This window comes from Actinobacillus porcitonsillarum, assembly GCF_003101015.1.
Lineage (GTDB): Bacteria > Pseudomonadota > Gammaproteobacteria > Enterobacterales > Pasteurellaceae > Haemophilus_A > Haemophilus_A porcitonsillarum.
Map to the genome: position 1 here is coordinate 1,353,358 of NZ_CP029206.1, position 115,343 is coordinate 1,468,700.

The following is a 115,343-nucleotide window of genomic DNA, read 5'->3' on the forward strand; positions in this document are numbered from 1 at the left end:
AGCAACGGTTTGGTACAAAAACAGCTATACCAAACCAGCCCCGACCGCTATGAATATCACTTAACCGAACAAGGCAAAGACATGCTGTGGCTAGTGGCAGCATTGGCACAAATCGGCACAAAATGGCATTTGTCCGATTGGATCGATACACCCTTGCAGTTTGTGAACACGGCAACAGGACATTTCGTGCGTTTGGCGTTGATTGACGAACAGACAGGCGAAGAAGTGGACGTGAGTAAGGTGGCGTTGGTGGAAAAGGGGAAATGAGCGTGAAAAGAGCGGTGGGATTTTGAAAAATTTTTCGGTATTATGTAGCAGTTGCACAAAACCCAAAAGTGAATAATTAACCGCTAAAAATAAAGCCTTTAGCTTAATGATAAGTTAAAGGCTTTCTGATTTAAAGGGTATCGAAGATGTAACTTACTTAAAAGGGTTGTACCCATATAAAATCAATTTGTAAAATTAAAAAATCATTTATATCAAATAATTGACTTAAATTTTTAACCAATTAAATCCTTATATGTAAAAATAAAGCCAATTAATGCATTTTTTTCAAAGTTAATTTTTACACTTTACACATATTATCACAACATAAGCGTACAAGAAAATCCACTTAATTTATTTCTAAACTAAGTGGATTCTTATTTCTTAGACATTTAAAATTGATAACCAACTTTCAATGACCATTGTCTGCTTTTACGCACATCCACTAAATCTGCATTTTTACCCGCAAATGCTAATTTAGTTTCTGCAAAAAACTTCTTATACTGCCCTTTTATCCCAATGCCACCACCATGTAAATGAACTGAATTTTTTGTACCATCCACATAAGGACTATGGCGTAATTTTACTCGTCCATAATCGTAAAATGCAGTAGCCGAAACATAAGGATTAATTGCATATGCTAATTCCAATTGTCCAATAATACCTTTATACCTACCGCACTTATCAGCATCGTTTCAAGGGAAAACTACGCCAAATGGTGCTTGCTGAAATGAAAGTAAAACCAAATCATTACTTTACTGTTAATGAATTAACGGAACTTGTCCTTATTCGAGATAAACAAGACCCCATCATTCAACCGCAACATACTGTTTCAGTTCGTGGTGCATTGAAGCATTGGCTTAATAAAGGCGTAGTAGAACGAGTAGCATTAAAAGCAAATGATGTGCGGTGGAGATTGAAAATATAACTACATTGCCTTCAAACGCCAATAACACGTTTTCCCTTCTACCTTTTTCTCAACCAATGAATGTTTAACAAGATGGTTTAGTGTGCTATGCATTGTTTGTAAATGTAAGCGTGGCACACCGTTATCAATAGGCTGGTTATCTAATTTCAATGCTTGAAGGGTAATTTCATTCGTATGAAACCATTTTTCAGGTTGCTTTTTAAGGATATGCGCCACTAATTGACGTGGTGATGACTGAAAACGAACATTGCGAGATTTCTTACTTAATGAAAAATCTGAATCTCTTGCGTGATTTAGCGCAGTTCGATAGTCTAAAATTTTCTGATTTAACCCCTTTATCTTAGCTTCAAATTCAGCCCTTTCTTGTTCTGCAAGGGAAATTTCTTCAATCAATAACTTTTCTAACGCATTCATTTTTTCTTACCTTTAAATTACAATGAGATAAGAAAAATGTAGCAAAAACACTTAGTTAAATCTTTGTGCAACTGCTACATAATACCGATGTATATTGCAAATTCAACCGCTTGTTTTTCTAAGAAAGCAACGACCAAAACGCATGAATAATAGGCTCTTGCAATCGTTTATTTTGGACACAAACGCCTAATTCAAAGGGTAGAACCGGCGCAGGTAAGGTTAAATAAGAGACTTGATTTGCTACAGGGCTATGTTTTATAACAACATCAGGCAAAAGCGCTACGCCACAGCCTAAAGCAACCATAGGTACAATAGCTTCGTGTCCTGATACGGTGGCGTAAATTTTCGGCTCTTTAATTTTCTGTTGTTTAAACCACGCGTCTATTCTCTTCCGTGCAGGGCCTTCAACGGGCAAAATAAAAGGCATATTTTGCCAATCTATTGGATCTTGCTGAAGTAATTGTGTAGCAGCGCAAGCTACCCGAGGCACAATTAACGATAAGGTAATATCATCAATATGTTGGAAATTAATGTTATTTGGCAAAGTATCGGGCTTGCCCGCAAGAGAAATATCCGCTTGCATTGATTGCACTAAATGAACCGCTTGAGCTGGATCTCCTGTCATAAGTTTAATTTCGACCTTAGGGTAACGTTGGCGAAATTTTTCTAAAATGTTCGGCAAATGACTATAAGATGCCGTTACCGAACAAAATAGTCTCAATTCTCCCTCAAGCTCTCCTTTATTAGGCGAAAGCTGGCTTTGCAACTGTTGCCAATCAGCCCAGCTTTGTTTTGCAAATTCTAAGAATTTTTCGCCCGCTTCCGTAAGTTTAACCTGTCGATTATCTCGCATTAACAATGGCTGCCCAATTTCTTCTTCCACTCGCTGAATGTGTCGGGTAAGCGTTGAGGCACTCATATAGTTTTTTTCCGCAGTGCGAATAAAGCTACGAGTTTGCGTTAAATCTAAAAATAGTTTGAGGGATTGGAAGTCCATAGTTCTTTAAATTATAGCCCTTTAAATTATAGTTATGTTGTTTGTAACCATTCTGGTTTGATTTGAGCGAAATCCAATTCATTTACGCTTTTATAAAACCGAAGGACATGCGTTTCAGCTTGATTATAAGGGTGCCAATGCACAAAGTTTTCCTCATCTTGACTATAAAAAGCAATGATTGGCTTATTAAAGCCTGCTGCAATATGAACAATAGAAGTATCAGGCGAGATAACCATATCTGAATGTTTGATTAACTCAATAGTATGGAAAACGGTTTTTGTTTGCTCATAGACAAAAACATTCTTATATTGTTTTGCAAGCATTTGCATTTCGTCTATGACTTCCGGAAACGCAAGTAATACGATATTCATCGTATTACTACTTGTTAGATTATCTAACAACGCTTTCATTGATTTTTCATTGAAACGCCTTGCTGAACCAGCACCAAAAAAATTAACGGCGATGTAATGCTCCAGTTGTTTTATCTTTAAAAATTGCGCAATATCTTCACCACTTTTTTGATCAGATGGAATATCGTAATGGGTTGAAATATTTTTAAATCCAATAGCGATTAGCGCTTCGTGATAAATATCCCTAAAATGGTTATTTTCAGCTTTTATGTTGATATTAAATAAGGCATAGTTTTCTTTTTTATAGCCAACATAATTTTTAGCTTTAATAAGACGTAAAAAGAGTAAATCTCTATTTCTTAGAGTTGTTGTAGGATCGATCACAAAATCAAAAGACTCTTTGGTAAGCTGTCTTCCACATCGAATATAATCTTTAATGTTTTTTGTTTTAACGAAATAGCACTTATCAATATAAGGATTTTTCTCAAAAAGATAGGCATTTTTATAAGAACAAACCACCGCAATTTCGGTATCTGGAGACTGTTTTTTTATCTCTCTAAATACAAACGAACTCACAATATAGTCTCCAATTTTTCCATCATGACGAAGAAATAATACTTTTTTAGGCGGAAATGAAACATTTACAAGCGGTTGCTTTTTATCAAGAATTTGCTTGCCAATTGCTAAGCGAATATTTCTAAGAAACTGTTTGATTTTTTTTACCATTTGGTGAACGTTACCTTATTGTGAATATCTAAGTACACATTTTATCTAAATTGTACTGAAAATTTTTGATTCTTCAAGTTGAGTAAGATAGTATTCGGCTTATTAGTGAGGTTATAAATGAAAAAGTTTATTGCAACTCTTTGCTCTCAACGAGTTCAGAGAAAAGAAATTGAATTAAGAACGCTAAAGTCGATTTTATTTAAGCCGATTGGTCATGCCGTAGGGGATAGCATTGTTCATTTGATGCATATCATGCAAATCAAAAATGCTTTTCCTCAAGCTAAAATTGGTGTGTTTGTAACGGAAAGAAATCGAGCTATCTACGAAAATGCAGATATTGTGGATGAACTTATTGAAGATCATTTCTCGGGCTATCTTAGTCAAAGAGGTAAATGGGAACTCTATTTGGATTTTTTTCCCTCTTTTACAACAAAAAGTATTATTTTAGACGCAATTTTAAAGCCCAAATATGTCATAAACTTCGGTAAAAGAGACAAAAAACATTACAATTTAGCCACAGTAAAAAATTATGACTATGCGGTAGAAGTTCCTGAGCTTACTCATTTTAAAGAGTATTTAATGTACTCTCCTTTGGCTTCTTATTTATCTCCTGTTGCAAATTATTATTTAAAAATCTCTAATGAAGCAAAAGAGAAAGTAACCAAATTTTGGAAAAATACTAATACAGTTAAGATTTTATTAAATCCTCAAGGAAGTACTCGCTTTCTGCCGGCGGAAGAATTAGCTTCATTATTAGAAAATGTTAAATATGCTCATGTTGAGTATTTAATGACAAACACTGCGGGCAGTGAAGCTTACTTTGCAAAATTACCTCAACTCGACAATCTACATCTTGCACCTAAGACATCTTTATTTGAATATTTTGCTTTAATTGATTCAGCGGATATTGTTGTTGCTGTCGATGGTGGCGGTGTTCATATTGCTTGTGCGTGTGGCAAACCGCTTTTAGCTTTTTATTCAAATAATGAACAGACATTACATAAATGGGCGCCATCTCCAAAAGAAAAGGTAAATTGTTTAACCCTTATCGGAAAACATGAAGCGAGTGATAATAATGGTACAACCGGATTTAATATGACTAAAGCAGCAGAATGGCTAAATGATGAAATATTGAATATTACCGAACAATAAAAAACCTCCGCTCTGCGGAGGTTTTTTATAATTATTATTTTGTGCTTGGAATGCTGAAGCGTTTGTTGAAGCGTTCAACACGACCACCAGTATCAACAACACGTTGTTTACCAGTATAGAATGGGTGGCAGTTACCACACACATCAAGGTTTAAGTTTTTACCCACTGTTGAGCGAGTTTTGATTACGTTACCGCATGAACATGTTGCAGTAATTTCTGTATATTCTGGGTGAATACCTTTTTTCATTGGGGAACCTCATAAGAAGCCATATCGCTGCTTATCTTGTTTCATCACGAACCGCTGATAAGTACCATATGTAATTAATAAAAATGTTAAACATCTGTTTAACGCCTAAAAGAGTGCGTATTTTAGGCTAAATGATTTCAGAGATCAATAGCTAATTTATGTGAATAAGATCACAAAATGAAAGGAAGTTTTTGAGTTTTACTTCAAACTTGATTACAATCACGAACAATCAAAAACAATCTAAGAAAAGTCAATTGACGGGAGAACACTATGGCAGAACGTAAAGTTTTGGCAAACGCAATTCGCGTATTAAGTATGGATGCTGTTCAAAAAGCAAATTCAGGTCACCCTGGTGCGCCAATGGGAATGGCGGATATTGCAGAAGTATTATGGCGTGATTTTCTAAAACACAATCCAACCAATCCTAAATGGGCAGATCGCGACCGTTTTGTATTATCAAATGGTCATGGTTCTATGCTTATTTATAGCTTATTGCATTTAACGGGCTATGATTTATCGATTGAAGATTTAAAACAATTCCGTCAGTTACATTCAAAAACGCCAGGGCACCCAGAATATGGTTATGCGCCAGGCGTGGAAACAACGACAGGTCCTTTAGGTCAAGGCATTACCAATGCAGTTGGTATGGCAATTGCAGAAAAAACATTAGCAGCACAATTTAACCGTGAAGGACATGAAATTGTCGATCACTATACCTACGCATTTTTAGGTGACGGCTGTTTAATGGAAGGCGTCTCACATGAGGCTTGTTCATTAGCGGGAACATTAGGTTTAGGCAAATTAATCGCATTCTACGATGACAATAATATTTCAATTGATGGTCACGTTGATGGTTGGTTTAGTGATGACACCGCACAACGCTTTGAAGCTTATGGCTGGCAAGTTATTCGTAATGTAGATGGACATGATGCAGAGCAAGTTAAATTTGCGATTGAAAATGCACAAGCAGAAAAAGAGCGTCCAACATTAATTATTTGTAAAACCATTATCGGCTACGGCTCACCAAATAAATGCAACTCTCACGATTGCCACGGTGCACCATTAGGTGATGCAGAAATTGCCGCTGCACGTGAATTCTTAAAATGGGAACACGCTCCATTTGTTATTCCTTCTGAAGTCTATGCAGAATGGGATGCTAAAGCAAAAGGTGCAGTGGTTGAAAAAGAATGGAATGCAAAATTTGCAGCATATGAAGCCGCTTACCCTGAATTAGCTGCAGAATTTAAACGCCGTATGGCTGGCGACTTACCGGCAAATTGGGCGACAGAGAGCCAAGCGTTTATTGAAAAATTACAAGCAAATCCGGCCGCTATTGCAAGCCGTAAAGCGTCACAAAATGCAATCGAAGCTTATGCACATATCTTACCGGAATTCTTAGGTGGTTCAGCAGACTTAGCAAGTTCTAACTTGACATTATGGTCTGGCTCTAAACCAATCCGTGCTGATCATAATGTTGATGGTAACTACATCAACTACGGTGTGCGTGAATTCGGTATGTCTGCTATTATGAACGGTATCGCATTGCATGGTGGTTTCATCCCTTACGGTGCAACATTCTTAATGTTCTATGAATATGCGCATAATGCGGTACGTATGGCTGCATTAATGAAACAACGTTCATTATTTGTTTATACTCACGACTCAATCGGCTTAGGCGAAGATGGTCCAACACATCAACCGGTAGAACAAACAGCTTCATTACGCTATATTCCAAATTTAGAAACTTGGAGACCGTGTGACCAAGTTGAATCTGCGGTGGCGTGGAAAGCAGCAGTTGAACGTAAAGATGGCCCGAGTGCGTTAATCTTTACCCGCCAAAACTTAGCGCAACAAGAGCGTAATGCAGAAAAATTAGCAAATATTGCTAAAGGCGGTTATATTTTACGTGATTGTTGCGAAAAAGGTGATTGCCCGGATTTAATTCTCATTGCGACAGGTTCAGAAGTTGAATTAGCAATGAAAGCGGCAGACGTGCTTGCAGCTGAAGGCACAAAAGTACGTGTTGTTTCTATGCCAAGTACGAACGTATTTGATAAACAAGATGCTGCATATCGTGAAGCTGTATTGCCAAGCAATGTAACAAAACGTGTTGCTATTGAAGCACAGCTTTCCGACTTTTGGTACAAATATGTTGGTTTTGAAGGTCGCATTGTAGGTATGAATACCTTTGGTGAATCAGCACCGGCAGGTGAGTTATTTAAACTCTTTGGCTTTACCGTTGAAAATGTGGTAGCAAAAGCGAAAGAGATTTTATAATTAAATAGTGACAAATGATTTAAAGGATAACACCGAGCTTTTAGGCTCGGTGTTTTTTATCAGATACTTTCTTTTTATAGTTCTTGTTCAATAATATAATATATTAGTTCTATAAAAGTATATGTAGGGGCGCCATGCTGGCACCTGTTTTATCGTGTTCTAAACATTTGCTATATAATGTTGAAAAAAATAGCGATATTTAACCGCTATTTCTATATCTTAAATATTAAAGTGAATTAAAGAAAATCACTAAAATAATCACAGGGATAACAAATTTCACATAATTAAACCAAATGGTTGTAAGTGTTTTGCCTGCACCTAACTCATCTTTTGCTTCATCTTTTAAGACAAAGCCAACAAAAATTGCGCTTCCTAATGCCGTAAGAATAAATAGGATATTTCCACTAATATAGTCAAAGGCATCAAAAATACTTTTACCCATAATAGTAACGTCTTTCCAATGATTATCGCCTAATACAGAAGGGATATTTCCTAAAATAAAGATCGCACCTAATGTTAAAGCAATGGCTTTCTTACGTCCCATTTTGGTTTTTTCTTGCAGTGAAGTAATGATTACTTCATAAATTGTGAGTGAAGTCGTTAATGCTGCCACCACTAATAAAGAGAAGAAAATAATCGCAAAAATGGTTCCGCCCCACATATTTGAGAATACGATAGGCAAACTTTGGAACACAAGCGTTGGACCAGAGTTTGGCGGTACACCAAAGCTAAATAATGAAGGGAAAATCATAAAACCAGCTAATACCGCAATTAAAGTATTCATAATACCTGTGATTGTGGCCGTTTTAACTAAATTTTCATTTTTATCTAAATAGCTAGATAAAGTAATCAATACCCCAAATCCAAGGCTTAATGCAAAGAATACTTGTCCTAAAACAAAAACAAATAATTGTGGGGTAATTTTTGAAAAATCAGGCATTAAATAAAATGCAATACCTTCTGCTGCTCCTGGAAGAGTGACATTACGCACAACCATAACGAGCAAGAACACAAAGAGTAGAGGCATCAGGTATTTTACCGAGCGCTCAATACCATCAACAATACCTTTGGCTAGAATGAAGTAATTGACTAAAACAAATAAAGCGGTATAGGCAATAATCGTCCATGGAGATTCATGAATATGTGTTTTGAAGAAGTTAGCCGTTGTTTCTACATTAACAGGCGTAGAAAGATCTAACTGTCCAATAATCAAACTTCCAATATAGTTAAGCACCCAGCCACCCAGCACCATGTAATAGGCTAAAATACCAAAAGCACCAAGTAATCCCATATAACCAAGTGTTTTCCAAGCGGTCGGAATTTTTTTACCATTTGCTTTTCCGGCAAAGGCATCAATTGCATTCACTTTCATACGGCGACCAATGACATTTTCAACTAAAATCATTGGGATACCGATCACAATCATCGCGACACAAAAAAGGAAAACATAGGCACCTCCGCCGTTTTCCCCAACCAAATAAGGGAAACGCCAAGTAGCACCGAAACCGACAGTTGCACCTGCAACAGTCATTATATAAGCTAAACGGCTGGACCACGACTGGCGTTCGGATTGATTAGACATTTAATTTCTCCAAAAGATCAAATTATATAAGTATAACGGAGTATGAATAAAATTGCTATGATAAGATGTGTATAGTAAATACTATAATTTTAAGTTTAAAATTTGTTTTTGTACGTTAAAATAGCTTAGTTAGAAAAAGATTATTCGTATTTGATAAATGATGTAGGAGGAAAAATGTCTGAACCGATACGTTTAACACAGTTTAGTCATGGTGCTGGTTGAGGCTGTAAAATTTCTCCTAAGGTGTTAGGGACCATTTTACAAAGCCAATTAGAAAAATTTATTGATCCTAATTTATTAGTTGGTAACGAAACGGCTGATGATGCAGCGGTTTATGATATTGGTAATGGCATTGGCATTATTAGTACAACGGATTTCTTCATGCCAATTGTAGATGATCCGTTTGATTTTGGTCGTATTGCCGCAACAAATGCGATTAGTGATATTTTTGCGATGGGAGGAAAACCGATTATGGCTATTGCTATTCTTGGCTTCCCTGTTAATAAACTTCCGGCTGAAGTGGCGCAACAAATTGTAGAAGGTGGTCGAGCCGCTTGTGCAACAGCAGGTATTGCATTAGCCGGTGGACATTCTATTGATTCTCCAGAACCTATTTTTGGGCTAGCTGTAACAGGCGTTATTTCAACGGAAAAAATTAAGAAGAATGCTTCTGCTCATGCAGGTTGTGAGTTATTTTTAACAAAGCCGTTAGGAATAGGAGTTCTAACAACGGCAGAAAAACGAGGTATTTTGAAGCCGGAACATCAAAATTTGGCACGGGATGCAATGTGTCAAATGAATTTGATCGGTGCTGAATTTTCTCAATTAGAGGAAGTTACGGCAATGACAGATGTGACAGGTTTTGGATTACTTGGGCATTTGAGTGAGATTTGTCAAGGTTCAAATGTTAGGGCTGTGATAAATTCTGATGATATTCAAACGTTAGAAGGTACAAAGGATTATATTGCTTTAGGGGCGGTACCTGGTGGTACTCAACGAAATTATGAGAGCTATGGGCATCTGATTTCACCTTTAACCGATGAGCAAAAAGCGGTTTTATGCGATCCTCAAACTTCAGGTGGCTTATTGGTTGCAGTAGAGCCGCAAGCGGTTGAAAAAATTATGCAGATTGCAAGTCAAATGAATGTGCCACTATTTCGTGTTGGAAAGCTATTAGCAAAAGATGATAATAGTCCATTGATTGAAGTAAAATAAAAAAATCGCTAGAAGTGATTTCTAGCGATTTTTTATTTTTATTGTGCAGGTTTTGGTTCTGGTTTCATTTCAGGATTTTGAGCAGGTAATTGCTCTGGTTTAGGTTGTGGTGCAGGCTCATATTTTTTCACGAGCTCTGCTTCAATTGCTTTACCTTCATGAGCAATTTTATCTAATTTTGCTTGTAGATCTCCAAAAGCTTTATGCGCTTCTGGTGTTGGATTCTGTGCTACTTTTTCTGCTTCAACCATCATTTGAGCACCTAATGATAATGCTTCAAGTGATTTCTCTTTTAATGCTTTTACTTGCTCATCAGTAATATTTAATGAAGTTGCACTTTGTTTGATTACTTCAATTTGAGCTAATAATGCTTTACTCATAGCTTCTTGAGCAACTTTTGGATCTTTAGCTTTATCACCTAATTTTTCCATTTCATTTTTAATGGCATCATTGATTGAACGCTCTTGAGCGTGTTGCCATTCACGGAATGCTTTATAATCTTGAGCGCCGGTATCAACTTTAACAGCCTCAGCTTTTTGTTCTGTTTTTACGTTTTGAGCAGGCTTGTCCGCTGCTTTATCACAAGCGGTTAAAAAAATGCTTAGTAATGCAACGGCACCGATTTTTGTCAATTTAGTCATTTGTTATCCTCTATAAAAAATGGTTAGAGTATATCTCTAACCATTTACTCATTATATCATGAGATTATTTATCGCCGAATGTTTGTTGTAATTCAGCTTGTAATTTTTGTAACTCACCACCTTGTGAAAGAAGTTGTTGAGTTTTTGCTTTTAATGATTCTTGAGCTTCTGCTGTTGGGTTTGCCATTACTTTTACAGAATCAGCAACGATAGTATTTGATAATCCAAGAACTTCTTTTGTTTTTTCTTTAAACGTTTTCACTAATGCATTTTTTACTTCAACTGCATCTAAGCTTTTAATGGTGTCTTCAACAGTTTTGGTAAACTCAGTTAATGCAGTCTCAATTTGTTTTGGATCTTGGCTTGCTAATTTCTCTTGAAGCGTTTTTTGTGCCGCATTAGCAATTTGCTCTTGTGTTTTATTCCAATCTAAGATTTTTTTGAAATCTGCTTTACCTTGAGCTAACTCTTCCGCACTTAGCTGTGTAACAGGCGCAGTTGTTTCTGCTTTTTGTGCTTCCGTAGCTGGTTGTGTCGCTGGTGTAGTTTCAGCAGGTTTAGCCGCTTCAGCTGGCTTATTTGCTGGTTTATCACAAGCGGTTAAAAATAATGCAAATAATGCTGTTGCGCTGATTTTAGTAAATTTAGTCATTTAAGTTTTCCTTTAAAATGAATGATAAACCTCGAAAGAGGGCTAATATATTGTACTCTTATAGACCCTGACTTAAAATAATTGTTCCGTAAAGTCTTGTATATTTCGTAAAGTTTAGGTTTTTTTCTGATGTTTTTCTAGACTACGGTGGCGTATTTGGACTTTTTTCCCTTTAGCTGAAAAATATTTGGCTAATTGTTCCGCAACAAATACGGAGCGATGTTTGCCTCCTGTACAACCAATAGCTATTGTTAGATAACTACGGTTATTTTGTTCTAGCTGAGGGAGCCACATTTCTAAATAGTTTCGAGTATGGTAAATAAATTGATGAACTTCTGTTTGTCTTTCAAGAAAATCAATTACCGGTTGCTCTAATCCTGTCATAGGACGTAGTTCAGGATTCCAATGAGGATTGGGGAGAAAACGTACATCAAAAACATAATCTGCATCTGCCGGCAATCCGTATTTAAAGCCAAAAGATTCAAACACGATATTGAGTTCTTTCTCCTTTGAACCTTGCAATAATGAGCGTAATTGTTCCGCTAACTCATGAGAAGAGAGATTAGTGGTATCAATAATATGATTTGATTGTTGGATAAGTGGCTCAAGTAATTTATCTTCTAAATCAATCGCACTTTCTAATGAAAGATCTTGAGTTGAAAGAGGGTGTAAGCGACGAGAATCACTATATCGGCGAATAAGAGCGCTTCGATCACAATCAAGAAAGATTAATTTCGTGTTGATGTGAGCTAATTTAGCAAAAAGTTCATCAAGGACTTTAGAGTCTTGAGGCAAATTTCGGACATCTAAACTCACAACAGCAGAATGTTTTGATGATGCTAAATATTCAGCTAGCTGTGGAATTAAAGGAAGGGGAATATTATCAACGCAATAGTAGCCCACGTCTTCTAGTGCTCGTAAAGCTACAGATTTTCCTGAGCCCGAACGCCCACTAATAATGATAAGTTCCATATTGGTTCCTTAGTCAATTTCTTCGTTTTCTTGTTTATCGGTATATTCCAATATTTGCCAAATTTCATCAGCAGATTGAGCCGCTCTTAATTGTTTAGCTAAATTTTTATCATTTAGTTTATGTACGATGGCTTGAAACATCTCTTTATATTGTGCGCAAGTTCCTTCAGGAAAAAGTAATGCGTAAACTAAATCAACTTCTTTATTATCGTTTACTTCATAATCAATTGGCTGTTCTAATTTAAGAAAAATAGCAGTGGGTTTTGCTTCTATTTCCGGACTAATAGCCAGTTTAGCATGCGGAAGAGCAATGCCATTATTGATGTAAGTACACCCTAATTTTTCTCTTTTAAATAGATTACTAAAGCATTCTACTGGACATACATTATCATGATACTGCTTTTGGAAAGCATCAGAAGCTATTTTCCCGATAAATTCAAGAAGACGTTTTTTACTTGAAATTACAACATCATGATGGATATTTTCAGGACTTAGAAATTGTGTTAATACCATGAGATTACCATAATGTATATTTAGAGTTTAAACTGTTCGCCTAAGTATACTTCTTTTACTTTAGGATTATTTAGCACTTCAGAAGGCGTACCTGTTGCAATCATTTCGCCACTACCAACAATATATGCTCGTTCACAAACATCTAACGTTTCACGTACGTTATGATCAGTAATTAACACACCTAAACCACGCTCTTTTAGATTAACGATAATTTTCTTGATATCAATAACAGAAATAGGATCTACGCCGGCAAATGGTTCATCTAATAAAATAAATTGTGGATTAGCCGCTAAAGCGCGAGCAATTTCAACACGACGGCGCTCACCGCCGGAAAGTGATTGTCCTAAACTATCGCGAATATGCTCAATATGAAATTCTGCAATTAGTTCGTCTGCGCGCGCTTTACGTTCTTTATCATTTAGATCTTTTCGTACTTGAAGTACAGCCATTAGATTATCATAAACACTTAATCGTCTGAAAATCGAAGCTTCTTGTGGCAGATAGCCAATGCCTTGTTTCGCACGATCATGCATAGGTAATACACTGATATCTTCATTATCAATACGAATAGTGCCGTTATCATGTCGAACTAATCCGACAACCATGTAGAATGTTGTTGTTTTACCCGCACCATTTGGACCGAGTAAACCAACAATTTCTCCGGTTTTTACATGCAAGCTTACATCTTTAACTACTTTACGGTTTTTGTAGCTTTTTGCTAAATGTTCTGCGTAGAGAGTTGCCATGCGTTACCTATTTTTTCTTTTTATCGTTTAATTGATTTGGAATTAATACTGTTTTAACGCGTGATTTACCACCACTGGTTGCTTTAAGCTGTTGTTTTTTAACATCATAAGTAATGCGTTCAGCTTTAATATAACTATCTAATTGTTTTAATTCAGCATTGCCAATAAGCGTTAAAAATTCACTATTGAGATCATAATGCACGCTGTTTCCTTTGCCGTTTACAGGTTTTCCATCATCTAAGGTTTGTTGGAATGTAACGGGCGCACCGGTAGCATCAATCGTTTCTTTTTTACCTTCTTGGCGAACAATGGTAACTTTGCTCGCATTGACTTTAATAGACCCTTGTGTAATCACAACACCATCACTGAAAATCACGGTATTTGTATTCATATCAAGAGATTGACTACCTGAATCAATGTTGATCGGTTGGTCCGTATCACTTTTTAATGCGTGAGCAGAGAGACTAACGCCGAGTAAAGTCGTTAAAATCGCAGATTTGATGATTAATTTCATTGGATATCCTTTGAGGTTGAATCTGTTTTATTTTGTTCGTTTGTTTCTTTGATAACCGTAGGTTCAATATAGCTTTTGACATCTTTCAGTAAGGTTGCGACTTGCTGCTTGAGGTTGCCTTTAAGACCAGTACCTGTTGTGGTAAATCCTAAGCCTGTCGATTTCACAACACTTTCTGTGGAGATATCTTGAGTATTTAAATCTACCATCAGTTTATCGGTTTCAATTTTTTGCAAACGTGATGTCGGATCTAGAGCTTGAAGCTTAACGTTACCGACTAAATTGAGTATTTTTTCTTTAGTAATTTCTGCATGATCCGCACTTAATTTCCACTGTTTTAAGGCGGTCACTTTATCAAATAAATTGACAAAAGGGTTAAAGAATTCTGTTCTCTCACTATTTTCATAATGCTTGATTTCATCTGCTTCAGCATAGTATTGGGGCTTACCTTGGATATCAAATACGGAAGTGGACATTCTATTCCCTGTATAATCGGGCGTTCCATCCTTTTTAATCAGCTGTCCCAATGCTGCATTTTCTGGTTCTTGTTGGCTGATATACCAACCTCCAAGCACGGCAGCGATGAATAGTAAGATAAAATTTAAACGAAAGTTCATATAAAAAGTTACCTATAAAACCAATTCATAATCATATCACAGTTTTGATAGGGATTGAGTAGGTTAGTTCATTTTGGTGTGTAAAATTTTGGTAGAAAAAAACCGCTTGTAGAGCATATTGCTGTGCAAGCGGTTTACTTTTTCTTATTTTTTACGATTAGCCAGTATTACGCATACCTGCTGCAATACCTGCAATGGTAATCATAAGTGCTTGTTCTAGTTGCGGATCCGGATTTTCACCTTGCGCACGTAAGCGAGCTAGTAATTCTACTTGAAGTAGGTTAAGCGGATCGGTATAAACATTACGTAACGCAATAGAGTCAGCAATCCAAGGTAAATCGCCCATTAACTGCCCATCGTGTGAAAGTGCGAGGATCGTATTGATGTCTTCACTTAATTGTTTACGTAGCGCTTTACCTAAACGATGAAGTTCCAGTGCAACTAAGCGTTGGTCGTAGTATTCGGCTAAATTGAGATCAGCTTTAGAGAATACCATTTCTAACATACCAATACGAGTTGAGAAGAATGGCCATTCTTTACTCATCTCTTTTAAAGTTGCCTCGTTACCTTGTTCAATCAATTGGCGAAGCGCAGCACCGGCACCTAACCAAGCCGGTAACATTAAGCGGTTCTGCATCCAAGCGAAGATCCAAGGAATTGCACGTAAACTTTCCACACCGCCATTCGGATTACGTTTAGCCGGGCGTGAACCAAGTGGTAATTTCGCTAATTCTTGCTCTGGCGTTGCTGCTCGGAAGTAAGGCACGAAATCCGGTTCCCCTCGAACAACACCACGATAAATCTCACAAGAGATTTCTGCGCCTTTACCCATTACATCACGCCAGCTTTGTTTTGGTTCCGGTGGTGGTAATAAATTCGCTTCTAAAATCGCACTTGCGTATAAGTTGAAGGTATCCACAGCCACTGCCGGTAAACCTAATTTAAAGCGGATCATTTCCCCTTGTTCCGTTACACGTAAGCCCGATTTGAGAGAGCGAGGTGGCTGAGAAAGGAGCGCTGCGTGAGCCGGTGCGCCGCCACGACCAACCGTACCACCGCGACCGTGGAATAGCACAAGTTCAATATTATATTTTTCAGCTAAGTTTACTAATGCTTCTTGTGAGCGGTATTGTGCCCAAGAGGCTGCAAGCATACCGGCATCTTTCGCAGAGTCTGAATAGCCGATCATGACCATTTGATAGTTGTTAATGACACCACGGTACCAACCGATATTAAATAAATCGGTCATCACTTTTTCACTATGATCTAAGTCATCAAGCGTTTCAAAGAGTGGGGCAACCGGAATAGTATATTTGCAACCTGCTTCTTTGAGTAATAAATGTACCGCCAATACATCGGAGGCTTCACGAGCCATAGAGATGACGTAGGCAGAAATAACACCTTCAGGTTGTTCAGCAATCACTTTACAGGTATCTAAAATCTCTTGTGTTTCAGCACTTGGCGTCCAGTTTGTCGGGATAAGTGGACGGCGTGAGCTTAATTCACGAACTAAGAACGCCTGTTTATCATCTTCAGTCCAGTGAGAGTAGTCGCCTAAACCAATATAACGAGTAATTTCCGCAATTGCCATTTCGTGGCGGGTACTTTCTTGGCGAATATCTAAACGAGATAAACTTAATCCAAAGCAACGAATACGGCGTAAACAATCTAATAAGCCACCGTTAGCGATAATACGCATGCCGCAAGCGTGAAGTGATTTATAACTATCAAAAAGCGGTTCCCAAAGTTCATTATCGTTGCTGATAATTTCGCTTGGTTCAATGGTAATTTGTTTGCCTTCTAATAATTCGCCAAAATAAGCCAATGTTTTTTGGAGTTTGCTTCTTAACCCTTTAACCACTGTACGATAAGGTTCAACATGATCGCCATATTTTGCACGATATTCCGGCGTACATTGGGTAATAGAAAGTTCTTCAGCTAAATCGCTAATATCTTTAAGGAAAAGCTCCGCCGCTTTCCAACGGTTCATCCATAGCACTTTACGGGTAACTTCAGCCGTTACAAACGGGTTGCCATCTCGGTCACCGCCCATCCAAGAAGAGAGACGAACAGGGGCTAATTCTACGTTGTATTGCACCCCAAAATGTTTTTCTAATTGGAAGTTAATTTCACGGCAAAAATCAGGAACTGCTTTCCAGAGGCTGTTTTCAATAATAGCCATTCCCCATTTTGCTTCATCAATCGGTGTCGGACGAGCGACACGAATTTCATTTGTGTGCCAAGCCAATGCAATAAGCTGCATTAAACGGCGTTGAATACGATAAGTTTCTGGTGGCGTTAAATCATCATGTTCTAATTTTTCTAAACATTTATTGATTTCAACATGTTTATGCACTAATGAACGGCGAGTTACTTCTGTTGGGTGCGCAGTTAAAACTAACTCAATCAGAAGTTTGTTAATGGTTTGGATAACAGTTTCAACCGGCGTGTTTTGTGCTTTTAAGCGAGCAAACAGTGCGCCTAATGAGCGATTTCCCAATGTTTCATCATAATCGTGGCGGGAAATTGTCTGATATTGTTCTGCAATGTTGGTTAGGTTTAAGAATTGGCTAAATGCACGTGCAACCGGCAATACATTTTCAGTAGAAATGTTAGCTAATTTATTTAATAGCTGCTCACGAGCTTGTATATCTCCCGCTCGTGATTTTTTCGAGAGAATTCGGATACTCTCAATCAGTTCTAAAATCTCATTTCCTTGAGTTTCTTTGATAGTTTCTCCTAAAAAATCGCCAAGCATATGAATATTTTGACGAAGGGCAGAGTATTGCTGATTCATGGCATTTTCCTATAAAAAGATTAAAATTAAACTATGTAGAGATATACCTAATTCGAGTAAAAATAGCAATACAGAATTTATTTAATTTTTGAAAAAAATGATAAAACGCAAGGAATTGTGAAAAATATGGAAATGGGGAGAGGGATTACTTTGAGATGCAATTTTGCCCCTCGCCCTGATTTTGCTTATGAACGAAGCAAAATCTTTCCCTCGCCCATGAGGGGCGAGGGGTGTTATATATATCGAACGTTACCAACTCCCACCGGCGCCACCGCCACCGGAAGAGCCTCCACCGAAACTGTCGCCACTGCCTCGGCTGCCGCCAAATCCTCCGGAACCGCCTCCAAAGCCTCCGCCGAATCCGCCACCAAAACCGCCATTTCGGCGAGAATTGATAATAACTCGACCTAGTTGTTCTGCTGCACTTGGACTGATATAGCGATCACTACCTCTAGGGCGGAAAATTAAGAAGATGACAATCCCCATCACAAGGAAGAAGAGTAACCCGTCAATATCTTCAAAGGCTTCTGTTTCAGTTTCACCGTAGCTGTCGTAGGCTGCGTACTCTCCATTTATTGCTGCCATAATTGCAGAAAGTCCGCTTGCAATCCCTTCGGCATAGCGATCCTGTTTAAAATAAGGTGTAATGTTATTGCGAATAATGCTTGAAGCAATAGCATCAGGTAACGCGCCTTCAATACCTCTTCCCGTTGCTATAAACAGTTTTCGATCATTTTTCGCAATCAATAAGAGAACACCATTATTTTCATTATTTTTGGTTTGTCCAATACCCCATTTATTAAATAGGTTGGTTGCATAGCTGGCAATGGCTTCACCTTCCGTAGAAGGAATAATGGCAACAATGATTTGTGAACTGGTTTTTGTTCGATTTGCAATTAAAGCATCTTCTAGCGTTCGCCATTCTTGCTGTGTTAATGTTTTAGTGTAATCGGTCACATAATAAAATGGATTTGGCGCAGCTGGGTATTTATCTGCAGCAAGCGCATTGATACTCATAAACGCAAATAACACGACAAACAAGCGGTTAAATAAATGTGTGATTTTACTTATCATTTGATCACAACCTCATTTGGAAGCTCATCAATATCATCGGTTTGGCGAGGAAAATGGATAGCCAATTGTGTTTCAACTTGTTTAATGCCTTCGCAAATACTTTTCGTGTATTCATTATGCTGACACTCTGTTTTTATCGCATCATAGACAGACTGCCAAAAAATCTGACCGACTTTCTCATGAATACCTTTATCGCCAATAATCGCTAAATGGTGTGGAACGAAAGAGAGATAGATCAAGACGCCATTTCGTTCAACGGTTTCACGCATGTTTAATTCATCAAACAGTTGTTCCGCTCGTTTAACGGCATTTAAACCTGATTTATTTTTTCGTTCAACGACCACGCGTAGTTCGGCTGATGTTCGTTGCTCTAAATGTGAAATTGCCTGTTCGATTTGAGTAGTATCGACAGGCAATTTTCTTGAAAAAAAAGGAAAAATTTTCATACGCAAATCTCGATGAAAAAGTGGAGAGAGTAAACTCTCTCCAACTTTAATTAGTTAAAATTTACGGTCGGTGCTTTTTCTGCCCCAGCTTCAGCTTTAAATTGAGGTTTTGCTTTAAAGCCCATAATCATTGCGGCAATTTTAGTTGGCATTTCACGTACTTGTTTATTGTATTCTTTTACTGCCGCATTAAAGTTATTACGTTCAGTATTGATACGATTTTCAGTACCTTCTAATTGCGCTTGTAAGTTTAAGAACGCTTCGTGCGCTTTTAATTCAGGATATTTTTCCACAGAAACTAATAAACGAGAGAGCGAAGAATTTACACCTTGTTGTGCTTCTTGGAATTTCGCCATATCTTCTTCGGTAGCTGTTTTCGGATCAAGAGTAATCGCTGTGGCTTTTGCTCGCGCATCAATCACTGCTGTTAAGGTTTCTTTTTCAAAATTTGCTTGACCTTTTACGGTGTTCACTAAGTTAGGAATTAAATCTGCACGACGTTGGTAAGCCGATTCGACATTACCCCAAACAGAGTTAATATCTTCTTCAGCACGCATTAAATCATTATATTTGGTTAATGAATAACCGCCGAGTGCAATGATTGCAATCAATAAAATGCCTAAAATCTTTTTCATTCTAAAATCCTATTAAGGTTGGTTAAAAATAAATCGGGGTGAATTTTATAAAATTCGCCCCTTGGAAGCGAGAAAAATTACAAAGTATTACAATTACTTAAGCGGTACTTTTGACAATAATTGTGTTAAAAGTTCCCAATAAATTTGTACGGCTGGAATGTGTACTTTTTCATCTGGAGAATGTGCATTACGAATGGTTGGCCCAATCGAGACTAGATCCATATTGGGATAAACTTTCTTGATTAAACCGCACTCAAGTCCTGCGTGAATTACTTTTATTTGGGCTTCATAACCTAAAATCTGGTCATAAACCTCTTTTGTAATTTGCGTAATTGCTGAATGAGCGTCAGGTTCCCAGCCAGGGTAGTTGCCTGAAAATTCTGCTTTTGCACCAACTAATTGTGCCAGCGAATTAATTTTTGCTCGTACTTCTGCTTTACCGCCTTCAATGAGAGAACGAGATAAAATCGTGCTGACTAATTGGGCATTTTTAGTTTCTAACACGCCAATGCTTAGCGAAGTTTCAACCACATTTTTAATCGTATCACTGTTACGAATAACGCCGTTAGGTAACACATTTAGGAAATGAAGACTTTTTTCTGTTGAAGCGATATCAAAAATTTGTGTCGGATTTTCTGTTGTCTCCACTAATAGTGTTAAATTTGGTTCGGCTAATTTCAGTTCCGCTTTTAATTGCTGCCCTAATTGCTCAATGTAAGCGGTTAATTTTTCGAGATCTTTTGCAACAATGACAGCATAAGCTTCACGAGGAATGGCATTTCGTACCGAACCACCGGCTATTTCCGCAAGTTGGAATGGGGTATTTTGTAAAGTCTCCGCTAAAATACGGGCAAGCAATTTAATCGCATTGACTCGGTTAGTATGAATATCACAGCCAGAATGACCGCCTTGTAATCCTTTTAACGTCACTTTGAGTGCTTGAGCAAACGGATTTGAGGCATATTCCAGAGGAAGTTCTATATTTACATTTTCGCCACCGGCACAGCCAATATAAATTTCGCCATTATCTTCGGTATCTGTGTTGATCATAATCGGTGCGGTAAGCCAATTTGGACGCAAGCCGATGGCACCTTCCATTCCCACTTCTTCGCTCATGGTTAAAAGGACTTCAATTTCAGGATGAGCCAAATCCTCGGCATCTAAAACCGCAAGACAAGAGGCTAAGCCGATCCCATTATCAGCACCTAATGTTGTCCCTTTGGCTTTTACCCAATCGCCATCAATATAAGGCTGAATTGGATCTTGAGTAAAATCATGTTGAGTGCCTGCATTTGCTTGCGGAACCATATCTAAGTGAGCTTGTAAGGCTATGGTTTGGCGATGTTCCATGCCTTGAGTAGCTGGTTTACGAATTAAAATATTGCCGGCTTCATCTCGTTCTACAAAAAAAGACTTGCTTTTAGCCCAATCTGTAATGAAATTGGCAAGGGCTTCTTCATGATAAGATGGATGAGGAATGGCACAAATTTTATCAAACCATTGCCATAATGATGTAGGAGTTAGCGTAGAAATGTCTGACATATCAACCTCGAAATAATGGAAAGCGGTTTCTTTTTTGTCCTTTTTTGCAAAATTTGAACGGAAGATTACCGCTTGTAATAAGAATTGAGTGAAATAATAGCACGAAAGTAATTTTTAGGTTAGAATAGCGTAATTTTTTTATTCGGTGGATTCAGTTCGCCGATTTTTTATATTCTTAGGATTAAATTATGAGCGAAAAATACACAAATGAAAAATATGTGGTAACGTGGGATATGTTCCATATGCACGCCCGCAAATTAGCAGAACGTTTATTACCTGCATCACAATGGAAAGGCATTATTGCGGTAAGTCGTGGGGGCTTATTCCCGGCAGCAGTATTAGCGCGTGAATTAGGTATTCGTCACGTTGAAACAGTATGTATCGCAAGTTATGATCACGATTCTCAAGGCGAATTAAATGTATTACATGCTGCTGATGTGGCTAATGGTGGCGAAGGTTTTATCGTGGTAGATGACCTTGTCGATACAGGTAATACGGCACGTGAAATTCGTAGAATGTATCCAAATGCGAAATTTGTGACGGTATTTGCAAAACCGGCGGGTGCGCCATTAGTGGATGATTATGTGATTGATATTCCTCAAGAAACATGGATTGAACAACCATGGGATTTAGGTATCGTCTTTGTTCCACCTATTGCGAAAAGATAATTCAGAGAATGGGTAATGAAATGATTTCGTTACCCATTTTTCCATTTTATGATGTAAAAAAGGATGGTTTATCGTGAGTTTAGGTAATCTTTATATTCTTTCCGCACCAAGTGGTGCAGGAAAATCTTCGTTAATCAATGCATTATTAGCAGATTTACCTCGTAGTGAAGTTCAGCTTTCTATTTCACATACAACAAGAAATCCTCGTCCGGCAGAAGAAGAGGGCGTTCATTACTATTTTACGAATCATGCTGAATTTGAAGCATTGATTGAAAAAGGACACTTTTTAGAATGGGCGGAAGTTTTTGGTAATTACTATGGGACTTCCTTACCGATGATCGAACGCTCGTTAGAACAGGGCGTTGATGTTTTCTTAGATATTGATTGGCAAGGTGCAAGACAAATTCGTGAAAAAGTGCCGAATGTAAAAACAATCTTTATTTTACCGCCTTCTCGAGAAGAGTTGGAAAGACGCTTAATTGGGCGAGGTCAAGATTCTGCTGAAACAATTGCTAAACGAATGGCAGAAGCGGAGTCTGAAATGAGTCATTACAATGAATTTGATTATGTGATTGTTAATGATGATTTCCAAACTGCTTTAAGTGAACTAAAATCCATTTTAACTGCCGAACGCTTAAAATTAGATGCTCAAGCGATCCGTCATAAACAGTTAATCACGAAATTATTAAATCAGTAAATTTTAGGAAAGAAAAGCACATGAAACTTTCAAAAATTGCCTTTAGTGTTGTTTTAGGGCTTGCTGTTTCAGCATGTTCTTCAACCAATATGAGCCAAGATGGCACAATAGAACAAGCTAAAGAAACTTACCAACAATATGAAGATGTGACAAAACAATTTTCCATCAATGAACAATGGTGGAGAGGTTACAACGATGCACAATTAAATGCATTAGTCGATCAAGCGATCCAAAATAACTTAGATCTTGCAAAAAGTGCTATTGCTGTCAATAAAGCGCTTTACAATGCAAATCTTGTTGGTGCTAATTTAGTGCCGACTTTTAGTGGTTCAGGTTCTACATCGGCCTCAAAAGGTGTAGGTTCTACTTCTAATAATGTTTCAACAGGTGTTTCAACGATCAGTAACACAGCAAGTTTCAACTTAAGTTATACCATTGATTTATGGAAACGCTTAGCGGATACGGCAAGTGCAGCGGAATGGGAACATAAAGCAACCATTGAAGATTTAAAATCAACACGTTTATCATTAATCAACTCTGTGGTTGCAACCTATTATCAAATTGCTTACTACCGTGATGCGATTGCTGTAACAGAGAAAACCATTAAGAACTACGAAGAAATTAGCCGAATTTTACGTAATAAATTGGCGGCAGGTGCGATTGATAGTTTAGCGGTTGAACAAGCGCAACAATCAACTTTAAATGCGCGTAATAGTGTGGTTGCTCTTCGTGCAAATTTGAATACTGCTGAAAAAACAATGCGTAATCTGCTTAATTTGAAACCAAATCAACCGATTGCAGCACGTTACCCAAGCATTTTAAGTGTGAAATTGCAAGGTGTAGATACGAATGTTCCGGTTTCTGCAATTGCAAACCGTCCTGATGTGACTGCAAGACTACAACGTTTACAAAGTGCATTTAAAACATTAACTGCAACAGAGAAAAGTTGGTTCCCAACTTTAACTTTAGGTGCATCACTTTCAAGTAAAGCCGAAAAGATGGGGGATAATCCAGTAGGCAGTGGTGTATTCTCATTTGACTTACCTTTCCTTGACTGGAATCGTGTACAAAATAATGTGAAAATTTCAGAAACGGATTATGTGACTGCTCGTATGAATTACGAACAAACCATTACAAGTGCGTTAAACGAAATTGACAACTACTATTATGCGTATAAGCAATCTCGTAGTAGTTTAGATCTTTTACAACAAACATACGAAAAAGATAAGAAAATTAGTGCATACTATAAAAATCGCTACAATCAAGGGGTTTCAGAATTCCGTGAATGGATAAGTGCGATGAATACTGAGCTAAATTCACAACTTTCGATTTTAAATCAAAAATACACAATTTTGACGAATGAGAATTTAGTTTATCAAGCGATGGCGGGTAAATATAAACGCTAAAAATAACCCCATACACATAATGTATGGGGTTTGTTTTATCACTTTTCTTTTGCAGCTTGTTCGGCAGCTTTTTTACGGCGGATTTCTTTAGGATCGGCAAGAAGAGGGCGGTAAATCTCAATACGATCACCATTTTCAACCATATCCGTTAATTTGGCAGGACGGCTAAAAACACCAATTTTGTTTTCTCTTAAGTCAATTTCTGTATATTTTTCTAAAATCCCAGATTTTAAAATGACATTTTGTATCGAAGTGCTTTCATCTAATTCGATCTTTTTTAGAAAAAAACGATTTGGGTAAGCATAAGCAACTTCCACGATAATTTTTTCTGACATACATTCCTCTTACGATTAAGCGATCTTATTTTACGTGAGTTTTACAAGGTTATAAAGAAACGCTTTTAATTTGAAGATAGACTTCTAATCCTGTTCTAATGGCAAGCTCATCAAAAGCCCAAGTACTAATGGTTGCCCAAATGATTTGCCCTTCAACATCAACAGCAACCTGTACTTGCTGGGTGTTATCTTCCCAGGCGGAAACTTTGCCTTTTAAAATATTGCGAATAGAGCTGTATTGTGGCGGTGTTAATGTAATAGAGACATCAGTACTGTTGATCGTAAGGCGAATCTTCTGATCAAATTGGTGGCGAGCAAGTTGATTAACCCATAATGATTGCCCGTTTAAGTCCAATTCAAGCATATGGTAAGTGGTTTGGATCGATTTTATCGGCAATTCTAATAAACTGAGTCGATATTGCTCAGGAAGCCACTGTGCAAATGCAGGGTGTTGCCAAACATTTTTCACTTGATCAAAAACGACAACTTTCCCTTGTTCGATAAGAATGAGATGATCTGCTAAGCGAATGATCTCATCTAAGCTATGTGTCACATATAAAATCGGAATGTCGAGTTTATTAGAAAGTTGATCTAAGTAATCCAGTAATTCTTGTTTACGAGGGCGGTCTAAGGCTGAAAGAGGTTCATCCATTAACAATAATTCGGGGTTACTCAATAACGCTCGACCAATCGCCACTCGTTGCTTCTCACCGCCGGATAAGCTGATAGGGAAGCGGTCAAGTAAAGCCCCAATGCCTAAGAGCTCAACAATTTGCGAAAAATAGTGAGGATCAAACCGCTTGCAGCCGTATTTCAGGTTTTTTTCTACGGAATAGTGTGGAAATAAACGTGGTTCTTGGAAGACATAGCCGATGTTCCGTTTTTCAGGCGGTAGATTTGTTTTACCATCAAATAAAGTACGTTGATTTAACGAAATCAACCCTTTTTGCGGCGTAGAAAGTCCGGCAACTAAATTGATAAGACTTGATTTCCCCGCACCGGAACGACCAAAAATAGCGGTAACACCTTGAGTTGGGATGTTTAAATCCAACTGAAGTTGTAAATGTCCAAGTTGTTGGCTTGCATTGAGTTTAAGCATATGAAATCTTGAGCAAAAAGTGGATAAAACATTATAATGCGTTTTTCACTAAAATAGACGATAAAAAGTAATAAAGAAGGAATAAAATGGCTAGAGTAGATAATTATGAACAACGTTTTGGCGGCATTGGTCGCCTTTATACACCTGAAGGATTAGCGATATTACGTCGTTCTCATATTTGTGTTATTGGTATTGGTGGCGTGGGGTCGTGGGCGGTAGAAGCGCTTGCTCGTTCCGGAATTGGTAAAATTACTATGATTGATATGGATGATATTTGTGTAACCAATATCAATCGCCAAATTCATGCAATGAGCGGAACGGTCGCACAGCTAAAAACGGAAGCGATGAAGGAACGTATAGAGAAGATCAATCCGGAATGCCAAGTTGAAATTATTGATGATTTTATTACACCAGAAAATATTCCTGAATATTTGAATCGAGGCTATGACTATGTGATTGATGCCATTGATTCGGTAAGAACGAAAGCTGCTTTAATTGCTTATTGTAAACGTCATAAAATTAAACTGATTACCACTGGTGGAGCAGGGGGGCAGACTGATCCAACACAGATTCAAATTACCGATTTAAGCAAGACAATTCAAGATCCTCTAGCTTCAAAAGTTCGCTCGCTATTACGTAAAGAGTATAACTTTAGCCAAAATCCGAAGCGTAAATTTGGTGTTGATTGTGTTTTTTCAACACAGCCGCTGATTTTCCCCAAAATGGGAGAAGGATGTGAGATTTCTGCAACGATGAATTGTGCTAATGGATTTGGTGCGGTAACGATGGTAACCGCAACTTTTGGCTTTTTTGCAGTAAGCCGAGTGATTGATAAACTGTTGAAATAGTATATTTTTAATGTCATTCTAGTAGTTAGGTATTCCCTAGAAGCCGTTGATCTTTTAAGCGCATCAGCATACAATGCCCAAAATAAACCGTGGAGGGGATAACGATGTTACTAAAAGAAAAAGGGTATGATGAATTCTTAGCAGAGCAAATTAACCGAGGGAATGAAGATATTAAAGCTGGGCGAGTTATTACATTAGAAGAGGCTAAAACTCGTTGGCAACGCACTATTGAGAAAAAAGCATTAGAGCTTGCAGAAATTGAAGAAAATCAGCATGGAGCTATTTATGGCTAAGTTGCTGCTTTCTCAACTTGCAGTAGAAAATATCGATGAAATTTTAAATAATGTTTATGAATTTACTGGCTTTCCCTCATCTGCACAAAATTTGTTAAATGAATTTAATAAAACATTGGACTTAATCGCCTTTATGCCAAATGCAATCGGGCGATTAAGAGAAGATGGCGATCGTGAAGCCTTTTGTCGAGCTTATCGTATTGTGTATAGACAAACGGGGCAAGATGAAATCACGGTTGTAACTATTATTCACTCTCGCCGTTTATATCCACGCCCATACTAACCTATTCTTGCAAGCCGTTTATACGGCTTTTTGTTAAAAGCTTCTGTACATTTCCAATCACTACTTAATCTTTATTAAATAACAATTAAGACATTCGAACACATTAAATAAATAATCGCTAATAAAGAAGAGTGAGATAGTTGCTTTACTATCGTATTAAAAATAGAGTTGAAGGGGTAAAAATATAAAGGGCTGTTTAATTGCTTAACAGCCATTAAACAGCCACTTTAATTATTTATAAGATATCTCGCCTTATAACCTATTGAAAAATAATGAATTATTTTCCGTAAAATGCTTTAGTCATAATTTCTTCCATGTCTTCAACCATTGCAAGGCGAGGGTTCGCTGGAGTACATTGGTCTTCAAAGGCATTTAATGCTAATTCACGGCGAGCTGCTAAGAAGGCTTGTTCATCAATACCTTGTTCTTGAAGAGACATTTTCACGCCACAACGTACAGCTAAATCGTGAACAGCTTTGGCATAAGATTCCACGCCTTCCTCAGGGGTTGATGCTGGTAAACCTAACATTCTTGCAATATCTTGGAAGCGTTGATCCGCAACATAGTTTGTATATTTCGGCCAAGTTGCCACTTTAGTTGGGCGAGTACCGTTGTAACGAATAACATGCGGTAACAAGATAGCATTGGTGCGACCATGAATTGTATGGAATTTACCCCCAATTTTGTGTGCCATTGAGTGACAGATACCCAAGAATGCGTTAGCAAATGCCATACCCGCCATTGTTGATGCGTTATGCATTTTTTCGCGTGCATCTTCATCAAATTCTTTAACCGATTTTTCAAGGTTTTCAAAGACTAATTTAATCGCTTGTAGCGCTAAACCGTCAGTAAAGTCATTAGCAAGGATTGATGTATAAGCCTCTGTTGCGTGTGTTAATACGTCCAATCCGGTATCAGCAGCTACATGAGATGGTACAGACATCACTAATGCCGGATCGACAATCGCAACTGTCGGGGTTAATGAGTAGTCTGCTAATGGATATTTGATATCGCCATCAGTAATAACCGCAAATGGTGTGACTTCTGAACCTGTACCTGATGTTGTTGGAATTCCTACGAATTTCGCTTTACGGCCTAATTGTGGGAATTTAAATGCACGTTTACGGATATCCATGAATTTTTGGACTAAATCACGGAAGTCCACTTCAGGTTGCTCATAGAATAACCACATAATTTTAGCCGCATCCATTGGAGAGCCTCCACCTAATGCGATAATAGTATCTGGTTGGAAGCTACGCATTAACTCCGTACCACGTTGTACTGTTTGTAAACTTGGGTTTGGTTCTACATCGGTAAATAGTTGAATCATCACTTTATTACGGCGTTGGCGTAATTGTTCAGTAATACGATCAACAAAACCAAGATCAACCATTGAACGGTCTGTTACGATCATTACTTTCTCAACATCATGCATTGATTTGAGGTATTGAATGGAATCACGCTCAAAGTAGATTTTTGATGGAACTTTAAACCATTGCATATTATTTCTCCGTCTGCCCACACGTTTGATATTTAACAAGTTTACTGCGCTTACGTTATTACTCACTGAGTTTTTACCGTAAGAGCCACAGCCTAATGTTAATGAAGGGAGGAAGGAGTTATAAACATCGCCGATACCACCAAAGGTTGATGGCGAGTTCCAAATAACACGAATTGCTTTTACTCTTTCGCCAAATGTTTTCGCTAATTCAGCATTTTGGGTATGAATTGCTGCAGAGTGTCCTAAACCGTGGAAATTAACCATCGCTTCAGAAAGTTCTAAACCGTGTTCAGTTGAATTTGATTTTAATAAAGCTAATACCGGAGAAAGTTTTTCACGGGTAAGCGGCTCACCTTCGCCAACAAAGGCACATTCCGCTAAAAGAATGTTTGTTTTGGCAGGTACGCTAAAGCCAGCTTGTTCTGCAATCCATGCAGCAGGTTTACCTACAACAGCCGCATTGAGTTTTGCACCTGAGCAGTTTTGGTCGTTTGCTTTGTCCACACCAAAGATGAATTTTTCAAGTAATGCTTTCTCTTTTTTGTTGACTAAATAAACGCCATAAGATTGCATTTCTTTAATAAAGTCAGCATAAATTTCTTTATCAACAATCGCCGCTTGTTCTGAAGCACAAATCATACCGTTATCGAAAGATTTTGACATCACAATGTCATATACAGCTTGTTTTAATTTGGCTGTTTTTTCAACATAAGCCGGTACGTTACCGGCACCTACGCCTAAAGCCGGTTTACCACAAGAGTATGCAGCTTCCACCATAGCATTACCACCTGTAGCAAGAATGGTTGCAATACCAGGGTGCTTCATAAGAAGGGATGTGCCTTCCATTGACGGTGTTTTAATCCATTGGATACAGTTTTCCGGCGCACCGGCTGCCACGGCTGCATCGTAAACGACTTGAGCTGCATGGGCAGAAGATTGTTGCGCAGAAGGGTGGAAAGCAAAAACGATTGGGTTACGGGTTTTAAGTGCGATTAACGCTTTGAAAATGGTTGTAGAAGTAGGGTTTGTTGTTGGGGTAATACCACAGACAACACCAACAGGATCGGCGATTTCTGTAATACCGGTTACATCATCTTCACTAATTACACCAGCGGTTTTTAAATGTCGCATATTATTTACAACATATTCGCAAGCAAACAAGTTTTTGGTTGCTTTGTCTTCAAAGACACCACGTCCGGTCTCTTCATAAGCATGCATTGCTAAAATGCCATGTTTATCAAGTGCTGCGACAGAGGCTTTTGCCACAATGTAATCGACTTGTTCTTGGTTTAAATGACGGAACTCATCGAGTGCTTTTAAGCCTTTTTCGACAAGATCATTCACTTCAACTTGAGCATCATAAGGTTGAGCAGTTTGAGTTGCTTTAGCCATAGTTTAGTTCCTCTAAAAATTAAAATTTTGAAATTTTTTAACTGCTGAAATTATTGATCAAATTAAGTCCTTTTTCTCTATTTTTTGTACTTCTTTAGAGTTAAATTTGATTTACATCAAATATATTTTGTGTAGCGTATATGCGATAAAAATAATGATACAAGTTATTTACAAGGATTTAACTTTTAAGGCAAAAATAGATAAATAGAGGGTAACTAGAAAAAATCCTGTGGTTGAGCTACAATAAGCGGTCAAATTTCTGTCAAGTTTTACTTTTAACGTTTTAGAGAGAAGAATAATGTCGAATACAAGAAAAATGCTGGTTACTTGTGCGTTACCTTATGCGAACGGCGCAATTCATTTAGGGCATATGCTTGAGCATATTCAAGCGGATATTTGGGTTCGTTTTCAGCGTATGCGTGGTCACGAAGTTCATTTTGTCTGTGCAGATGATGCGCACGGCACGCCAATTATGCTCAATGCTGCTAAGCAAGGTATTACACCGGAGCAACTGATTGAAAAAGCTAAAACGGATCACGTGGCAGATTTTAAAGGATTTAACATTAGCTTCGATAACTATCACTCAACACATAGTGACGAAAACCGTGAATTAACTACGGCGATGTACAAAAAATTAAAAGAGAATGGGTTTATTAAAAGTCGTGTTATTTCTCAATTATTCGATCCTGAAAAACAGATGTTTTTACCGGATCGTTTTGTAAAAGGGACTTGCCCAAAATGTAAAGCAGAAGATCAGTACGGCGATAACTGCGAAGTTTGTGCATCAACTTACAGCCCGATGGATTTAATTAACCCTCGTTCAGTGGTTTCTGGTGCAACGCCAATTGTTAAAGAATCAGAGCATTTCTTTTTTGATTTACCGGCTTTTGAAGAGATGTTAAAAGCGTGGACTCGTTCAGGCTCATTACAATCTGAAATAGCTAATAAAATGCAAGAGTGGTTTGAGAGCGGTTTACAGCAATGGGATATTAGCCGTGATGCGCCTTATTTTGGCTTTCCAATTCCGGATGCAGAAAATAAATTCTTCTATGTATGGTTAGATGCGCCAATCGGCTATATGGCATCATTTAAAAATCTTTGTGATCGTACAGGGTTAGATTACCAATCTTTCTGGCAAAAAGACTCAACAGCCGAGTTATATCATTTTATTGGTAAGGATATTGTTTACTTCCATAGTTTATTCTGGCCAGCGATGTTAGAAGGTTGTGAGCAACGTAAACCAACGAATATTTTTGCTCACGGCTATGTGACGGTTGATGGGGTAAAAATGTCAAAATCACGTGGGACATTTATTCAAGCCAGCACCTATTTAAAACATATTGATCCAGAATGTTTGCGTTATTACTATGCGGCGAAATTAAATGAGCGCATTGAAGATTTGGATTTAAGCCTCACCGATTTTATTCAACGTGTGAATAGCGATATTGTGAATAAACTCGTAAATTTAGCTTCACGTAATGCTGGTTTTATTGCAAAACGTTTTGAAGGTAAATTAGCCACTTCGTTAGATGATCAAGCACTATTTGCAGAATTTGTTGCGCAATCAGAGCAGATCGCAGCACATTACGAAGCTCGTGAATTTAATAAAGCTATCCGCGTCATTATGGATTTATGCGATAAAGCCAATAAATACATTGATGACAAAGCACCTTGGGTTATTGCCAAAGAAGAAGGTAAAGAAGCTGAACTTCAAGCCGTTTGCTCAATGGGAATTGAATTATTCCGTATCTTAATGAGCTATTTAAAACCGGTATTACCGCAATTAGCAGAACGAGCAGAAGCCTTTTTACAAAGTGAGCTACGTTGGGATAACATTGCTCAACCATTATTAGGGCATAGCGTTGCGCCATTTAAGTCACTGTTTACTCGTTTAGAGCAAAAACAGATTGATGCGGTGATTGAAGAAACAAAAGCATTGTTTGCAGAAGCAAGCAAAGTAGAAGAGAAAACAAAACAAGCGGTGAAAAAAGTGGAAAACATTGCAAATAATGGCGAAATTGAGCCGATTTTACCTGAAATTACCATCGATGACTTTGCGAAATTAGATTTACGTGTCGCAAAAGTCATTAGCTGTGAAGCTGTACCGGAATCAAATAAATTATTGAAATTCCAACTCGACTTAGGCGATCATCAACGTCAAGTTTTTTCAGGTATTAAAGCAGCTTATAACAATCCGGAAGAACTTAACGGTCGCTTTGTGATTATGGTTGCCAACCTTGCGCCACGTAAGATGAAATTTGGTCTTTCTGAAGGTATGATTCTTTCAGCAGGTACCGGAGGTTCGGATTTATTCTTACTTTCAGGCGATGAAGGTATCCGAGCTGGTATGCAAGTGAAATAATGTGAGGAAAGCGTTATGATTCAGCAAACATTATGCTTAATAAAACCTGATGCAACAAAACGTCATTTGATTGGCAAAATTCTCGCTCACATTGAAGAATCCGGATTAACGATTAAGGCATTGAAAAAACTTCAATTAACAAAAGAGCAAGCTGAGGGTTTTTATGCAGAACATCAGGGCAAAGATTTTTTTGAGCCTTTAGTTGATTTTATGATTTCTGCACCGATTGTTGCGGTGGTGCTTGAAGGTGAAAATGCTATTGCGCATTATCGTGAATTAATGGGAGCAACAAAGGTAGAAGATCGTAAAGAAGGCACTATTCGCCAACTGTATGCTATTAGCGGTCGTGAAAACTCAGTGCATGGTTCTGATTCAGCAGATTCTGCTAAACGAGAAATTGCTTACTTTTTCACGCCAAATGAAATTGTGTAATGTTTGTTTGAAATATGGCTAACAGAAAGATTCGGAGAGATGAAATATCTTTCCGAATCTTTTTTTATTTCTTTACGTTTTTTGCTATAACGGTTTAGCAAAAATAGGGTACAATCAGAACGTTTTTTAAATTGAAAATTACCTTCCATAAGGAGCTAAAATGCTTGATTTATCAGCAAAAAATATCCGTTTAAGCGGGCAAGCAGCGAACAAAGAAGAGGCGATTAAATTAGTCGCAGCAGGTTTAGTTGCAAATGGGAACGTAGCAGAAGGCTATGAAGCCGGTATGTTGGCACGTGAAACCCAAACCTCGACTTTTTTAGGCAATGGGATTGCGATTCCGCACGGCACATTAGATACCCGAGATTTAGTTCAAAATACTGGTGTACAAATTATTCAATTTCCTCAAGGGGTTGAATGGGGCGAAGGAAATGTTGCTTACGTAGCTATCGGTATTGCGGCAAAATCTGATGAACATTTAGCCTTACTTCGTCAATTAACCACGGTGTTAAGTGATGAAGAAGCTGCAGAAAAATTAGCAAAAACCCAAGATGTGCAAGAATTTGCCGATATTTTAAGCGGTAAAAAAACATTACCGGTGCTTTCAGAAGCCTTAATCTCATTAAATGTAGAAAGCTCAAGTTTGATTACCCTTTCGGCGATTAATGCGGGTAAATTACAAGAGCAAAATTACGTCACACAAGCCTTTATTAGTGATGTGGTTTCAGCCGCTCCACTTCATCTAGGCGATAATGTTTTTGTGATTGATAGCGCAAAAGGTAACTTAGCTAATGGCGTAGCCGTTGCACGTAATACGCAAGGGCAGACATTAGTCAGCGTAGCAACGGTAAATAATGCACTCAATCCCATTTTAGCCGCGTTATTAAAATCTGAAGTTCGCCGCCAATTTGCTTCTGCGAGTGGCTCACAGATACTTGCCTTGTTTAATGGTGAAACGGTCAATACCGCCGAAAATTCAACCGCAGTTGTTTCAGCCACTTCAACGGTAAATAATGGACAGGTGGTTGGAAACTTTACGGTACGCAATGAACACGGTTTACACGCTCGCCCAAGTGCGGTATTGGTTCAAACGTTAAAAGCATTTAGCTCGAAAATTACCGTAGAAAACCTTGACCGTGCAACAGCACCGGCAAATGCAAAAAGTACAATGAAAATTGTGGCATTAGGTGCAACGAAAGGGACGCGTTTACGCTTTATTGCAGAAGGCGATGATGCTCAACAAGCTATTGAAACCTTAGGCAAAGCAATGGCGGAAGGTCTTGGCGAAAATGTCACTTTTATTCCTGCCGTTGAAGATAGCATTGAAGGTACTGCAACATCAGCACAAACCGTTGCGGTTGAAGCAGTTGCGCCAGCGGTAGCTGATAATGCAACAGAAGGTGCGGTAGAAGCGACTTTCGTTATTCACAACGAACACGGTTTACACGCTCGCCCAAGTGCGGTGCTTGTTAATGAAGTGAAAAAATATACGTCAAAAATCGAAGTGCAAAATCTTGATAAAAACTCACCGCTTGTGAGTGCCAAAAGTTTGATGAAAATCGTGGCACTTGGCGTAACAAAAGGCACGCGTTTACGCTTTGTGGCAACAGGCGATGATGCACAACAAGCCTTAGATGGTATCGGTGCCGCAATTGAAGCCGGTTTAGGTGAGAAATAAGGGGAAAATATGCGTATTGCAACAGTAACGTTAAATCCTGCATTTGATTTGGTCGGTCGCCTTGCCCGTATTGAAATCGGCGAAGTCAATACCGTTGAAACCTTAGGTTTATATCCTGCCGGAAAAGGGATCAATGTGGCAAAAGTCTTGGCAGATTTAGGCACGAAATTATCTGTAACCGGTTTTCTTGGTGAAGAAAATCAAGGGGATTTTGTGCAATCTTTCGCAAAAAATGGGGTGGACGATCAATTCTATCGTGTCGCAGGTAAAACTCGTATCAATGTCAAAATTACGGAAACGGAAGCTGATGTAACGGATCTCAACTTTTTAGGCTTTGAGATCAGTGAAGAAGAGTGGGAGAAATTTACCGCTCAAACTCAACATTGGGAAAGCCAATTTGATCTTGTTGCCGTTTGTGGTTCTTTACCTCGTGGCGTAAGCCCTGAGAAATTTGCCTTGTGGTTAGAAACGCTACATCAGCAAGGTTTAAAAGTGGTATTGGATAGCTCAAATGCGGCATTAACCGCTGGATTAAAGGCCCACCCTTGGCTAGTCAAGCCTAATCGCCGTGAATTAGAAGTTTGGGCAGGTCGAGCCTTAAATAGCCTCGAAGATGTGATTGTTGCTGCTCAAGATTTGCGTGCTAGAGGTATTGAAAACGTCATTATCTCAATGGGCGAAAAAGGCTCGGTTTGGATCAATAACGAAGGCGTACTTCAAGCTCAACCCCCACGTTGCGAAAATGTGGTAAGTACCGTAGGGGCTGGCGACTCAATGGTTGCAGGGCTTATCTATGGTTTCTCACAGGGTTGGGATAAAGCGAAAACCCTTGCCTTTGCCAGTGCGACATCTGCTTTAGCGGTTTCCCAAAGTAACGTGGGCGTGAGTGATAAAACGGCGTTGGAAGGGATTTTGGCACAGGTTAAATTGACTGAACTTTAATTACACCAAGGTAGGGACTCACTGCGTGTGTCCGTTATTTATATTTTTTGCGGACACACGCAGTGTGTCCCTACATTTGGGAAAACAGATTTTTTAAACATTGATAGGAATAAAATATGAATATTTCATTTATTTTCCCGGCACAACTCGGTAAAGCAAGAGCATTTCTTGTAAATGAAGTGCTAACGGCGGTGGCAAAACAGCAAGGGCATTCTGTAGTCAATGCAGAACAAGCGGATTTTGTGGTGTTATTTGATGAGCAAGTGCCTGCGAATGTTGTCGGTAAACAAGGAGCGGTGGTTAACCTTGAGCAAGCCTTTGCTCAACCAGAAGCAACACTCACGCAAGCGGTCAATTCTGCTCAAACTTTTGCCAATGCAACGCAAGCGGCGGTATCAAACTCTGGCGTAAAAAATATCGTAGCAGTAACCGCTTGTCCGACAGGGGTTGCACATACTTTTATGTCTGCGGAAGCCATTGAAAACTATGCGAAAGCACAAGGCTGGAATGTGAAAGTCGAAACCCGTGGGCAAGTGGGTGCTGGCAATCCGATCTCTGCGGAAGAAGTAGCTGCAGCAGATTTAGTCTTTGTGGCGGCGGATATTGACGTGGATTTAAGCAAATTCCAAGGCAAGCCGATGTACCGCACTTCAACAGGTTTAGCTTTAAAGAAAACCGCACAAGAGTTTGAAAAAGCCTTCCAACAAGCGACTGTTTATCAAGGCGGTTCTGCGGCAGCAGCGAAAGGCGAAGAAGCTACAGGTGAGAAGAAAGGGATTTATAAACACTTGATGACGGGCGTGTCGCATATGTTACCGTTCGTGGTTGCAGGTGGTTTGTTAATCGCTATTTCCTTTATGTTCGGTATTGAAGCCTTTAAGGATCCAAATATCGCAGGTGGCTTACCAAAAGCGTTAATGGATATTGGTGGCGGTGCAGCATTCCACTTAATGATTGCCGTCTTTGCCGGTTATGTTGCCTACTCGATTGCTGACCGTCCGGGTTTAACTGCAGGTTTTGTCGGCGGTATGTTAGCAACAACGGCAGGTGCAGGGATTTTAGGCGGTATTATTGCTGGTTTCCTTGCAGGTTATGTAGTGAAATTCTTAAACGATAACATCAAGTTACCAGCAAGTTTAACCTCGTTAAAACCGATCTTAATCCTACCGCTCTTAGGCTCTGCGATTGTCGGTCTTGCAATGGTTTATGTGATCAACCCACCTGTTGCCAGCATTATGGAAGCCTTATCTAGCTGGTTAAAATCAATGGGCGAAGTAAACGCTATTGTATTAGGTATCGTGCTAGGTACGATGATGTGTACCGATATGGGCGGTCCAGTAAACAAAGCGGCTTATACTTTCTCAGTGGGTATGTTAGCTTCAGACGTAAACACCCCGATGGCAGCAGCGATGGCGGCAGGTATGGTGCCACCTATCGGTATGGCGATTGCGACTTGGATTGCACGCAACAAATTTACCGTAAACCAACGTGATGCAGGCAAAGCCTCTTTCGTACTTGGCTTATGCTTTATCTCTGAAGGTGCGTTACCATTTGTAGCGGCTGACCCTGTGCGTGTGATTGCCACTTCTATCTTAGGTGGTGCAACGGCGGGGGCAATTTCTCTTGGTTTAGGCATCACATTACAAGCCCCTCACGGTGGTTTATTCGTGATCCCATTTGTTTCACAACCGTTGATGTACTTAGCGGCAATTGCGATTGGTTCAGCTGTAACGGGTATCGCTTATGCAATAGTTAAGCCAAAATTAGCAGAATAATTTGTGATATTCGTAAAATAGCCTCTCATTGTAGAGGCTATTTTTATTGGATTTACTTTCAAATTTGCCCCTTTTGTGCTATTTTCTACATCAATTTTTTATATTGGAAAAAATGAAAATGACATTAACAAATAAACAAAAACAATTTTTAAAAGGATTGGCTCATCATTTAAGCCCAGTTGTAATGTTAGGCGGTAATGGCTTAACAGAAGGCGTGTTAGCAGAAATTGAAAATGCGTTGGATCATCACGAACTCATCAAAGTAAAAATTTCGGGTGCAGATCGTGAAACGAAACAGTTGATCATTGATGCTATCGTGCGTGAAACAAAAGCGATTGAAGTTCAAACAATTGGACATATTTTAGTGCTTTACCGTCAAAGTGAAGAGAAAAAAATTAGTTTACCAAAAGCAACTAAGGCAATTTAATTTAAGGGGCGTATGATTACGCCCTTATCTGTATAAGGAATTTTTTGTGTTAAAGAAACTTTCAATTCTTACCCTTTTCATGTTAGCGATCCCACTTGTTGCTTGGGCAATTGACTGGCAATGGGCATTGAATACGAATTTGGGACATTCTTCATTAGACTGGGGACTTTTTGTTCTAACAGAAACGGGTTCTACCCCTTATGCCCTGATGACCTGTGTGATTTTTATGCTTTGGTTAATGTGGTTAGCTCGTCATCGCTATTCTTGGCTACTGGTAGGTTTTATTTGTGCAAGCTCTGTTATCGGCACACAAATTATTAAAGAAGGCGCAAAAGCAGTCTTTAAAGAGCCTCGTCCATTTGTTACCCAAATGTTCCAGTCAAATACAGAACAATTCTATGCGTTACCAAAAACAGAGCAAGCAACGGAAGTGATGAAATTTGTCCAAGCTGATAATCAATTTGTGGTAGAACATCAAGCTGATGAATTAGGTTATTCTTTCCCTTCTGGACATACGATTTTTGCCGTATCTTGGTTGTTAGTTTTTGGTGGTTTATTATTCGGTGTACGTCAGCAAGCGGCTATTTTTGCACAAATTTTTGCACTTTTTTGGGCTGCTTTGATGTTGATCAGTCGTTTACGTCTTGGAATGCATTATCCTATAGATCTCTTTGTTAGCACCTTAATTGCATGGGCATTCCATCTTATTGCCTTTATTTGGTGCGTACCGGTTTTAGAAAATTTCAAAATCTTTAAAAAACGAGGCTAAATATGATTTACTACGGTTTAGATATTGGCGGCACCAAAATTGAATTGGCAGCATTTAACGAAAAATTAGAAAAGTTGCATAGCGAGCGTGTTCCTACACCACAAAGCAGTTATGAAGAGTGGTTAAGAGCTGTTGAAACACTTGTGCGTAATGCCGATAAAAAATTGGGCGAAAAAGGCACGGTAGGTTTAGGTATTCCAGGGTTTGTAAACCATAAAACAGGTTTAGCAGAGATTGCGAACATCGCCGTTGCACATGATAACCCGATTTTAAAAGATCTATCAGAACGCTTAGAGCGAGAGGTTCGAGCGGAAAATGATGCAAACTGTATGGCGTTATCTGAAGCGTGGGATGAGAGTAATCAACAATACAATACCGTTTTAGGCTTAATTATTGGTACTGGCTTTGGTGGCGGTATCGTGGTAAATGGTAAAGCCCACTCAGGTCAAATCGGTATGGCTGGTGAGGTGGGGCATACTCAGCTAAACTATCACGCCCTTAAATTATTGGGTTGGGACAAAGCGCCAATTTATAAATGTGGTTGCGGCAATACAGCGTGTTTAGATAGCTATATTTCCGGTCGTGGTTTTGAAATGCTTTATAGTGATTTAGTGGGCGAGAAATTAAATGCCAAAACCATTATTGAACGCTTTTATGCAAAAGAACCAAAAACCGTTGAATTTGTTGAAAAATATATTGAGTTAATGGCAATCAGCATTTCGCCATTAATCACGGTACTTGATCCGGATATGATTGTATTTGGTGGCGGGTTATCGAACTTCGAATATATTTATGAAGTATTGCCAACCGTATTACCAAAATATTTAATGCGAAGTGCGGAAGTGCCGGTCATCAAAAAAGCAATTCACGGTGATTCAAGTGGTGTACGTGGTGCGGCGGCGTTATTCCTAAATAAATAATTTATATTTAAAACACATCGAGAAACTTATGTTAAACATCAAGCCAATACTTGCTTTAAATGATAACTATATTTGGGTTATTCAAAAAGAGGATCAAGCTGTTATTGTTGATCCGGCAGAAGCGGAGCCGGTATTGGCTTTTCTTGCAAAAAATCAGTTAAATTTAACCGCTATTTTGCTTACACATAATCACCACGATCATACTGATGGCGTAAATACGCTCAAAGCACATTATCCACACATTACGGTGTATGGCTCGGAAGAATGTAAAGCTTGGGCGGATAAAATTGTTCAACCCGAAGCGCATTTTGAGCTTTTTGGCTATGATATTCGTGTGATTGAAAGTGCCGGACATACAGCACAGCATATAAGTTATTTATGGGGAAATGAATATCTTTTTTGTGGTGATGCTTTATTCTCGGGCGGTTGTGGACGCGTTTTTACCGGTAATTATCAAGCACAATTTGAAGCAATGCAGCGTTTTAAAGCATTGCCTGATTTTGTTGAAATTTTCCCCGCTCACGAATATACTCAAAGTAATCTAAAATTTGCGGTAACGGTAATGCCGTCAAGTTGTGCTTTGTTAGAATATCAGGAGCAAGTTGATATTTTGCGAGCTCAACATAAACCGACACTACCGACGACGCTGTATAAAGAAAAGCAAATAAATCCTTTTCTTAGAGCGACGACATTAGCCGAATTTAAAAATTTACGTGAACAAAAAGATCACTTTTAAGACAAAATAACAAGTATAAAGAATAAAATGAAAGATACATTACGCATTGCGACGCGCCAAAGTCCTTTGGCATTATGGCAAGCCAATTTTGTTAAGGCGGAATTAGAAAAACATTTTCCTGAATTGCAAATTGAACTTGTTACTATGGTAACGAAAGGCGACATTATTTTAGATACACCACTCGCTAAAATTGGTGGTAAAGGGCTTTTTGTTAAAGAGTTAGAATTGGCATTACTTGAAAATCGAGCAGATATTGCTGTTCATTCAATGAAAGATGTGCCGATGACTTTTCCTGAAGGTTTAGGATTGGCTGTCATTTGTGAGCGAGAAGATCCACGTGATGCTTTTGTTTCTAATCAATATCAAAGTTTAGATGAATTACCCAAAGGTGCGGTTGTTGGGACATCGAGTTTACGCCGTCAATGTCAGCTAATGGCTGCCTATCCGCATTTAGAGATTAAATCTTTACGTGGTAATGTGGGAACACGTTTAAGTAAATTAGACAATGGCGAATACGATGCGATTATTTTAGCTTCAGCCGGATTAATTCGTTTAGGTATGCCGGAGCGTATTCGTAGTTTTATTTCCGTTGAACAATCATTACCGGCAGCAGGGCAAGGCGCAGTTGGTATTGAAACACGTTTAGATGATCAACGCGTGTTGAGCTATTTGGCCAAATTAAATCATCAACCAACGGCATATCGTGTGATTGCTGAACGGGCGATGAATGCGCATTTGCAAGGGGGCTGCCAAGTGCCAATTGGTGGTTTTGCGACATTAGAAAATGATGAATTGACCCTCAATGCCTTAGTGGGTTCATTAGATGGTTCAACGATTATTCGAGCTTCAGGTGTTGCGCCGGTCGATAAAGCTGAACAGCTTGGCATTGAGGTTGCAACTAAATTATTGGCACAAGGTGCAGATAAAATTTTAGCCGAAGTGTATGCTGATTAAAGATGAATATATTAGTCACACGTCCTGATGAAAGAGGACAAGAGTTAGTTGATTTATTGCAACAGCAACAAATTTTTGCCATTCATCAACCTCTTTTTACTATTGAAAGTGGGCGAGAGTTGCCACTTCTACCTTCGTTATTTAGCCAACTTAATGAAGGGGACTATGTTTTTGCGGTCTCTAAAAATGCGGTAGATTTTGCACATCAAACGATGACACAAACAGGTTTTAAATTTCGTTCAGATTTGCATTATTTTTCTGTGGGACAGAGAACGGCAACCTATTTCGCTGGTAAAAGCGAACAAGCGGTAAAATATCCGATCTGTTTTGAAAATAGTGAAGGGTTGCTAGAATTACCTGAAATGCAAAATATTCAGGGGAAAAATATTGTTATTCTACGTGCTGAAACCGGTCGAGAATTTTTTGCAAAAGAAGCGGTAAAACGTGGTGCAAGCGTGCAAAACGTAGAGTGTTATCGCCGTGTGCCGAGTGCTGAAAATTTATCAGAAAAACTCAGTTTAGCAAAACGAGTAGGCATTGATACGATAATTGTAACAAGTAGTGAAATACTGGCTTCGTTGATTGAAAATACGGTTGATGAAGATAAAGACTGGCTTCTCAGCTGTAAGCTCATTGTTATAGGGCATCGTATTGCAACAATAGCTAAACAGAGTGGTTGGGGAAGTGATAAAATTGTGGTATCGCCTAAAGCCGATAATCAAACAATTCTAGCAGTTTTAACAGAATTGCAATAATTCCCGCATAAAATGGTGGGAACAACCTTAAAAATAGAGGTAATTATGTCAAAGAAAAAAGTTATTGATGAAACAGTAGAACAAGCGGTTGAAACTTCAGAAAATTTTGCAGAAGAACTTGCAAAACAAGAAGAAAATACGACCGCTTCTGAACCCGTTTCAAAACAACCTGAACAAGTGATTGTTAAAAAAGGTGGGACAGGGATTGCTTTATTGGCCCTATTAGTTGCATTAGGTATTGGTGGTGCCGGTTACTACTTCGGTTCACAAAAATTAGTTGAGGTAGAAAATCAGCTACAACAATTAGCCCAAAAGACTTCACAACAAGCGCCATTAGAGCAGGCTTCTTTTGATAAAGAAAAAGCACAAATTAATGAGTTAGCGACAGCTTACGAGAAAGCGCAAGCTCGTATTGCCCAATTAGAACAAGAGCAATCTTCCTATTCGAACCAAATTGTAGGGCTTCAATCTCAAATTCAACGTTTGGGAAATAATGCACCACAAGTAGACTCAAGTGCTTGGGTATTATCAGATGCGAACTTTTTATTAAATAATGCAGTAAGAAAGTTAGTCGTAGATACGGATGTTGAAACGGCAAAAAGTTTATTATTAGAAGCGGATAGTGTATTAAGTAAAATTGCTAATCCACAAATTACCTTAGTAAGAAATGCGATTAAGGCTGATTTGGTAAGTTTGAATAATGTTAATCAAGTGGATCAAAATGCATTAATGCAACGCTTAACAACGTTAGCAAATAGTTTAGATGATCTGCCAATGGTGGATAATGATGCACAAGAAAATCAAAGTTCGGAGAATGTCAGTGATTCGATTGATGATTGGCAACAAAACATTGAAAAAACAGCAAATTCTTTCTTAGATAAATTTATTCGTGTGAGCGATAAAAATAAAGCAGAAGAAAAAGTCTTTATTGCACCGAACCAAGAAGTTTATTTAAGAGAAAATATACGTTTACGTTTACAAATTGCGATTTTAGCGATTCCTCGTCAGCAAAATGAGCTCTATAAGAAATCATTAGATGCGGTAAGCACTTGGATTCGTAGCTACTTTGACACACAAAATGAGAATGTGAAAAACTTCTTAAAATCACTTGATGAATTAAGTGAGCAAACAATTTACATTGATGTACCTGAAAAATTACAAAGTGTCGCTGTTCTTAACGATATTTTGAAGAAAGAACCTCAAAAAGTAGAAAAAATTGAGATTAAAGAAGAAAAAGCATTAGTTGAACCGGCTGTTGAAGCCCCTAAAGTGGAAGACGTTGCAACACCAACGGATAAACCGGCAGAAGCACCTGCTGCGGTACAACAATAGGAGGCAACTATGTTTCGTGTTCTTTTCTTAATGTTATTAGTGCTTGCTGCACTTATTGCAGGGCCTTATTTGGCAGGTCATCAAGGTTATGTCCGTATCGAAACGGATACAAAAGTTATCGAAATGAGTTTAGTTATGCTCGTGGTATTTTTTGTATCTGCAATGGCGGTTTTATATGCTGTTGAATGGGCGATTACTCGTTTTTGCCGTTTAAGCAAAGGTTCTTACGATTGGTTCTTTAACCGCAAACATAAGAATGCTCAGCAAGAAACCTTAGAAGGTTTAATGCGCATGAGTGAAGGGGATTATTCCAAAGCTGAAAAATTATTTAGTAAAAATGCCAAATATGCAGATGAACCAGTATTAAATCTGATTAAAGCGGCAGAAGCAGCGCAACAACGAGGCGATGATTTTGAAGCAAATCGATATTTAATTGAAGCAAGCAAATTAGGTGGCATGAATAATGTTGCGGTGGAATTAGCTCGAGCGAAAATTTTAGTTCAACAAGGCAAATTACCGGCAGCACGTAGTGCAATTGATAGCTTGCTTGAATTAGCTCCGAATAATACAGAAGTATTGCGTTTAGCAATCCGTATTTACCAAGATTCAAAAGCATACATTGCTTTAGATAGTATTTTAGAAGCAATTGGTCAACGTAGTTTCTTATCAACTGAAGAATATGAAATGTTAGAACATTTTGTCGATGATGGATTACTTGATGAAGTTATGAATGAAACCGGACAAGATGGCTTATTACGTTGGTGGGAGGAACAACCAAGTCGCCGCCGTAAATCGGTTTATGCACGTGTTGGCTTAATCAAACGCTTGATTGATAGTGATGATCATGAATCAGCACAAGAGTTGGCATTAGAAACCTTGAAAAAATACGAAGATGAGCAACTTGTTCCATTATTTGAACAACTTACTCGCTTACAAATTGATGAAAATGCTAAATTAGTTAAAGTGTTAGCAAAACGTGCTTCAAAAGCGGAAACAAAATATACGGATGATTATGCGAGAGCATTAGGCTATATTTATGCGCGCGAAGGACGATTTGAACAATCTAAAGCGCAGTTTATTATCTTGCTTGACCACGAAGAGTGCATTGCAAATGACCGTATCATGGCGCTTTATGTGGCAGAGCGTACGGGAGACCTTGCATTAGCAGAACGTATTCGCCAAATTAACTTAAAAGAAGTTAATTTGAAAGATGCAAGTCAAGAGCCTGTGGTTGCATTGATTGAGCATACTGATAATTAGGTTTAATCCATAGAAAAAAGCCGTTTTATACTTTTGTGTAAAACGGCTTTTCGTTTATTGACTAATAGCCAGTTTGGTTTTCAAACCAACTTTCTAAAATTAAGCAAGCTGAAATGGCATCGACTTTGCCTTTTTTTAATGCTTTATAGCCACCTCGGGAAAAAATTTCAGCTTTAGCTTCTACGGTGGTTAAGCGTTCATCTTGCAACTCAACGGGTAAATTAAATCGCCCATTTAATCGGTTAGCGAACTTTTTAGCACGTTGCGTAAGGGGTTGCTCCGTTCCATCCATATTGAGAGGTAATCCGACAACTAATACATCGGGTTGCCATTCTTGAATAACTTTTTCAATTTGTGCCCAGTCCGGAATACCGTCTTGTGCTTTAAATGCGGGTAAGCCTTGTGCGGTGCCGGTAATACTTTGCCCAACAGCACAACCAATACTGTAAGTGCCAAAATCAAAAGCAAGAACCGTTTTTGTCATCGCTTTAATTCCTCTTTTTTTAATAATAAATGATAATAATCCCATGCAAAATAACGACCGGGATCTTGCTTTCTACCAGGGGAAATATGCTGATGTCCGGTAATTCGATAATCCGTAATCAATGGATATTCCGCTTGAATAGTACGAGTTAATTTTGCCAAAGTTTGATATTGTGCTTCTGTAAAAGGTTGGTTATTCGAACCCTCTAATTCAATGCCGATTGAAAATTCATTACATTTCTCACGTCTTTCAAAGCAAGATAAACCTGCATGCCACGCCATCTGGTTGAAATTAACATATTGCGTAACTTCACCTTGACGATTGATTAAGCAATGAGCAGAAACTCGGAGATCTTTGATTTCTTGAAAATAAGGATGCACATTGGGATCTAATTTCCCTTGGAAAAAGAGATCGATAAAATTTTCGCCAAATTGTTCAGGTGGTAAGCTAATATAATGAATCACTAAGAGTGAAATATCTTTGGGATCAGGTCGCTCATTAAAATGAGGGGAGGCGACTTGCCTATGTTCAGTAAGAACACCATCTTTTATTTGCATTTTCTTCTCGTTGCATAAGGGATTTATGGTAGAATTTTAGCAAAATTTTACCGCTTATACAGCGATAACAGTAAAAAGAGAATTTGTATGTTAAGTTACCGCCACAGCTTTCACGCTGGAAATCACGCCGATGTTTTAAAACACATTGTGCAACTCCTTATTTTGCAATCATTAAAACAGAAAGAGAAAGGTTTTCTCTATTTAGATACACACTCTGGTGTAGGTCGTTATAGTTTATTGAGTGCCGAGTCAGAAAAAACAGGGGAATATTTAGAAGGGGTTGCTCGTTTATGGGAACGAAATGATCTCCCTGAAGAAGTTGCGCTTTATATTGATGAGTTAAAGAAAATTAATCGTGGCGAAAAATTAAAGTATTATGCAGGTTCGCCATTATTAGCGGTGCAACAACTTAGAGAGCAAGATCGTGCGATTCTTACGGAATTACACCCCAATGATTTTCCACTGCTACGCCAAGAATTTGCGAAAGCCAAAAATGTAGTAACGAAGCGAGAAAATGGTTTCCAACAATTGAAATCGGCATTACCACCGAAAGAACGCCGTGGTTTTGTGCTGATTGATCCCCCTTATGAACTGAAAGAAGATTACGAGTTAGTGGTAAAAGCGATTGAAGAAGGCTACAAACGCTTTGCTACAGGAACCTATGCAATTTGGTATCCTGTGGTGTTACGCCAGCATACCAAAAGAATTGTTCGTGGCTTGCAAAACACAGGAATTCGTAAAATTTTACAAATAGAGTTAGCGGTACGTCCTGATTCAGATCAACGAGGCATGACGGCAAGCGGTATGATTGTGATCAATCCACCTTGGCAACTAGAAGCTCAAATGAAAAAAATCTTGCCATATTTAACCGAAGTGCTTGTGCCAGAAGGTACTGGTAGTTGGACGGTTGAATGGATTACGCCTGAATAAACATGATTATTTTAATAAGCGGTTATTTTTAATCAATATTTTGCAATTTTGGGAAGAAAACAATGGAACAATACAAACACGATTTTATTGAATTTGCACTAAGCCGTAATGTCTTAAAATTTGGCGAATTTACTTTAAAATCCGGCAGACAGAGCCCTTATTTCTTTAATGCCGGATTATTTAATACTGGGCGTGATTTAGCAAAATTAGGTGAATACTACGCTCAGGCTATTCAAGCCAGCCAAATTGATTATGACGTATTATTCGGACCAGCCTATAAAGGGATTCCAATTGCAACAACTGTCGCTGTTGCTTTAGCAAATCAGTTTAATGTGGATAAACCTTGCTGTTTTAACCGTAAAGAAGCGAAAGATCACGGCGAAGGCGGAAATTTGATTGGTAGCCCATTAAACGGAAAAATTCTGTTGGTGGATGACGTCATTACTGCAGGTACGGCAATCCGTGAGTCAATGGAAATTATCAATGCTAATAATGCAACCCTTGCAGGTGTGATGATTGCGTTAAACCGTAAAGAGAAAGGCAAAGGCGAACTCTCTGCTATTCAAGAAGTTGAACGTGATTATGGTTGCAAAGTCTTTTCCATTATTGATTTTGATGATTTAGTTCAATTTATTGAAAAATCAGATAAATATGCCCCTTATTTGGCTTCAATGCGAGCTTATCGTGAGCAATATGGCGTGTAATCATGACTCTTGAATTGTCAAACCAAGTGCAACGATTTTTTGAAGTAAACTTCATAAGGTGTTTTCCAACCTAAACATTTACGTGGTCGTAAATTCAGTTTATTGATCACCTGTTGAATATCAACTTCGCTCCACTGATTGATGTCTTGGTGCTTCGGAAAGTATTCACGAAGTAACCCATTTGTATTTTCATTCGTTCCCCGTGTCCACGGTTGATGCGGCTCGGGGAAGTAAAATTCTACACCCAGTGCTTCTGTTACCAAACGATGTTGGGCAAATTCTTTACCACGGTCTGGCGTAATTGACCGCAATATATGTGAATCCAGCAATTCAATCATGGCTTTTTGGACTGCTTCGGCTTTTTTGGCAGGAATTTTCTTCACCAACTCAAAACGACTTTTGCGTTCCGTCAGCGTCAGCAAACAAGCTCCACCCGCTTTACCCAGTACGGTATCGGCTTCCCAATGTCCAAAGCGACTGCGATTTTGCGCCGAAATGGGACGGTCGTTCAAATGGTTGGATATCTGAATTTTGCCACGTTTTTCATGATGATTTTTTGTATGCCGTGTTTTGCCTTTGTGGCGCAGTTTGCGACTGGCTTTGCGTTCGCCTATATCAAACAACCCTGAATAAATACCACGATAAATGGTTGAATAACTAATGGATAATTCAGATTTTTCCAATTTTAATCGTGCGCTGATTTGTTCGGGCGACCAGTTTTCTGTCAGAAACTTTTCTTGCACCAAATTGAAATATTCAGGCTGCTCTAATTTGCGCTGTGCTTTGCTATTTTGACGATGCTTCAAATAGCTGTTTTGTGCGTTCGTTGCACTGTAGCTTTCTAGAGCGTGTCGTTTCAGCTCGCGAGAAATGGTGCTGGAGCTACGTCCCAGTGCTTTGGCAATTTCTGCTTGTTTTTTGCCCTGTGCGAGTAAAATCATTATCTTTTCTCGCTCGTTTATTGTAAGATGTCGGTAGGAAGTACTCATCATTTGGAAGTGGTTTTTGTGTGGAAACAAAATTATATTCTAGTTGATGAGTACTTCTTTTTTTGTTGCACTTGGATTGTAAATTCAGCCTAATAAAATAACCGCTTGTTTCTATAATTTAAACAAGCGGTTATTTTTTTATCTTTTTTACAATATGAAATTCATTCATATTAAAAAGGAAAATAATTCAGCGGCTAAATATAGCCTTTTTATTGCCGAAGTGAAAAGATTCCCTTAGGATTAAAGACACAAAATTAAACCAATAATAAGGAGAATAAAATGGCTAAAACATTACCTTTACATGCAGATACCGTTGGATCGTATTTACGTACAGATGCTTGGAAACAGGCTCATGCAGACTATAAAGCAGGTAAAATTTCATTAGAAGCCCGTGATGAAATTGTTGAGCAAGAGGTTAAAAATTTAGTTGAAGCACAATTAGCCGCCGGAATTCAGGTGGTTACCGATGGTGAATTTCATCGCTCTTGGTGGCATATTGATTTCTTAGAAAATTTAAACGGCATTGAAGGTTATGTGCCAGAAAAAGCCTATGCATTTAAAGGTGTAGAGGTTCGTCCTTATAATACTCGTTGTTGTGGTAAAGTTTCTTGGAATCCAAATCACCCTTTTATTGCGCATTTTAAAAAGTTTAATGCGATTGTTGCAGGGCGAGCTGTGGCGAAATTTACTATTCCGAGCCCAAATCAATTGATGTACCCAATTCAATGGGATACCGGTGTTTATGCAACACGTGAAGAATTTGCCAAAGATGTACAGCAAGCTTATAAAGAGGCAATTAAAGCATTTTATGAAGCCGGTTGTCGTTATTTACAAATTGACGATGTTTACTGGGGTTCACTTTGTAACAATTACCAGCAACCGACTTTTGAAGCCGATAAAGCACAAGCGGTGGCAAACATTCAGGCTATTTTAGCCGATAAACCGGCAGATTTAACCATTACAACACACGTTTGCCGTGGTAACTATAAATCTTCTTATCTTCTAAGCGGAGCTTACGATCCTATTGCTGATGGGTTATTTGCCCAAACCAATTATGATGGCTATTTCCTTGAATATGATGATGAACGTTCCGGCGGTTTTGAGCCTCTCAAACATTTTGCTAATAATAAAGGGCGAGTTGTATTAGGCTTAATCAGTTCTAAATTCCCTGAACTTGAAGATAAAGAACAAATTAAAGCCCGTATTTTGGAAGCGGCAAAATACGTGCCATTAGAGCAACTTTGCTTAAGTCCACAATGTGGCTTTGCATCTACTGAAGAAGGAAATATTATGACCGAAGCCCAACAATGGGCAAAAGTCCGCCATGTGGAAGAAATTGCTAAAGAAATTTGGGGCGAAGATTAGTTAAAAGAGTAATAAAAAAGACCGCTTGTGGAGTGCAGAGCAGAACGACAAGCGGTCTTTTTTTTAGCTTATTTTTGCATATTTTTTCTGGCGTTCAGCCAACCATTCGGAAAGAAAAAGTGCCAATAGCGAAATCGCAATAGCAACAGCACAAAGGCGTGCGGCGGCAAGTTCACCGTTTGGCGTCTCGATAAAGGTAAATAATGCAGCCGGAATGGTTTGTGTTTGATTTGGTATATTGGAGACAAAGGTAATTGTTGCACCAAATTCACCTAGCGAACGGGCAAAACCTAACACCGCACCGGCAATAATTCCCGAAAATGAAAGGGGAAGATTAAGGGTAAAAAAGACCTTAATCGGCGTTGCGCCTAAGGTTCTGGCTGCTTGTTCCAGCTTAGGATCAATCGCATCAAAGGCTAAGCGGATAGAACGAACCATAAGCGGAAATGCCATAACCATTGAGGCTAATACCGCTCCTTTCCAAGAAAAGCTAAACGAAAAGTGAAACCACTCCCATAGGTATTGCCCAATAACGCCTCGTTTTGCCATTGAGATTAAAAGTAGATAGCCAATTACGACTGGGGGAAGTACCAAGGGTAAATGCACGATGCCATTGAGTAAATTTTTCCCCCAGAAATTTTTACGGGAGAGAAGCCAAGCAATCCAGATCGCAAAAGGTAAGGCTAGGATAATCGCAATAGAAGCGACTTTTAAACTCAAGAAAATGGCATTGAGTTCTTGTTGTGAAAATGTCATCATCAGAAAACCAAGCAAGCGGTCGTAAAATATTTTAAGATTACGACCGCTTGTATTTGTTGAGATTATTGAACAGGGTAGAAACCGGCAGCTTCAAATTTTGCTTTAGCTTCAGGGGTTTTTAAAAAATCTAAAAATTTCTTCGCTTCAGGCTTGCTACTAGTGGTTGCTGCAGGGTAAACCACTTCGCCATAGCTCTCTTGAGGGAACACCGCTACAATTTTCACTTTATCTGCGGATACTTTTGCATCCGTCGAATAAACAATACCTAAAGGCGCTTCATTGCGTTCAACAAAAGATAACGCATCTCGCACATTTTTCGCTCGAGCAAGTTTGTTTTCAACATCGCCCCATACTTTGTAGTATTCAAGTGCTTTCTTCGCATATTTACCTGCCGGAACGTGATCTGGATCGCCCACAGAAAGATAGCTGTCGGCTAATTCTTTGCTGAAATTCACAGATTGAATATTCTCAGCTTGAATTTTGCTGGAAATAGGTGCAATAAGTACAAGATCATTTTTGACTAATACTTCAACATTTTGGGTTTTGCTTGGTTGTTTTTCTTTAACGTAGTCCATCCATTTCGTATCTGCGGAAATAAACACATCGGCAGGCGCATCTTGTTCAATTTGTTTAGCTAAAACAGAAGAAGAAGCAAAAGAGAAGGTAACTTTATCTTGAGGATATTTTTGTTCGAAATCTTTATTGATTTCTTGCAAAACGTTAGTCATAGAAGCCGCTGCGAATACGGTAATATTTTCTGCAGAAGCGGTGGTTGAAAGTAAGGCAAAAGCACTTGTCAAAGCAAGTGTGGTTAATGTTTTTTTCATACTAAGTTCCTTAAATAATTGGCACGAGAGAACAACGGGCAAGATAATCCTAATTTGGCAAAATCTCTCTCGTGCAATCCGTGGCAATGAAATTAGGAACGTAATCCTACCCCCTTCTCAATCAGTGAGAAGGCAACCCAGTATAACACAATTGTAAAACAACCCAATACGATAAATGTATAAATGACAGGAACATCACTAATGCCTAAAAAACCGTAACGGAAGCCGTTGATCATATAGACAATTGGATTGAATTTAGATACCTGTTGCCAGAATTCAGGTAAAAGCGAAATCGAATAAAATACACCACCTAAATAGGTTAGAGGTGTCAATACAAAGGTTGGAATTAACCCAACATCGTCAAAAGATTTCGCAAAAATCGCATTGATTAAGCCGCCTAAAGCAAAGCTGATTGTTGTGAGTAATAAGGTAATCAGAATAATTGCCCAAGAATGAATATCAAATGACACAAAACAAAGAGCAACTAACATCACGAGAATACCAGCCAAGCCGCCACGCATTATGCTCCCTGCAACATATCCCCAAATAATATCGTGGCTAGAAAGCGGCGAAACGAGTAATTCTTCGTAGGTTTTGGTAAATTTGCCTAAAAAGAAAGAGGACGCGGTATTAACGTAAGAAGCTGTAATTGCTGTCATCATCACTAAACCGGGCGCGATAAATTGCATATAGCTGACGCCGTGCATATCGCCGATTCGCCCACCAATCAATTTCCCAAAAATCAAAAAATAGAGTGTGGTTGTAATAATTGGAGGGACGAGCGTTTGCTTCCAAATACGTAGTACTCGGCGAGATTCTTTGGTTGCAAGGGTTAAAAAGCCTGTTAAATTCATATTAGTTTGCCATTTTCATAAAAAGCTCTTCCAAGCGGTTGGATTTATTTCGCATGCTTAACACTTCAATATTATGTTGAGCCAGCTGCTGGAAGAGATTAGTTAAACCTTGTTTACGTTTAACTTCAACTTCAATTGTATTTTCATCTAACCATTGATATTGATAATGCTCAATGACAAGCGGTTGATTTTTCTCTGAATGTTGCAAATCCAGCACAAAAGTTTCAGTTTCCAATTTAGAGAGCAGGGTTTTCATCGAAGTATTTTCAATGAGTTTTCCATTTTGAATAATGCCGATATTACGGCATAAATTTTCCGCTTCTTCCAAATAATGGGTCGTCAGAATAATGGTTGTGCCTTGTTGATTGAGTTCTCGAAGAAAATCCCAAAGCGAACGGCGAAGTTCAATATCGACCCCTGCTGTTGGTTCATCAAGTATGAGAAGTTTTGGTTGGTGCATTAACGCTCGGGCAATCATCACTCGTCTTTTCATACCGCCGGAAAGTTCTCGGGTAAGATGATGACGTTTTTCCCATAAGTCGAGCTTTTTCAGCCATTTTTCAGCACGGATTAAGGCTTCCTTCAGTGGAATACCATAGAAACCGGCTTGTTGAGTGAGTACATCAATTACTTTCTCAAACTGGTTAAAATTAAACTCTTGAGGAACTAAGCCAATTTGTTGCTTTAATTGCACTTTTTGGTTATCTAGGTCGTAGCCAAAAACCTTGACCGTACCGCTGGTTTTATTCACTAAGGAGCTAATAATACCGATAGTCGTTGATTTCCCTGCGCCATTATGTCCGAGGAGCGCATAAAAATCGCCTTGTTCAACGATAAGATCAATGCCTTTTACTGCCTGAACACCAGTCGGGTAAGTCTTTACCAAATTTTGGATTTCTAATGCGTACATAGCTTTACTTTGTTTTTATATGTGCCTTTGGATTAGCAACGGCACGAATGGTAGATTCATCGATTTCAGCATCAAATGCTTGTCTGAGTAACATTAGCTTTTCATCTGAAAAAAGCGCATTTTTAGCATCTACGGTTAATTGTTCAAAAATAGCTCGGCGAATTTCAAGGGGCGTTTTGTTTTCAGCACTTTCGCCAAGCGTTAATTGATAAGTAAAGCCCTTTTCTAATAATGCTGTTGCAAGGCTTTGACGAGATTCCAGATTGTCTAAATGTGCCATAGCTGGTTTGAGTACTAAATGTAATTCGTTATTTTGGGTATCACTTAAATAGCTATTTAAGGCAAGCTGACGAGATAATCCGCCTAATGCTAATTCATTGACTAATTTACACCATTTATCTTGTTCACAAGAGAGTGAGATTGTTTTTTCAACCAGCTCAGGCGTTCTTTCTTGTAAAATCGCTTGTTTGATATCAGAAGGTTTAGCACTTTCGTCTTGATTTTCTAATTCGGGATTAAGCCAAGTCCAGCGATATTCTTCATCGCTTGTTGGCTTAGCGATCGCAACCGGTTTAGCGTTCGCTTTTTCTTGCGTTGCTTGTTGTTGTGCAACGGCTAAATTCATAAAACGTTCTTGAAGATTAGCCGGTTGCTTATTCGTATTGATTGGTTTAGGTGAAACTAACTCAGGCTTTTTTTTTTCTGTTTGATCGAGCTGAGCTTGCGTTTCTTGTAACTGTTTACGAGCCTGCATTGCGGCCAATGCAGCTGAAACGCCTTGCGCTGGCATTTCAGTTGAAATCGGCGCACTTACATTTGATGAAGCGGTCGGGTTTTGCGATGCTTTTGCAATATGTTCATTATTTTGAACCGCTTGTTTTGGCGAAGACTCTTTCGCTAAACGCTCACGTAATTGAGCTATGTTATCCTGTGTAGTACGTGTCGGTTGTTGAGTAATTTGTTGTGGTGCAACGCTGCTTTGAGTTTGCTGAGGCGCAACATTCAGGTTAATGGCTTCTGTACGCTTAGGGTGGAAAGCCAATGCTCGTAAGAATGTCATCTCAACACCTGAACGCTGTTCAGGGGCGAGAGGAAGTTCTTTTTTGCCCATTAAAATCACTTGGTAGAAGAATTGGATATCCTCCGGTGCCATTTGTTTGGCAAGAAAATGGATTGCACTCTCTTCTTGCTCGGCAGATTTGACCAATTGTAACATAGCAATTTGATGTAGCACATCTGCAACATCGTTAAGGAGTTGGTTCCAATCTACCCCTTTTTCGGCTACGTTTTGGATAACAGCCATAACTTTTTCGCCATCAGCATTAGCAAGTGCCATAATCAGCTCAAGCGGTTGATGATCATCAATTAGCCCAAGCATTTGGCTGACCGCAGAAAGCGTTATATTGGCATTACTTACAGCAATAGCCTGATCAGTTAGACTGAGTGAATCTCGAATACTACCTTCAGCCGCTTTTGCTAATTTTTCGATAGCCGCCGTTTCATAGGGGATTTGCTCTTCTTTTAAGATAAATTCTAAATGATGAGCAATTTGCGTTTGATCGAGCGCACGCAAATGAAATTGCATACAGCGAGAGAGGATCGTAATCGGTAATTTTTGTGGATCTGTGGTTGCCAGCAAAAATTTGACATATTCAGGAGGCTCTTCAAGGGTTTTTAATAACGCATTGAAGCTATGACGAGAGAGCATATGCACTTCGTCAATCAGGTAAACCTTAAAACGCCCAACGGTAGGTTTGTATTGAACGTTATCTAATAATTCACGAGTATCTTCAACTTTGGTACGTGAAGCCGCATCAATCTCAATCAGATCAATAAAACGCCCTTCTTCAATGGCTTTACAGTTAGCACATTCTCCGCAAGGCGTAGCCGTAATACCGGTTTCGCAGTTTAGTCCCTTGGCAAATAAACGAGCAATAGAGGTTTTGCCGACACCACGAGTACCTGAAAAAAGATAAGCGTGATGAAGCCTGCCTTCTCGTAAACCATTTTCGAGGGCAGATAAAACATGTTGCTGTCCAACAACTTCAGAAAAACGTTGTGGGCGCCATTTACGGGCTAAAACTTGATAACTCATATTTTGGAAAATTAATGACCTTCAAAGCTCACTAAAGTGAAAGAGTTAATACCTTCTTGCTCTAAGCGTTCTTTACCACCTAAATCAGGTAACCAAATCACGAAAGCAGCGTGCTCTACTTTACCACCTAAACGACGAATGAGTTTTGCAGTGGCATCAATAGTGCCGCCGGTTGCCAATAAGTCATCAATCATTAACACATTATCTTGTGCATTGATTGAATCGGTATGAATTTCTAACGTATCTTCGCCATATTCTAAAGCGTAAGATTGCGAAATCACTTCACGAGGGAGTTTTTTCGGTTTACGAACCAATACAAAAGGCACGCCTAACGCTAAAGCCACGGGTGCACCAAAAATAAAGCCACGAGATTCTGTGCCTACAATTTTTGTAATGCCTTTATCTTTAAATTCCGCCACGATCGCATCAATGGTTGCTTGGAATGCCGCCGGAACTTCAAGTAATGACGTGATATCACGGAAAATAATGCCTTCTTTTGGGTAGTTAGGAATAGATTTGATAGACGATTTAATTAAATCTAATTGGTTCATTTTTTAACCTTTTATAAAAAACAAAATAACTTAAGGAATTTAGACAAAAATGATCAAAAAAACAAGGAATATCGTTGATAAATTCAAAAAAATAACCGCTTCATCTCCAAGCGGTTATTTTTTCAACGTGGTTTACAAGCATTTAGCCGGTTTGGGTAAACCTGCAATTTTTGTCGCTTGCTTAGCCGGTCCATCAGGAAACAGTCGTTGTAAGTAACGGCTATTGCCCTTTTCTTCGCCAAATTTTTGCGACATCGCTTTAACCAACATTCGAATTGCCGGCGAAGTTTTGTATTCTTGATAGAAATCTCGGACTAACCAGATAATTTCCCAATGTTCTGCCGTTAATTGAATTTGCTCTTTTTCGGCAATTTTTTCAGCTAATTCAACCGACCAGTCATCAAGATTTTTAAGATAGCCACTTTCATCTGTTGGGTAGTTGGTTTGGTTTAACTCAATGGTATGCATAAAATAAAAAGTGCCACAGCTGTGGCACTCTCCGAAAATTTAAGGATTAGTCATCGCTACCTAATACACCAAAGATTTGTAAGAAACTTACAAAGAGGTTGTAAATAGATACGTATAAATCGACAGTTGCACGAATATAGTTAGTTTCGCCACCGTGAATAATATTGCTGGTTGCTAATAAAATTGCACCGCTTGAGAAGATAACAAATAATGCACTCATCGCTAAACTTAATGCTGGAATCGCTAGGAAAATATTAGCGATAATGCCAACTAAAAGCACAACAAATAGTGCCATCATCATACCACCTAAAAAAGACATATCTTTTTTCGTGGTCAGTACATAAGCCGAGCAAGCGAAGAATACTAATGCGGTTGCACCTAATGCAAGCGCCACAACATCGCCTAATCCTGCACCTAAATAACGATTTAAAATAGGACCAAGGGTATAACCTAAGAAGCCGGTTAAGGCAAATACACTTAAAATACCCGCACCACTATTTGCGGTTGCATTGGTTAAAAATAATAAGCCATAAAAACCTACTAATAATCCCCACCAAGGTAGCGCAGGTGCATTCATTGTCATTGCAATAAAAGCAACTACCGCAGAGAAAGTGAGTGTCATACCTAATAAAAGATAGGTGTTACGCAACACTTTGTGTGTGCTGATTAAAGATTCACTACGAGCATAGCCCTGTGTTAAACGATTTTCCATATATTCTCCTAAGAAACGGAAAGTCAAAAATTCATTTGCTATTTATGGACGAAAAACCATAAATCAAGTGCAAAATTATCTGTAATTTCACGTAAAGTCAATCGAAAAATCAGTTTAAAATGTGATAAACTCTTCCCATAAATTTTCTTTCTGCAAGCCACAACAATGAAACTGAATTTTCCAACTTATTTAACTTTATTTAGGGTCGCTCTGATTCCGCTTTTTGTCGTTGCATTTTATCTGCCAACCCCTTATGCACCAGAAATTTCGACTTTGATTTTCTTTATTGCTTCTATTACCGATTTATTTGATGGCTATTTAGCCCGTAAGTGGAATCAAACCACGAGATTGGGCGCATTTTTGGATCCCGTTGCCGATAAAGTACTTGTTGCAGCAGCTTTTGTTTGCGTGGTTGAATATTACCATACATGGTGGATTACCATTCCGGTAAGCATTATGATCGGGCGAGAAATTATTATTTCTGCATTAAGAGAGTGGATGGCTGAAATTGGCGAAAGAGCGAGCGTTGCCGTTTCTATTTGGGGGAAAGTGAAAACAACAGCACAAATGTTGGCATTAGGCGGTATGCTATGGCGACAAAGTGAATTTATGGAAATTCTTGCCTTTATCTTACTTTATATCGCAGCGATTTTAACCATTTGGTCGATGTTACAATATCTACAAGCCTCAAAAGGTAGCTTATTAAAATCTTAAATACTTTGTAGGGACACACTGCGTGTGTCCGTCTAATCTTTATTTTACGCAGAAACGATATTCATCGGACACACGCAGTGTGTCCCTACAACTCTATGTCAAAATTCGATTCCAAACAATTTCTTGCCGATACACCACATAACCCCGGTGTTTATCGTATGTATGACGATAAAGGCACGATTATCTATGTCGGTAAGGCAAAAGATTTAAAGAAACGTCTGTCGAGCTATTTTCGTAGCAATCTTGCCAGCCGAAAAACCGAAGCTTTGGTCTCGCAAATTGCTCATATTGATACCACCATTACCCATTCGGAAACCGAAGCCTTACTGTTGGAACACAATTACATTAAGGAAAATCAACCGAAATACAATGTGTTGCTTCGTGACGACAAATCTTACCCTTATATTTTGCTCACCAAACACCAGCACCCACGTTTAGCCAGCTTTCGGGGAAGCAAAAAAATTGCAGGGGAATATTTTGGGCCTTACCCAAATGCCGGAGCGGTGCGGGAAACCTTAAATCTGCTACAAAAACTGTTTCCGATCCGCCAGTGTGAAGACAGCTACTACAAAAACCGTTCTCGCCCTTGTTTACAATATCAAATCGGGCGTTGCCTTGCCCCTTGCGTTGAAGGCGTTTATTCCCAACGAGAATACGATCAACAGGTGGAGTATGTTCGCTTATTCTTACAAGGTAAAGATCAGCAAGTGATCGAACATTTGATTAGCAAAATGGAAAAAGCAGCGGAAGATCTGGATTTTGAAGCTGCCGCTCGTTTTCGAGATCAAATTCAGCAGGTGCGAGCGGTCACTGAAAAGCAATTTGTATCGAATGAACGTCTAGACGATCTCGATATTATTTCGATTGCCTATCAACACGGCATCGCTTGCGTGCATATTCTGTTTGTGCGACAAGGGAAAGTGTTAGGTAGCCGAAGCTACTTCCCCAAAGTACCGAACCATACGGAACTTGCCGAATTGAGCGACACTTTTATCGGACAGTTTTATTTACAGATGAACCAACATCGCACCATTCCGCACCAAATCATTATCGATCACCCCGTGAGCGAAGTGGAAGCCTTAGAAAAGGTATTGTCGGAACAAGCAGGGCATAAAGTGAGTATTACCGATAAGGTGCGTGGCGAAAAAAGCCGTTATCTCGCCCTTGCCAAAACGAATGCAATGGCGGCATTGACCTTACAACTCAAGCAAGACGCTCGTATTCAAACCCGTTATGAAGCCTTACAAGCGGTGCTTTCTTTGCCAAAAATTGCAAGAATGGAATGCTTTGACATCAGTCACACGATGGGCGAACAAACCGTCGCTTCTTGTGTAGTCTTTGATGAAAATGGGCCGCTAAAATCCGACTATCGCCGTTTCAATATTGAAGGCATTACAGGGGGCGATGATTATGCTGCGATGGAACAAGCCCTGCTCAAGCGTTACGATAAACCGCTTCCGCCTGAAAAAATCCCCGATATTATCTTCATTGACGGCGGAAAAGGGCAGTTAAACCGAGCGTTAGACACCTTTGCCAATCTCAAAGTGGAATGGGATAAATCCAAACCGTTACTTATCGGCGTGGCAAAAGGTGTAGAACGCAAAGCAGGGTTAGAAACCTTGCTGATCAGCAAATGGGACAAGGAAATCCACTTACCGCCCGACAGCCCTGCGTTACATTTAATTCAGCATATCCGTGATGAATCCCATAACCACGCCATTAGCGGGCACCGTAAGAAACGACAAAAAGCCTTTACCGAAAGTGGTTTAGAATCCATCGCTGGCGTTGGGGCTAAACGCCGTCAAGCCTTACTGAAATATCTTGGCGGTATGCAAGGGGTGAAAGCAGCAACTTTAGAGGAAATTCAGTCTGTACCGGGGATTTCAGCAGCCCTTGCGGAAACGATTTTTGATACTTTACATCACAGTTAGCGGTGGTTTTCAATGCAAAGCATAGATGAAATTAAGCTCTATCGTTATCGAATTCCTTGTCAAACCGGTGTGGTACTGCGAAAACAGCCATTAGTTGAGCGACAAGGTTTTATCATTCAACTGGAACGTTCGGGAAAAATGGGGTTTGGCGAAATTGCGCCGTTGCCGACCTTTAGTGCCGAAACGCTAGAAATGGCGGAGCAGCAGTTAAAATGTTGGTGTCAAAGTCTTACGCGAAATGTGGAGGATTTATATCCTTCGGTGGCATTTGGATTGAGCTGTGCCTTAGCAGAATTAGAGGGGGATTTAGGCGAAGAAGGGGCTTTTGAATCTGCTTTGCTATGCGATGGAAATATGGCAGCATTTAAGGCGAAACTTGCACAAACAAGCTCATCATTAGCTAAAATCAAGATTGGTTTTGATGCTAAGCAAGAAGGGCAGTTGGCAAACAGATTATTAGCCGAATTCCCTCAATTACAACTACGCTTAGATGCCAATCGGGCTTGGCAGCTGGCGCAAGCGGTCGAATTTGCACAACAAATTGCAAAATCATTGCGTTCTCGCATTCAATTTATCGAAGAGCCTTGCCAAACCCCACTATTATCTCGCCAATTTGCGCAACTTACGGGGATTGCTATTGCTTGGGACGAAACGGTAAGAGAGGCAGATTTTTGTGTTAAAAAAGAACCTTATTTAAATGCGATTGTCATTAAACCTACCTTAGTCGGCTCTTTGGCTAAATGTATTGATCTTATTCAACAAGCACATCAGCAAGGTTTGCAAGTCGTCATTAGCTCAAGTATCGAATCCAGTTTAGGATTAAGCCAATTAGCCCGTATCGCCAAACAATACACCCCTAAAAGTGTTGCCGGCTTGGATACTTTGCATTTAATGAAAGTACAACTCGTGCGAGCTTGGAACGGCTCATCGTTACCACTAGTGGATCTACAAAGCGAATTTATTGAACCGATACCATTTGCGTAAAAATCAAGAAAAACGACCGCTTGTAAAGTGAAAAGCGTATAATGATATAAGACGATAAAAGGAAAAATAAAATGAGATTAGATAAATTTATTGCAGAAAATACGGGGCTCACACGTTCACAAGCCGCAAAAGCATTGAAAAGCGGTTTGGTTACCGTAAACCAAAAGGTTGAAAAAAGTGGAGCAGTGAAAATTACGGCTCAGGATGAAATTCACTATGATGGCGAATTATTGGAATGGATGGATGAAGGGCAATATTTTATGTTGTATAAACCGCAAGGCTATGTTTGCTCTCACGATGATGGCGAATATCCAACGGTGTTCCAGTTTTTTGACTATCCATTAATGACTAAATTACATACAGCAGGGCGTTTAGACGTGGACACAACGGGGCTTGTTCTGCTAACCGATGACGGTAAATGGTCTCATCGAATTACCTCGCCTAAACACCATTGTGAAAAAACATATTTAGTCACTTTAGCCGATCCGGTTGAGGATTTTTACGCTCAACGATTTGAAGAGGGGATTTTGTTACGAGGCGAGCGAGAGCCTTGTTTACCGGCAAAAATGGAAATTTTAGATGACTATAATGTGAATTTAACCATAAGCGAAGGGCGATATCATCAAGTTAAACGGATGTTTGCGGCATTGGGAAATAAAGTAGAAGCTCTACATCGTTGGCGAATTGGCGCTGTTGTATTAGACGAAGATTTACAAGAAGGGGAGTTTCGCCCTTTGAACGAAGATGAAATTGGGAGTTTTTAATGACTGAAAGAAAACCACATCCGTGCTTTTTTATTATTCTCGGGATGATGGCTATGTTGCCCCCTTTGGCAATTGATATGTATTTACCTTCATTCCTTGATATTGCACGGGATCTTGATGTTTCTCAAGAAAAAGTCCAAACGACACTTGCCGTTTTTACCTTCGGCTTTGCGGTTGGGCAATTGTTTTGGGGGCCTATAGCAGATAGTTTTGGGCGAAAACCGATTATTTTGATTGGCTTAACGGGTGCGGCTGTGGCTGCTTATTTCCTCACTCACGTAGATAATATTGAAACATTTTATGTTTTAAGATTGATCCAAGGCTTGTGTGGCGCGGCACCTGCAGTCGTATTAGGGGCTTTAGTGAGAGATTTATTTGATCGTAACCGATTTGCACAAATGATGTCGGTAATTATGATTATCTCAATGTTAGCACCTTTATTAGCACCGATTATGGGCGGTTATATTGCCAAATACTTTCATTGGCACTCTATTTTTTACACTTTAGTGGCAATGGGCTTAGTGAGTGTTGTTCTTGTTTCGTGGAAAATTCCGGAAACCTTATCTACAGAAAAACGCCAACCATTGAAATTCGGGCAAATATTAAAGAATTTTGCCTCTTTATTATCACATAAAGCAACTTTAGGTTATGTGTTAGTCGGTGGTTTAACTTTTGCAGGTATGTTTTGTTTTTTAACATCCGGTTCGTTAGTTTATATCGGCATTTATGGTGTGTCGCAAGAGTATTTTGGTTATTTCTTTATGCTGAATATGATTGTGATGGTATCCATGACGGCAATCAATGGTCGATTAGTTACCAAAATGGGATCTGAAAAAATGCTCCGTTTTGGCTTAACGATGATGTTATTGGCGGGTATTTGGCTTGCGATCGTTGCAACCTTTAGATTGGGATTTTGGGCAATGGTTGTCGGGGTGCCGTTTTATGTAGGTATGCTTTCAACGATTGGGAGTAATGCGACCGCGGCGGTGCTGGATCGTTACCCTCAAATGGCAGGCACGGCAAATGCTGTTGCCGGGGTTGCTCGTTTTGGTATTGGTTCATTAGTTGGCGCATTGCTTTCTCAAATTGCTGTAACCAGTGAAAAACCAATGCTTTATGCGATGGCGATGTGTGTAACATCAGCAGCAGTGATTTATTATTTTTGTTGTTATCGTTCGGCAGATGCGCAAAAAGTATAAAATAATATAGAAAGTCAGCGGTTTAATTTTTATTTTCAGGAAATTAAACCGCTTTTCTTTTTAAAGAATATTCTGCTTTCTCTGTGCTTCTTTCCCCTTTTTCTGCCTTTTTATGCTATAATCTTGCACAATTTTTGCCTTGTTAGTAAGGCTTTCTTTTTAATAAATGAGATTAGGAAATTTCAATGAGCGAATTAGCCAAAGATATTACTCCCGTCAGTATTGAAGATGAATTAAAAACATCTTATCTCGATTATGCAATGTCTGTTATTGTTGGGCGTGCATTACCGGATGTGCGTGATGGTTTAAAACCTGTACATCGCCGAGTGCTGTTTTCTATGGATCAAAACAGCAATACATTTAACCGTCCTCACGTTAAATCGGCTCGTGTTGTGGGTGATGTTATCGGTAAATACCACCCTCACGGCGATTCAGCAGTATATGACACCATTGTACGTATGGCGCAGCCATTCTCGCTTCGTTATATGTTAGTGGACGGGCAGGGTAACTTTGGTTCGATTGATGGCGATGCACCAGCTGCAATGCGTTATACCGAAGTACGTATGCAGAAAATTACTCAGGAATTATTAACGGATTTAGATAAAGAAACCGTGGATTACTCGCCGAACTATGATGGCAAAGAGATGATCCCTGATGTACTTCCAACCAAAATCCCAGCCTTGTTAGTAAACGGTTCATCGGGAATTGCTGTTGGTATGGCAACCAATATTCCGCCTCATAACTTAAATGAAGTATTAGATGGTTGTTTGGCGTACATTGAAGATGAGCAAATTTCAATTGAAGAGTTAATGCGTCATATCCCTGGTCCAGATTTCCCTACTGGGGCGATTATCAATGGGCGTAAAGGGATTGAAGAGGCTTACCGCACAGGGCGAGGTAAAGTTTATGTTCGTGCGAAAGCAAGCGTAGAAACAACCGATAAAGGTCGTGAGCAAATCGTTGTAACTGAATTGCCTTACCAAGTTAATAAAGCAAAATTAATCGAAAAAATTGCGGAATTGGTAAAAGATAAGAAAATTGAAGGTATCAGCAAAATTGACGACTATTCGGATAAAAAAGGTATCTCGATTGTTATTGAAGTGAAACGTGATGCGGTCGCAGAAGTGGTACTTAATCATCTTTATTCACTTACCCAAATGCAGGTAACTTTTGGTATCAATATGGTGGCATTAGACAATGGTCAGCCAAAAGTATTGAACCTCAAACAAATTATTGAAGCCTTCGTGAAACACCGCCGTGAAGTGGTTACACGCCGTACGATTTTTGAATTGCGCAAAGCCCGTGAACGTGCACATATTTTAGAAGGTTTAGCGATTGCGTTAGCTAATATCGATCCTGTGATTGAGTTAATTCGTGCATCTAAAACGGCAGATGAAGCTCGTGAAGGTTTATTAGCTCGTGCATGGGAGCTCGGTAACGTAGCCCCAATGTTAGAAGCTGCTGGTGTAGATGCTTCTCGTCCGGAAGATTTACCGGCAGAATTAGGCGTACGTGATGGAAAATATTTCTTATCTGAAGCGCAAGCACGTGCGATCTTAGAATTACGTTTACACCGTCTAACCGGTTTAGAACACGAAAAAATCGTAGATGAATACAAAGCGTTATTGGTGGAAATCGGCGAATTATTACACATTTTAACCAGTCCGGAACGCTTAATGGAAGTGATCCGTGAAGAGTTAGAGCGTGTGAAAGCCGAATTTGGTGATGAGCGCCGTACAGAAATCACGGCAGCATCGGGCGACATCAATATCGAAGATTTGATTGCGCAAGAAGATGTGGTGGTAACGCTTTCTCACGCCGGATATGTGAAATATCAACCGTTATCAGACTACGAAGCACAACGCCGTGGCGGTAAAGGTAAATCGGCAACGAAGATGAAAGAAGACGATTTTATTGAGAAATTGTTAGTGGCAAATACACACGATACTATTCTTTGCTTCTCAAGCCGTGGTCGTTTATATCAATTAAAAGTATATCAATTACCACAAGCAAGCCGTGGCGCACGTGGTACGCCAATCGTGAACATTTTACCGCTTGTTAAAGAGGAAAATGAACGTATTACCGCAATTCTTCCGGTTCCAAATGGCGAGTTTAGTGCAGATAAATTCATCTTTATGGCAACTGCAAGCGGCACGGTGAAAAAAGTTTCATTAGATGCGTTTAGTAACGTGAGATCAAGCGGTCTCATTGCGTTAAAACTTCGCGAAGGCGATGAGTTGATTGGTGTGGATATTACCAACGGAGAGAGCGAAATTATGCTCTTCTCTGCACAAGGTCGAGTGGTGCGCTTTGCTGAAACTCAAGTCCGTGGTATGGGACGTGTTGCGACAGGGGTTCGTGGTATTAAACTGGCAACCACAGAAATTTCAGATGAAGTTGAAGATGTTGAAATTGAGACCGTTGAAAACGAAGATACAGAAGAAACATCAAGTGTGAATTTAACGACTGATAAAGTGGTTTCTTTAGTTATTCCACATACGCAAGGCGAAATTTTAACGGTAACACAAAACGGTTACGGTAAACGTACCGCATTAAGTGAGTACCCTGTAAAATCACGTGCAACAAAAGGGGTTGTATCGATCAAAGTGAATGAGCGTAATGGTAAAGTGGTTGCAGCTGTTCAAGTTGAAGAAAACGACCAAATTATGTTGATCACTGATGCCGGCACGTTAGTCCGCACTCGTGTAAATGAAGTGAGTTTAGTCGGACGTAACACCCAAGGCGTTCGTATTATCCGCACAGCTGATGATGAACACGTTGTGAGTTTAGAGCGCATCTGCGAAGTTGATGAAGAAGAGGACTTCGAAGAAGCCGAAGCCTAAATTATTTGTAATGGGCAAATCACATTTGCCCATTAAATTCATTTACCGTTTATAGGGGCTAATGTCATTAGCCCCAACAAAAACAAATTTCAAACGTTGTACCATTTCCACATAATCCCCCATTTTTTGCAAATTGTTTTATAAAAATAACCGCTTTCTTTTTCTTCGTTTTATTTCCGCAAACGTTTGCGTAAAATCAAAGAAATCCGTATAATCGCCTCAATTTTTTTACAATGAGGCATTTATGCAAAAATTACGTTATCCTGTTGATTCAAAACCTCCTTTTGGTTTAACCCTTCTTTTAGCCGCTCAGCACCTTTTGGCTGCGTTAGGCGGTATCATCGCGGTTCCTCTAGTTATCGGGAATGTGTTAAAACTTCCAACGCCGGATACAATTGTCTTAGTCAATGCGGCATTATTGGTTTCAGGGATTGTTACCATTATTCAATGTCGAGGCATTGGTCCGATTGGGTTACGTTTACCGAGCGTAATGGGCACAAGTTTTACGTTCGTAGCAGCGGCTCTTGCCATCGGTTTTAGTGAACACGGTGTTGCCGGTATTTTAGGGGCTTCACTTGTCGGTTCTCTTGTGATGATTATCGGCAGCTTTTTTATGCCTTATGTACGTAAATTATTCCCACCGGTGGTTACCGGCGTTGTGGTTATGATGATTGGTCTAAGTCTTATCCCTGTCGCGGTGGATTGGTTTGCCGGTGGCCAAAAAGGCGATCCGCATTATGCTGATCCGGCAAATCTTGCGATGGCGACTTTCGTGCTGATTTTAGTGGTCATTTTAGTGCAATGGGGGAAAGGGATTTTCTCGGCAGCGGCTATCGTGATTGGTATGATGGTTGGTTATGTTGTGGCGTTAGCATTAGGTTGGATTAACTTTGAAGCGGTGAAAAATGCAGATTTAGTGGCGATTCCTCAACCACTGCATTTCGGTTTAGCCTTCCCAATTTCAGGGATTATCGGCATGTCGATTGCTTATTTAGTAACTATTGTGGAATCAAGCGGTAACTTTTTAGCATTAGGTAACGCAACCCAAACAGAAATTACCGGTAAACATTTACGTGGCGGCGTACTTTGTGATGGTTTAGGTTCTGCTTTAGCGGCGATTATGTCCACGACACCCTTTTCATCTTTTGCTCAAAATATTGGGGTGATTTCTTTAACAGGTGTGGCAAGTCGCTATGTTGTTACTGTGATGGGGGTATTATTAGTGCTTGCAGGGATTTTCCCTTGGTTAGGAGCGTTAATCGTTTCTATTCCTAGCCCGGTATTGGGGGGAGCAGGCTTAATGATGTTTGCAATGATCATTGCTGCCGGTATTCAAATGTTAGATAAAGTGGAACGTTCTAAACGTAACGGCTTAATTATTGCGATTTCGATTGGTTGTGGCTTAGCGGTAACCACAAGACCAGAGTTACTTGATAAACTACCTTCATTCTTTAAAGAAGTTTTTGGCTCAGGTATTACCGTTGGTTCTATCTTAGCTTTAGTTCTGAACCTTGTTTTACCTGAAGATAAAGAATAGATTTATTGGTGTAATTGGGAAAATAGACTTGAAATTGTTTTAGTTAAACCTTATCTTACACCCCAACCGAACGCCACGAGATTTTATTGGTGGCGTTTTTACTTCGATTTACTCAAAATAAGGAAAAATTATGACTTTACAAGTAACTGATGCAACATTCGAACAAGAAGTTTTAAAATCAGATGTGCCTGTATTATTGGATTTCTGGGCACCTTGGTGTGGTCCTTGCCGTATGGTAGCGCCAATTTTAGATGAGCTTTCTGAAGAATTTGCAGGACGTGCTAAAATTGCTAAAGTGAACGTTGATGAAAACCAACAAATCCCGGCGCAATTTGGTATTCGTTCAATCCCAACATTAATTCTTTTTAAAAATGGTCAAGTGGTAGCAACTCAAGTTGGCGCATTACCAAAATCACAACTTGCTGCTTTTGTTGAGCAAGCTCTTTAATTTTGCTAAGCCTTGTATTTTATACAAGGCTTTTTTGCAAAAGAGTCCTAAAATCTATCCGCTTACATCACTTCTGAAATCTGCTAAAATAGCCCCATTTTCTTTTTAAACGTATTATTTTTATGGCATTACTAAACCTTTCAAACGCTTATTTAGGCTTTGGCGATCATCCGCTTTTAGATCATACCGAATTACATATTGAACCCAATGAACGAGTGTGTTTAGTGGGGCGTAACGGCGCAGGGAAATCCACGCTAATGAAAGTATTAGCCGGTGAAGTTCAATTAGACGATGGAAAATTAATCTTTGAAAAAGACATTGTTGTTACTCGTTTAGAACAAGATCCGCCTCGGCATATTCAAGAAACCGTGTTTGATTATGTAGCGGAAGGCATTGCAAATTTAAGTGATTTGTTAAAGCAATATCATCATATTTCGCAACAAATGCAAACAGATTATAGCGATGAATTGATGGCAAAACTTTCAGCGGTGCAAAGTCAGTTAGAGCATAACGATGGCTGGCAGTTTGAGAACCGTATTCAAGATACGTTGAAATTATTGGAGCTCGATCCGGATAAACGTTTATGTGAATTATCCGGTGGTTGGGTTCGCCGAGCAGCATTAGCTCGTGCGTTGGTGGCAGATCCTGATGTTCTCTTATTAGATGAGCCGACCAACCATTTAGATGTAGAAGCCATCACGTGGTTAGAGGATTTATTACTCAATTTTAAAGGTTCGATCATCTTTATTTCGCACGACCGTTCATTTATTCGCAAAATGGCAACTCGTATTGTGGACTTAGATCGTGGTAAATTGGTTTCTTATCCGGGAAATTACGATCTTTATTTAGAAACGAAAGCGGAAGAATTAAGAGTAGAGGCGCTACAAAATGAGCTATTCGATAAAAAACTTGCTCAAGAAGAAGTTTGGATCCGTCAAGGGATTAAAGCTCGCCGAACCCGTAACGAGGGGCGTGTACGTGCACTGAAAAAATTACGTGAAGAACGCCGAAATCGCAGAGAGGTTCAGGGAACCGCTAAAATTCAGCTCGATACCACAGCTCGTTCAGGCAAGATCGTCTTTGAAGTCGAAAATGCAAGTTATGAAATTGAAGGCAAAACCTTATTGAAAAACTTTTCTACGACTATTCAGCGAGGCGATAAAATTGCGCTCGTGGGTGCTAATGGTTGTGGAAAAACAACGTTTATCAAATTGTTACTTGGCGAACTTCAACCTACCTCAGGCTCAATTCGTTGCGGGACAAAACTAGAAGTCGCTTATTTTGACCAATACCGTGCAGAACTGGATTTAGAAAAAACGGTAATGGATAATGTGGCGGATGGTAAGCAAGATATTGAAGTAAATGGCGTTAAACGCCACGTATTAGGCTACTTGCAAGATTTCTTATTTCCGCCTAAACGTGCTATGACGCCCGTTAAAGCATTATCTGGGGGCGAACGTAACCGCTTATTATTAGCGAAATTATTGCTAAAACCGAATAACTTGTTAATTCTGGACGAACCAACCAATGATTTAGATGTGGAAACGCTAGAATTATTGGAGGAGTTACTTGCGGATTATCAGGGAACTTTGTTAATTGTTAGCCACGACCGTCAATTTATTGATAATACCGTTGAGGAATGCTATTTCTTTGAAGGAAATGGCGTACTGAATAAATATATTGGTGGTTATTTCGATGCGAAACAGCAGCAAGAAAACTACCATGCGACATTGGCAGCAACTTCGCAAAATGTGAAGAAAAATGAATCGCTTGCAAAAGAAGAAGCCGTAAAAAAAGAAGCAGTTAAAGAGAAGCCTAAAACTGATAAGAAAGTGAAGCTCTCTTATAAAGATCAACGAGAACTGGAAGAACTCCCTGCTAAAATGGAAGCGCTAGAGGCGGAGATTGAGCTTTTACAAACCGAAGTGAATAGTGCGGATTTCTTCACGAAAGACACCGCTTATACACAGGGGCAACTACAGAAATTAGCCGAAGCAGAACAGGCTCTTGAACATGCTTTTGAGCGTTGGGAAACCTTAGAAAATATTAAAGCAGGTAATGCTTAAATAAAAACACCGTTAGGAGAAAAACTAACGGTGTTTTTTATTTATTGCTGTAAGATCGCTTGTTTTGCAAGTTCTCTCGCAAGTTTATCAATATGCAGCACATCGGCAATTTCACGAATGGCAATTGGCGCAATGTTTTCTACAACGGTGCGGTTGATATGCACAATATCGGTAAAACGAATTTGCTCGTTAAGGAAGGCTTCTACGGCGATTTCGTTAGTCGCATTCATCGCCGTGGTCGCATATTGCCCTTCAGCAAAAGCATCAATCGCCAATTTTAAATTTGGATAGCGGGCAAAATCAGGTTCAATAAAGGTTAATTCTTTTAATTTAAAGAAATCCAATGGCGCAACGCCAGCATGGATACGGTTTGGGTAAGCCATTGTATGTGCGATTGGCGTACACATATCAGGATTGCCCATTTGCGCAATCACTGAACCGTCAATATAACGTACCATTGAGTGAATAATCGATTGAGGATGAATGATGATTTCCATCTCTTCAGCCGAAGCATTAAATAGCCAGCGTGCTTCAATGTACTCTAAGCCTTTATTCATCATTGTGGCAGAATCGACAGAGATTTTTCTACCCATAGACCAGTTAGGATGAGCAACAGCTTGAGCCGGAGTAATTGTTGCAAATTCTTCCAACGGTTTGGTTCGGAAAGGTCCGCCTGAACCGGTTAGAATAATTTTACTCACGCCAAGTTCTGATAAAGGGCAAAAGCCAACTTTGTGTTGCGCTTCTACCGGTAGCGATTGGAAAATCGCATTGTGTTCGCTATCAACTGGCAAAAGTTGTGCGCCTGATTTTTTAGCTTCATCAATAAAAATTTGCCCGCAGGTTACTAGAGATTCTTTATTGGCAAGTAGGACTTTTTTACCTGCTTTCACCGCTGAAAGTGTTGGTAATAAACCTGCTGCCCCGACAATTGCAGCCATTACCATATCTACTTCCGGGTGAGCAGAGAGTTCACAGATAGCTTTTTGTCCGGCAAGCACTTCGGTTTTCACATTTAATTGTGCCAGATGATTTTTTAATTCATAAGCTGCATTTTCATCATCTAAAGCCGCAAATTGAGGCTGAAATAATAAGCATTGTGCCGCCATCAATTCCACATTTTTTCCGCCAACAAGCGCAAAAACTTGGTATTGATCAGCATTTTTTTCAATAACAGAGAGGGTACTTTTTCCAATAGAACCGGTAGAACCTAAAATGACAACTTTTTTCATCGTAAACTATCCTAAATAAATCATTAATTTATTTTAGCATAAATTAAAGGGCTGTGGATTATTCCACAGCCCCTAGATCATTAGTACCAATAGCCCGTACCTAGCCTTGTGCCAATACCATAATGATGGTGTCTATGTCCCCAGCCATAACCAACACCCACAGAAGGGTAGATGGCAGCAGGTGCTCGCTGATAAACCACCTTAGGTTTATGATCGCTTTGGTTAAGCGGTTCATTATTAGATGGATTGTTTTTATCAACGGTATTTCCACTTGTAATACGTTGCTGATATTCTTGAACGGCTTTCATATCTAATGGAACCGTGCTTTGTTGTTGCGGTGTAGAACAAGCAACGACTAAAAAAGGTGCTAAACAGAGAATAAATTTTTTCATCATATTTCCTTATGGTAAAAAAGTGTCTAAATTAGACCGCTTGTTTTTAAGAATTATCCCTTTTATTTAAAATAATTTCTTTAGGATATAAAAAAGGACGCCCGAAAGCGTCCTATTTATCTATTCTTTAAAATTAAAGAGCAGATTTTGCTTTAGCAACTAATGCTGCGAAAGCCACTTTGTCAAATACTGCGATATCAGCAAGGATCTTACGATCGATTTCAACAGACGCTTTTTTCAAGCCATTGATGAATTTGCTGTATGATAAACCGTTTTGACGAGCTGCCGCGTTGATACGAGCAATCCATAATTGACGGAATTGACGTTTACGCTGACGACGGTCACGGTAAGCATATTGTGCAGCTTTAACTACTGCTTGGAAAGCAACGCGATACACGCGTGAACGTGCACCATAATAACCTTTAGCAGCCTTAAGAACTTTCTTATGGCGTGCTCTTGCAATAACACCACGTTTTACACGAGCCATTATTAAATCTCCTACTATTTAAGCGTAAATTAACGCTTTTACATTTATTAAACTAAAAATTAACTAATCGTACGTTATGCTTAATTTACGCTTATGCGTATGGTAAGCATGCTACTACTAAAACTTGGTCTGCTTTCGCTACCATCGATTTGTGACGTAAGTGACGTTTACGTTTAGTTGTTTTCTTAGTCAAAATGTGACGTAAGTGAGATTGTTTACGTTTGAAACCGCCAGAAGCTGTTTTTTTGAAACGCTTCGCAGCACCACGTACTGTTTTAATTTTAGGCATTGTTAAAATAACTCCGCATTGTTTATGTTAATAACCAGTAATTAGGCGAATATTGTTGCCAATATTACTTGGAAGCACTAATTACATCTCAAGGTAATGGACTATTTCTTTTTAGGAGCTAGAACCATTACAACTTGGCGACCTTCGAGTTTGCCTGGGGCAGACTCTACTACGGCAATTTCCGCTAAATCGTTTTTAACACGCTCTAGCACGTCCATACCAATTTCTTGGTGAGCCATTTCACGTCCACGGAAGCGAACCGTGATTTTGGCTTTGTCGCCATCTTCCAAAAAGCGAATCAGGCTGCGTAGTTTTACCTGATAGTCGCCTTCGTCTGTACCCGGACGGAATTTAATTTCCTTCACTTGTACAACTTTCTGCTTTTTCTTCTGCTCTTTTGCAGCTTTCTCTTTCTCGTAGATGAACTTACCGTAGTTCATAATACGGCAAACCGGTGGTTCAGCATTTGGGCTAATTTCAACTAAGTCTAACTCAGCTTCTTCAGCTTTTGCTAATGCTTCTTGAATTGATACGATACCAAGTTGTTCACCATCTTGATCAGTTAAGCGAACTTCTTTCACGCGGATTTCTTCATTAAGACGATGCGCGCGATTTGTCTGAACACGTTTTACAGGTTTAATAGTATTATTCCTCTAGTTAGTTTTATACGAATATTCTGCCGAGCAGATTTCCATTATTAGCTTGTCTTAAAAAAGACAAAATCGGGCGGATTCTAACGGATTTTCATTGATTATGCAATAGACAATACACAAACTGAGGCATTTAAAACAAAGAATCTGTATTTGAGTTGATGGTTCTGTCCTTTGATAAAGGATTTCTTACAAAAGCTGGGGTATAATAATGCATTATTTTTTGAGGTTTTTTATGAATTTACAATGGCAAAGATACCCCCAAAATGCCCATCGATTATTTAAATTGACGGTTCCTATTTTTATTTCTCAATTATCCGCTTCAGGTATGGGATTGGCGGATATTGTGATGGCTGGGTTAGTGAGCGATGATGATGTTTCTGCCATTGCCGTCAGTAATTCTATCTATTTCCCGTTATTTTTATTTGTTTTAGGCTTATTAAATGCCATTACGCCTACCGTTTCTTATTTAAATGGCTCAAATCAGCGTCATTTAATTGCTCATCAAATCCGTCAAGGTTTTTGGTTAGTTTTGGCATTATCCGCACCTTTAATTCTCATCTTTTTAAATAGCGATCTGATTTTAGATTATATGCAAACGCCGGCTTCATTTTCACTGAAGTCACAACAGTATTTAGCGATTATGTCGCTTGGTGTAATCCCTGCATTATTAGCCATCAATCTACGCTGTATGAATGATGGTTTATCAAATCCGACGCCAGCAATGCGTATTACATTTTTCGGGTTATTGCTTAACATTCCTCTTAACTATATTTTTATTTTCGGGAAGTTAGGCATGCCGGAAATGGGCTCGGTAGGATGCGGGGTAGCAACGGTAATTGTCAATTGGGTTATGTTCTTATTGATGTTTCATTATAGTTATACCAATAAATCGCAACGAGATATCGGTTTATTTAACCAATGGTTTGAAAAACCAAGCGGTCAAACTTTATTGAAAATTTGCAAATTAGGCTTACCTATCGGTTTTGCAACTTTTACGGAAGTGATGTTATTTTCGACCTCATCATTATTGCTTTCGCCATTAGGTGCTCAGGTTGTGGCAAGCCATCAAGCTGCATTACAAACGAGTTCCATCTTTTTTATGATTCCTATGTCTTTTAGTATTGCGACAACGATTGTTATTGGGCAAACACTTGGTCAAAAATTGGTTGAGGAAGCCAAAGTATTGAGTTATCACGCTTTACTTACCGGGTTTATTTTCGCCATTTTTGCAGCTATCGTGATTATTCTCTTTAATCAACTGATTCCTTTAGCCTTTACTCGTGATGCGTTATCAATTTCTATTGCAGCCCATTTACTGCTATTTGCAGCGGTTTATCAAATTCCTGATGCTTTACAGGCAGTCGCTAACGGTATATTACGAGGCTATAAACATACAAAACCGATTTTATTTGTTACCCTATTTTGCTATTGGATTGTCGGTATGCCTTTAGGTTATACCCTTGCACGAACTAATTGGCTGGTAGAACCTATGGCTGCCGCAGGTTTTTGGTTTACTTTCTGTGTTTGTTTAAGTTTAGCGAGTGGATTATTGATTTGGCAAATGGTAAAAATTCATCGTATTCCGGCAGAACAGTTGATTCGAAAATTAGAAAAAATTAAATAAGATTAAGGTAACAAAACTTTAGGTAACACAATTATGAAAACGCTCGATCCTATTACGCTTCCATTAAATTGTTCAAGTCTTATTGAAGCCTCGGCAGGTACGGGGAAAACGCATACGATTAAGAACCTATACTTACGTTTATTGCTTGGGTTAGGGCATGATAAAAGTGCTTTTCAGCCTTTAACGGTGGCTCAAATTTTAGTGGTTACCTTTACAAAAGCAGCAACGGAGGAGTTGAGAGAGCGTATTCGAGAAAATATTCAAGCGTGTTACACATTTTTTCAAGAGAGATTGTCAGGGGAAGAGACTAAATCTGATGATTTTTTTGAGCAACTGTTTGAGCAAGTAGAAAATAAAGAAGAAGCCTTGTTACGTTTGCGCATAGCCGAACGAGAGATTGATCTTGCAAGCGTGTTTACTATCCATAGCTTTTGCCAAAAAATGTTATTCCAGTTTGCTTTTGATTCAGGTGTGCGTTTTGATATTGAACTTAAAGCCGAGCAAAGTGAATTGATGCTGAAGTTAGCCCAAGAGGTTTGGCGTGAACAATTTTACCCTATGGGGTTAAAAGAAACACAAATTGTCGCTCAAGAATTAAAGGCGCCTCAAGAGGCATTAAAACAGATCAGAAGTTATTTAAATGATGCCCTTCCTGAATTAAGTCAGCAACAGCAGCTTTTTTCTCAACCAATTTCTGAGTATTTAAATGAATATCAACGCTTTTTTACAGAGTTAAAAGATTATTGGCGTGAATATCGTGCTGATATTGTGACACCAATTCAAAACGAGCTTGAAAAGAAATATAAAACAGGTGAGAAAAAAGCGCTAAGTCGTCAAAGTTATAAGAAGAATTTGGTTGAAAATTGGATTAAAGCAGTAGACCAATGGGTTGCAAGTGATTCATCATCTTTCCCAGCTAATGCTTTCGAACGCTTTTGCCAGCAAATGTTAATAGAAAAAGCAGAAGAGGGGGGAGTACCGCTCACTTCACCACATTTTGCAAAAAATCAGGCATTTTTAACCGCTTATCAAACTCAATTTGATGGCAAAATTAAACCTGTATTGCTTTACCATTTTCTGCTTTCTTTACGGGAAAAAATTGCGGAACATCAGGCGCAGCATGCGGAGCGTGGCTTTGATGATTTATTAAAAATGTTAAACCAAGCCTTAAAAGGAGAACGAGGCGAGCAGCTTGCGGCACAAATTCGAGCTCAATTTCCTTTTGCGATGATCGATGAGTTCCAAGACACAGATAAAACGCAATATGATATCTTCCGTCAGATTTTTATGTCTGAGAAGGCGGAAAATCAGGGATTTATTATGATTGGCGACCCAAAACAATCGATTTATAAATTCCGTGGAGCCGATATTTTTACTTATCTTGAAGCCGCAAATCAAGCGAAAGAAAAACGGACGTTATCGAAAAACTGGCGCTCCTTCCCCGAAGTGGTAGAGAGTGTTAATCAGTTATTTTCTTTCCCTCAACATACGGAAGCATCACCATTTTTACACCAAGATATTCACTTCCAACCCGTGAGTGCGAAGGAATTTGAATTTCAACTGATGGGCAGCGAGCACGTTGTTTGCTATTTACAAACAGAATTTGATGAGGAGCAAGCGGCAGAGCATTGTGCCACCCAAATTCAGCTTCAACTTAAAGCAATGCAAGAAAAGAACTTTGGGGTTGTGGGGCTAAATGATTCTTCAAAAGATATTTTTCAAGCGAAAGATATTGCGGTATTGGTTCGTTCACGAAATCAAGCTTCATTAGTCAAAAGCGCCTTAGCTCAAAGAGGCATCAAAGCCGTTTTTCTATCTGAAAAAAGCAGTGTTTATCAAAGTGAAGTGGCTTATGACTTAGCTGTAATTTTGAAGGCGTGTTTACATCCCTATCATCAAAAAACATTATTAAGCGCGTTAGGCTCTCATCTATGGGGACTAACAGCCTTCGAGCTTTACCAACTCAAACATGATGAAAGCGTGTGGGAAAACTATGTGGCGAATTTCGTTGTTTACCAGCAACTTTGGCAAAAACAAGGTGTGTTGGCTATGCTACATCAGCTCTTCTTGAATGAAGGTATTATTCAACGGTTGAAATCAAGAGAAAATGCCGAACGATTGGTTACTGACCTTCTCCATCTTGCCGAGCTTTTACAAAGTGGTAGCCAAGAAGTTGAAAATGAAACGGCGTTGTTACGTTGGTATGAGCGTCATTTAGAAGATGATGAAGAAAATGATGCTTATACGTTACGTTTAGAAAGCGAAGAAAATTTAGTCAAAATTGTGACCATTCATGGCTCAAAAGGGTTGCAGTATCCTGTTGTTTGGCTTCCTTTTGTGGGGAAAAATAGCTACGAAAACCGAAATGGCGGTTTAGCAACCTACCACGATGAAGAAGACCAAAAACAATGGGATTTCAATGAAAAAGATGAACGTATCCAGCGTTTGAGAAATCAAGCCGAATTTGCGGAAGATTTACGTTTACTTTATGTTGCGCTGACCCGAGCGGAATATCAGATGAATTTGATCTTACCGGCACATTTTGCCAAAGGTTGGAATGCCATGCACTATTTGCTGAGTAATGGCGAGCTGGTATTAGATAACCGAGAAGAAGCGGCTATTTCAACAGAGGATTATATTAAAGCAAAAAATATGCCTTGTAAGATTGAACATTTGCCGGAACAACCTCGCTTTGATGATTGGCGAGCTGAAGCGGATCAACAAGAGGTGCTTTCTGTTCTACCATTTGAACATCGTATCCCCCAAAGAGAGGGGCAAATAACCAGTTTTACGGCATTGTATAGCTATCATGAATGGAAGAGACAATCAAAAGATCACAATGAGGTCGGTTCGCTATTAACGGATTTAGCTCAAGATTATGATCAATCTGTTTCAGGACTTACTCAAAATGATGAGTTGGAACAATTGGATACGGCATTAAATGCTTACCATTTTCCGCATGGGACGAAGATTGGGAATACGTTGCATCAATTTTTTGAGCATTATGATTTCCAACAAGCGGTTGAAAAAACAGAAATTATTGCATTATGCGAGAAATTAGCCCTTGATGAAGTTTGGGTTGAGCCTATTTGCCAATGGTTTGAAAAGGTTAGAACAACACCATTTGGCGAAGATTTGGTTTCTTTAAGCGAGATTACTCAAGAAAGCCGTCTCAATGAATGGCAATTCTTCTTGCGTTTAAATAATGAAGATTGGGTTAGCGAACTCAACCATTTATTGAAAGAACATAGTGAGTTGGCAAAACATTTACCGCCACTAAAACTGCCTGATTTAGAAGGATTTGTTAGAGGTTTTATTGACTGTATTGCAAAAGTTAAGGGTAAATTTTATGTCATCGACTATAAATCAAACTTTTTAGGCTATTTACCACAAGATTATTCGACTGAAAATCTAGCAAAAACAATGGGACAATATCGCTACGATTTGCAATATTTACTTTATACCCTAGCGGTTCATCGTTACTTAAAAGGGCGTTTAGGCGAGCAATATGATTATCAAAGAGACTTTGGGGGCGTCGCTTACCTCTTCTTACGAGGAATGAATGGTTCTCCACAAAGTGGCGTTTATTTTGATAAACCGAGTTTAGCGCTTATTGAGGGATTAGATCGGTTATTTAACTGAAAGAGGTAAATAATCGTTATCTTTGAAATTTCTTTGAGTTTTATCAATTTATGATGGTTTAATGTATTTACGAGTCATTTTCATTTAGATAGAATTTGATATCAATTCTTATTTGAAATAGAGAGGTATCAAATGTCTATGATTTCACTTTCTTCATTAGAAAAAAATGTATCGGCTCAAATTCATGACATTATTGCGAGTGATATTTTTGGCGAAATTGATCATGTAGTAAGCCGCCGTTTAGCGGATCTCGGGTTCTCAAAAGGCATGCCGTTAAAAGTGATTGCTAAAGGTCCCTTTGGTAAAGGACCTTATGCGGTACGATTAGGAAATAAATCACAATTTGTGCTACGTGGGCCTGAGGCAGATAAAATTTTATGTCAAATTGTAGGGGAGTAGTATGAGTTGTTATATTTCTCTCTTGGGGGCGCCTAACTGTGGTAAAACGGCACTCTTTAATAGTCTTACCGGCTCTAATGCTAAAGTGGCTAACTATGTTGGCGTAACAGTTGATAAATTAGAAGGTACTTTTATTGATGATGCGAATATTCGTATTATTGATTTACCGGGGACTTATAGCTTACGAACCACAAGCCTAGACGAAGCCGTTGCTCGTGATATGGTTTTAGGTAAAATCGGTAAACGCCCTGATGCATTGATTGCTGTAGCGGATGCGACCAATTTGCGTATGACATTGCGTATGGTGCTTGAAATTAAAACATTAGGTTTGCCTATTGTTGTCGCACTAAATTTAAGTGATATTGCTCGCTCTCGTGGTTTAATCATTGATACTCAAAAATTAAGTACCTTGCTTGATGTGCCTGTTATTGAAACGGTGGCAATCAAAAAAGAAGGAACACAAGCCTTACGCGAAGCGATCAAAGACTTACCTCATCAAAAATCGGCACCGTTAGATACAGAATCAGCAGAAAAAATGCTAGAGCAGCTCGATAGCCAGTTATTGTATCAACAAGTAGAACAGATCCTTTCTCAATCCGTTACCCGTGAATTAGAACTTCCTCAATGGCACCAACGTTTAGATAACATTGTAATGCACCCTGTTATAGGGATAGGGTTATTGCTCATCATTTTATTGCTTGTTTTCCAAGCGGTTTATTCATGGGCGGAACCTGTCATGACGTTAATCGAAGATAGCTTTGCATGGCTAGGAGAATGGGTAACCGCAACTTTACCGGAAGGGTTATTGGTTGATTTATTGGTAAATGGTGTGATTGCCGGGGTAGGTGGTGTGCTTGTCTTTTTACCGCAGATTACCATTTTATTTGCCTTTATTTTACTTTTAGAGGATTCCGGCTACTTACCTCGAGCTGCTTTTTTATTGGATAATTTACTCGCCAAAAGTGGATTGTCAGGGCGTGCATTTATCCCATTGCTATCAAGTTTTGCTTGTGCGGTGCCAGCCGTAATGTCGGCAAGAACGATTCAAGACCCGAGAGAACGCTTAGTTACCATTGCGATAGCGCCAATGTTAACCTGTTCGGCTCGACTCCCTGTGTATGCACTGATTATCGGCGCTATCATCCCTGATCAAACGGTATGGGGAATGTTTAATTTGCAAGGGTTAGTACTATTCTCACTTTATTTCATTGGGATTTTATCGGCTGGAATTGTTGCTTATATCACAAAACGTTTTGCCTTACGAAAAGGAAATATTCAGCAATTTCCTCTTTTAATGGAACTCCCAACATACCGTATGCCAAATATTCGTCATATCTGTTTAACATTGTGGGATAGAGTAAGTGCATTCTTAAAACGTGCAGGAACGGTTATTTTTGCTCTAAGCGTTATTTTATGGTTCTTAGTCACATTCCCCGCAGCACCGGAAGGAGCAACTGCGCCAGCCATTGATTACAGTTTTGCTGGAATGTTAGGGCACTTGATCCAACCTATTTTTGCACCTTTAGGTTTCACTTGGCAAATGTGTATTGCAATGATTCCGGGTGTGGCCGCCCGAGAAGTGGTTGTTGCGGCACTTGGCACGGTGTATGCCATGAGTGGTTCAGAAGATCAAATTGTCGATGCATTGATTCCAGTGGTAACTAATGATTGGGGGCTTCCAACTGCACTCGCTTTCATCACATGGTATATTTATGCACCAATGTGTATGGCAACACTTGCGGTAATTAAGCGTGAAACGAAATCAACCAAACAAACCGCATTGATTACTGCTTATCTTTTTGCATTGGCATACTTGTTTGCCTTTGTGGTTTATCATATTGCATTGAGGGTTATCTAATGGTTCAGAATATTATAGTCGGTGCGATCGTTATCGCATGTCTTGGTTATCTCGTTTGGAAATTTGGTTTAAATCGAAAACGTAATCTTTGCAGTGGCTGCGATAAATGCTGTGGCAAAAAAGACCAAGGTGGTTGCCACTAACTGCTTAAGTACAAGCGGTAGAATATTGATAGATTTTTGCAAATGGCAAAAGTTTATTAAAATTCTACCGCTTATTTTTTTACTTTTTATGTTATAACAGACTTTATTGTTTGAAATGATAGCTATATCGAAAAGGAGAACATAATGAAACTGGGAATTGTGGGGACTGGCATGATTGTGCAAGATTTAATGCACATTCGTTCGCTTCTTCCTATCGAAAAATGGGGGATTTATGGACGAAATCAGGAAAAAACGTTGGAACTGGCGCAAAAATATCAAATTTCTGATTGTTTTTTTGATTATACGGAGATGTTGAAATCCGATTTAGATACTTTATACATTGCCCTGCCTAATCATCTACATTTTAGCTTTGCGAAACAAGCGCTTGAAGCAGGTAAACACGTTATTTTAGAAAAGCCGATAACATCAAACTATCACGAATTTCAGCAATTAAGGGCGTTAGCTAAGGCCCAAAATAAAATTTTAATAGAAGCGGTTACGGTGCATTATTTACCTGCTTATCTCAAAATTAAACAGCAACTTTCAGCATTAGGTAAAATTAAAATTGTGAGTTTAAATTATAGCCAATATTCTTCCCGATATGACCGCTTTAAGGCGGGGGAAATTCTCCCCGCTTTTGACCCTGAGAAATCAGGTGGGGCATTGATGGATTTAAATGTCTATAACTTGCACTTTGCGCTTGGGTTATTTGGTAAACCACAGTCTTGTTTTTATGCCGCAAATATTGAACGCAACATTGATACCAGTGGCATTATGTTGTTAGATTATCCAACATTTAAGGTGGTTTGTATTGGGGCTAAAGATTGTAATGCGCCAGTGATGTTATCTATTCAAGGCGATCAAGGCTGTATTACCGTTCCAATGCCAGCAAATGCAATGAATTACTTTGAGTTTGTGGATAATAACGGTCAAAAGCAACCTTTTCAATTTGAGCAACAGCATAGAATGTTCTATGAATTTCAGCAATTTATCCAGATGATTGACTGCCAAAACAGGGCGCTTTCTGAACAAATGCTTGATATAAGCGAATCTGTTTGCCAGTTAATGGAGCAAGCGAGAAAACAGCAGGGAATTATATTTGGGTGTGAGAAAAGAGAGAGCGTTGAATGGTAATAAAGGGGCAAATATAATTGCCCCTAAGAATTATAAATCAAAAGACTGCATCACATTCACATGTAAACGCACATCAACATTACCACGTGTTGCGTTGGAATATGGGCAAACTTCGTGGGCTTTTTCAATCAGTTTTTTAGCTTCTTCTACGCTTAAACCTGCCACGGTAATGGTAATGTCTAAATCAAGGCTGAATGCACCATCTGCTTTTTGACCAATGCCTACGCCGACCGTTGTGCTTGATGAAGTCGGTTTTAAGCCTAAACTTGGTGCAACGTGGTTCATTGCGCTATCAAAACAAGCGGCATAGCCCATGGCGAAAAGCTGTTCAGGATTGGTGCCGATTTTGCCACTTTCATTTTGGAATGATACTAAATCAAAACCGATGGAACCGTCATCCACTTGTGTTCTGCCGTCACGACCGCCTGTTGCAGTTGCTGATGTGTGATAAAAAATTTTCATTCTGTTTTCCTTCTATTGTTTGTTTCGATGGCATTAGTATATTGATTTGGGCTATTTTGCGGTATATCATTCATCCAAAATTATTGCCTATTTCTCTAAATTATCATGTTATCAGAACAGCAATTCGAACGTTTATTAAAGCTCATTCCCTATAACCAAACCTATTATTCGCCAGTCCAAGGCTTGGTTATTCATCATTCTGATCGCCCTTTTTCCTATGAAAATCTTATTCAAGAACCGAGCATTTGTATTGTGGTAAAAGGAGAGCGTGAAGTGCTATTAGGCGAACAATACTATTTGTTTGATGAACGGCATTTTATGTTTTGCCCAGTGAATGTTCCCATGTGTGGAGAGATTAAGCAAGCGACAGCAGAAAAACCTTTTGTCGTGCTATCAATGAAAATTGATTTGCAGGAGGTAAACAAAATTTTGTTAGAACAAACCGCACTTTTTGCAGAAAAATCAGAAAATTCCACCGCTTTTACCCAATGGGATTTAAGTCCTGAATTACGTGATGCTTTTGCACGGTTATTGCTTTTGCACGAAAATCCAAAAGATATTGAATTTCTTGCACCGCTTATTCAGCAGGAGATTTATTATCGATTACTTAAAGGGGAGCAAGGTGAGAAGTTAAAACAGATGGTCAGTTTTGGTTCAAACACCCAGAAAATCGCTAAAGCAACGGCGTATTTGCAGGCGCATTTTCGAGAAACTATACAGGTAGAAATGTTGGCAGAATACTGTGGTATGTCATTGTCTGGCTTCCATGCTCACTTTAAAAAATTGACAACCTTATCGCCTTTGCAATATCAAAAAACACTAAGATTGTTAGAAGCTAAGCGGTTAATTTCTCAAGAAAATTTGCCAATTTCAACCGCGGCATTTCAAGTGGGCTATGAAAGTCCAAGTCAATTTAGCCGAGAATATAAGCGGTATTTTGGGATAAGTCCGAAGGAGAGTTTGGGAAGAGATAAAAAAATCGTTGCTAATAGAAATTAGCAACGATTTGTTATGTCTATTGAATAACCGCTTTAGTGCGTGTTTTTTTGACTTTAACCGTAGATGGTTTTGCTAGGATTTCCAAACCTTCCGGTGGGTTTTCTAGCGCAATAGCCAATACTTCATCAATAGTTTCCACGGCGTGAATACTCAATGCGGCTTTTGCATTTTCAGGAATTTCCTCTAAGTCTTTTTCATTTTCTTTCGGGATAATTACCGTTGTAATGCCACCACGATGAGCCGCGAGCAATTTCTCTTTCAAACCACCGATAGGAAGCACTTTTCCACGCAAGCTGATCTCGCCTGTCATGGCCACTTCTTTACGCACAGGGTTACCGGTAAGGCTTGAAATTAATGCGGTACACATTGCAATACCTGCACTCGGGCCATCTTTAGGGGTTGCACCATCTGGCACGTGAACATGAATATCACGTTTTTCGTGGAAGTCTTCTGCGATTCCCAATTTATCAGCTCTTGCTCGAACAACCATCATCGCCGCTTGGATAGATTCTTTCATCACATCGCCTAGTGAGCCTGTATAAGAGAATTTACCTTTACCCGGCACAGAAGCGGTTTCAATTGTGAGTAAATCGCCACCAACTTCCGTCCAAGCCAAGCCTGTTACTTCGCCGATACGGTTTTGGTTATCCATTTTGCCGTAGTCAAAACGTTTTACACCTAAGTAATCGGTAATGTTATCTTCTGTTACGGTAATAGATTTTAGTTTTTTATCTAAAACTAAGGCTTTAACGGCTTTACGGCAAATTTTGGCAATTTCTCGCTCAAGATTACGAACACCGGCTTCACGTGTGTAGTAACGAATAATGCTCATAATAGCACTTTCATCAATAGTAAGTTCGCCTGCTTTTAAGCCATTATTTTCTTGCTGTTTCGCAATTAAATGTTCTTTCGCAATATGCAATTTCTCATCTTCGGTATAACCTGAAAGACGGATGACTTCCATACGATCCAATAATGCCGGTGGAATATTCATTGAGTTAGAGGTTGCCACGAACATCACGTCCGATAAATCGTAATCCACTTCTAAATAATGGTCGTTAAATGCCTTGTTTTGTTCCGGATCTAGCACTTCCAATAGGGCAGAAGCTGGGTCGCCACGCATATCTTGTGCCATCTTATCGATTTCATCGAGTAAGAATAATGGGTTTTTTACGCCCACTTTTGCCATTTTCATCATCAATGAGCCCGGCATTGAGCCGATATAAGTACGGCGATGACCACGAATTTCAGCTTCGTCACGTACGCCACCTAATGCCATACGCACGTATTTACGTCCGGTCGCATTGGCAATCGATTGACCTAAAGAGGTTTTACCGACACCCGGTGGCCCAACTAAACAAAGAATCGGACCTTTAAGTTTATTTAAACGGCTTTGAACGGCGAGATATTCCACAATACGTTCTTTCACACGTTCTAAACCATAGTGATCTTTATCTAAAATCGCTTGCGCTTTGCTTAAATCTTTTTTCACCGCAGATTTTTTATGCCACGGCATTTGTAAAATCCAGTCGATATAACCACGAATTACCGCAGCTTCAGATGAGCTTTGTGGCATCGCTTTCAATTTTTTGAATTCAGCTTCTGTTTTGGCTAAGACTTCTTCCGGCAGTTTTGCTTCTTCAATTTTTGCTTTAAGTTTATCTAAATCACTTTGTTCTTGATCTTCGCCGTTGCCTAACTCTTTTTGGATCGCTTTGATTTGCTCATTTAAGTAGTAATCGCGCTGATTTTTTTCCATTTGTTGTTTAACACGAGCACGAATACGAGAATCCATTTCCATGGAGTCTAACTCGGTTGCCATTGCAACCAGCAATAATTCAAAACGTTTAGTCAGACTTGGTTCAGCCAATAGCGCTTGTTTTTTCGCAACCGGCGTTAATAAATTCGCCGAAATGGTATCGACCAAGCGGTCAAATTCGCTAATTTTTTGCAATTTAGCGAGAATTTCCGCAGGAATTTTTTTGTTATTTTTAAGGTAAGTTTCAAATTCCGTTAATGTAGTTTTTGCTAGCGCTGCTAATTCTTCATCGCTATTCTTTTCTTGTGTGTCGATAACACTGATTTCAGCCCATAAACCTGTTTCATCATCGTGTCCTTTTTCAATTTTTGCACGAGTTTGACCTTCTACTAACACTTTTACCGTGCCATCAGGTAGGTTGAGCATCTGAATAATATTTGCCGTTACACCAATATCGTAAATATCATCAAGCGTTGGGTCTTCTTTTTGCGGATCTTTTTGTGTGGTTAAAAATAACTGTTTGTTGCTATCCATCGCTGCGCGTAATGCAAGAATAGATTTTTCACGCCCAACGAATAATGGCATAACCATATGTGGAAACACCACGACATCTCGTAACGGAAGCAATGGTAATTCAATTGTTTTCTTTTTTCTTGGTGCCATAAATTTGCTCTCTTAAATTATCTTTATTTATAGTCTATCCATTATGGGGGCTAAAAATGGAAATACAAGGGGGAATTTATGACTTTATGCAATAAGCGAAATTGATAGGAAATACCTTGACATTCTTATAGAATCCGAGCAAAATCATCTTCAATTTTAGATTATCTTCAGGGCAGGGTGAAATTCCCGATCGGCGGTAAAGTCCGCGAGCGAAACGAAAACGGTTTGGCAGGAACTGGTGCAATTCCAGTACCGACAGTATAGTCTGGATGGAAGAAGAGTCATAGAAATACCGCTTATCCAAGCGGTCATTTTCCTATTCTTTTTTGCAAGCCTTGAGTCTTTGGATTCAAGGTTTTTTTGCTATTAAGGCTTTGCCTTTTCTTTCTCCTGCCTGAAATTTACCTATTTTACGTTGCTATTTTTACGTTGTTATGACTGATTTTGACTATATGGCACGAGCCATAGCGTTAGCTGAAAAAGCTCGAGGTTGGACAAATCCCAATCCTTTAGTGGGGTGTGTCATTGTAAAAAATGATGAAATCCTTGCAGAAGGCTATCACGAACGTATTGGCGGCTGGCACGCTGAGCGTAATGCGATTTTGAATTCAAGCGCCGATCTGCGTGGTGCAACGGCGTATGTGACGTTAGAGCCTTGTTGCCATTACGGTCGAACACCGCCGTGTTCAGATTTATTGATTGAGCGTGGGATTTCAAAAGTTTTTATTGGCTCACGTGATCCTAATCCTCTCGTGTCGGGAAAAGGCGTAAAGCAGTTACAAGCTGCCGGTATAGAGGTAGTAACCGATTTTATGCGAGAGGAATGTGATCGACTAAACCCGATTTTTTTCCACTATATTCAAACGAAACGCCCTTATGTGTTATTGAAATATGCGATGACAGCAGACGGCAAAATTGCAACAAGTACTGGCGAATCAAAATGGATTACCGGCGAATTGGCTCGAGCCAAAGTGCAAGAAACACGTCATCAATATAGTGCAATTATGGTCGGCGTTGAAACAGTATTGGCAGATAACCCGATGTTAAATAGCCGTATGCCAAATGCCAAACAACCGGTACGCATTGTTTGTGATAGCTCGCTTCGAACGCCTCTAGATTGTCAGTTGGTTCAGACGGCAAAAGAATATCGCACGATAATTGCAACCGTTTCAGATGATTTGCAAAAAATCGCACAATTTCAACCGCTTGGTGTAGAAGTTTTAGTTTGTAAAGCGAAAGACAAGCGGGTGGATTTACAGGATCTTTTGCAAAAACTGGGCGAAATGCAAATTGATAGTCTGTTATTAGAAGGCGGCTCAAGTTTGAATTTTAGTGCGTTGCAAGCAGGCGTGGTAAATCGTGTTCATTGTTATATTGCCCCGAAATTAGTCGGCGGAGCCACGGCGAAAACACCGATTGGTGGCGAAGGGATTGGTGTGTTATCACAAGCTGTAAAATTACAGCTTCAATCAACGGAATTGATTGGCGAAGATATTTTAATTGATTATACAGTTGAAACTCTCCCCCTTGATGGGGGAGAGACAGCTTGATGAAGCGTTGAGCGAATCAAGCAGAGAGAGGGTGAAATTTCCCCTCTCCCTGAAAAATTGTTGAACACAATTTTTCTGTCCCTCTCCCACAAGGGGCGAGGGTCAAATATGGAGGAAATTATATGTTCACAGGTATTATTGAAGAGGTTGGAAGCATTGCCCAAATTCATAAACAGGGCGAGTTTGCAGTTGTTACCATTAACGCAAACAAAGTGCTGAGTGATGTTCATTTAGGCGATAGTATTGCGGTAAATGGTGTCTGCTTAACTGTAACTTCTTTTACAGCAAGTCAATTTACAGCAGATGTGATGTCGGAAACGTTAAAACGTACCTCATTAGGCGAACTAAAACCAAGCAGTCCGGTTAATTTAGAGCGAGCAATGGCGGCGAATGGACGTTTTGGCGGGCATATCGTATCGGGTCATATTGATGGAACGGGCGAAGTTGTTGAAATCACGCCGGCTAACCATTCAACTTGGTATCGTATTAAAACATCTGCAAAATTGATGCGTTATATCATTGAAAAAGGTTCGATAACTATTGATGGCATTAGTTTAACGGTCGTTGATACAGATGAGAGTTCATTCCGAGTGTCGATTATTCCACATACCATTAAAGAAACGAATTTAGGCACGAAGAAAATTGGTAGTTTAGTAAATTTAGAAAATGATATCGTGGGTAAATATATTGAACAGTTTTTACTAAAAAAAGAGCCGGAAAATCAACAAGATAAATTGACGATGGACTTTCTAAAAAACGCAGGGTTTTAATTTTTAAATAAAAAAATTGATATAGAATACAAAAAAGAGAGCAAGAAATGTTTAAATTTTCAACCGTAGAAGAAGCGATTGCCGCGATTGCCGCCGGTAAAATTATTTTAGTGACAGATGATGAAGATCGTGAGAATGAAGGCGATTTCATCTGTGCTGCAGAATTTGCTACACCGGAAAATATCAACTTTATGGCAACATATGGGAAAGGGTTGATTTGTACGCCCGTTTCTCAAGAGATCGCCAATAAACTTAACTTTCATCCAATGGTTCCTGTTAATCAGGACAACCACGAAACCGCATTTACTGTATCGGTCGATCATATTGATACGGGAACAGGTATTTCTGCGTTTGAACGTTCTATTACTGCGATAAAAACGGTTGATGATAATGCGAAACCGAGCGATTTCCGCCGCCCGGGGCATATGTTCCCATTGGTTGCAAAAGATGGTGGGGTGTTGGTTCGTAATGGTCATACCGAAGCGACCGTTGATTTGGCTCGTTTAGCAGGACTAAAACCGGCTGGTTTATGTTGCGAAATTATGGCTGAAGATGGCACGATGATGAGAATGCCGGAGCTTCAAAAATTTGCAACGGAACATAATATGCCGTTTATTACTATTCAGCAGTTGCAAGAGTACCGCCGTAAGCACGATTGCTTAGTTAAACAGGTCTCTGTGGTAAAAATGCCAACGAAATATGGCGATTTTATGGCGCATAGTTTCGTGGAAATTATTTCAGGTAAAGAGCACGTAGCGTTAGTAAAAGGCGATATTGGCGATGGAGAAAATGTATTAGCACGTATTCATTCCGAATGTTTAACGGGGGATGCCTTTGGCTCACAACGTTGCGATTGCGGCCAGCAATTTGCGGCAGCAATGACCCAAATTGAAAAAGAAGGCCGAGGCGTAGTGCTTTATTTACGTCAAGAAGGTCGAGGCATTGGTTTAATCAATAAATTAAGAGCCTATGAATTGCAAGACAAAGGAATGGACACCGTAGAAGCCAATGTTGCTTTAGGCTTCAAAGAAGATGAACGTGAATACTATATTGGCGCACAAATGTTCCAAATGCTTGGCGTAAAATCTATTCGTTTGCTCACAAATAACCCGGCAAAAATTGAAGGGTTAAAAGAGCAAGGTTTGAATATTACTTCACGCGAACCGATTATCGTTGAACCTAACAAAAACGATATTGAGTATTTAAAAGTTAAACAAACCAAAATGGGACATATGTTTAATTTCTAATAGAAAAATCTCTCTTTAGAAAAGAGGGAGAATTTAATTACAAATTTATTTATCAGAGGAAACTTTAAAAATGGCAAAAATTACAGGTAACTTAGTTGCAACAGGGTTAAAATTCGGTATCGTAACAGCCCGTTTTAACGATTTTATTAACGACAAATTATTAAGTGGTGCAGTTGATGCATTAGTTCGCCACGGTGCTTCAGAAGATGATATTGATACCGTTTGGGTACCGGGTGCATTTGAAATTCCACTTGTTGCTAAAAAAATGGCAGAAAGCGGTAAATATGATGCCGTAATCTGTTTAGGTACAGTGATTCGTGGTTCAACAACTCACTACGACTATGTGTGTAACGAAGCGGCAAAAGGTATTGGCGCAGTGGCTTTACAAACCGGCGTACCGGTTATGTTTGGCGTATTAACAACCGAAAATATCGAACAAGCAATTGAACGTGCAGGCACAAAAGCAGGCAATAAAGGTGCTGAATGTGCATTAGGTGCAGTAGAAATGGTTAATGTGTTAAAAGCACTTTAATTATCTATATTAAAAATGAAAAGGAAGCGAGGGCTTCCTTTTTTATTTATATCTAGACAAAGCCTAGCTAAAAAAATACTATTTTAGCAATAACTAACATGCCTATTATAAAAGCTAAAATATATAGAGATTTGACCATATCAAAGAAATCAGCGCTCCTTTTCAATTGTTTATCTGTCTCATTACTCATATCATAGTTCCCTCAACCAAATTAAAAGAAATGGATATAACGCTCAATAAATTTTTGTAATTTACTTTTATTTAGGGGCTGACGTAGATTAGCCCTAAATTTCACACCATTTTCTCAACGTTTTAAGTTACTCTTTTGGTGTCCCAATGTTAAATCGAAATTCACATTCTTTCAAGAATAAAGGAAAACTTTTTCGGTCAATTCTATTATATTTTGGAGTATCCGCTTAGCTTGGTTCCAAAAATTTTTAATGCCTTTGATGTGGCTTTGCTTTTTCTACTTGCGTATTTGTTAAGGAAGAAATGATTCTAGACATAGTTGTTTTTCCTTTGTGTAATACAGCTCTACGAGATTTTAGTAGGATAATTTTTTGTATGATAAAAATATCCTACTAAAAATCCTACTAAAATTCATAGCTAGAAATGAAAAACGATAATAGTCAGTGTTCCTAACTGTGTTCCTAAAATTCACGGTTAGAAGCGAAAAAATACGATAAGCAAAAAAGATAAAAAGTGCTGTGAAGCTATATGTATCAAGGGGTTAACGAAAGATTATGAAAGGTTGCGATAGCTTAGATGGTCCCCCCTACCGGACTTGAACCAGTGACCAAGCGATTATGAGTCGCCTGCTCTAACCGACTGAGCTAAGGGGGGATAAATAGAAATGAGCTTGGATTATAGAGAAAAGATGAGCGTTCGTCTAGATTTGAGAAGAACGCTCGAGTAAAAAATAAACTATTTAAGTTAATTACTTTTCAAACCAAATTAATGTTGCCATTCTACCTGTTTGTTTATCTCGGCGATAAGAAAAGAATTTATCAGCCTCTGTATAGGTGCAATGCACTCCCCCTGTAATCTGCGTTATACCAAGCTTATTGAGGCGTTGTTTGGCAATTTGGTAAAGATTTCCTAAAAATTTACCGCTTGCAGTGGGATCCTGTCGGAATGCCTCTTGCGCCTGCGGATCAACGGCACAAAATTGCTTGACCACTTCTTCGCCAACTTGAAATGCATTTTCGCCAATCGCAGGGCCTAACCAAGCCGAAATATCTGAAGCCGGGCATTGAAATTTTGCGACAGTCTCTTCAAGAATACCATCGCATAAGCCTCGCCAACCTGCGTGGGCGGCCGCCACTTCATTACCTTGTTTATTATAAAAAAGTACCGGTAAGCAATCCGCTGTCATCACTAAACAAATTTGATTAGCTTGATTTGTGTAAGCCGCATCTGCTTCTAAATTTTCGCCGTCATAAGGTAATTCAATAACTCGAGTACTATGCGTTTGCGTGAGGTATAAAGGGGCTTGAGGTAACTCAAATCGTTCAACAAGCAATGCTCTATTTTGAGCAACATCTTGAGGATTGTCATTAACGTGCTCGCCTAAATTAAAACTATCAAATGGCGGAAGACTGACACCGCCGGTTCTTATCGTAGTAAAGCCATGTATCTGTTTTGGCGCGTGCCATTGGGGGGAAATATGCGTCATATTTGCAATTTTCTCTAAAAATTGAACCGCTTATGAACGTACTGCAATCGCTTCGATTTCAATACCAACATCTTTCGGTAAACGAGCGACTTCAACACAAGAACGAGCAGGGAATGATGGGTGAGCATTTTCACGGAAAAAGGCTTCATATTCTGCATTAACCGTTGCAAAATCATTAAGATCTTTAACAAAAACCGTTGTTTTCACAATATGCCCCACGGTTAAACCGGCTTGTTCGATAATGGCTTTTATATTTTCAAGAGATTGGCGAGCTTGTTGTTTAATATCACTTGGAATTTCGCCTGTTTTTGGATTAACCGGAATTTGCCCTGAAGTGATAACCATATTACCTAAATCAACCGCTTGTACATAAGGACCGATAGCAGCAGGAGCGTTTTCTGTGTGAATGATTTTTGTCATGATGTATTCCTTTTGATAATGAAAAATAGTCGGTTTAATGATAATATCTTTTCTGTTTTTTGAAAATAAAGAGATTGGCATAAATGAGCATTAACTTAACAGAGATTGTTTTACATCAACTTCATCAAATTGAAGGCGAACAGCCTCAATTAGAAACCGTATTGCGTGATAATTTGCTGGCGATAGGGCCTGAAACAGAGCAACTTATGTTGCAGCTTCATCAAGCTTATCAAGGAAAAGCGAAAGCATACGGGGTATTTAAAGATGAATCTGTTTTTGCTCAACAGTTAAATCGCTTGTTAGAGAAAGAGATGGATTTTTTACCTTTTAGCCATGCTTGTGCCAAAATGCTCGCAAGTGAATTGGTCAAGTATCCTTTTGTCAGTGGTGGCACTTTTATTCTGTGTCGCTATAATTTTTTAGCGACAGATTACTTATTTATTGCATTGATTGATAGCCGTGCTTCTGTTTTAGTGGACGAACAGCTTGATGTGAAGCGTACAGAGTATTTGGATATTACACAATATGATATTGCCTGCCGTATTAATTTAACTGAACTTAAAATTAATGCTCAATCCAACCGTTATTTAACTTTTGTAAAAGGGCGTGTTGGACGTAAAATTGCCGATTTCTTTATGGATTTCTTAAATGCAGAAGAAGGGTTAAATCCTCAAGTACAAAACCAAACTTTATTACAAGCAGTAAGCGATTTCTGTGAACAAGGCGAATTATCGGCTCCTCAAGCGCGAGAAGTGAAAAAGCAAGCGTTTGAATACTGTAAAGAGCAAATGAGTGCAGGGGAAGAAATTGCGTTACAAGATTTATCCGATCATTTACCAACGCTAAATGAAAGTAGTTTCTCGCAATTTACTCAAGAGAAAGAATATGGATTAGAAGAGTCGATTCCTCCGATGCGTAATGCGCTGAAAACCTTAACAAAGTATTCTGGTTCAGGAAAAGGGGTAACTATTAGTTTTAACGCCGAATTATTGGGCGAACGCTTAATTTGGGACGAACTAAATGACACTTTAACTATCAAAGGATTACCGGCTAATCTTCGGGATCAGCTTGAGCGTAATAAATAATTAGTATTTTTCAAACAAATTCGGTATGATTTAGCCAATTAAATCGTATTTTTCAAAGGTCATGAGTTATGAAAATGAAATCTCTTTTAGCAGTAATGTTATTGGCACTTGGTGTGACAGGTTGCTCAACAGTCAAAAAAGTGGTTTACCGTATTGATGTGCCACAAGGTAACTATTTAGAGCAAGATAAAATCGATCAAGTTAAAGTTGGCATGAATAAAGAGCAAGTACAGTATTTATTAGGTACACCTGTATTAAGAGATACTTTTGCGCAGAATCGTTGGGATTACGTATTTATTAAACGTGAGGGGTATAACGATCCAATCCAACATACACTCTTGGTTTACTTTAATGAGAAAGGTTTAGTAAGCGATATTAAATTAGATAAGCCATTATCAGATAATACAGCTAAATCAGAATAAATACTTTTCGATAATAAGCGGTAAGATTTTTTGAAAATCTTACCGTTTTTTTATGCATTTATCATTAGTTTTTTTTATTAAAAAACATGCGTTAGAAATAAAATTGTGAGTAAAACTAATTATTAAAGAAGGATTTTGACATTAAAATCATTTAAAAAGCTCAACAAATAATCACTTAAAGCATTTTTTAGTGAAATTTTAATAATTTTTTTTAATTTCTGCTTTTCAGATAAAAAAAGTTTTGATAGACTCCAAAACAAGTTAAACACAACAGTCTTAATTAAAAATCAAAATTAATATTTCACAGGAGTAACTTATGAGCGACTTAAACGCATTGTTCCAAAAAATCAAACAACGTGATCCTAACCAAGCACCATTCCACCAAGCGGTAGAAGAAGTATTTGGTTCTTTAGCACCTTTCTTAGCTAAAAATCCACAATATACTAAAGATGGTCTTTTAGAGCGTCTTGTTGAACCTGAGCGTGTAATTTCTTTCCGTGTCACTTGGGTTGATGATAAAGGTCAAGTTCAAGTAAACCGTGGTTATCGTGTTCAAATGAACTCTGCGATTGGTCCTTATAAAGGTGGTATCCGTTTCCACCCGACAGTAGATTTAGGTGTATTAAAATTCTTAGCATTTGAACAAGTGTTTAAAAATGCTTTAACAACATTACCAATGGGCGGTGGTAAAGGCGGTTCAGATTTTGATCCTAAAGGTAAATCAGATGCTGAAGTAATGCGTTTCTGCCAAGCGTTTATGACTGAATTATCTCGTCATATCGGTGCTGACACAGATGTTCCTGCTGGCGATATCGGTGTGGGCGGTCGTGAAATTGGCTATATGTATGGTCAATACAAAAAATTACGTAACGAATTTGCTTCAGTATTAACCGGTAAAGGTTTAACTTGGGGCGGTAGCTTAATTCGTCCGGAAGCAACTGGTTACGGTGCAGTTTATTTTGCAGATGCAATGTTAGCAACTCGTGGTCAAGGCTTTGAAGGTAAACGTGTTGTGATTTCCGGTTCTGGTAACGTGGCACAATATGCGGCTGAAAAAGCAATCCAAAAAGGTGCGAAAGTATTAACCGTTTCAGACTCAAACGGTTATGTGTTATTCCCAGATTCAGGTATGACTGAAGCACAATTACAAGCGTTATTAGTACTTAAAAATGAACGCCGTGAACGCCTATCTGTGTATGCGAAAGAGCAAGGCATTCAATACTTCGAAGGTCAAAAACCTTGGGGCGTTGTGTGTGATATCGCATTACCGTGCGCAACTCAAAATGAATTAGATGGCGAAGCTGCGAAAGAATTAGTGAAAAATGGCTGTATCTGTGTGGCAGAAGGTGCAAACATGCCAACAACGCTTGAAGGTGTTGAAGTGTTTATTGCTGCGAAAATTCTTTACGCTCCGGGTAAAGCAGCAAACGCTGGTGGTGTAGCAACTTCTGGTTTAGAGATGAGCCAAAATGCAATGCGTTTATCTTGGACGCGTGAAGAAGTGGATCAACGTTTATTCGGTATTATGACAGCAATCCACGAAAACTGTGTTGAGAACGGTACAGAAGCAGGCGGTTTCGTGAACTATGTAAATGGTGCAAACATCGCGGGCTTTAAAAAAGTGGCAACTGCAATGTTAGAGCAAGGCATTTTATAATAGATAAATTACTGAAATAGAAAGCCTCCCGATTGGGAGGCTTTGCTATATCTGTTATGGGAGAGGTTCGAAGAACTTAACTCGCCCTTTTCGCTTCAATCACATCTTCTAATTGGGCTACTCGAGAGAGGATCTTATTTAGCATCTCTACGTTAGTTAGTTGGATTTCCATATTGATAATTGCCAGTCCTCGTTTCATATCTGTTCGGCTTGAAACGCTTAGAACATTGACTTTTTCATTTGCCATAATCGCACTGACATCACGTAATAAACCATTACGATCATTGGCTACAACACGAATGGTTAAACTCAATCCTGCTCCGGTATGTTCTCCCCATTGTGCTTCAACAACACGAGAAGGGTTAAGGCTTTGTAGCTCAAATAGCTGTTCGCAATCTTTTTTATGAATGGAAATGCCTCGACCTTGCGTGATATAGCCAACAATTGGATCGCCATAAATAGGTTGGCAACAACGAGCAATAGAATGCATTAGGTTACCCACCCCTTCAATAATGATTTGTCCATTTTTCGCTTTATGATGGCTATGCTTGTTGAGCTGCTTAAGGAGAGCCTCATCTTCTTGCTCCGCCGTTGGTTTAATTAAGCGGCTTTGCAGATAGTGCATTAACTGATGAAGTTTAATATCTCCACCACCAATACCAGCATAGAGATCGTCTAAGTTTTTTAAGTTATAGCGAGGGAGAGCATATTGCTCAATTTGCTTTAAGGTTAATCCCAAACGTCCCATTTCGACTTCAAGTGCTTCTTTACCGAGTGGAATATTTTTTTCGCGATCTAATTTTTTAAACCATGCGATAATCTTTGAACGGGCTTTCGATGTATTCACAAAGCCGGTATTAGGATTTAGCCAATCTCGACTTGGATTTGGTTGTTTCTGTGTGATAATTTCAACTTGATCACCCATTTGTAAATGGTACGTGAAAGGCACAATTCTTCCGGCTACCTTAGCCCCAATACAACGATGCCCGATTTCACTATGGATCGCATAGGCAAAATCAAGTGGTGTTGCATTTTTAGGCAGATCAACCACTTCGCCTTTAGGTGTAAAGACGTAGACGCGATCATCAAATACTTGAGAGCGCATTTCAGCCACGACATCGCCTGAATCAGCAATATCATTTTGCCATGCAAGGAGTTTACGTAACCAAACGATTTTTTCTTCATAACCAGAACGACCAGCAGTTGCGCCTTCTTTATATTTCCAGTGGGCAGCAACGCCTAATTCAGCATCATTGTGCATTTGTCGGGTACGAATTTGCACTTCAATAGCTTTGTTTTCTTTCCCCAACACAACGGTATGAATAGATTGATAGCCATTCGGTTTTGGTTGTGCAATATAATCGTCAAAGTGTTCCGGTAAGTGTTTATATTTTGTATGGATAATACTAAGTGCGGTATAGCAATCTTCTAATTTAGGGACAATGATACGAACCGCTCGAATATCAAAGAGTTGCTCAAAACGCAGATGTTTTTTCTGCATTTTTTTCCATATGCTATAAATATGTTTAGGGCGACCGTAAATTTCCACATCATCTAATTCTTCGCCTAAACAAGCGGTCAAATCAGCCACAAAATCTGCAATATATTTTTCACGGTCAAGACGACGTTCGCCTAGATTAAATTTTGCAATTTGGCGATAGCATTGAGGATGTAAAGCGCGGAAGCAATAATCTTCCAGCTCCCATTTTAATTGTCCGATGCCTAAACGATTGGCAAGAGGTGCGTAGATATGTGAACACTCTTTGGCAGCCAAAACCATATCTTCTTCTTTATAGCGATCTTTCGCGCGCAAGTAAGTAATACGTTCAGCTAATTTAATGACAACGCAACGGAAATCGTCCACCATTGCCAGCAACATACGGCGGATGTTATCGATTTGGAGATCTGAAGCTGAATTCGCAGAAAGTTGGCGAATATTCTCCATTTCAAGAACACCTTTTACTAAGTTCTTGATCTGATTGCTAAAATCCTCTTTGACTTGAGCAAGGTCGATGATATTCCCTTTTACGAGCGGGAAAATCATTGCGGCAAGCAGGCTGTCATCATCCATATTAAGACTATGTAGGATTTCAACCATTTCGATACCATCCCACATCAATTCATACTGTTCGGTATCTAATTTTTCTTGGGCGTAACGCCAAGTGGATTGAATTTTATCAAAGGTTATTGGCGACATATTCAGATATGTACCCCAACCAGCAAGCTCAAATGTGGCTGGATTGAGTTCGTGAGAGTGTCGAATAGCTACCATAAAACCTCCATGAATTAGGTGGGAAGTGTAACGATTATATCGTCAAGAAATGTAAGTGCATTATAGCGGAAAAGTTGAGGGTTTTGTTGGGTTTTTAAAAGGGAAAAGCCTAGAATTTAAACATTCTAGGCTTTTGTTATTTATCTAAGTGAAAAATTATAAGTAGAATTTTTCAACGAAGTTTAATTTGTCATCAAGTTTTAACACTAATGGCTGACCGGTTGGAATTTCAAAATCCATGATTTCTTCATCAGAAATGCCAATAATGTGTTTTGCAAGAGCACGTAATGAGTTACCGTGTGCTGTCACAAGAACACGTTTACCTGATAATAATGCCGGTGCGATTTGATCTTCCCAGAAAGGTAAAACACGTTCTAATGTGATTTTTAAGTTTTCAGCGTTTGGTACAACATCTTTTGGAAGATGTGCATAACGGCGGTCATTGTGTGCTGAATTTGGATCAGCCGGGTCTAAATCCGGTGGAGAGATGTCATAAGAACGACGCCAGATGTGAACTTGTTCATCACCGTATTTTTGTGCCGTTTCAGCTTTATCTAAACCTTGTAATGCACCGTAGTGACGTTCGTTTAAACGCCAGTTTTTCACTTGTGGAATCCAAAGTTGGTTAGACTCTTCTAACACGATGTTACAAGTTTTGATAGCACGAGTTAATACAGAAGTGAAAGCGATATCGAATTCATAACCTGCGTCAAGTAATTTTTTACCTGCCGCTTTTGCTTCTTCCACACCTCGTTCTGTTAAGTTTACATCACGCCAGCCTGTAAATAAGTTTTTCGCATTCCACTCACTAAAACCGTGACGGATAAAAACGATTTCCATAAGGACTCCTATTGTTTAAGTTGATTTTGAAAACTGGATATTTATAACAAAATTTTACGTGTTTTTAAATAACTATTTGTAAAACTAAGCAAAAAGCAAGAGAAAAGCTGATTTTCCTCAAAAATTTCACTAAAATAACTTAATCTTTATTCAATGGCGTTATAGGGGATTTCTGTGAAAGTTTCTCGTTTGAGTTTGGCTGTATTATTTTGTTGTATTTATCTTGTTACTCCAACATCTTCTGCAAATCAGTTATCAGATATTCAGCAAAAAATTAAACAACAAACCACTAAAATTAATGAAAATCGTCAAAAGCGTAATGCATTGCAATCAACGCTTAAAAATCAAGAAATTGAGATGGGAAAGGTGTTTAATAAATTAAAAGAGACAGAAACTTCTTTGGCAGATATTCGTGCAGCAATTAAGCGAACGGAGCAAGAAATTAAACGCTTAGAACAACAAGAAAAAGAGCAGAAAGAAAAATTAAAAGAGCAATTAGATTCAGCGTATCGCTCCGGTATTCATCCTTCGGTCATTGAGCGTTTAATGTCTGAAGATGCAAAAAATGCCGATAGAATGACTGCTTATTATGAGCATATCAATCAAGTTCGTATTGATGCCATTCATGAATTACGCCGTACACAACAAGAATTAAAAGAAAGACGAGATGAATTAAAAGGTCAGCAAAAAGGGCAGCAGACTCAATTAACCGAACAGAAAAAACAAGAAAACGACCTCAAAAAAGTACAAAGAGAGCGAGAAACAACCCTTCGTTCTATTGATAAAACACTGGAACAAGACGAAAGCCGATTAGATGACCTGAAAACCAATGCTGCCACGTTAAAACAAAAAATTGCGAATGCAGCAAAAGAATCAGAACAACAAGAAAAACAAGAAATTGCTAAGTTAGAAGAAAAGAAAAACAAAGAAGAGAACCGTAAAGCAACAGAAGAAGAAAAGCAGCAAGTTCGAGCAGGAAGTGGCTTAAAATCGGGTAAATATGCTATGCCGATTAGTGGCTCTATTGTGACAAAATTTGGCGGTAGCTGGAATGGTATTGTTATTGCAGCAGGCGCGGGTACTCCGGTCAAGGCGATTGCTTCAGGGCGTGTTATTATGGCGGACTGGTTGCAAGGCTACGGCAATATGGTCGCGATCGACCATGGTAATGGCGATATTTCTTTATATGGTTATAACCAAAATGTTGCGGTACGTAAAGGTAGTCGTGTTTCAGCCGGACAAGTTATTGCGAGTGTAGGGAATACGGGCGGTCAAAATCGTAATGCGCTTTATTTTGGAATTACTCGTAAAGGTAATCCGGTTAACCCATTAAGTGTCGTGAAATAGTTTTAAATCATGAAAAATAACATCAATAAGCGGTTCGTTTTTTTCCTTCTTTTGCAAATGTTTATGGGAATTTTACCGCTTGCACAAGCGGCTAAATTAGCTATCGTGATTGATGACATTGGCTATTCGGTTCGTGAAGATCAGAGAGTGTATCAATTACCGAAAGAAATTAGCGTTGCGATTATTCCTTCTGCGCCTTATGCAAAGGTTCGGGCAGAAAATGCATTTGCACAAAAACGTGATATTTTAATTCATCTGCCTATGCAGCCTCAAAATGCACAACAAGCTATCGAAAAACCAGCATTATTGGTTGGCGATGCTTTCGCAAAGGCACAATCTTTGTTAGAAAATGCACGGCAGCGTGTGCCTTATGCGATAGGTCTGAATAATCACATGGGAAGCGGTGCTACTGCAGATAAAGCAACAATGCGTCATTTTATGCAAGCGTTAGCTGAACAAAAATTGTTTTTCTTAGATAGTAAAACCGGTCCGAGTGTGGCAACTAAGGTGGCTGCAGAATTTGGCATTAGTGCATTAGAGCGTCACGTTTTCCTTGATGATAGTAATGAATATCACGATGTGTTGCATCAATTTCAACAAGCGAAAGCTTATGCAAGAAAGCATGGCGTGGCAATTTTAATAGGTCATCCACGGAAAAACAGCATTGATGTTCTAGAAAAAGAATTAAAAACATTACCGGCTGATATTCAGCTTGTAAGCATGGGGAGTTTATGGCGACACGAAAAAGTGGAACCATCTAAGCCTCTTATTGTCATTTTTGATATGGAACCGGCTCCAACTTCTGTGCAACCTTTTGAGCATGTTTCGCCATTGTTGCGCGGTATTCCTAAAGAATAAAAGGATATTTTGTGAATTTTAAACTAAGACTTTTAACCCTTTTTTGTTTGATGGCGTTTACACAAATAAGTCAAGCAGAGCAATCTAGCACGTCTTCTGAATTATCAAGTAATGAAACAGAAGAATCAACATCAACAGAAGCGGAACAAAATAGTGATGCTAAAGTAGAAGCTCAGGTCGATCTCGAAGTAAAAGGGATTGAGGATAAAGATGCTTGGAATAATGTAAAAATTTACCTTGGACAAGTGGCGAATGATTATGCTGACGGTTCAGAACGTCATCAGTATTTGGTTCAAACGGCGGTAGATAAAGGGTTAAGAGCAAAAGGCTATTACAATACGCAATATCATTTTTCCCTTGTTCCTCGAGAGGGAGAGAAGCCTTTATTATTGCTTAATGTCGATTTGGATCGAGAAAAAGTGAAGATCGATGAAGTGGATATTCAGCTCCAAGGCGAAGCAAAAACAGATGAAGCTTTTGAGAAATTACTCAAAGATGTTCCTCATAAAGGCGAAGATCTGTCACATCAAAATTATGATAGTTTCAAAAGTAATTTGGAAGGTTTAGCCTTTAAAAAAGGTTACTTTGATGGAAATTGGCTTTATCATCGTTTAGAAATTTATCCTAAAGATCATGCAGCGGATTGGCGTTTAGGGTACGACAGCGGTATTCGTTACCGTTATGGCGAGATTCGCTTTACAGACAGTCAAATTAAAGAAGAATATTTGCGCAATATCTTGAAAATTAAGACGGGCGAACCTTATTACGCTAATGATATTTCGGTTTTGACATCAGATTACTCATCAAGTAACTGGTTCTCTTCTGTGATGGTTGAACCTTCTCTAAATGAAGAACAAAAAATCGTTGATCTTAACGTGCTATTCCAACCAAAGAAAAAGAATGATGTTGAAATCGGTATCGGCTTTGCAACAGATGATGGTCCCCGTCTTCAATTTAATTGGAAAAAACCTTGGTTAAATAGCCGTGGACATAGTTTTGAATCACGCACTTATTTGTCATCAAAAGAGCAAACTGCTGAATTTGGCTATAACATTCCGTTAAAATCAGACCCATTGCATTATTACTATCAGATTTCTGGTAGTTTAGAACATGAGGATCAAAATGATACCAAATCAACGGCAGCAACATTAGGTTTCCAACGTTTTTGGACACATGAAACGGGATGGTCATTTTCAGCAGGGATTAAGGCTCGTTACGATTCTTTTACCCAAGCTGATTTTACTGGGAAAACATTGCTAATTTATCCAACTGCTTCTTTGAATCGGACTCGTTCAGACGGAAATCGTTTTCCATTATGGGGAGATAGTCAAAAGCTCACGGTAAACTGGGGGACAAAAGCAATTGGCTCCGATGTTGATTTTTACAGTTGGAAAGCTTCAAGTACTTGGGTAAGAACTTATTTTGATAACCATCGTTTTGTGGTTCGTGGAGAATTAGGCTATATCCATGCAAGTGAATTTGAGCGTATTCCGCCTGCGTTACGTTATTTTGCCGGTGGCGATATGAGCGTAAGGGGCTTTGGTTATAAAGATATCTCGCCAAGAGATCCGGTAAGTGGAAAATTAGTGGGTGGCTCGCATTTAGCAACTGCAACAGCAGAATATCAGTATCAAGTTTATCCGAATTGGTGGGCTGCTGCTTTTTACGATACGGGGCTTGCTTCAGATAAATTTAAAGCAAAAGATCTCCATTCAGGTGCCGGATTAGGCGTCCGCTGGGCATCTCCGATTGGCTCGATTAAATTTGATATTGCAACACCCGTCAAATCGCCAAACAATGATACCGGTGTGCAATTTTATATTGGTTTAGGCTCAGAACTTTAAATTTGATTATGAATGATAAAACAACCGAAATTCAGCAAGAAACTCAGACAGAAAAATCGCCTGATGTAGTAAAGCCTAAAAAAGGATCCCGTTGGGGAAAATGTATTTTGGGAGGAGGTGTTATTCTTTCTCTCTCTTCACTCGGTTTTCTTGCAACAGGCATTGGGCAAAGAAGTGTTATTACATTAGCCGATAAATGGCTAGATCAACTTTCTATTGGGCAAGTTGAAGGGAGCCTTCAGGATGGCTTGACACTATCTAATACACAATATGTGATGGATGGGGTTAATGTTCAGGTTGGACAAGCCAATTTACATCTTGATTTTGGTTGCCTTTTAAAAGGCGAAGCTTGTGTTGAGAATGTTGCAATTAAAGACACACAAGTGATTGTTGATACAACAAAATTACCACCGTCAAAAGAAGAACAGCCTTCAGAACCTTTTACAGCGCTGAATTTACCTTTGGGTGTTTCGGTCAAAAATGTGGCTTTGGATAATATTCATGTTAATGTTGATGATATGGATATCGATCTGACGCACTTTCACTCGGGTATTTCGGGGAAAGGACGATTATTGACTTTATCGCCAACAAAGTTGAATGGCTTAGATCTTCAGCTTGCTTTAAAGCTAGATGAAAGCGATCAACAAGCGGTTGAATATGCTGCAAAAATTGCAAAAAACGAAATTTCACAGGAAGAAGTAAAAATGGCAACAGGCGTGATACTAAAAAACGCCATGGAGAAAACCGGCGAAAAAGTTGCTGAACGTATCCAGACATTACAAAAAAAATCTCAAACAACTTCAAATGATGCTGAAAAAATTGATTGGGAAACGATTAAAGCGCAGCTACAAAAGCCATTATTAGATAAACAAGTGCCATTAAAATTGCCTTTTGATTTTTCAATTGAACAATTAGATATTGAAAATGTTAATTTGGCACAAAAAGCAAAAGATGAAAAAGGTAATTTGGTTAAGCCAATCCCGTTGTTTAATTTAACAAAAGCAACCTTAAAGGCAAATGCCGATGAGCAAGTGCTAAACTTAGCACAATTATCATTAGAAAGTGATCGTGGGAATTTAAATGGACAAGGGCAATTAACTTTACAGGATAATTATCCTCTCGCTTTTCATTTACAAGTCACAGAGCCTTCTCAAGTTAAAGTAAAACTCCCTGTAAGTCATATCAATGCAGAAATTTCTGGAGCGCTTTACGATAAAACAAAACTTCATGTTGAGACAAAAGGCGCTATTCAAGCAAAACTTGAAGGCGATGTTGCATTAGCGGTAGAGAAAAAGCCACTTAATCTTGTTTTAACAAGTGAGAGCATTACTTATCCGTTCCCACCTGAAACGGGGGCAAATCCCCTTAAATTAGAAAAGTTAAATCTTAGCCTGAAAGGCGACCCTTTTGATTATCAGCTTAATGTTTCAGGGCAAGCAACAGGTATGAACGTACCGGCAAGCCAAGTTGAGTTAAAAGGAAAAGGAGATGTAACTCACTTTGATATCCAAACATTGAAACTCAATGCATTGGAGGGCGAAGCACACTTAAATGGCAGTGTAGATTGGACAGATGGTGTTGAATGGAATAGTTCGCTTTCTTTGTCAGGAATCAATACGAAATCACTTGCCCCAGATTGGGCAGCGGTATTATCCGGTGGCTTAAATTCAAAAGGTTATGCAGGGAGAGGGAAAGATGGGGCTGAGTGGAATGTTGATGTATCGAAAATTGATTTAAAAGGCAATTTATTACAGAAACCTCTTCAGCTTCAAGGTAACTTAACCTCAAATGCGAAAACCCTATTAGCAGTTGATAAAACAACGCTCATTTATGGCGAGAACCGTATTGCAATGAATGGGGTCTTAGGTGATAAATCGGATTTTACTGCACAGATCAATGCACCGAATTTACAAGGTCTTGTACCTAAATTAAAAGCCAGTATTAAAGGCGATGTAAAATTGTCTGGTAAGGTCAGTGAGCCTAACTTGGCTTTAGATCTTGACGCTAATCAAGTCAGTTATGAGGATCTTAAATTACAACATTTATCTGCCAAAGGAAATGTCACCACAGAAAAAGTGATTCAGGGAAATCTCGAGCTTGCGTTACAAAAATTCACTTATGGCGATATTAAGGTTGAGAATGCCAATATAAATGCGAGCGGAAATGAAACGAATCACACGTTAAAACTAACAGCTAAAGGTGAGCCGATAGGCGCTGGTTTGCAAATTTCAGGAAAATTTGACCGCTTGCAGCAAGTTTGGACGGGGCAGTTTGCGAATATTGCGATTGATAGTACGGAATTTGGTCGTTTTCAAACGAACCAACCGGTTAATGTTACCTATAATAACAAAAAAATTAATGCGAATGTTTCAGCGCACTGTTGGCAAAATCCGAAAATTAACCTTTGTTTTACACAGGCTTTTAATGCGGGGCAAGAAGGCAAAATTCCTTTTGAAATTCGTCAATTTAATTTAGCGGCTGTGCAGGCTTATTTAGATAAAAATAGCCAAATTTCTGGCATTGTTAATGCAAAAGGCGAAGCCGCATGGTTTAAAAATAAATCACCGGAAGTAACGGTCGCATTAGATTCGCCTTCACTTAAATTTGTACAAAAAATGGATGGTGGAAAATCGTTTCCAATCGGGATTACACCTTTGAAAATCAATGCGGATTTGGCAAATAACAATCTGAAGTTAAAAACAGATCTACAGATTGAAAATAATGGTCGAATTACGACAGATTTAACCATGAACGATGTGTCGGGGAAAAGAGGATTGTCCGGCAATATCAATCTTGACCAACTCTCATTAAAATTGATTAAACCATTATTAAGTGGAGGAGAGGCTGTTGATGGGAATATTAATGCCCGTCTTACGATGGGCGGAACTGCCACTTCGCCTTTATTACATGGAGCATTAAATTTAACGGGGCTAAAAGCTAAATCTGTTTCTATGCCATTTGATGTAACCGGCGGTGGTTTAACAATGAATTTTAATGGGGCTACCTCTACATTAAGCGGTCGGATTCAAACAACGGAAAGCGAACTTCGATTAGAGGGCGATGCGGATTGGCGGCGTTTAGATGCGTGGCGAAGCCATATTCGTGCGCAAGCCAACCGCTTCCGCGTTAATGTGCCGAATATCGCAAAGGTTGAGTTTACGCCGGACATTGAAGTGACAGTGACGCCGAAAGAGTTAGTTTTAGGGGGAAATATTGATATCCCGTGGGCGAGAATTGAGGTGGAAGAATTACCTGAATCAGCGGTTAGTGTAAGTAGTGATGAAGTCATTATGGATGGTTCTGTGAAGCAAAAAACACCACTTTCACAACGCCAAATTCCGCAAAATACCTCAAGTGGTATGGCAATAAAAGCGGATATTAAAATTAATATTGGGGATGATGTTAATTTAAATGCGTATGGATTAAAGTCAGACCTAAAAGGTACGATTGCTGTTCGTCAAGGTAAACAGGGGCTTGGACTTTATGGGCAAGTTAATTTGATAAAAGGACGTTATGCTTCATTCGGTCAAGACTTAATTATCCGAAAAGGACTCATTAGCTTTGCAGGCTTGCCTTCTCAGCCTTCGTTAAATATTGAGGCAATTAGAAATCCGGAAGCGATGGAGGATAGCACTGTTACAGCCGGTGTTAAGGTTATCGGATTAGCGGATAGTCCTGAAGTTAAAATTTTCTCTGAGCCTTCGCTTTCTCAAAATGAGGCGCTCTCGTATATTTTAACTGGGCGTTCATTAGAAAATAGTGGCGATGCAGGGTCAAGTAATTCAATGGCAGCCGCACTATTAAGTATGAGCTTATCAAAAAGTAGTAAAACAGTTGGGGCAGTCGGTAGTGCTTTTGGGCTTAATGATCTGAATGTTACAACGGCAGGTATTGGCGATAATACGAAAGTTGAGGTGAGTGCCAGTTTAACGCCTAAATTTAAGGTAAAATATGGTGTAGGGATTTTTGCACCATTGACAGAACTCACACTACGTTATAATTTAGCGCCCAAATTGTATTTACAGTGGGTCTCAAGTGTGAACCAAGCGGTTGATTTAATGTACCGTTTTGAATTTGATTAGGCATTTTATTAGATAACACAGCAAATAATGAGAAATAACGCATTATTGCTGTGTTCTATTTTTTATTTTATGAAAAAAGAACGTCAAAAAATTTTGCAGAAATGGTTGAGAAGCCAACAAAAAGTAGTCAAAAAGTATCTTTATCTTAACGTGTTGTTGGGAGCATTCAGCGCCCTTTTTGTGATCGCGCAAATGTGGCTGTTAGCTACCCTTCTCCATAAAATGATCATTGAACACCAATCGCCTTCCTTATTTTTAATGGAAATTAGTTTGCTATTTGGTTGTTTTTGTGCCAGAGCTTTACTGATTTGGTTGAGGGAGCGTGTCGGCTTTAAAGCTGGGCAAGTATTACGTATACATTTAAGGTCGCAGTTGATTCATAAGCTGTTAAGTGTAGGTTCGATTTCTATCCAACAAAAGCCGGCAGGAAGCTGGGCAACTTTAATGCTAGAGCAAGTAGAAAATTTACATAATTTTTATGCTCGTTATTTGCCTCAACAGTTTTTATCATTACTTGTTCCGCTGATTATTCTTTGTTTTGTTTTCCCGATTAACTGGGCAGCGGGGGTAATTCTTTTTGCAACATTGCCTTTATTACCTTTGTTTATGGCATTGGCAGGCATTAAAGCTGTGGAAGCGAACCAGAGAAATATTGGCGTACTATCTCGAATGAGTGGGCAATTTTTAGATAAGTTAAAAGGATTAGAGACGATTCGCTTATTTGGGCAATCAGATAAACAGCTTGAGCAAATTCATCAAAGCACAGAATCTTTCCGTATAAGCACAATGGATGTCTTAAAAATGGCATTTTTGTCCTCCGCAGTATTAGAATTTTTTACGGCAATTTCAATTGCCGTGATGGCGGTTTATTTTGGTTTTGCTTTCTTAGGCGAGTTGGATTTTGGTTATTACGGTACGGGAATTAGTTTATTTGTTGGATTTTTCTGCCTCATGTTAGCGCCTGAATTTTACCAACCACTCCGTGAATTAGGTGTCTATTATCATGATAAAGCAGCTGCGATTGGGGCAGCAGATGGCATAGAAGCCTTTTTAAATGAAGAAACGACAGAGGTTGAAAATTCGCAAAAAGCTATGAAAAATCAACCGCTTGTTGTGGAAGCAAAAGCATGCGTTGTGTTATCTGCACAAGGTAAACCTTTGACTCAATCCCTTAATTTTACGATCAATGCACATCAACACATTGCATTAGTTGGGCAAAGTGGCGCAGGGAAAAGCTCGTTAATGAATATGTTATTAGGTTTTTTACCTTATCAAGGTTCGGTGCTGATCAATGGAATTGAATTGCGAGAATTAGATCTTGCGCAATGGCGAGCAAAATTAGCTTGGGTAGGGCAGAATCCACAATTAGTAAAAGGCTCATTAAAAGAGAATATTTTATTAGGTAATCTAGATGCTTCGGAAGATGAACTAAAAGAAGCCTTAGCGCTTTCTAAATCGGACGAATTTGTTTATCGATTAGGGCTTGAATACCAAATTCAAGATGGTAATGCCGGGATCTCGGGTGGACAAGCGCAACGAATTGCTATTGCACGAGCATTATTAAGAGATTATGAGTTGTTGTTATTAGATGAACCAACAGCAAGTTTGGATATTCAATCCGAGCAGCAAGTTTTAAATGCATTACATCATTTAAGCCGAGAGCAAACAACATTGATGATTACGCACCGAGTCGAGGACTTGGAGCAATGTGATGAAATTTGGGTAATGAAGCAAGGACAGATTGTGCAAAAAGGCACTTTTGTTGAGTTGGGAATACAGGGCTTTTTTGCTGAATTATTAAATCAATAAAAAAACGGGAGATTTTTTCTCCCGTTTTTTATGGTTATTTAGTACCAAAAATTTTATCGCCAGCATCGCCTAATCCCGGTACGATATAGCCATGTTCATTTAAGTGGCTATCAATCGAGGCTGTATAAAGTTCAACATCAGGATGAGTAGCTTTTAATGCTTCAATCCCTTCAGGGGCTGCGACAAGAACGAGCACTTTAATGTTTTTGCAACCTGATGCTTTTAATAAATCAAGCGTGGCAATCATAGATCCGCCCGTAGCAAGCATTGGATCGACAACAATCGCTAAACGTTCTTCTACATCATTAGCCAGTTTTTTGAAGTAAGGCACCGGCTGTAATGTTTCTTCATCACGGTAAATACCGACAACACTGATTCTTGCACTTGGGATATGTTCTAAAACCCCATCCATCATCCCTAAACCAGCTCGTAAAATTGGCACAACAGTGACTTTTTTACCTTTAATACGATCAACTTCTACTTTACCGCACCAACCATCAATTTCAACTAACTCTGTTTCAAGATCTTTTGTTGCTTCGTAAGTTAATAGGCTACCGACTTCAGTGGCTAATTCACGGAAATCTTTGGTGCTGATGTCCGCAGCACGCATTAAGCCTAATTTATGACGTACAAGCGGGTGTTTTACTTCAACAATTTTCATGTTGGCTCCTTTATGATTTAGCTATTTAGTTTCTAATTTGGCAATTTCTTCATCACGTAATACTCGGCGAAGAATTTTACCTACATTGGTTTTTGGCAATTCATCTCTGAATTCAATATCTTTTGGAATTTTGTAGCCGGTTAAATACTGGCGACAATAATTACGCAGTTCTTCCCTTGTTAAGCTTTCATCTTTTTTCGTGACGAAAATTTTAATGGTTTCACCGGAAACAGGGTGAGGTACGCCAATTGCGACAACTTCATTGACTTTGGGATTGTGCGCAACGACATCTTCAATTTCATTTGGGTAAACATTAAAACCTGAAACGATGATCATATCTTTCTTACGATCAACGACACGCAAATTCAAGTCTTCGCCCATGACCACAATATCTCCTGTTGCCATCCAGCCATCTTTTAAAACATCGGCTGTATCTTTAGGGCGATTCCAATAGCCTCGCATGACTTGTGGACCTTTAACCCATAACTCACCACGCTCTCCTAATGCAACGTCATTCCCTTCATCATCAACGATACGAATATCCGTATTTGGAACCGGGACACCGATAGAACCATTGTGTTCCGTAGAATCCCAACGAGAGGCTGCAATGAGAGGGGAACACTCTGTCATACCATAGCCTTCGATAATATGGCTACCTGTTGCTTCATACCAACGTTGAGCGATTGCACTTTGAATAGAGGCGCCACCGCCAACACTTAGTTTTAGCGCGGAGAAATCCACTTCTTTTAGTTGGTCGTTATTTAATAATGCATTAAATAACGTGTTTACCCCGGTTAAGGCAACAAAACGATATTTTTTCAATTCTTTAATGAACCCCGGAATATCGCGTGGGTTCGTAATGAGCAAGCCCGTCATGCCGAGTTCAATAAAGAGAAGGCAGTTTACGGAAAGCGCAAATACATGGTATAGCGGGAGAGGGATAACCCCAATTTTCGATTTGCTATTTCGTAATAACGGTTCAGCAATCCATTTCGCTTGGAAGATATTTGCTACGATATTGGCGTGAGTGAGCATTGCGCCTTTAGCAACACCCGTTGTACCACCGGTATATTGTAAAAAAGCAAGATCATCACATTCAATATTAGGTCTTACATATTGGCGTTGTTTACCAATACTTAACGCTTCACGAAAACTCACTGCATGAGGGAGTTTGTATTTTGGCACTAATTTTTTAATATATTTAACAACAAAATTAACAAGCGTTCTTTTACCAAATGAGAGTTGATCTCCCATACGGGTTAAAATAACGTGCTCGACATTCGTATTAAAAACCACCTTCTCAAGCGTTGCGGCAAAATTAGAAACAATTACGATCGCTTTTGCACCACTATCATTTAATTGGTGTTCTAATTCTCGAGGCGTATAAAGTGGATTTACATTGACGACAACTAAGCCTGCACGTAAAGCACCAAATAAAGCAATGGGATATTGCAATAGATTTGGCATCATAAGGGCAATACGATCCCCTTTTTCTAAACGTAGCTCATTTTGTAAATATGCAGCAAAAGCACGGCTTCGTTCTTCTAATTTACGAAAGGTTAAAACTTGCCCCATATTGATATAAGCAGGAATATCAGGGTGGCGTTTAACGGCTGATTCAAACATCTCAACCAGCGATTCGTATTGTTTTACATTAATGGTTTTTTCAGCACCCGGTGGGTAGTTATCAAACCAGATCTTTTCCATATTATTCTCCGAGCCTATTTTCGCGGGCTTTTCCTAAGAAAATTGGCGTTAATTCGGTTAATTGCTGATGGGCAATAATTTTTTTTACCATAAGAAAGCTACAAGCGGTGAAAAAAATCATGCCGAATGCAAGCCATAATTCGTTTATTATAAATTGAGATAACACAAGGGCGGATAATATCAGTATCATAAGAGGGATACAATAAATCCAAAATACACTTTTTAATAAGGTCATTTCGGGGATACCTAATTGAACCATCTCGCCAGCACTTAAATCTTCATTAACTTTAATTTCTAATACTTGCACAAGTTTTTCTCCTGCTAATCCTGATAGCGCTTTACTTCCACAATTTTTTTGCGCAGCACAACCTCCACAGGCTTGTTTAGCGAAACATTGCACTTGAGCAATACCATCTTGATAAGAGAGCACCATAGCATTTTCTATAATCATTATTACTCCTAAAAAGTGATATTAAAGACAATTTTTTTTGCACTTTCGGTTGGAATATCACCGATAAGGACGATATTTTTATCTTCTACGGTATGACTAAAAATAGTCAAATTGCCTTGTTTAAAGAACTGTTCATTAAAACTAAGTTCTTCTGTGGGGAAGACATATACCGTAAAAGAGAATATACCATCACTATATAATTGGCTTTCTAACTTTGTTATTTTTTCTGTATCTGTAATAAAGCCTTGTTTTAATCCCTTAACTAAATAAAAACCACTAGGTAGCCAATTTAACTTCCAGTTTATGTCTTGTTTGATATTTTGCTCGCTCAGACTAGTATCAATAACAGGGGGTAATTTTAGTGATTCTAAATATGGTGTCACATAAAGAAGTTCATTACCCACATATTGGCTAATCACTTTAAATTGTTCTAATGTTTGTCCCTCATGATCTTGCATAATACTTTTCAGAAGAAGGGAATTTTCATCATCGATCCAAAGCGTATATTGATATCGGGAGTTATCGGAGGGCGTGATTTTCACGATATCCGCAATGCGATCAGCTATACGAGATTTTCCTAAAAGCGTAAATTGATAGTTTTTTAGTTTAGAAAAATCAGTATAAAGAATAGAAGGTAAGTTATCTAAAATATGAGAACTTTTGAGGCTAAAGGGTTTGAATGTTAGCCCTAAATAACTTACGGTATTGTCACGTAAAATAATTTCTTCTCGAGAATTGTCTAAACGCAGTAGTTGTGCAAACTCTTTATGTAGTTGTATTGTATGACGATATTGAAATGACTCGATGTCATTGTTTTGTTGCAAAATATAGCGTAGTTCATAATTGGTATTTTTATGTGCAGAAACCATATTTTGTAATAATTGAATAGGGGAAGTTGACGTTGCCCATGATACGGATGAAAAGCACCATAGCAAAGTTAAATAAAACGTATTTATTTTTTTCATTATTGTTTTATCTCCACTTTTTGTCTATTGGGGTATTCAAAATTAAAGCGGTACAAGTGTACCAAAAATTTACGAATATTTCGAAAATTTTTACCGCTTAATGTGTTATTTAATACCCAGTTGAGATAAAAGAAAGCCACCCATCTGAAAAAACAGAGAGTGGCTAAATAAATCAATATTTTGATTATTTTGAAGGTGCTTCCGAGTGAGTAGAAGAAGTTTGTGCTTTTACTTTCTCTGCTTCAGTTAATACTGTTGGATTACCAGTACTTGAACGTTTTTGTAGTTCATGATTTTGTAATAAAGCATCAATACGGCGCTGCTGTTGCTCTAATTTTTCTTCTGTCGCAAGATCTTTTGCCGGTGCGTTGTAGCTTACAGCTTGAACAGCATTGCTAAATGGTACGGTTTGTAATGCTGGTTCGGTTTGAGCAACTTCATTGTTGCTATTTACCATATTCACACCTAAAACAGCCACTAAGCAAACAGAGGCAGCAATGCCTGCTTGCATAATTGGGGTACTCCAACGTTTTAATTTCACGAGTAAACCACGCGGTTTTTCAGCTTGCTTGTCAAAAGATTCATTTTCAATTAATGCTTCCATTTTTGCTGAAAAATCTTGACCAAGTAGAATCTCTTCCCCTTGCATTACACTACGAATAGTGTGATAGTTTGCCCATTTTTGCTTTAATTCTGGGCTGTTCGCTAGGGTTTCTGCAAAACCCGACTCAGTTTTTTGCCCATCCATATAAGCTGATAGGGTTTCTTTTTGTTGCATAATTTACTCCAATTAACTTGAAAATAGGATACCTTTTGAAAATGGTAAAAGGTTTAAAATCTTAAATAATTAGTTAGCCTTGCATCAAAGGATTGATTTTTGCATCAATTGCTTCACGAGCCCTAAAAATACGAGAACGAACGGTTCCTACTGGGCAATTCATCACTTCGGCAATTTCTTCGTAACTCAGACCTTCAATTTCACGTAATGTAATTGCTGCTTTTAACTCTTCTGGTAAGTTTTCAATTGTTTCAAATACAATACGTTTTAATTCATTAGATAATACTAAGTTTTCGGGGGTATCAGCTTCTCTTAATTGAGTGCCGACATCATAACTCTCAGCATCTTCGGCTAAAATATCTTCCTTAGGTGGACGACGACCTAACGAAGTTAAATGATTCTTTGCAGTATTTACTGCAATACGATAAAGCCACGTATAAAAAGCGCTTTCACCACGGAAAGACTCTAAAGAACGATAAGCTTTAATAAATGACTCTTGCACAATATCAGGAATATCGTCGCGTGCGACATAACGAGTAAGCAATCCTGCCACTCTGTTTTGGTAGCGAACTACCAGTAAATTAAATGCTTTTTTATCACCTTGTTGTGCTTTTTCGACTAATTCTTGGTCGGTGATTTGTTCGCTCAATTTGCGGACTCCTAAATTTCAATTCTTTTTCTTCTTCATCGCACACTACATTAGAGTGTCATTTTTCCAGATAGTTCATAAAAAGATAAGAAATTTATTTTCTTTTTTCTTTTATTTGAAAAATCATCTTACTTTAATCAGTAAGACTCGGAATTCTACTTTAATTTTAAAAATATCCAAAGATATATCAGCGAAAAAGAAGCGGTTTTGTTATAATAAATGTATCTTTTCTTAATGAGAAAATTACCATGAAACCAACATTTAATGAAAATAGACCTCAGTTCCAAACATTGGAACGTAAACGAAATCAAACGAATACAAAAGAGAAAACATCACGTTCACAAGAAAAAGGCTATCGCGAAAAAAAATTAACGTTAAATCGCACAGAAACAATTTATCTGACCGAAGGGAAAAAAGCGAGCGGACAAGGTAGCGTGAAAATTCATGTCAAAGGTCATTCTTCTTTGCAAAAAGAGAAAAAAACAGGACCGCTTTCACCTAGAGCGCCTGAAAAAATTAAGAAGAACCGTGCAGAAGAGATGAAAGTTTATGGCGAAAACAGTTGTCTAGCCATATTCCAACAGCGACCAGAATCTATCGTGCGTTTATGGGCAACGGTTGAAGGGGCAAAAAAATTAGGGGATATGTTAAGTTACTTAGCTGAACATAAGAAAGCTTATCATGTTGTTTCTCGTGAAGAAATGGAGAAAGTAACAGGAACGGAGCATCATGGCGATGTTTGTTTGCTAGTAAAAAAATCACCAGTATTTTCTTTAGAGGGCTACTTACAAATTACTCGTGCGCGTGATTGTTTGGTATTACTTGATAATGTCAATAATGCTCAGAATGTCGGAGGGGTTATTCGCACCTGTGCATTCTATGGTGTAAAAGGGATTATTACGGAAAGTAGTGATCGCTTAAATTCGAGTGCAGCAGCCCGAGTGGCTGAAGGCGGATTAGAATTTGTCCATGCGTTAGAAACAAAACATAAACAAATTGCTTTACAGCAATTAAGAAATGCAGGTTATCAGATCATTCATTTAACACGCCAAAAGCAAGCCTCTACGCTGACTAAAATAGCACTTGCAGAGAAAGTTGTTTTTGTATTAAGTGAAATTGTTTCAAATGAAATTGAATTTAGCGAAGATGTTACCGTTCAGCTTTCGGTAGCAAATCCACTCTCGAGTAGCTTAAATGTTGCAGTTAATGCTGGAATATTGTTGAATCAGTGGTATCAAGAAAAGGTACTTTAATTATAAAAAATGCGGACATCATGTCCGCATTTTTGTTAAAACTAGGGTTATTTTAAGCCAGCATCCGCTCTTAATGCTTCCGCTTTATCCGTTTTTTCCCAAGGGAAATGCTCACGACCAAAGTGTCCGTAAGCGGCAGTCTCACGATAAATCGGACGGATTAAATCTAACATTTTGATTAAGCCGTATGGACGTAAATCGAAATGTTCACGCACTAAACGCACTAACACTTCATTGCTCACTTTACCAGTGCCAAAGGTTTCCACCATAATTGACGTTGGCTCGGCGATACCGATCGCATAAGAAAGCTGAATTTCACAACGATCTGCTAAACCTGCTGCGACAATATTTTTCGCTACATAACGTGCAGCATAGGCAGCTGAACGATCCACTTTTGATGGATCTTTACCAGAGAACGCACCGCCACCGTGACGCGCTGCACCGCCGTAGGTATCAACGATAATTTTACGGCCTGTTAAACCACAGTCGCCCATTGGACCACCGATCACAAAACGACCTGTCGGGTTGATAAAGTATTTGGTATTTTGGCTTAACCATTCGCTTGGCAATACCGGCTTGATGATCTCTTCCATCACACCTTCAAACACTGTCTTCTGATCAACGTGTTCTGCGTGTTGGGTTGAAAGCACCACAGCATCGATGCCTTTAATTTTGTTATCTTCGTAAATAAAGGTTAATTGGCTTTTTGCATCAGGGCGTAACCAATCTAATTTGCCTGATTTACGCACTTTTGCTTGTTGTTCCATTAGACGATGAGCGTAAGTGATTGGAGCCGGCATTAACACTTCCGTTTCATTTGTTGCGTAACCGAACATAATCCCTTGGTCGCCTGCACCTTGCTCTAATGGGTTAGCACGATCCACACCTTGATTGATGTCTGGCGATTGTTTGCCGATAGCATTTAATACCGCACAAGAGTGCGCATCAAAGCCCATATCTGAATGGGTATAACCGATGTCGCAAATCACTTGGCGAGTTAAGTTTTCAATATCCACCCAAGCAGAAGTGGTGATCTCACCGCCCACAAGTGCCATACCGGTTTTTACATAGGTTTCACACGCCACACGTGCTTTCGGGTCTTGTTTGAGAATTTCGTCTAATACTGCATCTGAGATTTGGTCTGCGATTTTATCCGGATGCCCTTCCGATACCGATTCTGATGTAAATAAATTGATAGCCATTTTATATCCTTTGATATTTGTTTTTTACTGAATAGGGAATAATACAAGCGGTCAATTTTGCTAATTTTTTGCAAAATTCAACCGCTTGTATTTACGTTGTTTAATAAACTAATTAGCCGTTTTTCCGTCTAGACGTCCATAATACATTTTTTGAACATTTAAGGCAAACTTTTTTTAATAAACCTTGTCTTATCGAAAAACGCCCTTATTATTTGTGAACTCAATAAAATTATAGGAAAAAACAGAATGCAATTTATTGGAAAAATTGTCGGTTTCTTTTTAGGTTATCAAATTTTTCATAGCTTTTTCGGCGCGCTTTTTGGTGCTTTTTTAGGACACCTTGCTGATAAAAAGCTCTACGAGCTAGGTAGTGTTCGTTCTACGATTTTTGGCAAAAATTTAACACGTCAATCTCTGTTTACTCAAACTACTTTTGCGGTATTAGGCCATATTGCCAAAGCAAAAGGGCGTGTAACTGAAGATGATATTCATCTTGCTCGTCAGCTAATGGCTCGCCTGAAATTAGACGCTGCAAATCAACAATTAGCCCAACAAGCCTTCACATTGGGTAAAGAATCTGATTTCCCACTTCGTCAAGTGATTCAAGAATTTAGAGAAGCCTGTGGACAGCGTGCGGATTTACTACGTTTTTTCGTGGAAGTACAAATGCAAGCC

The 115,343-nt window shown here is 39.0% G+C and carries 106 protein-coding genes, 1 tRNA gene, 2 pseudogenes and 1 riboswitch (2 of these 110 only partly in view); of the genes and pseudogenes, 57 read left to right on the forward strand and 52 right to left on the reverse strand.

Annotated features, from left to right (window positions below; translation table 11 throughout):
* On the forward strand, positions 1 to 267 hold the 3' portion of the coding sequence (locus DDU33_RS06610; protein ID WP_108923913.1) for a winged helix-turn-helix transcriptional regulator. The gene continues 183 nt to the left of window position 1, outside the view; only the last 267 of its 450 coding nucleotides appear in the window; its start codon lies beyond the left edge, outside the window; the stop codon is at positions 265 to 267.
* 389 nt (positions 268 to 656) lie between these two features.
* On the opposite strand, the gene DDU33_RS06615 is transcribed toward DDU33_RS06610, so the two are convergent.
* Positions 657 to 914: a hypothetical protein gene (locus DDU33_RS06615; protein WP_108923915.1), complete on the reverse strand. Its 258-nt coding sequence runs from the start codon at positions 912 to 914 to the stop codon at positions 657 to 659.
* A gap of 14 nt (positions 915 to 928) precedes the next feature.
* Between DDU33_RS06615 and DDU33_RS06620 the strand changes: the two are divergent.
* Positions 929 to 1,192 (forward strand): annotated as a pseudogene (locus DDU33_RS06620) (DNA repair protein); the annotation flags it as partial.
* On the opposite strand, the gene DDU33_RS06625 reads toward DDU33_RS06620, so the two are convergent.
* From DDU33_RS06625 to DDU33_RS06635, 3 genes are all read right to left on the reverse strand, one after another.
* Positions 1,193 to 1,606 (reverse strand): transcriptional regulator, encoded by a 414-nt coding sequence (locus tag DDU33_RS06625; protein WP_103852807.1) that lies wholly within the window; start codon positions 1,604 to 1,606, stop codon positions 1,193 to 1,195. It abuts the pseudogene before it with no gap.
* A gap of 118 nt (positions 1,607 to 1,724) precedes the next feature.
* On the reverse strand, positions 1,725 to 2,603 hold the full coding sequence (ilvY, locus tag DDU33_RS06630; protein WP_108923917.1) for an HTH-type transcriptional activator IlvY: 879 nt from the start codon (positions 2,601 to 2,603) through the stop codon (positions 1,725 to 1,727).
* Positions 2,604 to 2,635: 32 nt separating this feature from the next.
* Positions 2,636 to 3,679 (reverse strand): glycosyltransferase family 9 protein, encoded by a 1,044-nt coding sequence (locus DDU33_RS06635; protein WP_108923919.1) that lies wholly within the window; start codon positions 3,677 to 3,679, stop codon positions 2,636 to 2,638.
* A 117-nt stretch (positions 3,680 to 3,796) separates the two neighbouring features.
* Between DDU33_RS06635 and DDU33_RS06640 the strand changes: the two genes are divergently transcribed.
* The gene (locus DDU33_RS06640; RefSeq protein ID WP_108923921.1) at positions 3,797 to 4,831 is read left to right on the forward strand and encodes a glycosyltransferase family 9 protein; all 1,035 of its coding nucleotides are present in this window, start codon (positions 3,797 to 3,799) and stop codon (positions 4,829 to 4,831) included.
* A 34-nt stretch (positions 4,832 to 4,865) separates the two neighbouring features.
* On the opposite strand, the gene rpmE is transcribed toward DDU33_RS06640, so the two are convergent.
* Positions 4,866 to 5,078, reverse strand: coding sequence for a 50S ribosomal protein L31 (gene rpmE / locus DDU33_RS06645; RefSeq protein ID WP_005820477.1), 213 nt, complete (start codon positions 5,076 to 5,078; stop codon positions 4,866 to 4,868).
* A 270-nt stretch (positions 5,079 to 5,348) separates the two neighbouring features.
* On the opposite strand from rpmE, the gene tkt reads away from it, so the two are divergent.
* A complete protein-coding gene (gene tkt, locus DDU33_RS06650; RefSeq protein WP_108923924.1) occupies positions 5,349 to 7,355 on the forward strand; it encodes a transketolase in 2,007 nt (668 codons plus the stop codon).
* Positions 7,356 to 7,581: 226 nt separating this feature from the next.
* On the opposite strand, the gene DDU33_RS06655 is transcribed toward tkt, so the two are convergent.
* Positions 7,582 to 8,937, reverse strand: coding sequence for a sodium-dependent transporter (locus tag DDU33_RS06655; RefSeq protein ID WP_108923926.1), 1,356 nt, complete (start codon positions 8,935 to 8,937; stop codon positions 7,582 to 7,584).
* Positions 8,938 to 9,111: 174 nt separating this feature from the next.
* Here DDU33_RS06655 and selD point away from each other — a divergent pair, with 174 nt between their 5' ends.
* The gene (gene selD / locus DDU33_RS06660) at positions 9,112 to 10,152 is read left to right on the forward strand and encodes a selenide, water dikinase SelD (protein ID WP_108923928.1); all 1,041 of its coding nucleotides are present in this window, start codon (positions 9,112 to 9,114) and stop codon (positions 10,150 to 10,152) included.
* A 38-nt stretch (positions 10,153 to 10,190) separates the two neighbouring features.
* On the opposite strand, the gene DDU33_RS06665 is transcribed toward selD, so the two are convergent.
* From DDU33_RS06665 to DDU33_RS06720, 12 genes are all read right to left on the reverse strand, one after another.
* Complete coding sequence (locus DDU33_RS06665; RefSeq protein ID WP_108923930.1) at positions 10,191 to 10,793, reverse strand: lipoprotein Hlp; 603 nt, start codon at positions 10,791 to 10,793, stop codon at positions 10,191 to 10,193.
* Between the two features lie 64 nt (positions 10,794 to 10,857).
* A complete protein-coding gene (locus DDU33_RS06670) occupies positions 10,858 to 11,445 on the reverse strand; it encodes a lipoprotein HlpB (protein ID WP_108923932.1) in 588 nt (195 codons plus the stop codon).
* Positions 11,446 to 11,559: 114 nt separating this feature from the next.
* Entirely contained in the window at positions 11,560 to 12,417 is an 858-nt protein-coding gene (rapZ, locus tag DDU33_RS06675) for an RNase adapter RapZ (protein ID WP_108923935.1), read from the reverse strand.
* 9 nt (positions 12,418 to 12,426) lie between these two features.
* Complete coding sequence (locus DDU33_RS06680) at positions 12,427 to 12,930, reverse strand: PTS sugar transporter subunit IIA (RefSeq protein ID WP_005820490.1); 504 nt, start codon at positions 12,928 to 12,930, stop codon at positions 12,427 to 12,429.
* Positions 12,931 to 12,950: 20 nt separating this feature from the next.
* Complete coding sequence (gene lptB / locus DDU33_RS06685) at positions 12,951 to 13,676, reverse strand: LPS export ABC transporter ATP-binding protein (RefSeq protein ID WP_005820492.1); 726 nt, start codon at positions 13,674 to 13,676, stop codon at positions 12,951 to 12,953.
* A gap of 7 nt (positions 13,677 to 13,683) precedes the next feature.
* Entirely contained in the window at positions 13,684 to 14,190 is a 507-nt protein-coding gene (gene lptA / locus DDU33_RS06690) for a lipopolysaccharide transport periplasmic protein LptA (RefSeq protein ID WP_005820494.1), read from the reverse strand.
* Positions 14,187 to 14,807 (reverse strand): LPS export ABC transporter periplasmic protein LptC, encoded by a 621-nt coding sequence (gene lptC / locus DDU33_RS06695; RefSeq protein ID WP_005820496.1) that lies wholly within the window; start codon positions 14,805 to 14,807, stop codon positions 14,187 to 14,189. Before lptC ends, lptA begins: the two co-directional genes overlap by 4 nt.
* A 157-nt stretch (positions 14,808 to 14,964) precedes the next feature.
* Complete coding sequence (gene ppc, locus DDU33_RS06700; protein WP_108923936.1) at positions 14,965 to 17,604, reverse strand: phosphoenolpyruvate carboxylase; 2,640 nt, start codon at positions 17,602 to 17,604, stop codon at positions 14,965 to 14,967.
* Between the two features lie 249 nt (positions 17,605 to 17,853).
* Positions 17,854 to 18,621: a TPM domain-containing protein gene (locus DDU33_RS06705; protein WP_420807414.1), complete on the reverse strand. Its 768-nt coding sequence runs from the start codon at positions 18,619 to 18,621 to the stop codon at positions 17,854 to 17,856.
* Positions 18,622 to 18,674: 53 nt separating this feature from the next.
* Complete coding sequence (locus tag DDU33_RS06710) at positions 18,675 to 19,124, reverse strand: TPM domain-containing protein (RefSeq protein ID WP_108923940.1); 450 nt, start codon at positions 19,122 to 19,124, stop codon at positions 18,675 to 18,677.
* Between the two features lie 50 nt (positions 19,125 to 19,174).
* Entirely contained in the window at positions 19,175 to 19,759 is a 585-nt protein-coding gene (locus DDU33_RS06715) for a LemA family protein (protein ID WP_005820747.1), read from the reverse strand.
* Between the two features lie 93 nt (positions 19,760 to 19,852).
* On the reverse strand, positions 19,853 to 21,301 hold the full coding sequence (locus DDU33_RS06720; protein ID WP_108923942.1) for an aminoacyl-histidine dipeptidase: 1,449 nt from the start codon (positions 21,299 to 21,301) through the stop codon (positions 19,853 to 19,855).
* A 188-nt stretch (positions 21,302 to 21,489) separates the two neighbouring features.
* Here DDU33_RS06720 and gpt point away from each other — a divergent pair, with 188 nt between their 5' ends.
* The 3 genes from gpt to tdeA all read left to right on the forward strand — a co-directional run bounded on the left by gpt (position 21,490) and on the right by tdeA (position 24,072).
* Positions 21,490 to 21,969, forward strand: a complete 480-nt coding sequence (gpt, locus tag DDU33_RS06725) for a xanthine phosphoribosyltransferase (RefSeq protein WP_005820751.1) — start codon at positions 21,490 to 21,492, stop codon at positions 21,967 to 21,969.
* A 73-nt stretch (positions 21,970 to 22,042) separates the two neighbouring features.
* Complete coding sequence (gmk, locus tag DDU33_RS06730) at positions 22,043 to 22,666, forward strand: guanylate kinase (RefSeq protein WP_108923944.1); 624 nt, start codon at positions 22,043 to 22,045, stop codon at positions 22,664 to 22,666.
* Between the two features lie 20 nt (positions 22,667 to 22,686).
* On the forward strand, positions 22,687 to 24,072 hold the full coding sequence (gene tdeA, locus DDU33_RS06735; RefSeq protein WP_108923946.1) for a toxin/drug exporter TdeA: 1,386 nt from the start codon (positions 22,687 to 22,689) through the stop codon (positions 24,070 to 24,072).
* 38 nt (positions 24,073 to 24,110) lie between these two features.
* Here tdeA and DDU33_RS06740 read toward each other — a convergent pair whose 3' ends face one another.
* Both DDU33_RS06740 and modC read right to left on the reverse strand, forming a co-directional pair.
* Positions 24,111 to 24,407, reverse strand: a complete 297-nt coding sequence (locus DDU33_RS06740; protein WP_005820757.1) for an RnfH family protein — start codon at positions 24,405 to 24,407, stop codon at positions 24,111 to 24,113.
* A gap of 49 nt (positions 24,408 to 24,456) precedes the next feature.
* Complete coding sequence (gene modC / locus DDU33_RS06745) at positions 24,457 to 25,506, reverse strand: molybdenum ABC transporter ATP-binding protein ModC (RefSeq protein WP_108923948.1); 1,050 nt, start codon at positions 25,504 to 25,506, stop codon at positions 24,457 to 24,459.
* Between the two features lie 86 nt (positions 25,507 to 25,592).
* Between modC and tcdA the strand changes: the two genes are divergently transcribed.
* The 3 genes from tcdA (at position 25,593) to DDU33_RS06760 (ending at position 26,930) form a co-directional block, all read left to right on the forward strand.
* A complete protein-coding gene (gene tcdA / locus DDU33_RS06750; RefSeq protein WP_108923950.1) occupies positions 25,593 to 26,354 on the forward strand; it encodes a tRNA cyclic N6-threonylcarbamoyladenosine(37) synthase TcdA in 762 nt (253 codons plus the stop codon).
* Between the two features lie 104 nt (positions 26,355 to 26,458).
* Positions 26,459 to 26,647 carry a hypothetical protein gene (locus DDU33_RS06755; RefSeq protein WP_005820763.1) on the forward strand — a complete coding sequence of 63 codons (189 nt, stop codon included), beginning with the start codon at positions 26,459 to 26,461 and terminating at the stop codon, positions 26,645 to 26,647.
* On the forward strand, positions 26,640 to 26,930 hold the full coding sequence (locus DDU33_RS06760; RefSeq protein WP_108923952.1) for a type II toxin-antitoxin system RelE/ParE family toxin: 291 nt from the start codon (positions 26,640 to 26,642) through the stop codon (positions 26,928 to 26,930). Before DDU33_RS06755 ends, DDU33_RS06760 begins: the two co-directional genes overlap by 8 nt.
* A 277-nt stretch (positions 26,931 to 27,207) precedes the next feature.
* Here DDU33_RS06760 and adhE read toward each other — a convergent pair whose 3' ends face one another.
* The gene (adhE, locus tag DDU33_RS06765) at positions 27,208 to 29,823 is read right to left on the reverse strand and encodes a bifunctional acetaldehyde-CoA/alcohol dehydrogenase (RefSeq protein ID WP_108923954.1); all 2,616 of its coding nucleotides are present in this window, start codon (positions 29,821 to 29,823) and stop codon (positions 27,208 to 27,210) included.
* Positions 29,824 to 30,121: 298 nt separating this feature from the next.
* On the opposite strand from adhE, the gene metG reads away from it, so the two are divergent.
* The 13 genes from metG to DDU33_RS06830 all read left to right on the forward strand — a co-directional run bounded on the left by metG (position 30,122) and on the right by DDU33_RS06830 (position 44,165).
* On the forward strand, positions 30,122 to 32,185 hold the full coding sequence (gene metG / locus DDU33_RS06770) for a methionine--tRNA ligase (RefSeq protein WP_108923956.1): 2,064 nt from the start codon (positions 30,122 to 30,124) through the stop codon (positions 32,183 to 32,185).
* Positions 32,186 to 32,200: 15 nt separating this feature from the next.
* Positions 32,201 to 32,617: a nucleoside-diphosphate kinase gene (gene ndk, locus DDU33_RS06775; protein ID WP_108923959.1), complete on the forward strand. Its 417-nt coding sequence runs from the start codon at positions 32,201 to 32,203 to the stop codon at positions 32,615 to 32,617.
* 160 nt (positions 32,618 to 32,777) lie between these two features.
* Positions 32,778 to 34,295: a fused PTS fructose transporter subunit IIA/HPr protein gene (gene fruB / locus DDU33_RS06780; protein ID WP_108923961.1), complete on the forward strand. Its 1,518-nt coding sequence runs from the start codon at positions 32,778 to 32,780 to the stop codon at positions 34,293 to 34,295.
* Between the two features lie 9 nt (positions 34,296 to 34,304).
* Complete coding sequence (gene fruK, locus DDU33_RS06785; RefSeq protein WP_108923964.1) at positions 34,305 to 35,237, forward strand: 1-phosphofructokinase; 933 nt, start codon at positions 34,305 to 34,307, stop codon at positions 35,235 to 35,237.
* Between the two features lie 116 nt (positions 35,238 to 35,353).
* Positions 35,354 to 37,012: a fructose-specific PTS transporter subunit EIIC gene (locus DDU33_RS06790; RefSeq protein WP_108923966.1), complete on the forward strand. Its 1,659-nt coding sequence runs from the start codon at positions 35,354 to 35,356 to the stop codon at positions 37,010 to 37,012.
* A 112-nt stretch (positions 37,013 to 37,124) separates the two neighbouring features.
* Positions 37,125 to 37,439 (forward strand): ribosome assembly RNA-binding protein YhbY, encoded by a 315-nt coding sequence (gene yhbY, locus DDU33_RS06795; protein ID WP_081451205.1) that lies wholly within the window; start codon positions 37,125 to 37,127, stop codon positions 37,437 to 37,439.
* Positions 37,440 to 37,518: 79 nt separating this feature from the next.
* Positions 37,519 to 38,208, forward strand: a complete 690-nt coding sequence (locus DDU33_RS06800) for a phosphatase PAP2 family protein (protein ID WP_208620314.1) — start codon at positions 37,519 to 37,521, stop codon at positions 38,206 to 38,208.
* Positions 38,209 to 38,210: 2 nt separating this feature from the next.
* Complete coding sequence (gene nagK, locus DDU33_RS06805) at positions 38,211 to 39,128, forward strand: N-acetylglucosamine kinase (RefSeq protein ID WP_108923970.1); 918 nt, start codon at positions 38,211 to 38,213, stop codon at positions 39,126 to 39,128.
* Positions 39,129 to 39,156: 28 nt separating this feature from the next.
* A complete protein-coding gene (gene gloB, locus DDU33_RS06810; protein WP_108923972.1) occupies positions 39,157 to 39,864 on the forward strand; it encodes a hydroxyacylglutathione hydrolase in 708 nt (235 codons plus the stop codon).
* A gap of 27 nt (positions 39,865 to 39,891) precedes the next feature.
* Positions 39,892 to 40,818, forward strand: coding sequence for a hydroxymethylbilane synthase (gene hemC / locus DDU33_RS06815; protein WP_108923974.1), 927 nt, complete (start codon positions 39,892 to 39,894; stop codon positions 40,816 to 40,818).
* 2 nt (positions 40,819 to 40,820) lie between these two features.
* Positions 40,821 to 41,573: a uroporphyrinogen-III synthase gene (locus DDU33_RS06820; RefSeq protein ID WP_108923976.1), complete on the forward strand. Its 753-nt coding sequence runs from the start codon at positions 40,821 to 40,823 to the stop codon at positions 41,571 to 41,573.
* 45 nt (positions 41,574 to 41,618) lie between these two features.
* Positions 41,619 to 42,905: a uroporphyrinogen-III C-methyltransferase gene (locus DDU33_RS06825; RefSeq protein ID WP_005820801.1), complete on the forward strand. Its 1,287-nt coding sequence runs from the start codon at positions 41,619 to 41,621 to the stop codon at positions 42,903 to 42,905.
* 9 nt (positions 42,906 to 42,914) lie between these two features.
* A complete protein-coding gene (locus DDU33_RS06830) occupies positions 42,915 to 44,165 on the forward strand; it encodes a heme biosynthesis protein HemY (RefSeq protein ID WP_108923978.1) in 1,251 nt (416 codons plus the stop codon).
* A 61-nt stretch (positions 44,166 to 44,226) separates the two neighbouring features.
* On the opposite strand, the gene ruvX is transcribed toward DDU33_RS06830, so the two are convergent.
* A complete protein-coding gene (gene ruvX, locus DDU33_RS06835) occupies positions 44,227 to 44,649 on the reverse strand; it encodes a Holliday junction resolvase RuvX (RefSeq protein ID WP_005820805.1) in 423 nt (140 codons plus the stop codon).
* Positions 44,646 to 45,206 (reverse strand): 1,6-anhydro-N-acetylmuramyl-L-alanine amidase AmpD, encoded by a 561-nt coding sequence (gene ampD, locus DDU33_RS06840; RefSeq protein ID WP_108923980.1) that lies wholly within the window; start codon positions 45,204 to 45,206, stop codon positions 44,646 to 44,648. Before ampD ends, ruvX begins: the two co-directional genes overlap by 4 nt.
* An 87-nt stretch (positions 45,207 to 45,293) precedes the next feature.
* Between ampD and DDU33_RS06845 the strand changes: the two genes are divergently transcribed.
* Positions 45,294 to 46,136 carry a 23S rRNA (adenine(2030)-N(6))-methyltransferase RlmJ gene (locus DDU33_RS06845; RefSeq protein WP_005820809.1) on the forward strand — a complete coding sequence of 281 codons (843 nt, stop codon included), beginning with the start codon at positions 45,294 to 45,296 and terminating at the stop codon, positions 46,134 to 46,136.
* A gap of 62 nt (positions 46,137 to 46,198) precedes the next feature.
* The gene (gene pyrE, locus DDU33_RS06850) at positions 46,199 to 46,840 is read left to right on the forward strand and encodes an orotate phosphoribosyltransferase (RefSeq protein WP_108923982.1); all 642 of its coding nucleotides are present in this window, start codon (positions 46,199 to 46,201) and stop codon (positions 46,838 to 46,840) included.
* Positions 46,841 to 46,857: 17 nt separating this feature from the next.
* On the opposite strand, the gene DDU33_RS06855 is transcribed toward pyrE, so the two are convergent.
* A complete protein-coding gene (locus DDU33_RS06855; protein ID WP_012478345.1) occupies positions 46,858 to 47,832 on the reverse strand; it encodes an IS30-like element ISApl1 family transposase in 975 nt (324 codons plus the stop codon).
* 276 nt (positions 47,833 to 48,108) lie between these two features.
* On the opposite strand from DDU33_RS06855, the gene DDU33_RS06860 reads away from it, so the two are divergent.
* Positions 48,109 to 49,194, forward strand: a complete 1,086-nt coding sequence (locus tag DDU33_RS06860) for a 5-methyltetrahydropteroyltriglutamate--homocysteine S-methyltransferase (protein ID WP_005820813.1) — start codon at positions 48,109 to 48,111, stop codon at positions 49,192 to 49,194.
* A gap of 63 nt (positions 49,195 to 49,257) precedes the next feature.
* Here the strand turns inward: DDU33_RS06860 and modB are convergent, their stop codons facing one another.
* The 8 genes from modB to DDU33_RS06900 form a co-directional block, all read right to left on the reverse strand.
* Positions 49,258 to 49,953, reverse strand: coding sequence for a molybdate ABC transporter permease subunit (modB, locus tag DDU33_RS06865; RefSeq protein WP_108923984.1), 696 nt, complete (start codon positions 49,951 to 49,953; stop codon positions 49,258 to 49,260).
* A gap of 62 nt (positions 49,954 to 50,015) precedes the next feature.
* Positions 50,016 to 50,780: a molybdate ABC transporter substrate-binding protein gene (gene modA / locus DDU33_RS06870; protein WP_108923986.1), complete on the reverse strand. Its 765-nt coding sequence runs from the start codon at positions 50,778 to 50,780 to the stop codon at positions 50,016 to 50,018.
* Positions 50,781 to 50,872: 92 nt separating this feature from the next.
* Positions 50,873 to 51,634 (reverse strand): ABC transporter permease, encoded by a 762-nt coding sequence (locus tag DDU33_RS06875; RefSeq protein ID WP_108923988.1) that lies wholly within the window; start codon positions 51,632 to 51,634, stop codon positions 50,873 to 50,875.
* A gap of 1 nt (position 51,635) precedes the next feature.
* Positions 51,636 to 52,544, reverse strand: a complete 909-nt coding sequence (locus DDU33_RS06880; RefSeq protein WP_108923990.1) for an ABC transporter ATP-binding protein — start codon at positions 52,542 to 52,544, stop codon at positions 51,636 to 51,638.
* Positions 52,545 to 52,548: 4 nt separating this feature from the next.
* Positions 52,549 to 54,639, reverse strand: coding sequence for a DNA polymerase III subunit gamma/tau (dnaX, locus tag DDU33_RS06885; RefSeq protein ID WP_108923992.1), 2,091 nt, complete (start codon positions 54,637 to 54,639; stop codon positions 52,549 to 52,551).
* A gap of 11 nt (positions 54,640 to 54,650) precedes the next feature.
* Entirely contained in the window at positions 54,651 to 55,190 is a 540-nt protein-coding gene (gene apt / locus DDU33_RS06890; RefSeq protein ID WP_108923994.1) for an adenine phosphoribosyltransferase, read from the reverse strand.
* A 132-nt stretch (positions 55,191 to 55,322) separates the two neighbouring features.
* Positions 55,323 to 55,658, reverse strand: coding sequence for a TusE/DsrC/DsvC family sulfur relay protein (locus DDU33_RS06895; RefSeq protein ID WP_108923996.1), 336 nt, complete (start codon positions 55,656 to 55,658; stop codon positions 55,323 to 55,325).
* 46 nt (positions 55,659 to 55,704) lie between these two features.
* A complete protein-coding gene (locus DDU33_RS06900; RefSeq protein ID WP_005820827.1) occupies positions 55,705 to 56,370 on the reverse strand; it encodes a Bax inhibitor-1 family protein in 666 nt (221 codons plus the stop codon).
* A gap of 165 nt (positions 56,371 to 56,535) precedes the next feature.
* On the opposite strand from DDU33_RS06900, the gene pgsA reads away from it, so the two are divergent.
* The 9 genes from pgsA (at position 56,536) to DDU33_RS06945 (ending at position 68,856) form a co-directional block, all read left to right on the forward strand.
* Entirely contained in the window at positions 56,536 to 57,084 is a 549-nt protein-coding gene (gene pgsA / locus DDU33_RS06905; protein ID WP_005820829.1) for a CDP-diacylglycerol--glycerol-3-phosphate 3-phosphatidyltransferase, read from the forward strand.
* A 95-nt stretch (positions 57,085 to 57,179) separates the two neighbouring features.
* Positions 57,180 to 59,015 carry an excinuclease ABC subunit UvrC gene (uvrC, locus tag DDU33_RS06910; protein ID WP_108923998.1) on the forward strand — a complete coding sequence of 612 codons (1,836 nt, stop codon included), beginning with the start codon at positions 57,180 to 57,182 and terminating at the stop codon, positions 59,013 to 59,015.
* 12 nt (positions 59,016 to 59,027) lie between these two features.
* Entirely contained in the window at positions 59,028 to 59,999 is a 972-nt protein-coding gene (menC, locus tag DDU33_RS06915; protein ID WP_108924000.1) for an o-succinylbenzoate synthase, read from the forward strand.
* A 71-nt stretch (positions 60,000 to 60,070) separates the two neighbouring features.
* Entirely contained in the window at positions 60,071 to 60,763 is a 693-nt protein-coding gene (rsuA, locus tag DDU33_RS06920) for a 16S rRNA pseudouridine(516) synthase RsuA (protein WP_108924002.1), read from the forward strand.
* On the forward strand, positions 60,763 to 61,962 hold the full coding sequence (locus DDU33_RS06925; RefSeq protein ID WP_108924004.1) for a Bcr/CflA family multidrug efflux MFS transporter: 1,200 nt from the start codon (positions 60,763 to 60,765) through the stop codon (positions 61,960 to 61,962). The genes rsuA and DDU33_RS06925 overlap by 1 nt, the downstream gene beginning before the upstream one ends.
* 185 nt (positions 61,963 to 62,147) lie before the next feature.
* Positions 62,148 to 64,805: a DNA topoisomerase (ATP-hydrolyzing) subunit A gene (gene gyrA / locus DDU33_RS06930; protein ID WP_108924006.1), complete on the forward strand. Its 2,658-nt coding sequence runs from the start codon at positions 62,148 to 62,150 to the stop codon at positions 64,803 to 64,805.
* Positions 64,806 to 65,049: 244 nt separating this feature from the next.
* A complete protein-coding gene (locus tag DDU33_RS06935; protein ID WP_108924008.1) occupies positions 65,050 to 66,342 on the forward strand; it encodes a nucleobase:cation symporter-2 family protein in 1,293 nt (430 codons plus the stop codon).
* A 130-nt stretch (positions 66,343 to 66,472) separates the two neighbouring features.
* Entirely contained in the window at positions 66,473 to 66,790 is a 318-nt protein-coding gene (trxA, locus tag DDU33_RS06940; RefSeq protein WP_005820842.1) for a thioredoxin, read from the forward strand.
* A gap of 122 nt (positions 66,791 to 66,912) precedes the next feature.
* Entirely contained in the window at positions 66,913 to 68,856 is a 1,944-nt protein-coding gene (locus tag DDU33_RS06945; protein WP_108924010.1) for an ABC transporter ATP-binding protein, read from the forward strand.
* A gap of 41 nt (positions 68,857 to 68,897) precedes the next feature.
* Here the strand turns inward: DDU33_RS06945 and ispC are convergent, their stop codons facing one another.
* The 5 genes from ispC to infC form a co-directional block, all read right to left on the reverse strand.
* Positions 68,898 to 70,088, reverse strand: a complete 1,191-nt coding sequence (gene ispC / locus DDU33_RS06950; RefSeq protein WP_108924012.1) for a 1-deoxy-D-xylulose-5-phosphate reductoisomerase — start codon at positions 70,086 to 70,088, stop codon at positions 68,898 to 68,900.
* An 80-nt stretch (positions 70,089 to 70,168) separates the two neighbouring features.
* The gene (locus tag DDU33_RS06955) at positions 70,169 to 70,480 is read right to left on the reverse strand and encodes a hypothetical protein (RefSeq protein WP_108924014.1); all 312 of its coding nucleotides are present in this window, start codon (positions 70,478 to 70,480) and stop codon (positions 70,169 to 70,171) included.
* Between the two features lie 133 nt (positions 70,481 to 70,613).
* Positions 70,614 to 70,967, reverse strand: coding sequence for a 50S ribosomal protein L20 (gene rplT, locus DDU33_RS06960; RefSeq protein WP_005714486.1), 354 nt, complete (start codon positions 70,965 to 70,967; stop codon positions 70,614 to 70,616).
* A 91-nt stretch (positions 70,968 to 71,058) separates the two neighbouring features.
* Complete coding sequence (gene rpmI, locus DDU33_RS06965) at positions 71,059 to 71,256, reverse strand: 50S ribosomal protein L35 (RefSeq protein ID WP_005596065.1); 198 nt, start codon at positions 71,254 to 71,256, stop codon at positions 71,059 to 71,061.
* Positions 71,257 to 71,357: 101 nt separating this feature from the next.
* On the reverse strand, positions 71,358 to 71,897 hold the full coding sequence (gene infC, locus DDU33_RS06970; protein ID WP_081451206.1) for a translation initiation factor IF-3: 540 nt from the start codon (positions 71,895 to 71,897) through the stop codon (positions 71,358 to 71,360).
* A gap of 244 nt (positions 71,898 to 72,141) precedes the next feature.
* On the opposite strand from infC, the gene DDU33_RS06975 reads away from it, so the two are divergent.
* The 6 genes from DDU33_RS06975 (at position 72,142) to DDU33_RS07000 (ending at position 80,709) form a co-directional block, all read left to right on the forward strand.
* On the forward strand, positions 72,142 to 73,533 hold the full coding sequence (locus DDU33_RS06975) for an MATE family efflux transporter (protein WP_108924016.1): 1,392 nt from the start codon (positions 72,142 to 72,144) through the stop codon (positions 73,531 to 73,533).
* 33 nt (positions 73,534 to 73,566) lie between these two features.
* Positions 73,567 to 77,175: an exodeoxyribonuclease V subunit beta gene (gene recB / locus DDU33_RS06980; protein ID WP_108924018.1), complete on the forward strand. Its 3,609-nt coding sequence runs from the start codon at positions 73,567 to 73,569 to the stop codon at positions 77,173 to 77,175.
* A 132-nt stretch (positions 77,176 to 77,307) separates the two neighbouring features.
* Positions 77,308 to 77,574, forward strand: coding sequence for a FeoA family protein (locus DDU33_RS06985; protein ID WP_039896088.1), 267 nt, complete (start codon positions 77,308 to 77,310; stop codon positions 77,572 to 77,574).
* Between the two features lies 1 nt (position 77,575).
* Entirely contained in the window at positions 77,576 to 79,432 is a 1,857-nt protein-coding gene (gene feoB, locus DDU33_RS06990; RefSeq protein ID WP_108924020.1) for a ferrous iron transporter B, read from the forward strand.
* On the forward strand, positions 79,432 to 79,575 hold the full coding sequence (locus DDU33_RS06995) for a FeoB-associated Cys-rich membrane protein (protein ID WP_005820859.1): 144 nt from the start codon (positions 79,432 to 79,434) through the stop codon (positions 79,573 to 79,575). The genes feoB and DDU33_RS06995 overlap by 1 nt, the downstream gene beginning before the upstream one ends.
* A gap of 144 nt (positions 79,576 to 79,719) precedes the next feature.
* Positions 79,720 to 80,709, forward strand: coding sequence for a Gfo/Idh/MocA family protein (locus tag DDU33_RS07000; RefSeq protein WP_108924022.1), 990 nt, complete (start codon positions 79,720 to 79,722; stop codon positions 80,707 to 80,709).
* A gap of 30 nt (positions 80,710 to 80,739) precedes the next feature.
* Here DDU33_RS07000 and DDU33_RS07005 read toward each other — a convergent pair whose 3' ends face one another.
* Positions 80,740 to 81,171: an organic hydroperoxide resistance protein gene (locus DDU33_RS07005; protein WP_108924024.1), complete on the reverse strand. Its 432-nt coding sequence runs from the start codon at positions 81,169 to 81,171 to the stop codon at positions 80,740 to 80,742.
* A gap of 105 nt (positions 81,172 to 81,276) precedes the next feature.
* Here DDU33_RS07005 and DDU33_RS07010 point away from each other — a divergent pair, with 105 nt between their 5' ends.
* Positions 81,277 to 82,170, forward strand: coding sequence for an AraC family transcriptional regulator (locus tag DDU33_RS07010; protein ID WP_108924026.1), 894 nt, complete (start codon positions 81,277 to 81,279; stop codon positions 82,168 to 82,170).
* 16 nt (positions 82,171 to 82,186) lie between these two features.
* On the opposite strand, the gene lon is transcribed toward DDU33_RS07010, so the two are convergent.
* A complete protein-coding gene (gene lon / locus DDU33_RS07015) occupies positions 82,187 to 84,592 on the reverse strand; it encodes an endopeptidase La (protein ID WP_108924028.1) in 2,406 nt (801 codons plus the stop codon).
* A gap of 159 nt (positions 84,593 to 84,751) precedes the next feature.
* Positions 84,752 to 84,877: riboswitch (FMN riboswitch) on the forward strand.
* 149 nt (positions 84,878 to 85,026) lie between these two features.
* Here lon and ribD point away from each other — a divergent pair.
* The 4 genes from ribD to ribH all read left to right on the forward strand — a co-directional run bounded on the left by ribD (position 85,027) and on the right by ribH (position 88,691).
* A complete protein-coding gene (ribD, locus tag DDU33_RS07020; protein ID WP_108924030.1) occupies positions 85,027 to 86,142 on the forward strand; it encodes a bifunctional diaminohydroxyphosphoribosylaminopyrimidine deaminase/5-amino-6-(5-phosphoribosylamino)uracil reductase RibD in 1,116 nt (371 codons plus the stop codon).
* 122 nt (positions 86,143 to 86,264) lie between these two features.
* Positions 86,265 to 86,912, forward strand: coding sequence for a riboflavin synthase (gene ribE / locus DDU33_RS07025; RefSeq protein ID WP_108924032.1), 648 nt, complete (start codon positions 86,265 to 86,267; stop codon positions 86,910 to 86,912).
* Between the two features lie 47 nt (positions 86,913 to 86,959).
* Positions 86,960 to 88,159 carry a bifunctional 3,4-dihydroxy-2-butanone-4-phosphate synthase/GTP cyclohydrolase II gene (locus DDU33_RS07030; RefSeq protein ID WP_108924034.1) on the forward strand — a complete coding sequence of 400 codons (1,200 nt, stop codon included), beginning with the start codon at positions 86,960 to 86,962 and terminating at the stop codon, positions 88,157 to 88,159.
* Positions 88,160 to 88,229: 70 nt separating this feature from the next.
* Complete coding sequence (ribH, locus tag DDU33_RS07035; RefSeq protein ID WP_005818490.1) at positions 88,230 to 88,691, forward strand: 6,7-dimethyl-8-ribityllumazine synthase; 462 nt, start codon at positions 88,230 to 88,232, stop codon at positions 88,689 to 88,691.
* A gap of 317 nt (positions 88,692 to 89,008) precedes the next feature.
* On the opposite strand, the pseudogene DDU33_RS07040 reads toward ribH, so the two are convergent.
* The 4 genes and pseudogenes from DDU33_RS07040 to DDU33_RS07055 form a co-directional block, all read right to left on the reverse strand.
* Positions 89,009 to 89,157 (reverse strand): annotated as a pseudogene (locus DDU33_RS07040) (IS1595 family transposase); the annotation flags it as partial.
* 300 nt (positions 89,158 to 89,457) lie between these two features.
* Positions 89,458 to 89,534: transfer RNA gene (locus DDU33_RS07045), tRNA-Ile, on the reverse strand.
* A gap of 94 nt (positions 89,535 to 89,628) precedes the next feature.
* Positions 89,629 to 90,366, reverse strand: a complete 738-nt coding sequence (gene pgeF, locus DDU33_RS07050; protein WP_108924036.1) for a peptidoglycan editing factor PgeF — start codon at positions 90,364 to 90,366, stop codon at positions 89,629 to 89,631.
* 30 nt (positions 90,367 to 90,396) lie between these two features.
* Positions 90,397 to 90,786, reverse strand: a complete 390-nt coding sequence (locus DDU33_RS07055; RefSeq protein ID WP_005823384.1) for a RidA family protein — start codon at positions 90,784 to 90,786, stop codon at positions 90,397 to 90,399.
* Between the two features lie 83 nt (positions 90,787 to 90,869).
* On the opposite strand from DDU33_RS07055, the gene yejK reads away from it, so the two are divergent.
* The 3 genes from yejK (at position 90,870) to gdhA (ending at position 93,950) form a co-directional block, all read left to right on the forward strand.
* Positions 90,870 to 91,871 carry a nucleoid-associated protein YejK gene (gene yejK / locus DDU33_RS07060; RefSeq protein WP_108924038.1) on the forward strand — a complete coding sequence of 334 codons (1,002 nt, stop codon included), beginning with the start codon at positions 90,870 to 90,872 and terminating at the stop codon, positions 91,869 to 91,871.
* 68 nt (positions 91,872 to 91,939) lie between these two features.
* Positions 91,940 to 92,293: an outer membrane protein assembly factor BamE gene (gene bamE, locus DDU33_RS07065; RefSeq protein WP_108924040.1), complete on the forward strand. Its 354-nt coding sequence runs from the start codon at positions 91,940 to 91,942 to the stop codon at positions 92,291 to 92,293.
* Between the two features lie 316 nt (positions 92,294 to 92,609).
* Entirely contained in the window at positions 92,610 to 93,950 is a 1,341-nt protein-coding gene (gdhA, locus tag DDU33_RS07070) for an NADP-specific glutamate dehydrogenase (protein WP_005818497.1), read from the forward strand.
* Between the two features lie 76 nt (positions 93,951 to 94,026).
* On the opposite strand, the gene relA is transcribed toward gdhA, so the two are convergent.
* Both relA and DDU33_RS07080 read right to left on the reverse strand, forming a co-directional pair.
* Positions 94,027 to 96,222: a GTP diphosphokinase gene (gene relA, locus DDU33_RS07075; RefSeq protein WP_108924042.1), complete on the reverse strand. Its 2,196-nt coding sequence runs from the start codon at positions 96,220 to 96,222 to the stop codon at positions 94,027 to 94,029.
* 156 nt (positions 96,223 to 96,378) lie between these two features.
* Entirely contained in the window at positions 96,379 to 97,062 is a 684-nt protein-coding gene (locus tag DDU33_RS07080; protein ID WP_005818500.1) for a 2,3-diphosphoglycerate-dependent phosphoglycerate mutase, read from the reverse strand.
* Between the two features lie 189 nt (positions 97,063 to 97,251).
* On the opposite strand from DDU33_RS07080, the gene envC reads away from it, so the two are divergent.
* The 5 genes from envC (at position 97,252) to cydD (ending at position 107,002) form a co-directional block, all read left to right on the forward strand.
* A complete protein-coding gene (envC, locus tag DDU33_RS07085) occupies positions 97,252 to 98,409 on the forward strand; it encodes a murein hydrolase activator EnvC (RefSeq protein WP_420807415.1) in 1,158 nt (385 codons plus the stop codon).
* Positions 98,410 to 98,418: 9 nt separating this feature from the next.
* Complete coding sequence (locus DDU33_RS07090) at positions 98,419 to 99,267, forward strand: divergent polysaccharide deacetylase family protein (protein ID WP_167390537.1); 849 nt, start codon at positions 98,419 to 98,421, stop codon at positions 99,265 to 99,267.
* An 11-nt stretch (positions 99,268 to 99,278) separates the two neighbouring features.
* The gene (tamA, locus tag DDU33_RS07095) at positions 99,279 to 101,111 is read left to right on the forward strand and encodes an autotransporter assembly complex protein TamA (protein WP_108924046.1); all 1,833 of its coding nucleotides are present in this window, start codon (positions 99,279 to 99,281) and stop codon (positions 101,109 to 101,111) included.
* Positions 101,112 to 101,119: 8 nt separating this feature from the next.
* Entirely contained in the window at positions 101,120 to 105,193 is a 4,074-nt protein-coding gene (gene tamB, locus DDU33_RS07100; protein WP_108924048.1) for an autotransporter assembly complex protein TamB, read from the forward strand.
* A 69-nt stretch (positions 105,194 to 105,262) separates the two neighbouring features.
* On the forward strand, positions 105,263 to 107,002 hold the full coding sequence (gene cydD, locus DDU33_RS07105) for a heme ABC transporter permease/ATP-binding protein CydD (protein WP_108924050.1): 1,740 nt from the start codon (positions 105,263 to 105,265) through the stop codon (positions 107,000 to 107,002).
* A gap of 34 nt (positions 107,003 to 107,036) precedes the next feature.
* On the opposite strand, the gene upp is transcribed toward cydD, so the two are convergent.
* The 6 genes from upp to rpoE all read right to left on the reverse strand — a co-directional run bounded on the left by upp (position 107,037) and on the right by rpoE (position 112,213).
* Positions 107,037 to 107,663: a uracil phosphoribosyltransferase gene (gene upp / locus DDU33_RS07110; protein ID WP_108924052.1), complete on the reverse strand. Its 627-nt coding sequence runs from the start codon at positions 107,661 to 107,663 to the stop codon at positions 107,037 to 107,039.
* A gap of 21 nt (positions 107,664 to 107,684) precedes the next feature.
* On the reverse strand, positions 107,685 to 109,370 hold the full coding sequence (fadD, locus tag DDU33_RS07115; protein ID WP_108924054.1) for a long-chain-fatty-acid--CoA ligase FadD: 1,686 nt from the start codon (positions 109,368 to 109,370) through the stop codon (positions 107,685 to 107,687).
* 1 nt (position 109,371) lies between these two features.
* A complete protein-coding gene (locus tag DDU33_RS07120) occupies positions 109,372 to 109,821 on the reverse strand; it encodes a SoxR reducing system RseC family protein (protein ID WP_108924056.1) in 450 nt (149 codons plus the stop codon).
* A gap of 8 nt (positions 109,822 to 109,829) precedes the next feature.
* Positions 109,830 to 110,786, reverse strand: a complete 957-nt coding sequence (locus tag DDU33_RS07125) for a MucB/RseB C-terminal domain-containing protein (protein ID WP_108924058.1) — start codon at positions 110,784 to 110,786, stop codon at positions 109,830 to 109,832.
* Between the two features lie 184 nt (positions 110,787 to 110,970).
* Entirely contained in the window at positions 110,971 to 111,564 is a 594-nt protein-coding gene (locus DDU33_RS07130; RefSeq protein ID WP_005818518.1) for a sigma-E factor negative regulatory protein, read from the reverse strand.
* 73 nt (positions 111,565 to 111,637) lie between these two features.
* Positions 111,638 to 112,213: an RNA polymerase sigma factor RpoE gene (gene rpoE / locus DDU33_RS07135; RefSeq protein ID WP_005818520.1), complete on the reverse strand. Its 576-nt coding sequence runs from the start codon at positions 112,211 to 112,213 to the stop codon at positions 111,638 to 111,640.
* Positions 112,214 to 112,461: 248 nt separating this feature from the next.
* Here rpoE and DDU33_RS07140 point away from each other — a divergent pair, with 248 nt between their 5' ends.
* Positions 112,462 to 113,466, forward strand: a complete 1,005-nt coding sequence (locus DDU33_RS07140; RefSeq protein WP_108924060.1) for a TrmH family RNA methyltransferase — start codon at positions 112,462 to 112,464, stop codon at positions 113,464 to 113,466.
* Positions 113,467 to 113,513: 47 nt separating this feature from the next.
* Here the strand turns inward: DDU33_RS07140 and metK are convergent, their stop codons facing one another.
* On the reverse strand, positions 113,514 to 114,668 hold the full coding sequence (gene metK / locus DDU33_RS07145; protein ID WP_005818524.1) for a methionine adenosyltransferase: 1,155 nt from the start codon (positions 114,666 to 114,668) through the stop codon (positions 113,514 to 113,516).
* A gap of 246 nt (positions 114,669 to 114,914) precedes the next feature.
* Between metK and djlA the strand changes: the two genes are divergently transcribed.
* A protein-coding gene (gene djlA, locus DDU33_RS07150; RefSeq protein WP_108924062.1) for a co-chaperone DjlA crosses the window boundary here: on the forward strand, positions 114,915 to 115,343 show its 5' end (the start). It continues 441 nt past the right edge of the window; 429 of the gene's 870 nt are visible here — the first part of the coding sequence; the start codon lies at positions 114,915 to 114,917; its stop codon lies off the right edge, out of view.

What these genes read in the sequence shown, in the direction of transcription:
- modA (WP_108923986.1), bottom strand. Translation starts at nt 50,780, where the DNA reads ATGAAAAAAACATTAACCACACTTGCTTTGACAAGTGCTTTTGCCTTA.
- DDU33_RS06825 (WP_005820801.1), top strand. Translation starts at nt 41,619, where the DNA reads ATGTCAAAGAAAAAAGTTATTGATGAAACAGTAGAACAAGCGGTTGAA.
- DDU33_RS06640 (WP_108923921.1), top strand. Translation starts at nt 3,797, where the DNA reads ATGAAAAAGTTTATTGCAACTCTTTGCTCTCAACGAGTTCAGAGAAAA.
- tkt (WP_108923924.1), top strand. Translation starts at nt 5,349, where the DNA reads ATGGCAGAACGTAAAGTTTTGGCAAACGCAATTCGCGTATTAAGTATG.
- bamE (WP_108924040.1), top strand. Translation starts at nt 91,940, where the DNA reads ATGAAAATGAAATCTCTTTTAGCAGTAATGTTATTGGCACTTGGTGTG.
- DDU33_RS07120 (WP_108924056.1), bottom strand. Translation starts at nt 109,821, where the DNA reads ATGATTATAGAAAATGCTATGGTGCTCTCTTATCAAGATGGTATTGCT.
- uvrC (WP_108923998.1), top strand. Translation starts at nt 57,180, where the DNA reads ATGTCAAAATTCGATTCCAAACAATTTCTTGCCGATACACCACATAAC.
- metG (WP_108923956.1), top strand. Translation starts at nt 30,122, where the DNA reads ATGTCGAATACAAGAAAAATGCTGGTTACTTGTGCGTTACCTTATGCG.
- ndk (WP_108923959.1), top strand. Translation starts at nt 32,201, where the DNA reads ATGATTCAGCAAACATTATGCTTAATAAAACCTGATGCAACAAAACGT.
- DDU33_RS06830 (WP_108923978.1), top strand. Translation starts at nt 42,915, where the DNA reads ATGTTTCGTGTTCTTTTCTTAATGTTATTAGTGCTTGCTGCACTTATT.
- metK (WP_005818524.1), bottom strand. Translation starts at nt 114,668, where the DNA reads ATGGCTATCAATTTATTTACATCAGAATCGGTATCGGAAGGGCATCCG.
- DDU33_RS06985 (WP_039896088.1), top strand. Translation starts at nt 77,308, where the DNA reads ATGTCTATGATTTCACTTTCTTCATTAGAAAAAAATGTATCGGCTCAA.
- fruK (WP_108923964.1), top strand. Translation starts at nt 34,305, where the DNA reads ATGCGTATTGCAACAGTAACGTTAAATCCTGCATTTGATTTGGTCGGT.
- DDU33_RS06635 (WP_108923919.1), bottom strand. Translation starts at nt 3,679, where the DNA reads ATGGTAAAAAAAATCAAACAGTTTCTTAGAAATATTCGCTTAGCAATT.
- DDU33_RS07125 (WP_108924058.1), bottom strand. Translation starts at nt 110,786, where the DNA reads ATGAAAAAAATAAATACGTTTTATTTAACTTTGCTATGGTGCTTTTCA.
- dnaX (WP_108923992.1), bottom strand. Translation starts at nt 54,639, where the DNA reads ATGAGTTATCAAGTTTTAGCCCGTAAATGGCGCCCACAACGTTTTTCT.
- hemC (WP_108923974.1), top strand. Translation starts at nt 39,892, where the DNA reads ATGAAAGATACATTACGCATTGCGACGCGCCAAAGTCCTTTGGCATTA.
- yhbY (WP_081451205.1), top strand. Translation starts at nt 37,125, where the DNA reads ATGAAAATGACATTAACAAATAAACAAAAACAATTTTTAAAAGGATTG.
- recB (WP_108924018.1), top strand. Translation starts at nt 73,567, where the DNA reads ATGAAAACGCTCGATCCTATTACGCTTCCATTAAATTGTTCAAGTCTT.
- DDU33_RS06800 (WP_208620314.1), top strand. Translation starts at nt 37,519, where the DNA reads ATGTTAGCGATCCCACTTGTTGCTTGGGCAATTGACTGGCAATGGGCA.
- menC (WP_108924000.1), top strand. Translation starts at nt 59,028, where the DNA reads ATGCAAAGCATAGATGAAATTAAGCTCTATCGTTATCGAATTCCTTGT.
- gyrA (WP_108924006.1), top strand. Translation starts at nt 62,148, where the DNA reads ATGAGCGAATTAGCCAAAGATATTACTCCCGTCAGTATTGAAGATGAA.
- DDU33_RS06820 (WP_108923976.1), top strand. Translation starts at nt 40,821, where the DNA reads ATGAATATATTAGTCACACGTCCTGATGAAAGAGGACAAGAGTTAGTT.
- DDU33_RS06875 (WP_108923988.1), bottom strand. Translation starts at nt 51,634, where the DNA reads ATGAATTTAACAGGCTTTTTAACCCTTGCAACCAAAGAATCTCGCCGA.
- cydD (WP_108924050.1), top strand. Translation starts at nt 105,263, where the DNA reads ATGAAAAAAGAACGTCAAAAAATTTTGCAGAAATGGTTGAGAAGCCAA.
- DDU33_RS07130 (WP_005818518.1), bottom strand. Translation starts at nt 111,564, where the DNA reads ATGCAACAAAAAGAAACCCTATCAGCTTATATGGATGGGCAAAAAACT.
- DDU33_RS06790 (WP_108923966.1), top strand. Translation starts at nt 35,354, where the DNA reads ATGAATATTTCATTTATTTTCCCGGCACAACTCGGTAAAGCAAGAGCA.
- relA (WP_108924042.1), bottom strand. Translation starts at nt 96,222, where the DNA reads ATGGTAGCTATTCGACACTCTCACGAACTCAATCCAGCCACATTTGAG.
- upp (WP_108924052.1), bottom strand. Translation starts at nt 107,663, where the DNA reads ATGAAAATTGTTGAAGTAAAACACCCGCTTGTACGTCATAAATTAGGC.
- ampD (WP_108923980.1), bottom strand. Translation starts at nt 45,206, where the DNA reads ATGCAAATAAAAGATGGTGTTCTTACTGAACATAGGCAAGTCGCCTCC.
- ribH (WP_005818490.1), top strand. Translation starts at nt 88,230, where the DNA reads ATGGCAAAAATTACAGGTAACTTAGTTGCAACAGGGTTAAAATTCGGT.
- gdhA (WP_005818497.1), top strand. Translation starts at nt 92,610, where the DNA reads ATGAGCGACTTAAACGCATTGTTCCAAAAAATCAAACAACGTGATCCT.
- DDU33_RS06760 (WP_108923952.1), top strand. Translation starts at nt 26,640, where the DNA reads ATGGCTAAGTTGCTGCTTTCTCAACTTGCAGTAGAAAATATCGATGAA.
- rapZ (WP_108923935.1), bottom strand. Translation starts at nt 12,417, where the DNA reads ATGGAACTTATCATTATTAGTGGGCGTTCGGGCTCAGGAAAATCTGTA.
- ruvX (WP_005820805.1), bottom strand. Translation starts at nt 44,649, where the DNA reads ATGACAAAAACGGTTCTTGCTTTTGATTTTGGCACTTACAGTATTGGT.
- DDU33_RS06855 (WP_012478345.1), bottom strand. Translation starts at nt 47,832, where the DNA reads ATGATGAGTACTTCCTACCGACATCTTACAATAAACGAGCGAGAAAAG.
- gpt (WP_005820751.1), top strand. Translation starts at nt 21,490, where the DNA reads ATGAGCGAAAAATACACAAATGAAAAATATGTGGTAACGTGGGATATG.
- feoB (WP_108924020.1), top strand. Translation starts at nt 77,576, where the DNA reads ATGAGTTGTTATATTTCTCTCTTGGGGGCGCCTAACTGTGGTAAAACG.
- DDU33_RS07090 (WP_167390537.1), top strand. Translation starts at nt 98,419, where the DNA reads ATGAAAAATAACATCAATAAGCGGTTCGTTTTTTTCCTTCTTTTGCAA.
- modB (WP_108923984.1), bottom strand. Translation starts at nt 49,953, where the DNA reads ATGATGACATTTTCACAACAAGAACTCAATGCCATTTTCTTGAGTTTA.
- adhE (WP_108923954.1), bottom strand. Translation starts at nt 29,823, where the DNA reads ATGGCTAAAGCAACTCAAACTGCTCAACCTTATGATGCTCAAGTTGAA.
- ribE (WP_108924032.1), top strand. Translation starts at nt 86,265, where the DNA reads ATGTTCACAGGTATTATTGAAGAGGTTGGAAGCATTGCCCAAATTCAT.
- tdeA (WP_108923946.1), top strand. Translation starts at nt 22,687, where the DNA reads ATGAAACTTTCAAAAATTGCCTTTAGTGTTGTTTTAGGGCTTGCTGTT.
- ispC (WP_108924012.1), bottom strand. Translation starts at nt 70,088, where the DNA reads ATGAAAAAAGTTGTCATTTTAGGTTCTACCGGTTCTATTGGAAAAAGT.
- lptC (WP_005820496.1), bottom strand. Translation starts at nt 14,807, where the DNA reads ATGAACTTTCGTTTAAATTTTATCTTACTATTCATCGCTGCCGTGCTT.
- DDU33_RS06995 (WP_005820859.1), top strand. Translation starts at nt 79,432, where the DNA reads ATGGTTCAGAATATTATAGTCGGTGCGATCGTTATCGCATGTCTTGGT.
- ppc (WP_108923936.1), bottom strand. Translation starts at nt 17,604, where the DNA reads ATGAATCAGCAATACTCTGCCCTTCGTCAAAATATTCATATGCTTGGC.
- fadD (WP_108924054.1), bottom strand. Translation starts at nt 109,370, where the DNA reads ATGGAAAAGATCTGGTTTGATAACTACCCACCGGGTGCTGAAAAAACC.
- DDU33_RS07030 (WP_108924034.1), top strand. Translation starts at nt 86,960, where the DNA reads ATGTTTAAATTTTCAACCGTAGAAGAAGCGATTGCCGCGATTGCCGCC.
- DDU33_RS06715 (WP_005820747.1), bottom strand. Translation starts at nt 19,759, where the DNA reads ATGAAAAAGATTTTAGGCATTTTATTGATTGCAATCATTGCACTCGGC.
- DDU33_RS07140 (WP_108924060.1), top strand. Translation starts at nt 112,462, where the DNA reads ATGAAACCAACATTTAATGAAAATAGACCTCAGTTCCAAACATTGGAA.
- DDU33_RS07010 (WP_108924026.1), top strand. Translation starts at nt 81,277, where the DNA reads ATGTTATCAGAACAGCAATTCGAACGTTTATTAAAGCTCATTCCCTAT.
- DDU33_RS07055 (WP_005823384.1), bottom strand. Translation starts at nt 90,786, where the DNA reads ATGACAAAAATCATTCACACAGAAAACGCTCCTGCTGCTATCGGTCCT.
- DDU33_RS06900 (WP_005820827.1), bottom strand. Translation starts at nt 56,370, where the DNA reads ATGGAAAATCGTTTAACACAGGGCTATGCTCGTAGTGAATCTTTAATC.
- lptB (WP_005820492.1), bottom strand. Translation starts at nt 13,676, where the DNA reads ATGGCAACTCTCTACGCAGAACATTTAGCAAAAAGCTACAAAAACCGT.
- DDU33_RS06625 (WP_103852807.1), bottom strand. Translation starts at nt 1,606, where the DNA reads ATGAATGCGTTAGAAAAGTTATTGATTGAAGAAATTTCCCTTGCAGAA.
- modC (WP_108923948.1), bottom strand. Translation starts at nt 25,506, where the DNA reads ATGCTTAAACTCAATGCAAGCCAACAACTTGGACATTTACAACTTCAG.
- pyrE (WP_108923982.1), top strand. Translation starts at nt 46,199, where the DNA reads ATGGAACAATACAAACACGATTTTATTGAATTTGCACTAAGCCGTAAT.
- DDU33_RS06955 (WP_108924014.1), bottom strand. Translation starts at nt 70,480, where the DNA reads ATGAAAAAATTTATTCTCTGTTTAGCACCTTTTTTAGTCGTTGCTTGT.
- DDU33_RS06710 (WP_108923940.1), bottom strand. Translation starts at nt 19,124, where the DNA reads ATGAAAATTTTTCCTTTTTTTTCAAGAAAATTGCCTGTCGATACTACT.
- DDU33_RS06665 (WP_108923930.1), bottom strand. Translation starts at nt 10,793, where the DNA reads ATGACTAAATTGACAAAAATCGGTGCCGTTGCATTACTAAGCATTTTT.
- DDU33_RS06925 (WP_108924004.1), top strand. Translation starts at nt 60,763, where the DNA reads ATGACTGAAAGAAAACCACATCCGTGCTTTTTTATTATTCTCGGGATG.
- nagK (WP_108923970.1), top strand. Translation starts at nt 38,211, where the DNA reads ATGATTTACTACGGTTTAGATATTGGCGGCACCAAAATTGAATTGGCA.
- DDU33_RS07080 (WP_005818500.1), bottom strand. Translation starts at nt 97,062, where the DNA reads ATGGAAATCGTTTTTATCCGTCACGGTTTTAGTGAGTGGAATGCGAAA.
- rsuA (WP_108924002.1), top strand. Translation starts at nt 60,071, where the DNA reads ATGAGATTAGATAAATTTATTGCAGAAAATACGGGGCTCACACGTTCA.
- ribD (WP_108924030.1), top strand. Translation starts at nt 85,027, where the DNA reads ATGACTGATTTTGACTATATGGCACGAGCCATAGCGTTAGCTGAAAAA.
- DDU33_RS06975 (WP_108924016.1), top strand. Translation starts at nt 72,142, where the DNA reads ATGAATTTACAATGGCAAAGATACCCCCAAAATGCCCATCGATTATTT.
- DDU33_RS06740 (WP_005820757.1), bottom strand. Translation starts at nt 24,407, where the DNA reads ATGTCAGAAAAAATTATCGTGGAAGTTGCTTATGCTTACCCAAATCGT.
- trxA (WP_005820842.1), top strand. Translation starts at nt 66,473, where the DNA reads ATGACTTTACAAGTAACTGATGCAACATTCGAACAAGAAGTTTTAAAA.
- lon (WP_108924028.1), bottom strand. Translation starts at nt 84,592, where the DNA reads ATGGCACCAAGAAAAAAGAAAACAATTGAATTACCATTGCTTCCGTTA.
- tcdA (WP_108923950.1), top strand. Translation starts at nt 25,593, where the DNA reads ATGGCTAGAGTAGATAATTATGAACAACGTTTTGGCGGCATTGGTCGC.
- apt (WP_108923994.1), bottom strand. Translation starts at nt 55,190, where the DNA reads ATGAACCAATTAGATTTAATTAAATCGTCTATCAAATCTATTCCTAAC.
- DDU33_RS06860 (WP_005820813.1), top strand. Translation starts at nt 48,109, where the DNA reads ATGGCTAAAACATTACCTTTACATGCAGATACCGTTGGATCGTATTTA.
- DDU33_RS06845 (WP_005820809.1), top strand. Translation starts at nt 45,294, where the DNA reads ATGTTAAGTTACCGCCACAGCTTTCACGCTGGAAATCACGCCGATGTT.
- DDU33_RS06670 (WP_108923932.1), bottom strand. Translation starts at nt 11,445, where the DNA reads ATGACTAAATTTACTAAAATCAGCGCAACAGCATTATTTGCATTATTT.
- pgeF (WP_108924036.1), bottom strand. Translation starts at nt 90,366, where the DNA reads ATGACGCATATTTCCCCCCAATGGCACGCGCCAAAACAGATACATGGC.
- pgsA (WP_005820829.1), top strand. Translation starts at nt 56,536, where the DNA reads ATGAAACTGAATTTTCCAACTTATTTAACTTTATTTAGGGTCGCTCTG.
- DDU33_RS06680 (WP_005820490.1), bottom strand. Translation starts at nt 12,930, where the DNA reads ATGGTATTAACACAATTTCTAAGTCCTGAAAATATCCATCATGATGTT.
- DDU33_RS07000 (WP_108924022.1), top strand. Translation starts at nt 79,720, where the DNA reads ATGAAACTGGGAATTGTGGGGACTGGCATGATTGTGCAAGATTTAATG.
- DDU33_RS06945 (WP_108924010.1), top strand. Translation starts at nt 66,913, where the DNA reads ATGGCATTACTAAACCTTTCAAACGCTTATTTAGGCTTTGGCGATCAT.
- rplT (WP_005714486.1), bottom strand. Translation starts at nt 70,967, where the DNA reads ATGGCTCGTGTAAAACGTGGTGTTATTGCAAGAGCACGCCATAAGAAA.
- ilvY (WP_108923917.1), bottom strand. Translation starts at nt 2,603, where the DNA reads ATGGACTTCCAATCCCTCAAACTATTTTTAGATTTAACGCAAACTCGT.
- fruB (WP_108923961.1), top strand. Translation starts at nt 32,778, where the DNA reads ATGCTTGATTTATCAGCAAAAAATATCCGTTTAAGCGGGCAAGCAGCG.
- DDU33_RS06655 (WP_108923926.1), bottom strand. Translation starts at nt 8,937, where the DNA reads ATGTCTAATCAATCCGAACGCCAGTCGTGGTCCAGCCGTTTAGCTTAT.
- DDU33_RS06705 (WP_420807414.1), bottom strand. Translation starts at nt 18,621, where the DNA reads ATGAGTATCAATGCGCTTGCTGCAGATAAATACCCAGCTGCGCCAAAT.
- DDU33_RS06880 (WP_108923990.1), bottom strand. Translation starts at nt 52,544, where the DNA reads ATGTACGCATTAGAAATCCAAAATTTGGTAAAGACTTACCCGACTGGT.
- DDU33_RS06755 (WP_005820763.1), top strand. Translation starts at nt 26,459, where the DNA reads ATGTTACTAAAAGAAAAAGGGTATGATGAATTCTTAGCAGAGCAAATT.
- rpmE (WP_005820477.1), bottom strand. Translation starts at nt 5,078, where the DNA reads ATGAAAAAAGGTATTCACCCAGAATATACAGAAATTACTGCAACATGT.
- DDU33_RS07005 (WP_108924024.1), bottom strand. Translation starts at nt 81,171, where the DNA reads ATGAAAATTTTTTATCACACATCAGCAACTGCAACAGGCGGTCGTGAC.
- rpmI (WP_005596065.1), bottom strand. Translation starts at nt 71,256, where the DNA reads ATGCCTAAAATTAAAACAGTACGTGGTGCTGCGAAGCGTTTCAAAAAA.
- lptA (WP_005820494.1), bottom strand. Translation starts at nt 14,190, where the DNA reads ATGAAATTAATCATCAAATCTGCGATTTTAACGACTTTACTCGGCGTT.
- DDU33_RS06720 (WP_108923942.1), bottom strand. Translation starts at nt 21,301, where the DNA reads ATGTCAGACATTTCTACGCTAACTCCTACATCATTATGGCAATGGTTT.
- gloB (WP_108923972.1), top strand. Translation starts at nt 39,157, where the DNA reads ATGTTAAACATCAAGCCAATACTTGCTTTAAATGATAACTATATTTGG.
- DDU33_RS06895 (WP_108923996.1), bottom strand. Translation starts at nt 55,658, where the DNA reads ATGCATACCATTGAGTTAAACCAAACCAACTACCCAACAGATGAAAGT.
- yejK (WP_108924038.1), top strand. Translation starts at nt 90,870, where the DNA reads ATGAGCATTAACTTAACAGAGATTGTTTTACATCAACTTCATCAAATT.
- tamB (WP_108924048.1), top strand. Translation starts at nt 101,120, where the DNA reads ATGAATGATAAAACAACCGAAATTCAGCAAGAAACTCAGACAGAAAAA.
- DDU33_RS06935 (WP_108924008.1), top strand. Translation starts at nt 65,050, where the DNA reads ATGCAAAAATTACGTTATCCTGTTGATTCAAAACCTCCTTTTGGTTTA.